This window comes from Pinibacter soli (assembly GCF_029961145.1).
In the GTDB taxonomy this organism is placed as follows: domain Bacteria; phylum Bacteroidota; class Bacteroidia; order Chitinophagales; family Chitinophagaceae; genus Pinibacter; species Pinibacter soli.
The window spans coordinates 115,344-230,686 of sequence record NZ_JASBRG010000002.1 but is presented as its reverse complement, the minus strand read 5'-3'; the positions used below and the strand labels follow the sequence as shown (position 1 = coordinate 230,686).

The window sequence follows — 115,343 nt, the reverse complement described above, 5'->3', positions numbered from 1 at the left end:
AATCAGGAAACCGATTCAGTTGATTTTCTGCAGGATTTTAAAACCAGTTTTCTTGCTGAAGAAATATATGTGTACACACCAAAAGGTGATGTGAAAATGTTGCCGACAGGCTCTACCGCGCTTGATTTTGCCTTTTCCATTCACAGTGCGGTCGGTAGCAAATGTATTGGCGCCAAAGTGAACCACAAACTGGTGCCCATCAGTCATAAACTAAGGAGTGGTGACCAGGTAGAAATCATTACTTCCAACAAGCAGAAGCCGAATGAAGACTGGCTGAACTTTGTCGTAACCGCTAAGGCGAAAAGCAAGATCAAAGATTCGCTCAAAGAGGAGAAAAGAAAAATTGCTGAAGAAGGTAAATACACAGTTCAACGCAAGGTGGAGGGAATGGGTGCGGGATTCAACCAGACAAATATTGACGAGCTTACTTCTTTCTATAAACTCAGTTCACAACTCGATCTCTTCTATAAAGTTGCCACGAAATCGATCGATTTAAAAGAGTTGAAAGATTTTCATGTTCTTGGCGACAAATTGGAGGCTCCAAAACCTCAGAAGGTTGTACAGGAGATCAAGTTCGATCAGCAACAGCATTCACCGCTAAATAAGAAAGACACAGAGCTGATCATTTTTGGAGAAAGCAGCGACAGGATTGTGTACACTTTGGCGAATTGTTGTAAACCGATTCCGGGTGACGACGTATTTGGTTTTGTAACCACCGGTAAAGGGTTAACCATTCACCGCACAAACTGCCCGAACGCGGCCAAATTATTATCGAACTACGGCCACAGAGTTGTAAAAACCAAGTGGGCCAAGAATAAAGAAATTTCATTTCTTACCGGTGTTAAAATCGTTGGCCTTGACGATGTGGGCGTAATCAACAAAATTACGAACCTCATTTCCGGTGAACTTAAGATCAATATCAATGCTCTTACTATTGAAGCCAAGGAAGGCATGTTTGAAGGAAACATACGCGTGTATGTGCACGACAAAGAAGAGCTGGATGAATTGGTAGTGAGGCTTAAGCAGTTAAACGGAATTGATACAGTTGATAGGTATGACACGGAAGGGTTGCCCCAATGATTGAATAACTAAATTGCTGAATGAATGAATGGCTTTCGCACAGTCAGGCATTCAGTTATTCAATTATTCAGTAATTCAGTTATTCAATTATTAATCCAGATCGCCTATTTTTGCCACTCTTAGATATTTTTATTCAATAGCATAAAAACACTTTAATGGTAGACGCAATTTTAGGCCTTCAATGGGGCGATGAAGGTAAAGGTAAGATAGTGGACTATTTTGCTCCACAATACGATGTTATCGCACGTTTCCAAGGCGGACCTAATGCAGGTCATACTCTTTACGTAGGAGGAAAAAAAGTTGTATTGCACCAGATACCTTCCGGAGCATTTCATGAAAACACTTTGAACCTGATTGGTAATGGTGTGGTGCTTGATCCTGTTACATTAAGAAAAGAGTGCGACACTGTTGCTTCTTTCGGAGTGGATGTAAGAAAAAATCTTTTTATCTCCCAGCGCACCCACCTTATTTTGCCTACACACAGAGCGCTTGATAAAGCTTCTGAAATTTCAAAAGGCAATGATAAGATCGGTTCTACTTTAAAAGGTATCGGACCCGCCTACATGGATAAAACGGGTAGAAATGGTATTCGTGTAGGAGATTTACTTGACAAAAGTTTCACTACTTCATATATAAAGATCCGTCTTAAGCATCAGCGTCTTTTGGATAATTATAATTTTCAGGAAGATATCAGCCAGTGGGAAGAAGAGTTCTTCGAGGCCATTGATTTCTTAAGAAGTTTGAATATCGTAAACGGCGAATATTTCATCAACGATAAAATTTCACAAGGCAAAAAAGTATTGGCAGAAGGCGCACAGGGAAGCATGCTGGATATTGATTTTGGTACGTTCCCGTTTGTAACATCTTCCAGCACAACTACTTCAGGAATTTGTTCTGGTTTGGGTATTGCTCCGCAAAAAATTCGCGACGTGATGGGCGTAACAAAAGCTTATTGCACAAGAGTTGGTAGCGGTCCTTTCCCCACAGAATTGTTCGACGAAACAGGTGAAGAATTGAGAAAGCTTGGTAACGAATTTGGTGCTACTACAGGAAGACCTCGCCGCTGTGGCTGGATCGATCTTGTGGCATTAAAATTTGCCTGCATGATCAACGGTGTGAATAAAGTGATTATGACAAAAGCAGATGTGTTAGATAACTTTAAAAAGCTCGAAGTTTGTACATCTTACGAAGTTGATGGAAAAGAATCAAAAGAGGTTCCGTTCCAAATGACACGACATTCTATCAAACCCGTTTTGAAAGAATTTGACGGATGGAACTGTGACACAACACAGATGACAAAAGCCGCGGAATTACCTGAAAAAATGACACAATACGTTAAGTTTATTAATGAGTATATTGGTGCAAATGTTTCACACATTTCTAATGGTCCTGGCAGAGAACAGATCATTGATGTGAATAAATAATTACAAGAAAATTTTCATTAAAAAATTTGGCCAATTAAAAATCTAGCTGAAATTTTACATCAAATACTTTTAGAGTATGGCATCGAAGTCTGACAAAGAAAAGAAACCAACCAAGAAAGCCGAAGAGCCGGCAAAGAAAGAGTCGTCCAAACCAAAAAAACAAGCTGAAGAGGATGATGATGATGATTTAGAAGATGATGAAGAGTTTGAAACTAAAGCTTCTTCAAAGAAAGCATCAAAGTCAAAAGAAGATGATGACGATGATGATGATATGGAGGAAGAAGAAGATGATTGGAACAAAGTAGAAGAAGACGAAGATTGGGATCCTGATTTTGATGAATTTGATATTCCAAAATCAAAATCCAAAAAAAGCACAGGCACTAGTGGTGCCGGAGCAGGGAAAAAAACTAAATCTGATGATGATGATTTGGGTATGGATGATGAGTTCAAAGACATGGATCTCTTTAACGATTCTGGTTTTGATGATGAAGACGATGACTTTTAAATCGTGTTCACCTGCACATTTGTGACTAGACACTTTACAACTTTCGCAATAGATAATATTGCATTTTATAAACAGCAAATGTTGAGCTGGGGCAACCGGTTCAACATTTGCTGTTTACTGGATAACCACAACTACCATCTTCAGCATGGAAGCGTGGAATGTGTGCTGGCAGCTGGCTCGCTAAAGAGCATACAATTGAATGCCAGCAACGCTTTTTCTTCTCTCAAATCTTTTGCGCAAGAAAATAACGACTGGCTCTTCGGGCATTTTAGTTATGATCTCAAAAATGAAGTTGAAAACCTTTCAACAGTAAAAGAAGATCATATTCAATTTCCTGATCTGTTTTTCTTTGTTCCAGAGACCATTATTCTTCTTGATAGGAAAAATATTTCCATTAGCAGCGAAAGATTTTCTGCACAGGAAATTTATGATCAACTGCGACTGGCAAAACATATTGAGCCTGCAACAAACGCCCCCGTTATTTTTAAGCAACGCTTCAGCCACGATGAATATATTCAAACCATCAAAAAACTAAAAGCACATATACTTAAAGGCGACTGCTACGAAATAAATTTTTGCCAGGAATTTTTTGCTGATAATGTTTCGATCGATCCGGAAAATGTATATCACTCGCTTTCTGCTGTTTCGCCAAATCCATTTGCTGCATATTATAAATTGGACGACAAATTTCTTTTGTGTGCAAGTCCTGAACGCTTTCTGAAAAAGGAGAATCAGCAATTGATCTCGCAGCCGATAAAAGGAACCTGGCAGAGAAATCATGAGAGTGTTGCTGGCGATGAATCTTACAAACAGGCATTGTTCAACAGCAAAAAAGATCGGGCAGAAAATGTGATGGTGGTTGATCTGGTGCGCAATGATCTTTCAAAAATATGCGAAGAAGGCACGGTAAAAGTGGATGAGCTGTTTGGCATTTATACATTCCCGCAAGTACATCAAATGATTTCCACCATCAGCGGAACGATGCGCAGCGATTTGCATTGGGTAGATGCGATTAAAGCAACGTTCCCGATGGGTTCCATGACCGGCGCACCAAAAAAGCGGGTAATGGAACTGATCGATCAATACGAAAAGACAAAACGTGGTATTTATTCAGGCGCTGTGGGCTACATAAAGCCAAATGGCGACTTCGATTTCAATGTGGTGATCAGGAGTTTAATGTACAACGAATCGGATCGTTATCTAAGCTACCAGGTTGGTGGCGGCATTACCTTTTACAGCGATCCTGAATTGGAATATGAAGAATGTTTATTGAAAGCGCAAGGGATAAAACGGTTGTTTTAATTTGAAAATTTGAAAATGCCGGGTGTTACACGCTATTAAATTTTCTACCCTGTTGCACATTCACCAATCTTCGAATTGATTCAAGGGGCCGCACAGAATGAATTTTCAAATTACCGCAACTGCGGCACCCAACGCTGCTACATTCTTCTTCTCACTACCCACAAAAATTTTATCATTCAAAATGACCACTGGTCTTTTCAAAAACGTATATTCTTCAAGAATCAATTTTTTATAATCGTCTTCAGTCAACTTTTTATCCTTCAATCCAAGCTCTTTATACTTCAAAGCTCTACGACTGAAAAGTGCTTCATAACTACCCGCCATCTTTTTCATTTGCTCCAATTGAGCAGCAGTTATTTTTTCGGTTTTAATTTCCTGCATTTCCAATCCTTTCTTATTAATGCCGGTTTCTTTAATGATCGCCTGACAGGTGGTACAAGTGCCGAGGTGGTAGATCTTTTTCATTGGCGCAAGATAGGAATTAGTTGAAAGTTGAAAATTGAAAGTTGAAGGTGAGATGCAGAAAGCGTAAAGGCTGACTAAGGTTTTGGCCGGATAACAGGTTAAACATTTTGATAAAATTACGCCGAACAGAGCTCCTCATTTTCAACTTTCAATTTTCCATTAGTCACAGCTTCTTCCTTTAACAGGTTTATTCTGCCATTCCAAATTCAGCGTATCGAATTGAAGATTTTGTTCTTCTGTAGTGGTTGTAGATAGGGCTTGCAAGTCAGGCTGGCCAGCGTTTACCCAGGCTGTATACCAGAACGATGCAACCGCAAAGATTGCATCACGCATACGTCTTTCAACCATGCCGTTTAAAAGGTGGTCATATGCTTTGGTGTAAAGAGAGGAATATTGTTTTATCAATACATTGTTACGTTGTTCAAACGCGAATTTTTGATCTTCAGGTATGGTTTGCGAAAGTTCTTTTTCGATACGCAAAACAGTGTCAGCTGCTGCGGCACTTTCGAGCACACGGTTCCAAATAAAATTTCCCGGATTGTCGATATAGATCGCTTTTCCTATGAAGAAATCCCATTCTTTATCAGCCAGCAATTCAGGAATACGGCTTTCCCAAAAGCCATGTATGCCCTGTTGATTGGTCAGTTGACCATTGTGATTCATGCTTGCATGTAAGGGCACGTGCGCATCAGCAATGTAGTGGCCGAGCTCAGCTGATAATTTCAAAATACGTTGTTCATCTTTTTCCTTAAATGCTTTTGTGAGGCGGCCGAGCACTATTTGCATGTGCCAAGGAACAATTCCGTAGGTAGTGATTGTATCTAAAGAATATTTCGCAACTGCACTATCCCATTTGCGAGGCAATTCATTAAAAGGATAACGACCGTAATAATCAATATCGATGTAATGTCGCGGGCCCTCTTCCGCTACAAGATAGCGACGCTTATCGGGGTCAACGGCGTGTTTCGTAATGTAATCAATATGCTGCTTGTAGAATGCCATCATTTGTGGTGGCAAGAGGAATACCGCATAATTATTGATCTTTTGATGACCAAAAAATCCCCAGCAAAAAACAGTTTTAGAAATCGAAAGTAAAAGTGTTAGAACAAATATTTTTTTCAGCATTAAATTGAATGATGTCCGTGGTGATGATGGTGCGAATCTTCGACTTCCGCAACGCCACCGGATATCACATACTTCATGGTATGTGCGGGACTTATACCTTCCACCACTTTGACTTTAGAAGAAGGAACAAGATACATGGCGCCGGCAAGTGAGTAAGAAAATGGTATATACACGGTTACATAATCGTGAAGACCAAACTCAGATGCGTCTTCATTGGTAATAAATCCAATTTGGTAAATATCGTTGTTGTAAAGAGAAACCAATACAGATTTGTTGAACTTTCGTTTGTTGCCTGCAAAAGCTTCAAAGAAATCTTTTACCGAAGAATAAATGAACTTGACGCCTGGCGTACGTTCCAGCCAATCGTCAAACACGCTGAAAATGCCTTTCGTGATGAAACTGGTGCTTAGCAAGCCAATCACAATAAGCGCAACTATAATAACAAGAAAGCCCAGTCCATAGTTGTGCGTGGTAACGTTGCCCTGTTGGTCCTTGCTGGTAAAAATAGGCAACAGGTTATCTATGGAAGATACAAACCAATAGATCAGATAAAAGGTGATGGCGATAGGAGCTACAACCAAAACGCCCTGCAGAAAATATTTTAAAATGCTCGACCATTTGAAAGACTTACGGCCAGCAGATGAAGTGTTGTTCATAACAAAAAATTTAACGGAATGCTTCTTTCGCAAACGTACTAAATGAATAGCGCATCAGTCAAAGTTAATGGCAGGCAAACTTGGTGTAAATTAAATAATCATTGCGAGATTGGGTTCAATTTGAAAATTTGAGGATTTGAAAATTAGCAGCTTTAAATTTGTTTATGCAAATTCAGGAAACATATCAAAACGACTACTTGATCTCCACTGATAAATCAAAACTTGACGTCGCGTTTATTCACCACTACTTGAGTGTTGAGTCTTATTGGGCAAAAAATATTCCGCTTGACCGGGTAAAGAAGTCAATAGAAGGCTCTCTCTGTTTTGGATTGTATTTATCCGGAAAGCAAATAGGTTTTGCAAGAATGATCACTGACGGTGCAACTTTTGGCTATCTGTGTGATGTTTTCATAGACTCAACACATCGTGGAAAAGGTTTATCGAAATGGCTGATGCAAACCATCATGCAACATCCGGATTTGCAGGGCCTGAGAAGAATTTCTCTGGCAACAAAAGACGCTCACGGTTTATACGAACAGTTTGGATTTAAGCCATTGAATGATGCCGACAGGTTTATGCAAATAAGGTTGGAAAATGCCTACAATGGCTAAATTTCTGGTTCGAATAAAAATTTATAATTTTTTTTGCAAATTGTTTTATTGATGACGAACAGGAGGTTTACTTACACCAACTCCACTAAATATATGTCGACCCCTGAAATTCAGTCCCATCAATAGTCTCGCCCGTCTCCAGGCTGTTTGGATCAGACCGGAAACATCTGTAAAATTGCGCTACGTTTCAAATTCCAGCTATGATCGGTCAGTCGTTACAAAAGAAGTTCGAGCATTTGTGGCACCTGGTAGGTAATACGCCAATGCTTGAAGTACAGTACAGGTACAAAGGGAAAGAAAACTCTCTCTTTGTGAAGTGCGAGCACTACAACCTTACAGGAAGCATTAAGGATAGAATGGCATTGTACATTCTACAAAAGGCGTATGAACTGGGCCACATTAAGCCGGGCGATCTTATTGTAGAAGCTACCAGCGGTAATACGGGCATTGCATTTAGTGCCATCGGTAAGGCTCTTGGTCATAATGTACAAATCATTATGCCCAACTGGCTGAGCAAGGAGCGAATGGATATCATCAGTAGTCTGGGCGCAGGCATTACATTGATCAATAAAGAACAAGGCGGCTTTTTGGGAAGCATAGCGCTTTCGCAAAAAATGGCAGACGAAGACCCCGATATTTTCCTGCCACGTCAGTTTGAAAACATTTACAACGCAGAAGCGCACGAAAAAACAACCGGCCGCGAAATATGGATGCAGTTGCAAAGCATGGATGTAACTCCGGATGCATTTGTTGCCGGCGTGGGAACGGGTGGAACGGTTATGGGCGTGGGAAACTATTTAAAGCAGCGCAATCCGAACATTAAAATACATCCCCTGGAACCTGCAGAGTCGCCAACACTAACTACAGGCTATAAAGTAGGTGCACACCGCATACAAGGTATTTCCGATGAGTTTATCCCGGAAATTGTAAAGCTGGATAAGTTAGATAAAGTGGTTCAGGCTTCGGATGGTGATTCTATTTTGATGGCGCAAAAATTAGCGAGTCAGCTGGGGCTTGCAGTAGGTATTTCCTCTGGCGCAAACATCATCGGCGCAATTAAGCTGCAGGAAGAAATGGGCGACGACGCAAAAGTGGTAACCATTTTAAGCGACAGCAATAAGAAATATCTAAGCACCGATCTCATGAAAGACGAACCGGTTCGCGAAGGTTATTATTCGCCGCAGGTAGAGTTTGTGGATTTCAAACCAATCAATCGCTTGTACAACGGTGTAAACGCCGTTCATCAATAAATCTGTTTTCTCATGTGTTATAGCGGGGGCAATTCTTTGCTCCTGCTTTTTTTTGTTAATAACTGAATGACTGAATAACTGAGTTTGAAGATCGATTTCTCTTCAGCATTCGGTTACTCAGTTATTCAGTTATTGCGTTAATTTTATTCCACAATCATCAAGAATGTCCACGCTCACATTTACCATCATACAAACACAACTTCACTGGGAAGATAAAGCCGCTAATCTGAAAATGCTGGAGGAGAAGATCAATGGCATTAAAGAGAAAACGGAGGTGGTAATCCTTCCGGAAATGTTTAGTACGGGCTTTAGTATGCAACCCGAAAAGCTGGCGGAGACAATGGATGGTGAAACCATTGCATGGATGAAACGTATAGCAGCGCAAAAGAGAATTATTCTTACAGGAAGTTTTATTGCGAAAGAAGGAGAAGATTACTACAACCGCCTTGTGTGGATGCTGCCGACTGGCCAATATGGTGTTTACAATAAGCGGCATCTGTTTGCTTATGCGGGTGAAGATGCGCATTATGCTGCGGGCCATAAAAGACTTATTGCTTCGGTAAAAGGCTGGAAAATTAATTTGCAGGTCTGCTATGATCTGCGTTTTCCTTTGTGGGCGAGGCAGCAGCAAACAGAAGAAGGAGCAGAATATGATGTGCTGATCTATGTGGCAAACTGGCCCGAACGTCGGCATCACGCATGGAAGACGTTGTTGCAGGCAAGAGCCATAGAAAACCAGTCTTTTGTTATTGGTGTAAACAGGGTGGGCAATGACGGAAATGGAATTTATCATAGCGGTGACAGCATGATCATCGATCCGTTGGGTGAAATTTTGTATCACAAAGTGCATGACGAAGATATTTTGACAATGACATTACAGAAGAAAACCCTTGATGAAATACGGGCCAAATTGCCGTTTTTAAAAGACGCCGATCCCTTTATGCTCCTCAACCAGAATTGGGCAGCGTCGGGAGATGGTGATGGGCAATAATTGAATAATTGAATGTTCCAGAAGAGTGATTTCAATCTTTCATTAATCGATAATTCAATGATTCAATCCATTTTATAAACTCTTATCAATGATAAATTTCAGCAACTTCCTTAATGAAGAACAGGATCCGAAAGCAGTGGAAAAGGTCTCAGAAAGATTGAACAACATGCTAATGACCGGCGAAGAGGTGCAATACATCGCTGTTCAAAAGAAACCTGCGATCAACATTACACCGGATTGCCTTGTGCTTACCAATAAACGAATTATTATTTTCAGGCCGAAAAATCTTGGCCTTGCAATGGATTTGGAAGACTACATCTGGAGAGATGTTTTAAGCTGCCATTTGAAAGAAAATATTTGGGGCTCTGAGTTTACTATACAGACCATTAACGGGGCAGTAAGCAAAATAGATTTTTTGCCGAAGGCACAAGCCAGGAAATTATATACAATGGCGCAGGAGCAGGAAGAAATTCAAAAAGAAGTGCGTCGCCAGCGGGACCTCGAAGAAAAAAGAGCTGCCGCGGGAAGATTAGTTGTTTCGGGTCCGATGGGGCAATCCCAAACAGGTGCCGACCAACAAAAACAACAGGATGACCCGGCAGTTGTTTTGCAAAAACTTAAAACCCTGCTCGACAATCAACTCATTTCACAGGAAGAATATGACGCAAAGAAAGCAGAAGTGCTTTCGAGGATGTAGTAAGCACACTGATGACGCTGATTAGACTGATTTACACTGATCTTTTGCTGTATATACAAGTCGATTAAGAAGAATAAATTAAAAAATGGGGATGAGTTTGAATCGTCATTCAATTTCATCTCCATTTTATTAGAATGTTCCTATAGTTTTCAGCAAGGCTGCAAAACGAGAAAGATCAGTGTAAACCAGTCTAATCAGCGTCATCTGCGTGCTCACTACTGAAAATCATCTTCTGATGCCCGCTTCAAAATTTCTTTCTCCTCGTCCGTAAGGAAATGATATCCCTGCTGATTGATCTTATCTAAAATGCTGTCGATTCTGCTTTGTGTAAGATTTGATTTTTTCTTATAAGGACTTTTGCCTTGCAGATTATAGAAAAATTCATCCTTCGTTTTTGTCTTTTTAGGTTTATCGGGATTGAACAGGTTGCCGAACCAATCAAAAAATCCATTGATGGGATCGCTCCAGTCTTTTCCTTTGCGCAAGCTGTAAATAAACAGAAAACCTACTGTAGCGGCGGCAATATGTGCCACATATATCGCTGGGTTATTGCCCGGAATACCGGCAAAATCAATGATTACAAACAACACCATCAGTATCCACAAAGGAATTCCACCGTTGATCATTGGAAAAAGTCTGTAGTCTGGTGAAACCGTCGTAGTAGCCACCGCCACCGCCATTACTGCGGCATTCGATCCAAGTAAGGTAGCGTTTTCCAATCCCGGGTGTAATTTTCCAATAAGGTTATAAGCAATGATGTAAAAAATGCCTCCCGCAAAACCTCCATATAAGAAAACGGGGATCAGTTTTCTATTACCGGCCAGATCCTGCAAAATGTAACCAAAGGCCCAAAGCCACAGCAGGTTACCTATCATATGAAAAACACCATCAAAACCCTGAAAGAAGCTTTCATGTACAAACATGTGGGTAATCAGCGTCCATGGGCGGCTTCCCAGTTTACTGAAATCTGCCGGCAGCACAAACCAGTTAAACACATTCTTTATATAAGCTTGCTTTTCGAGCTCACTCATTATGTAAATGACATAAACAAAGTTGAGCAAGACAAAACTGATAGTAATAAGCACTATTAGATTTACAAGTGCATTTCCATCAGAGCCCATAAAAATTTTCCTTTTGCTTTTTTCTTCTGCCACACTCATAGTTTTTTGTATTTATTACGGATTTAAACAAAAAGATCGTACCCAGGTCTTGCATGGGTTCTTACTATTAATAAAACGTTTTTCGATTCATTTTGTTCCCTAAAAACACCAAAAGAAATCCTGCCGCTGCGCCACCAAGATGTGCCCAATGTCCTATCTGGTCACCTTTCGACGGAGAAATAATGCCAAATAGATCAATTGCCATAAATGCAGGTATAACATATTTTGCCTTGATGGGAATAGGAATAAAATATACGTACATTGGCGTGTTTGGGAAAAGGTATACGAATGCAGCCATTAATCCCATAATGGCTCCCGAAGCACCAACTGCAGAGCCACTAGAAAAAACAAGCTGCGTTAATCCTGCGATTATTCCACAAATCATATAAAAATTGAAGAATTTCTTTGCACCCCAATGGAACTCAAGTATACTTCCGAACATCCAGAGAGTAAACATATTGAAAAGCAGGTGCATGAAATTGGCATGTAAAAACATATAGGTCACGAGTTGCCATATTTTGAAATGTGCTGCGCCAAGTTCAGTCGGATGTGTTGACCACAAAGCGCAGTATTGCTCTACAATATCGTACGGTAATCTCGCATATTGTCCATCGACCATAATTACGGGTTGAGGGAGTGGCAAAAGATGTTGCGCAGCAAAGATCAAAATATTTGCAATCAGCAGATTCTTAATTACCGGCGGAATATTCCTGAAATTCATAAGTCCTATTTTGTTTGAAATTAATATTATCTGCCCTTCTGCGAATTAATAATTAATAAAGAATAATTAATATTTAACTCATTACTAAGTTTTACTTTTTCCGGTAACTAAATCCATAATAAAGGACGCCGACAATCGTAACGACTGCAGCCCTATTAATTATTAATTACTCTCCTCAGCTTAAGTTGAACCACATTCTCAATATGGTGCGTGTGCGGAAACATATCAACCGGCTGAATTTTGGTCACTTCGTACTTTTCATCCAGAAGGTTCAGGTCGCGTGCCTGCGTTGCAGGATTACAGCTCACATACACCACGGTCGGCGCTTCCATATCCAGTATTTTTCTCACCAGCTTTTCATGCATGCCTGCTCGGGGTGGATCGGTAATGATAACATCGGGCTTTCCATGCTGGCTGAAGAAATTATCGTCGCAAACGTCGATCACATCTCCGGCGAAGAAAGAGGCGTGCTCAATGTTGTTCAGTTTGGCGTTTTCTTTTGCGTCCTCGATAGCGTCTGCAATTACCTCAACACCAATTATCTTTTTTGCTTTTTTACTTACAAAAATGCCAATGCTGCCCGTTCCGCAGTACAAGTCGTACACTACCTCGTTTCCGGTAAGTTCAGCAAAATCGCGGGTGATCTGGTAAAGCTTTTCACCCTGTTTGGTATTCGTTTGGAAGAATGATTTCGGACTGATCTTAAACTGAAAATCTTCCAGGGTTTCTAAAATGAATCCTTTGCCAAAATAGGTTTGTGGCGAAAGATCGTATATGCTATCGTTCCATTTGGGATTGATAGTGTACAAAAGCGTTGTGATCGATGGAACCGTTGCCAGCAAATGATCGAAAAGCTTTTTCCATTGCTTTTCATCCTCATGGCCAAAGCACACGTTCACCATCACCTCGCCGGTGGTACAAACACGAACAATCAGGTTGCGCAGCCAGCCTTCATGATTCTTAATATCGTAAAAAGTGTAGCCATTTTGCAAAGCGAAGGCTCGTACTGTATTGCGAATTGCATTCTGAGGTTCTTCCATCAAATGGCAGGTATTGATATCAATTACCTTGTCGAATATTCTTGGAACGTGGAAGCCAACCGCGTTTTCCTGGGGGATGGCTTCGTCTTTTTTTATTTCGTTTGGCAACAAATAACGTCTGTTGCTAAAAGTAAACTCAAGTTTATTGCGGTAATATCTTGTGTCGTCACAGCCTGCGATTGGCATGATTTCGGGCAAAGTTACCTTACCTATTCTGCGCAGATTTTGCGCCACTTCATTTTGTTTGAACTGGAGCTGTTTTTCGTACGGCAACATTTGCCATTTGCAACCACCGCAAACTCCAAAATGTTCGCAAAAAGGAGCCACGCGATCCTTCGAAAATTCGTGAAATTTTACGGCACGGCCCTCTCCCCAGTCTTTTTTGCTCTTTGTAAGCTGTACATCCACCACATCACCCGGTACGGCACCTTCAATAAAAATTACTTTTCCATCCAGTTTGCTAAGTGACTTACCCTCAGCGGCATAATCCTGCACCGTCACGTTGCTTAGCATAATATTCTTCTTTTTTCGCATGCCGCAAAAGTACTAAGTTGTAGGATATGAGTGGCAAGTTATGAGTTATGAGTTGTGAGTTTTGAGTACCAGTAGGTTAAGCGGCATAAAATGTTATAATTGCCTTATTTTCTACTCATTGATTTGCAATGTTATTAAACAGAAACAATGATTGGCAAGAGTCGCCATAATGGCTTCTTGCACTTAAACTTATCATTAAAATTTAAAACTCATAACTCACAACTTAAAACTCACAACTTATCACTTAATTTAGCGATCCTAAATACAGTCCTTAATTTTAGATATGAAAGCTTTTTCACTTTTTTTACTTGCTGCATGTACCCTGTGCGTTTCGTCATTTGCTCAAAATGGTTATGCTATTAACATTACGCTAAAACCTTACAAGAACGAATACGTATACCTGGGTTATCATTACGGGAAAATCAAGGCCCTCGCGGATAGCGTGAAACTGGATGCCAACAGCAAAGGCGTTTTTAAAGGAAAGGAAAAATTACAGGGCGGTATTTATTTTATCGTATCTCCCAGTAAACAAATATTGTTTGAATTGCTGATCGACAAACAGCAAACCTTTTCTATTTCGGCAGATTCTTCTGCAGTAGATAAAGCTGTTTTCACAAATTCTCCTGATAATACTTTATTTCAAACCTATTCACAAACGCTTAACAAGATAGGTTCTGAAATGAACACATTAAGAACCAATTTGAGCAAAGCGACGAGCAAAACAGATTCTGCAAGGATACAGGACGAATGGCAGAAGGCAAACAACCGCATGCAGGCTTACAGAAATGACCTGGAAGCCAAAAATCCAAACTCTTTCCTCGCGGCATTGTTAAAAGCAATGAAGGAGCCGAAAGTTCCGGAGGCATCAAAAATGCCCGGAGGAAAATATGATTCTCTTTATGTTTACAACTATTACAAAGCGCATTACTGGGACGGTGTTTCTTTTGCAGATGAGCGCCTGATCCGCACGCCGGAACAAATTTTTGAAGGAAAGCTGAACAAGTATTACGAAAACCTGGTGCCGCCTGTTTCTGATTCAATTATCAAAGAAGTTGATAAGATGCTGGATGCAAGCAGCGTCAACAAAGAGATGTTCAAATATTTACTTACGCATTTCATACAGGATTACATCAATCCAAAATACATGGGCCTTGATGCGGTGTATGTGCACTTGTTTGAAAAATACATCAACAATAATCCGAAGGTAGACTGGTTTACAGACAAATATCAAAAATACATGAGCGACAGGGCGTACAGCCTGATGGCAAATTTGATCGGTCTTCCTGCACAGGATCTTTTAATGACAGACACATCTGGCAAGGTGCAAACCCTTTATGAAGTAAAAGCTGATTACGTGGTTATTTGTTTCTGGGACCCAACGTGTAGCCATTGTAAGGAAATGGTGCCTAAGCTGGATTCCATGTATCAGAACAAATGGAAGAAAGAAGGCGTTAAAATATGGGGTGTGATGGTAGACGGAGGAAAGGCTGCATGGTTAAATTATATCCACGAAAACAGCTTGAAAGATTGGATCCATGTGTATGAAACAGATGAGCAAAAAGATGAGGTGAGCAAAGCTGGAAAGCCAAGCTACAAACAATTGTACGATGTTTTCCAGACACCGGTCCTGTACCTGCTCGACAAAGACAAACGTATTATTGCCAAAAAGCTAACCTACGACCAGGTGGAAGAAGTTTTACAGCTTAAGCTAAAACAGAAATAAACTAAAATAGACGGGGTGTGTAACACATCTAATTTGAAAATTTGAAAATTTGAAAATTTGAAAATGCTTCAGGTTCATCTCGATGAATTTATTTTTAACTCTGCGACTTTTGGAGAGTTAATTTAAGAAATAGAAAGTTGCACTGAAAGAATTTTCAAATTCCCATATTTTCAAATTTTCAAATTGTTAACACAGTTAACTTTAACCTCATATCGATATGAACATAAAACCAGGATCCTTAATTGTAGCCCTTGCTTTAATGGCCGCCCAGAGCAGTTTTGGTCAAACTTTATTTACCTACGGAAAATATCCTGTAACAAAGAGCGAGTTCTTAACAGCGTTTAATAAAAACAATGTTGGCGGAACCCGCGATGAGAAGGCATTTCGCAATTACCTGGAGTTGTATACAAGATATAAACTGAAAGTGAGAGCTGCATACGATCAAAAACTTGATACGCTCAGCACTCAAAAAGCGGAATTGGAAAATTTCAGAACTCAGGTTGCGGGCAATTACCTTGTAGATGATGAAGCGATCCAAACCCTGGTTGATCAGGCATTTGAAAGGAGCCAGAAAGATATTCATCTCGCACACATTTTTATTCATTTCAACAGCCCGACCGATACGGCCGACGCCTATAAGCAAGCAACCGCGGCATATAAAGAGTTGCAATCGGGAAAAGATTTTGGAGCCGTTGCAGGCGCATATTCCAACGATCCCAATGTGGGTATAAATAAAGGTGACATAGGTTACATCACCGTTTTTACATTGCCATACAATCTTGAAAATCTTGCTTATTCACTTAAGCCGGGGAGTTTTTCAAAACCGTTGAAAGGAAAACAAGGATATCACATTTTCAAAAACCTGGGTGAGAGAAAAGCTATAGGTAATATTTCCGTTGCGCAAATTTTATTGACCTATCCTCCGCAAGCAACTCCGGAACAAAAATCAAAAATACAATTCACCATAGATTCAATCTATGCCGCTGCCGCTACAGGTGCGTCCTTTGATTCTCTTGCATTGAAATACAGCAACGATAATCAAAGCTATCAGGCAGGCGGACAGATACCGGAGTTTGGAGTAGGCAGATATGAACCTTTTTTCGAAGGAAAAGCGTTTTCATTGACAAGGAATGGTGAAGTAACAAAGCCCTTCGTAACGTCTTATGGCTATCACATTTTGAAAAGAATTTCTGCGACGCCGGTTCCATCAACTAAAACGCCCGCTTACATGGCTGACCTTAAGCAGCGTGTGGCAAGCGATATGAGGATGCAGGAAGCATCGAAATCTATGATGCAAAAAATATTGGTGCGCATCGGGTATAAACGTGCGCCGTTCAACAAAGGGCATTTGTGGCCATATGCAGACAGCGTACTTAAAAATGCCAACTTACCACAATATGCTGATCTCAATCCAAAGACAGTGTTGTTTTTCTTCGATAAAAGAAAATACACTTTGAACGACTGGAAGAATTATTTGCAAGCCATTAGAAACGTGGGCGATCTGGTAAACGGGAAATCGAAAGAAGAGTTGTTGCAGTCTTATGTAGAAGCAAGCGCAGAACAATATTACCGCAGCAATCTTGAGCGTTATAACAACGCATTTGCACATCAATTGGATGAATTTAAAAATGGCAATTTGTTGTTTGAATGCATGCAAAGAAATGTTTGGACAAAAGCAAACGATGATACTGCCGGCTTAAGAAAGTATTATACTAACAACTACAACAGATACTGGTGGCAGCCCGGCGCCGATGCGGTGTTTTTTAGCGGCAGCGATCAAAAAACGATCGGTGAGTTGTACAAAAAAATAGACTCAGATAGAACCAACTGGCGCAGTATTGCAAAAGAGTATGAAAACATTGTACAGGCAGATTCCGGAAGATTTGAATATGACCAGTTTCCGATCAGCGGCGTTGATAAATTGGGTGAAGGATTTGTTACTGCTCCTGTAAAAAACGCAACAGATAATAGTTACACGTTCCTGTATCTCATAAAAAAGCATAACACAAAAGATCCTCGAAACTTTGAAGATGCCCGCGGTTTTGCCTTAAATGATTATCAGAATTATTTAGAAGAAGAGTGGATCATTTCATTGAAAAAGAAATATCCCGTGAAGGTGAATCAATCGGTTTTGCAATCGTTGTGGAAATAAATACCAGGCCTGATGTAAAAAGCAAAACGCCTAACGCGGAAATAACTGGCGTTAGGCGTTTTGCTTTAGCGTTAAGCCTCTGCTATTATTGTTTTCTAAGAACAATTTTTTGAAGATCCAATTGCCCAACTTTTATATTGAGGTTGGTTATTGTTGTATCTCGATATCCATTCGATGCATTTACGTTCAACGAGTAGGTTCCCGGTGCCAGGCCTCTTACAAGGAAAACGCCGTCGCGATTAGGAAGTGCATACGCGGTATCCTTACTGTTATACACACTAATCACAGGAAATGCTGCCATGGGGCTTACAACTCCGCCAACCGCGCCTGTTGTTGATTTAACAAATACGTGAATAACGGGCTTTAAGAAAAAGTCATTACCAATCAGTACTACAGATCTTGCAACATCAAAGTCAAGCCACAAGCGTGATTTATTCTTTTCATATCTTTCCCACTCATTTCCTGTAAGCGTCAGATAAATATAAGGGTCTGTAATTTTAGCCAGGTGTAGTGGATATTTCACGCTGTCTTTAATCAAGCTGTTATTTGTTCCCAATTCAATTTTCACCAATACAACTTTTCCGTTAATAACATTTCCCTGAGCTAAAAGTGTGTCTGTTCCATTTCTTAGAGAGAGGAGGTTATACACCCCAGGTTTGATCGATAAAGTTTCCCACATCTGGCAGCCAGATGCAATACCTTGCCACAAAGAAGAATTGCCGCAGGTGTCTACCAGAACTTGCACAGATTTAATGTCAATAGAAACATTGTCAAAGAAACCAGGGCCATCCGTTAACATTAGAGATAGATTTTGTTTGCCGGCTGGGACAGTTTGTTCGTTGCCATCATTGTTTTTGGAACAAGCGATAAAAATAAGAGAGAAGAGGCCTATACATAAGGCTGCGCGGAGAATGGTTTGTCTTTTCATAAATAAATATTTATAGGTACTAAATTGTTAAATTCCTTAACGGTTCTAAAGACCGTGTAGTAAGAGAGAAGTTTAATGGGCGGGTAATATTTCTTTGTAAAGGAGTTGTTATTACAGATCAATTGTGGTGCCAATCTTCAGTCGGTGTCGAAACTGTGGTTGGATAAAAGAATCGTAGCCAATGAGTTTGAGAATCGTAAAAGTACGCGGGACTTGAAATCTTATTTCCTAACTTCTTATACAATCATATTTTAAGTATTAGAAACAATAATTATTTTATGGGCAAATGCTGCATATGACTGAAAACATTTCCCTGAAAAATAAATCTTATTTACATGTTAAGACCATCGCATGGGCGGGCCTGTTAGTAGGAACATTAGATATACTGGCGGCAGTAGTCAATTTTAAAATCGCCACCGGAAAAGATCCAGTCCTGATTTTTCAATATATCGCAAGTGCGGTTTTTGGCAAAGATGCTTACAACGGATCATTAATGCCGGTGCTTGGTTTGATATTTCACTTTATTATCGCGTATATTTTCACTATCATCTTCTTCTTTATTTACCCCAAACTGAAGTTGTACAAATACAACGCCGTCCTCACAGGCATTGCTTACGGTATTGTAATCTGGATTGTAATGAATGTGGCGGTTGTTCCGTTAAGCAGGATTGGTAAGTTCAGTTTTAAACTTTCCAACGTGCTTTTACAGGCATCTATTTTAATTGTAATGATAGGTATTCCATTGTCTTTTATATGTAAGTGTCATTATTTGAAGAGGGAGGCTATTTTGAAGCAGGAATATAAATAACAGAATTTCGTATATACTGTAACGTTACTTTATATATAGTTGTTAAAAAGAGTCCTTGTCTTTATTTATAAGGACAGGTTTTTTTTTTGAGAGTGATGCAACATTCTTTTTTCAAAGTTCATCTTTGCACTTGCCAATAGTCGTTTAGTTTATACTAGCGCTTAACCTATATGCATTTCAAAAGGTGCCCCGCCATTTATTTACCTAAAGCATTTTTTAATTAAATATTCTTTATGAAGAAAAAATTACTTCTGCTATTAGGCAGTGTTTGTGTATTCTCGTTTATGTCTCAGGCGCAGAAAATTGGCCGTTATACTGTTTATGGTGGTGTTCTCGGAGGAGGCAACTATTCACACTATGATTTCTGTGACAAACCTGATGATTTTGATAATGCGGGCAGATTTGGTTGGAACGCTGGTCTTTACTTTGGAGTTCCTGTAACAAAAACTTTTTCTATTGAACCACAGGTAATGTTTAATAGAGTGGGTGGTCAGTTCTTATACAAAGACAAAGTTGCAAATCCATTTAACGAAGATTATAGAGCTGATTATATCTCAGTTCCTGTTCTATTCAAGTTCAACGTCGGCAGAAATTTCGATGTTTTTGCCGGTCCTCAGTTTGACTTCTTAATGAAGGCGAGAGAGGTTAATTCCGGAGTAGATGTAAAAGGTGATATGAAGAATACTGACATCGCTGCAACTGGAGGTTTTGAGTTGTTTCCGAGAAGTCGCGTTACATTTTATGGTCGTTATTACCGCGGTTTTCAAAATGTTGCCGATGGTGGAACGCCAGCGTTTTATAACGAGGGTGTGCAAGCTGGTTTGAAAATCAAACTGTTTGGAAAACAAATTAAAGCAGCTCCAATTGTAGTGCCTGTTCCAATTAAGCCAACTGTTGTTGACTCCGACGGTGACGGCGTGCCTGACGATCAAGACAAATGTCCAAATGTACCGGGTCTTGCTAAATACAACGGTTGCCCGATTCCTGATTCAGATAATGATGGTGTAAACGACGAAGAAGACAGATGTCCAACCATTCCGGGCGTTGCTAAATACCATGGGTGCCCTGTGCCTGATAGCGATGGAGATGGCATTAATGATGAAGAAGACCAGTGTCCAACGATTCGAGGCGTTGCAAAATATCATGGATGTCCAATCCCCGATACAGATAATGACGGTGTAAATGATGAGGAAGATAAATGTCCTACAGTTCCAGGTACAAGAGAGAATCACGGTTGTCCTGAAATCAAAAAGGAGACTATTGCAAAAGTGCAGAAAGCAGCGAACAACATTTTCTTCCAGACTGGCAAAGCAGTGATTCTTGCAAAGTCAAATGCCCAGCTAAACGAAGTGGTAAAAGTCTTGAATGCAGACCCATCTCTTTATCTTGACATAAAAGGACACACTGATAACGTTGGTAAAGCTGAAGCCAATCAAAAACTTTCACAGCAAAGAGCAGATGCTGTGAAAGCATATATGGTGAAAAAAGGGATCAGTGTAGATCGCTTAACATCTGCAGGTTACGGTGACTCTCAGCCAATCGCACCAAACACAACAGCAGCGGGTCGTCAAAAAAATAGAAGAGTAGAAATGGTATTACAGAACTATAAATAAGTTTTTTCAGATCGACTTAAGGACAACAAAAAGCCACCGGAAAATTTTCCGGTGGCTTTTTGCTTACCGGAAATATCTTAAGAAATGAGTAGCGAGTCCCATACTCTTCCCGACAGCAATAATTGGCCATTGGCGGCAGGAAAAATCCTAAGAAATCTTGATAATCGTAAAACGCTGCGCTCCTTCTTTCTGCGCTCAATAACACTAAAATCATCCTCTTTCAGTTGACATCCATATTTCAATTTTGTATCTTGATACCTCTTCCGTTCAAGTGAATGCTGCTACAAATCTGATCGCCTTCCAAAAATCACTATCTAAAAAAGTTATTCAACACCTAAAACGCTTTTTATGAAACACTTGCCTTTAATGACTGCCTTCATATGTTTATGTATGGTTACTTATCACGGTTATTCACAGGATAACGATGCTGCTCAAAAAGCATGGATGGCCTATAAAACGCCCGGCGATATGCATAAAATGCTCGCATCCGATGTTGGCGAATGGAAAACAGAATCGACATCATGGATGGAACCCGGCGGAGCGCCTGCAAAGTCTACAGGATCCTGCACCAATAGGATGTTGCTCGATGGTCGTTTCCTTGAAACGCACCACACCTCCACAATGATGGGCATGCCTTTCGAAGGATGGGGCACCATTGGTTACGACAACTCAAAGAAAATGTTTGTAAGCAGCTGGATCGACAACTTTGGAACCAGCCTGATGTATATGGAAGGCACATGGGATGATGCTCAGAAAGCTATCGTTTCAAAAGGGAAATTTCCAGATCCTATGTCCGGTAAAGACACTGAAATGAAGGAAGTTTATAAGATAATTGATAACAACAGCAGAATAATGGAAATGTACGTGACGGGGCCTGATGGCAAGGATTTTAAAGTAATGGAATTAAAACACACGAGGAAGTAAAAGATCTGACAAGAATCTTCACGTGATAGAAATTGAATAACACGAAAAGAGCCGCAAAAAAATTGCAGCTCTTCGTGTTATTCAGCAATTCAATTATTTATTCGAAAGAATAACTCATATCGCCCCCCTTCTCATCTTTCAACAAAATACCCATTTCAAGGAGTTGATTTCTGATCTTATCCGATGTTGCATAGTCTTTCTTACCTCTCGCTTCTTTTCTCATTTCTATTAACAGTTGCATCACACCGTCCAATTTACCGTTGTTTGTTTCGTTTTCACTGCGCATGCCGAGGATGTCTTCGAGGTATGTTTTGAAGGAGCTCTTCAGCAATGCAAAGGTTGTTGCACTCATTGCATTTGCAGCAATGTGCTTGTCCTTAATGCCATTGATCACCGGTACCAGTTCAAACATATTTGCCAACACTTTCGCCGTGTTGAAATCATCATTCATGAACTCTTCAAATTCGCTGATCAGCTTTTTCACTTTCTCATCCAGCTCAGTGTCTGCAGGAGTTGCATTATCAGTTGCAGGAAGTTTTTGCAATGTTTCATAAGCCTCCCATAATCTCTTCAAACCTTTCTCGGCAGCCAGCAAGGCTTCGTTGCCAAAATCAAGTGTACTGCGATAATGTGTTTGTAATATGAAGAAACGAATGGTCATTGGGCTGTAACCTTTCTCCAGCAAAGGATGATCCCCGCTGAACATTTGCGTAAGCATAATCTGGTTATTGTAACTTTTGCCCATTTTTCTGCCATTGATCGTGATCATGTTGTTATGCAACCAATAACGAACAGGAGCGTGACCATTGCAAATAGTACTCTGCGCAATTTCACTTTCGTGGTGCGGAAACTGAAGGTCCATTCCGCCGCCGTGAATATCAAACTCGTGACCCAGATATTTTGTAGCCATGGCAGAGCACTCGATGTGCCACCCCGGGAAACCCTCACCCCAAGGGCTTTTCCAGCGCATAATGTGTTCTGGTGGTGCCGCTTTCCAGAGAGCAAAATCCTGCTTGTTTCTTTTCTCATCCTGGCCCTCTAGTTCACGTGTAGTTTCAAGAAGATCATCAATTTTTCTGCCACTTAGTTTGCCATACTCGTGTGTTTCGGCATATTTTTTTACGTCGAAATAAACAGAGCCATTTACCACGTAAGCGAAGCCATCTTCAATGATCTTTTCGATCATGTTGATCTGCTCAACAATGTGTCCTGTTGCCGTAGGCTCAATGTTTGGCTCGATGTTGTTGAATTGCAGCATGGCCCAATGGAAAAGGTTGGTATATTTTTGCACCAACTCCATTGGTTCAAGCTTTTCGATAACTGCTTTCTTGGAAATTTTATCTTCTGCTTCGCGGCCCTCTTCTTCAAAGTGACCCGCATCGGTTATGTTGCGCACGTAACGCACCTTGTTACCGAGATGCATAAGGTAACGGTAAATGATGTCGAACGTGATATATGGTCTCGCGTGACCAAGATGACTTTCGCCGCTAACAGTAGGCCCGCACACATACATGCCCACATGACCATCCACTATCGACTTGAAAACTTCTTTTTGACGCGTGTAAGAATTGAATACTTTTAACTGACTCATAATTTGGTAGAAATCCCGTTTAAGATTTGCAAAAATAATACTTAGTCCGGCTATTATTACAGAAGACTACAACACGCGAATTTGCTGATATATACGAGGGAAAACATCATAAAAATTGTAAACTGTGAACCAATCTTAAAACTTTTAAAGAATTTGACAAAATATTTTTTTCCCGTTGCCTTTTTGCGTATCATTGCAATGGAATATTATCTGATCAGGTCGATTTCCCTAGCTCACAAGCGCGTTCAGTCATAGTCATTCCGCTCAAAAAAAATTCATTTCAAACTTTCTAACAATCAAGGTTGGTTCATTTAAATCTGATTAACACACTAGTATTTTATGTACGACATTCTGCAATTGAACGACATGCTCGTTCCAGAGTTGCTTGATATTGCTGAGCAACTTAAAATCTCCAACGCAAAGAAATTGGAAAAACAAGACCTCATTTACAAAATCCTCGACAGCCAGGCTGTACAATCCACCGCAGGTAAACCTCAGGAAGATAAAGCTAAGCGCAAACGCATCGTAAAAACGACCACTGCCAACTCCACTGAAGAAGCAATAGTAGAAAACGAACCAGCAGAGGCGCCTAAACCCGCAGCAAAAGCAGAGCCTAAAAAGGCCGCTAAAAAAGAAGAAAAACCGGCTAAAAAGCTTTTGAAGAAAAAGGCAGAACCTGAAGAAATTGAACAATCTTCCCTGCCGTTACAAGATGATACTGATTTCGCTTCAATCGGTGATGACGATGACGACAACGATGAGCACAATCACAACATGCCAGAGGCAGTAGAAGAATCTGCAAGCGCAGATACAGCAGCAGGATCAGCTCAGGAAAACGCACGCCCGGTACATCATACCCGCAATTTTCAGCAACAACAACAGCGTCGCAACGATTATTTCAATATAGAATTTGATGGTATTATACAGGCAGAAGGTGTTTTGGAAATGATGCCCGATGGCTATGGTTTCTTAAGGTCTTCTGACTACAACTATCTTTCTTCTCCGGATGATATCTATGTATCTCCGTCTCAGATAAAATTATTCGGTTTAAAAACTGGTGATACTGTCACTGGTTCTGTAAGACCGCCGAAAGAAGGAGAGAAATATTTCGCTCTTTTAAAAGTAGAAAGCATCAACGGTAAAAGCCCTGAAGAAGTGCGTGACCGCGTGCCTTTCGATTATTTAACACCTCTTTTCCCTTACGAAAAATTAAATCTCTTTACTACTCCAAGCAATTACAGTACAAGGATCATCGACCTGTTTACGCCAATTGGTAAAGGACAGCGTGGATTGATCGTTGCACAACCTAAAACGGGTAAAACGGTATTGCTGAAAGAGATTGCGAACGCAATTGCACAAAACCATCCAGAGTGTTATTTGATGGTCGTGTTGATCGACGAACGTCCGGAAGAGGTAACAGATATGGAACGCAGCGTGAAAGCAGAAGTTATTGCTTCAACATTTGATGAGCCTGCTGAAAAACACGTAAAAGTTTCTACAGTGGCTTTGCAAAAAGCAAAACGCCTTGTAGAGTGCGGCCACGATGTAATTATCCTTCTTGATTCAATCACCCGTTTAGCACGTGCACACAATACAGTTGCGCCTGCAAGCGGTAAAGTATTGAGTGGTGGTGTGGAAGCTAATGCAATGCAAAAACCAAAACAATTCTTTGGTGCTGCACGTAAAATTGAAAACGGTGGTTCATTAACCATACTTGCAACTGCGCTGATCGATACTGGTAGCAAAATGGATGAGGTGATCTTTGAAGAGTTCAAAGGTACTGGTAACATGGAGCTTCAGCTGGATCGTCGTTTGGCGAACAGACGCGTTTTCCCTGCAATTGATCTTGTTTCATCTTCTACAAGACGTGATGATCTGTTGCTTGACAGAGAAGTATTGCAACGCATGAACTTACTCCGCGTGTTCCTTACAGACATGAATACCGAAGAGGCAATGAACGAATTGCTGAAACGTATGCGTGGCACAAAGAGCAACGAAGAGTTTTTGGCAAGCATGAACAGGTAAGAAGTCATTACTCAAAATATAAAACGCAGTTAACGATTGTTAGCTGCGTTTTTTTATTGGCCGGGAAATGTGAAGTTAGGTAAGAATCCCACGGCATAAGGTAGAACAGAAATTAAAGATCAGTTATTCAGTTACTCAGTTATTGCCACAAAGCGCTCCGCTTTTCGCCTTAAACCCAACTCCTTCAAGCTTTTCCAACATTATATTTAAAAAAAATCACACAACTCTCTATGACATGTAGTTATTAATGTTTTTATTTATAAAAAATTTCGCAAATGCAATTTGATGGTTTGATTTTCGATATTGGAATGTTTGATGGCATTGACACCCGGTACTTTTTGAAAAACAATTACAAAGTCATTGCGGTTGAGGCAGATCCCACACTTGTAAAAAAAGCATCTGAAACTTTTAAAGAAGCAATTGATAAGGACCAGCTTTCTATTTTAAACTTCGCATTGTCTGATCAGGATGATCAGGACCTTTCTTTCAATATCAGTGAGTATGCATTCTGGAATTCATTAAAACCAGAAGTTGCCGGCAGATTGGATACTTTCAAAGAATCGATCATTGTAAAGAGCCGCAAGCTTTCTACATTGTTTGCACAATATGGCGTTCCATTGTATTGCAAAGTAGATATTGAAGGGTTTGATGCAATATGCGTATCTACACTTGAAGGAACAAAGCTTCAGCCAAAATATATTTCCGTTGAAACAGAATGTATTGGAGAAAATGAAGTGCTTGATGAAGAAGGTATGCTTAAAACGCTTGACACACTAAAAGCAATCGGTTATAACCAGTTTAAACTTGTTGACCAAACAACGCTTGCTGTACTTGAACTGGATAAACTCTTCTATGGCGGCACGTGGGACAAACTAAACAGGTTGAAAAACAAATATTTTCACTACAACTTCATCCGAGATCATAAAAATGGTGTGAAGTACAATCTGTTTTACACGGGTGCATCAGGTGCCTTCGGTGAAAGCCTTGGTGGCAGTAAATGGTACAACTATGAAGAAGCAAAAAAACTATTGCTTCAACATCGCGAACAATATTTCAATCTCTACAAAAATCAGAATAAGAACTTTACTTTTTGGTGCGACTGGCACGCAAAACTGTAGGGGAATTGAAAATTGAAAGTTGAAAATTGAAAATGTTATTGTAGACGAAACTCTTCTCGAACAAAGGCGTTTTCAATTTTCAACTTTCAATTTTCAATTATAACGCGTCTATTTTGCTCGCCAATTTCCTATCCTTTTCTGTTACCACATTTCCAGCGTCGTGCGTGGAGAGCCAGATCTCAACTTCATTGTATACATTTTTCCACAGCGGATGGTGATCCATTTTTTCTGCTTCCAATGCAACTCTCGTCATGAAAGCAAAAGCCTGGGAAAAATCTTTGAATTTAAATTTCTTATACAGCTGGTTATCTTTTTCTTCCCACATAAGGCAAGTGTTTTAAAGTGATTGAATGTATGTTTAAATGCAAATCGTTTCAAGAATAATGCCTGACGCCCCGGTTCGTGTCCCCACGAACCGAAATAGAGACTCAAGCGCAGATGGTTCGTGAAGACATGAACCATGGCACGAATCTAATAACTATGAACTAACAACTTAAAAGATCAAATGCCCCTTATTCTTGATCTTCTCATTCGTAAGCTCTGTAACCAATTGTACAGCGTTAATTGCTTTGATGGAATTGATCACATTGTGCAATGTGGTGTCGTTTACAACATCGCCTTTCATCAGCCACAAAAAATCAAGATGCTTAAATTCCGGTAATAAATATTCGCCATCGTTTTGATTGTTGTACAAATAATGGCACAAAGCACTGTTTTGTTCACGATATTCAAAAACAGCGAAATAATATAGCCTTCCTTTTCTTGTAAGCGGAATCTCCACATCAGGATTCACTCGAAAGTTAAGCCTGAACAAATGATTGAGTTGCCAGCAAAACTGATATGATTTAACAGGCGCTACAATACCAAGCAGACGGGTATCTTCAAAGAAGTCCTCCGCCATTTCATCCATGTTAAGTTTTAATTTCATTATAGTGCCCGGATATCAATTTGAAAATTTGAAAATATGCCAATTTCCTGCCCGACTAGTCATTTCCGTCCGAATTATTATCCATGCAGGCAGGCGGGGAAAATTCTTTCTACGCAGCTTTCGTCAAAAAAAAAGTGACATCTGTGAGCAGAAAGATTCTTAAAAAGTAACCTCTGTGCTTATTTCCTTATCGCCTCGTTTATATTTCAATGGAGCTTTATCACCTTTCTTGTATTTGCCAAGTGCCTGCATGTAATTTTCTAGCGATAATACAGAATCAGCGCCCAGTTTTGTGATGACATCACCGGGCTGTAATCCTGCCTTTTGTGCAGGTCTTCCATCATGCACCCCATCTACTCTTACCCCATCTCCGTTGAAGCTATAGTCTGGCACAATTCCCAATGTAACACTGAATCTGGCGCTGGTAGAGGTTTGAGATTCTGTGGTTTTTGTAAAGGTAAGTTTCGCATCTTTATTTGTTGCTCCAATAACGTTGTAGATATATTTTACAATGAAAAATTCTCCATCATAGTTGATCTTATCAAAATCATCTGAAGGTTTGTGATAATCGCTGTGCAAGCCTGTAAAGAAAAACAACACAGGAATATCTTTTCTGTAAAATGAAGTGTGATCGCTTGGGCCAGCACCGCTTGAATCATATTTCACAGTGAAGTATTTACTGTCATTCGCCGAAGTTAAATACTTGCTCCATGAAGGAGATGTGCCATAACCGCCGATCATCAAAGCTTTGTTGCTATCGTTCAATCTGCCTACCATATCAAGATTGATCATGTAGTTAATAGAAGAAAGATCAACAGTTGGATGTTCCGTAAAATATTTTGAGCCCAGCAATCCAAGCTCTTCTCCGGAGAAAGCGATAAACAAATAATTATTGTTTTTAAATTTCGCAGCTTTTAACATTCTCGCTAATTCAATAACAGCAGCAATGCCACTTGCATTATCATCTGCGCCGTTATAAATTTCATTAGTGTTAGATGAAGAACCTAAAGTGTTTCCATCTTCACCACGACCGAGATGATCCAGGTGCGCACCAATAATAATCGTTTGCTTGGCGCCGTTATCAGCATATCCGATTACATTGTGAGCTGTACGTTTATTATCAACAAATGCAACTTTAAGATCAATGTCGATTGTAGCAGACTCATCAGCAAAGTATTTGCCTGACACATTTTTGTTTACATATACCACCGGTATTGGCAGCGTCGTACCTTTTGCCTTTGGCTCAAAAGAAAGTCCATCATCGTATGTCGAGGTATTGTAAACAAATAGTGCCGTTGCGCCTTTCTTCGCGTAATCCTTCGAAATTTTTTCAACGAATCCCCACACATCAAAATGCGGATCGTTTGCGCTTGTGGTTAATATTTCCTTGAGATCTAAGAACCACGGAACGCCCTTTTCACGAAGTGCGATGGATGCCTCTTCTTTCACTGATTTTTCCGGGGAAATGGGAAATGGAAAGAAACTATTCGAATTAATAGTTTCACCATCGAAGGTTAATGTACTGGAACTATATTCTTTGCCGTCGTAAATCTCAAAATTCTGCAACCAGGAATTGTTATCTCCCTTTGCCTGCAAACCTATCAACTTAAATTGTTCAGAAACATAATCATCGGCGAGCTTCTCACCCTTGCTGCCACTTAGGCGACCTTCGAGATCATCATTTGATAAAAAACGAACGTGCTTTTGCAGATTGTCTACAACTGGCTTGTCATTTTTTTTGATCTTTTGGGCAAATGAACCAGGAAAAGAAAGCACGGCGGGCAACATTAATACCCATAAAGGTGAACGCATAGATGATTATTTCGAGGTACAAAGTTAAACAGGCAAAAACTATTCCCGTTTATTTTTTAGAGAGCATACAGATGACGCTGATTAGCCAGATGAACACAGATTTTTTAGTGTTGGTCGATTATTCCTCTGTTAATGTCAGGCATTATTAGGTGAACTGTTAACAACCGGTTGCGTCGCTGCTTCGTTGCGGCCGCGGCGTGCAACAAACTGAATCTTTTCGAACTTTGTTGTTCCCTTTGCGCCTTTGCGTGAAATATAGATGATTATTGAAATTGTGCGGTAAGAAACAAGCTTTTAATTTCTTCGAGAGTTTTTCGTTCGTTGCTTAGTCTTGGAATTTTGTGTTGACCGCCTAGTTTGCTTTTGTGTTGCAGCCATTGTGTAAACACGCCTTTTGGTAGCGAATGAACCAACGGCATACGCAGCGCGATGTCTTTGTGGCGTTTCGCTTCGTAGTCGCTATTAATGTTTTTGAGGGCGTTGTCAAGTTCGTAGGTAAACTGTTTGATGTCCGCAGGTACTTGATCAAATTCGATGAGCCATTCATGAGCACCGTTATTTTGTTCGCTGAAATAAACGGGCGCCGCAGTATAATCATTCACAATCGCACTTGTTCGTTCTGAAGCTATACTAATTGCTTTGTCTGCGTTTTCTACAATTACCTCTTCGCCAAAAGCATTCATGTAGTGTTTTAATCTGCCGGTTACTTTTATTTTATATGGATTAAGCGAAGTAAACTGAATTGTGTCGCCAACGATGTATCGCCACAGGCCGCCATTTGTAGTAATGATCATGGCATAGTGAACACCCTTCTGAACCTTATTCAAACCAATCGTTTTAGGGAACGCTTTGCCGTATTCTTCCAGTGGCATGAATTCATAGAAAATACCATGCTGGGTAAAAAGCAACATTCCTTCCTCATTAGGATTATCCTGAGCGGCAAAGAAGCCTTCACTGGCATTATACATTTCAAGATAATTGATATCGCCACCAATTATTTTTTGGAACTGTTCTTTATATGGAACGAATGAAACGCCGCCATGAATGTATAATTCAAGGTTTGGCCAAACATCTTTAATGCAGCTTCTGCCAGTTATTTCGAGAATGCGTTTGAAAAGAACCAGCGTCCATGTAGGTACACCGGAAATAGAGGTGACGTTTTCAGGAATAGTATTCGCAGCGAGCTGTTCTATTTTGTTTTCCCACTCGTCCATCAATGCGATGGAGAGTTCGGGAGTACGCAGCCAATGCCCCCAGAAAGGAGAATTCTGCAAAAGAACCGCACTAAGGTCTCCAAAGCTCACTTCATCATTTATCTGGTTCACCTGGTGACTGCCGCCAACTACAAGTCCTTTTCCTGTAAGCAAGTCTGACTCTGGATTGAATTTGTAATACATGGTCAGCACATCCTTCGCACCCTGGTAATGTGTTTCCATAAGGCTCTCTTCACTCACGGGTATAAACTTGCTTTTATCGCTCGTTGTACCGCTGCTTTTAGCGAACCATTTTACAGGGGTGTTCCAGAGTAAATTTTGTTCACCATCCATCATGCGCTGGATATAGGGCTTCAAATCGTTATACTCATGTACGGGAACTGTATGTTTAAACTGACGAATGTTGAAAAGCTGATCGAAGCTGTATTTGCGGCCAAATTCTGTGTATTGAGCCGCAGTTATCAAATGCTGCAATACCTCCCGCTGGGCCAGAATCGGATTTTCGGTCCACTCCTGTACCTGCCACAAGCGAAGCCGTGCTAACCGTGATATGGCCGGAGAAAGAATTTTCATATATGTATACTCGCAATTTAAGAAATTGACGGCAGAGATGCAGCAATTATTGTACAGAAAATATATGTGTAGAGCCAAGACACTGCCTTGGCTTATCGTTTTCATTTTAGCCAAGGCAGTGCCTTGGCTCTACGGAATTCGTTATTGTTCGGTGCTTTCTTCCAAGTGTGGAAAATCGCCAATGCCCTTCATAACTTCTTCATGTAAATAATCTTTACGGCGAAGTTCGAAATTACGACCAAGATAAAGTCTTCTTACCTGCTCGTCTTCGGCTAGTTGTTCTGCGGTGCCGTGTTTGAAGATCTTACCATCGATCAGCAAATAAGCGCGGTCGCAGATAGAAAGGGTTTCATTTACGTTGTGGTCGGTAATAAGAATACCGATATTTTTATATTTCAGGCGTGCAACTACTGTTTGAATGTCCTCTACCGCTATAGGGTCAACACCGGCAAAAGGTTCATCTAGTAAAATAAATTTCGGGTCTACGGCAAGGGCCCGTGCAATTTCGGTACGTCTTCTTTCACCACCGCTAAGGCTGTCGCCATTATTTTTACGAACGTGGTGCAGGCGAAACTCATCCAGCAGGTCTTCAAGCTTTTGCTTTTGCTGTTGTTTGGAAAGTTTTGTCATTTCCAGCACCGCTTTAATATTGTCTTCTACAGTCAGCTTACGAAAAACGGACGCCTCTTGTGGAAGATAGCCAATGCCCAGCTGGGCACGTTTGTACATTGGCAGTTTTGTAATATCATCCTCGTTAAGGAAAACCTTGCCCTCATCTGGCTTGATCAAACCCACCACCATGTAAAAGGTAGTTGTTTTACCGGCACCATTTGGACCCAGCAGACCCACAATTTCACCCTGCTCCACATTCACAGATACGTGATTTACAACGGTACGGCTGCTATAAGTTTTAACTAACTCGTTGGTATGTATTTTTAAACTCAATTACTAAAGCTTTGGCGCAAAAATACCGGAAGTAATCAAAACGGGGAAATATGAAAATGTGAAAGTTGGGAAGATTATTCGTCAAATAGGTGTTGGATGTACGGGGTACAATGTACTAATTCCCTGTATTTCGGACATCGTACCGCCGCACATCTAACATACACTTCATTTTGTTTTCTAACTTTCGCGAACTATGTTTGCGGGATATTTTAAAAAAAGTTTCATAAAGCCTTAAAGAACGCCAACGTAGTAATTACTGCTTTCGCGAAATATAATACATAAGATGAAAGTTATTGATCACATCAACCAGGCAAAAGACACACTGGTTTCTTTTGAAATTTTGCCTCCTCTGAAAGGAAAAGACATCAGCGCTATATATAACCATCTTGACCCTCTGATGGAATTTAAGCCTTCGTTTATCAACGTTACCTATCACCGTAGCGAAACGATGTTTAAGAAAAAGATCGATGGCACCTTCGAGCAGGTAGAAGTAAGAAAAAGACCGGGAACGGTTGGTATTTGCGCCGCAATTATGAACTACTACAAAGTTGACGCAGTTCCACACCTTATTTGCGGCGGTTTCGGTAAAAGAGAGACCGAAGATGCATTGATCGATCTTAACTTTTTGGGTATCGATAACGTACTCGTTCTGCGTGGCGACGCTGCAAAGAATGAAGCTTTTTTCGAACCTCATCCGCATGGCCATCGCTATGCGATCGATTTATTGAAACAAGTTGGCAATCTGAACCACGGTATTTACCTGGAAGAAGATATTACCAATGGTGGTAAAACAAACTTTTGTATGGGTGTTGCGGGCTATCCTGAGAAACACTTCGAATCGCCAAACCTTTCTACTGACATGGCTTACCTGAAAGCTAAGGTTGAAGCAGGTGCAGAATATATCATGACGCAAATGTTTTTCGATAACCAGAAATACTGCGACTTCGTAAAACTTTGCCGCGAGAATGGCATTACAGTTCCAATCATTCCGGGATTGAAGCCAATCACGAACAAAAAGCAGCTAAATATTCTTCCTAAAATATTCCATGTTGATATTCCTACTGATCTGTCAAACGCTATCATGAAGGCAAAAACCGATGAGGAAGTAGAAATCATTGGAACAGAATGGTTGATCCAGCAAAGCAGGGAATTGAAACAATTTGGTGTGCCAGTGTTGCACTATTACACACTTGGCAAGCCTAAGGTGATTCAGAATGTAGTGAAAGAAGTGATGTAGAATTTGAAAATTTGAGAATTTGAAAATGGGGATTCGAGAGTTTTGAAGAGTCCTTACATAACATAAAACGAAGAAGGGAATGAGTTTGATTCATTCCCTTCTTCGTTTTATGTCAGATTAAAGAGTGCCGATGTCCTAAAGTCCATCATTTCCCCTTTTAAGTTTTATCATCAATTTCTCACGTTCGATTTCTGTTCGCAGTTCTTCTTCTGTAGGCAGATAAGGCATGTACTTGGCTGCGAAAAGTTGTTTGTTTTCTTTTAAGACCGAATATTTGGCAATCGTTTTATCTGTTTCCGTACAAAGTAAAATTCCAATGCTCGGGTTGTCGTCCTTGCCCTTTTGGAGATCATCGTACATACGCACGTACATATCCAATTGTCCTACATCCTGGTGGCTCATTTTGTCTGTTTTCAGGTCAATCAATACAAAACATTTCAGGATGTAATTGTAAAAAAACAAGATCAATATAAAAGTCTGATGTTTCGGTGCGTATTAATTGTTGTTTTGCCACGAAGGCAAACCCTTTACCTAATTCAAGCATGAAGTTTTGGATGTTGTTCAGCAACTGCTGTTCCAATAAAGCCTCCGTATGACCCAGGTTGTTCGGCAGATTTAAAAACTCCAATACAAGCGGATTTTTTATGAACTCATATTTGTCGTTTTGAAGCTCTTTTGTTTCTTCAAGCATTTCGCTTACGACAGGCTCTTTTGCTTGAGAAGAAAGCAGACGTTGATAATAGAGTGTAGAAATGTTGCGATCGAGAGTGCGAATGGACCAGTTTCGTTCGGCCGCTTCTTTGAGATAATAGTTTCTTGCCTGTGGATCAGAAACACGAATGATCCGTTGAATTTGCGACCAATTCAGTAAACGAAACCAATCAGGAAAATCGCTGTATGAAGATTCCGCGAACACTGTTCGATGAATTGTAATTGATTCATTATCATGATTTTGTAATTGTGCGAACGGCGTTCGCACAATCTCAGGAGAAAACAACAGATAAAACTGCCGATATTGAAAAATGCTTCTTTTCGAAAATCCTTTTCCAAATTCCTGACTAAGTTCCTGCGCTAAGTTTTCAACTATTTCCTTGCCATAGTCTGCACGAGCTTAGCCCTTTTGTTCTTCTTCAACAATACGCTTGCCTATCTGCCAGTAGGCTTCCACCATAGTTGTATTAATAACTGCGTATGCTTTTGTTCTTGCTTCGGATAGAATGCGTTTAATCTCCGCGATGTAATTAACTCCCATTGCCATTTCAGAATTTTAAATTTGAATTTGCTTTGTTGTTGAGGTTTCTATTTGGTCAATAGTATTCCTAACACTAAATGGGAGTATGAGAATCCCTCACAGCACTGTGAGGGATTTGTAAAAGCATCTAAAATTAAGTCTTGAAGATTAATTGTATCTGGTGATAATTACATACTGCGTCTGTACTGCCCACCAACTTCATACAATGCATGCGTAATCTGTCCAAGTGAGCAATACTTCACTGTTTCCATCAACTCGTTAAACAAATTACCATTCACGATCGCAACAGATTTCAATTTGTTCAAAGCATCTGCGGATTTGCTCTCATTGCGTTTCCAAAACGCTTGCAGGTTTTGAATTTGTTGCTCTTTTTCTTCCGTAGTACTGCGGATCACTTCGTTTGGAATTACGGTTGGGCTTCCTTTCTTATTGAGGAAAGTATTTACACCCACAATAGGAAACTCTCCTGTATGTTTAAGCATTTCGTAATGCAGACTTTCTTCCTGAATTTTATTTCGCTGATACATTCTTTCCATCGCGCCGAGAACACCGCCGCGTTCTGTAATGCGGTCGAACTCAGCCAGCACAGCTTCTTCCACCAAATCGGTTAGCTCTTCAATCGCAAAACTTCCTTGCGTAAAGTTTTCCGTTTTTGCAGTACCCAATTCACGGTTAATGATCAGCTGAATAGCCATTGCGCGACGAACACTTTCTTCAGTTGGAGTGGTGATCGCTTCATCGTATGCATTTGTGTGGAGACTATTGCAGTTGTCGTAAATAGCGTACAATGCTTGCAATGTTGTGCGGATATCATTAAAATCAATTTCTTGCGCATGCAAACTTCTGCCGCTTGTTTGAATATGATATTTCAGTTTTTGCGAGCGGTCGTTACCATTATATTTCAACTTCATGGCTTTTGCCCAAATCCTTCTTGCCACACGTCCAATCACGCTGTATTCTGGGTCCATGCCGTTACTAAAGAAGAATGATAGGTTTGGTGCAAAATCATCTATGTGCATGCCGCGGCTAAGGTAGTATTCTACATAAGTAAAACCATTCGACAGGGTAAACGCAAGCTGTGTAATAGGATTGGCACCAGCTTCTGCAATGTGATAACCGCTTATGCTCACACTGTAAAAGTTGCGCACTTTTTCTTTGATAAAATATTCCTGCACATCTCCCATTAACTTCAAAGCAAACTCTGTAGAGAAAATGCAAGTGTTTTGCGCCTGGTCCTCTTTTAAAATATCTGCCTGTACAGTTCCGCGAACGCTGGATAATGCATTCGCCTTGATTTTTTCATACACATCTTTCGGCAACACTTCATCGCCACTTAAACCCAGCAATTGCAAGCCTAAACCATTGTTGCCGTCGGGCAATCTTTCAGGCGCTGATGGGTTATAGTATAATGGCTTAGAAGCACGTGCATATTTCTTTTTAAATGCTTCTTCCGCCAGTGACCATTGATTATTTTCTGTCAGCCATTTTTCACACTGCTGATCGATGGCCGCATTCATAAAGAATGCAAGCAGCATTGGTGCGGGGCCATTGATGGTCATGCTTACAGAAGTTTTTGGATCGCAAAGATCAAAACCGCTGTATAGTTTTTTAGCATCGTCAACTGTTGCGATGCTTACGCCGGAGTTACCCACTTTACCATAAATGTCCGGACGGTGATCTGGGTCTTCACCATACAAGGTTACGCTGTCGAATGCCGTGGACAAACGCTTTGCAGGTTGCTCCAAAGAAACATAGTGGAAGCGTTTGTTGGTTCTTTCCGGGCCACCTTCACCTGCAAACATTCTTGTAGGATCCTCGCCGGTACGTTTTAATTCAAACACACCTGCAGTGTATGGAAACTCGCCCGGAACATTTTCCTGCAGTTGCCATTGCAGAATATCACCCCAGTCTTTGTATTTAGGTAAAACAACCTTCGGAATTCTAGTACCACTAAGGGATGTGCTTGTAAGGTCTTGTTTGATCACTTTGTCACGCACCTGGTACTCGAAAAAATCAGCTTCGTATTTTTTCTGCAAAATCGGCCATTGCTCCACCAGCTTTTTATTTTCAAGAGAAAGTTTATCGTTCAATTGTTGTTGCAATTTTTGAAGACTTTGTTTTTCGCCTTCGGCAAATTTCATCACGCCGTCCAACTGGTACAACTTAGTTGCCACTTCACTTTGCTCGATCACCCATTTGTCGTAACCCCTGTTGGATTCAGATATTTCTGACAAATAACGAACACGTTTTGCAGGAATAACCTGTGATTTATTTGTGGTGTCAGATGTATGCTGATGCAATTCTATTTTGCCAAAAGCTACACCGCTTTTCTTCTCGATTACGGTGATCAGTTTTTCAAACAACTCATTAATGCCTGCATCATTGAATTGCGAAGCGATGGTTCCCACAACAGGAATGTCAGCGTCTTTTGCGGTAAACAGACCGTGGTTGCGTTTGTATTGTTTACGAACATCCTGCAATGCGTCCAATGCGCCTGCCTTATCAAATTTGTTGATGGCAATAACATCAGCATAATCCAGCATGTTGATCTTTTCCAATTGAGATGCAGCGCCATATTCAGGCGTCATCACATACAAACTGGCATTGCAATAATCAAGAATGGAGGCATCGCTCTGACCAACACCAGCACTTTCCAGGATAACCAGATCGTAACTTGCGTTCTTTACAACATTCAATGCTTCTTCTACATAAGCGCTCAGCGCCACATCACTATCGCGTGTAGCCAGCGAGCGCATATATGCACGTGGCGAGCTGATGCTATTCATGCGAATGCGGTCGCCTAACAGTGCACCACCAGTCTTTTTCTTGGAGGGGTCAACGGAAATAACAGCAATCGTTTTATCGTGAAATGCGTTCAAAAATCTACGTACGATCTCATCCGTTACAGATGATTTTCCTGCGCCGCCCGTTCCCGTAATACCCAAGACAGGATAACCAGCGGCAACTTCTTGTTTTTCGAATGGTTCACCGGCTTCGGCCAGTGTTATATTTCGTGCAATTCTTCTAATGTCCTTCTTTTCACCCAAAGGCAATTTGCCATTCCATTTTGCAGCGGCCTTCCAATAGTCAGATTGTTTTTCAGAGCCGTTTTCCGGATTGCTTTTTTGCAAAAGGTCCTCAATCATTCCTTCGAGCCCCATGTGTCTGCCATCATCGGGGCTGTAAATGCGGGTAATACCGTAATTGTGTAATTCACGGATTTCTTCCGGCAGAATAGTTCCACCACCGCCGCCAAATATTTTAATGTGTCCACAACCGTTTTGATCCAGCAGATCTTTCATGTATTTGAAAAACTCCACGTGGCCGCCCTGGTAGCTCGTAATGGCAATGCCGTGCGCATCCTCTTCAATAGCTGCTTCTACAATTTCGTGTACACTTCTGTTATGTCCAAGGTGAATGATCTCAGCGCCCTTGCTTTGCAAAATGCGTCGCATAATGTTGATCGCTGCATCATGTCCGTCGAACAAACTGGCCGCAGTAACAATTCTGATCTTTTGATTTGGAGTATTTGCCATATAAAAAAGCCGATAACTTATTTTTAAAAACTAACAATTGTTAGCAAAAATAAGGTATCGGCTTTATTTCGCGCAAGGATTTTATTTCAGTGATTTCACGCAAAGACGCAAAGGATGCGGAATGAGGCAGAATCTAAAATAGAAAAAGATCAGTGAAAATCCGTCTAATCCGTGTCATCCGTGTGCCAGTTATTTGATTGTCGGTATCATGCCTCTAATTCCCATATCCACTAAATTCTCACCCTTTGACGGTTCCCACATCCCATCTTTTATCACTTCCTGCCACTCGAAGCTATTGTTTGTGGAGAAGGAAAGTTCAACTATGATGTCTTTTGTTTCTTTGCCGGTTATGGTCAGTTTGCCTGGCGCGAACGCAGCAGTTACAACGCAACTTCCCGCCGGAATCGGTGACGTAGCGAAGATGGGATTTACAACAGTTGTTGTTCCCGCAGATTGCCCCGTTGTCGTTCCTCCAACAGTATAGCCAAGTGCTGAAATTACTGTTTCAAAGCCCCAGAAACCTTGCTTTTTATTTGCGTTTACAGCTAGCGTGGAATCTTTGATCTTGAAGTTTTTGATGTAAGTATTGTAGCCTATGAAACCGGCCAGTGTGCCCTGTACATTCTGCTTTATTGGAATACCTTTGATGGTTGTATCTACGTGGAAGTATGCAGTAGCATTTTGATACGCCAGAGAAACACGGATCCACTCGTAAGTGCCGATCCGAATGTTTTTGATTGGCGCGGTATAGAAGACCTGTCCATCCCCAGCTTTTGCAGCCTTGTCGAAATCGATGGCAGATTCACCGCCTGCTGAAGTTTCATCAGCTTTATATAAAATGGCGCCCTTTCCCAAAGCAGTTAATGCATTGGGTGTCAGCTCGATATAATGTGCGCTCATGGAGTTGATTATAGGGCTCTGCGCAGCATGATCCGAAGAAACAGAAACAGGTTGGCCCACATTGTTGAGACGTGCCTGAGCAGAGTCAAACTTAAATTTGAATATAATGTTTGCGGCCGAATTATTTACCGTGTCGCTTCCGTTACCGGCAGTGACATCGGATTTTTGGCAAGAGGTAAAACCTGCTGCAGCGAAAGCGGCCACTATCCAAAGATTTTTCATGTTGTATTGTTTGATTTGTCTAATGCTACCGAATAAACTCGGGCCGGTGTTTTTCAATAACGTTTATCCGGGAAAATAATTGTCGCGACTTTCTTTGCAAGAAAAGTGTCGTTTCGCGCTACATTTGCGCTTCAATTGTACATCTCATGAAACTTTTTGCTTATTTATTGGTGGCCTCATCCATTTTTTTCGGCGCCTGCTCCTCTAATAATGTTACAAACGACGACAGCCTGAAGAAGTATTTCGATGAAAATAATGTAACCGGAAGCTTCGGTTTGTTCGACAACGGGCAGGGCCATTTTACCATATATAACCGCAAAACTTTTCGCGACAGCGCTTACTTGCCGGCAAGCACGTTCAAAATTGTAAACTCGCTTATAGGAATCGAGATAGGTCGTGTAAAAGACGACAGCACTGTAATAAAATGGGACGGTGTAGTAAGGTCAAACCCGCAGTGGAACCAGGATTTGAGCATGTACAATGCGTTCCGTCTTTCATGTGTGCCATGGTTCCAGGAACTGGCGAGGAGGATAGGAAAAGATACCATGCAGCATTGGATCGATACTTTGGGTTATGGACGTCGGTACACAAAACCAGTGATCAACAAGATTGATACTTTCTGGCTGGATAACTCCGTAAAGGTTACTCCTGATGAGCAATTGGGTCTTGTGAAAAAGTTATACTTTGATCAACTTCCTTTCCAAAAAAGAACACAGCGTATTGTGCGCAGCATGATGCTGATGGAAAGCAACGCCAACTACGAGTTAAGTTATAAAACCGGATGGGGATACACGGAAGACGGAAGATCAATCGGCTGGATCGTTGGCTGGATCGAAGAAAACAAACATCCTTACTTTTTTGTGTTGCAAATTGCCTCTACCGGCAAACCTCTCGACGTTTCTGCCGTTCGCATCAAAATGCTGAAAGATATTTTGGCCCAGTATGGGTTTATGAAGGGAAAGAAGTAGGAGACTTATCATTGTTTAAGAAATAACGTTGTTGGTTGTTAGTTGATAGTTGTTAGGCTAAAAGTGCGGCTTTGCAACTAACGGCTAGCAACCTTTTTTAATGCCCTGCGGAGAAGTATGATTTAATCTCCGCAATATTTGCAGCGAATAGTTCAGATAATCTCCGCATAATTTGCGGAGATTAAGTTGTATATTTACCGCAAACCTTCGGAAAATGGCAGTTTACATCTATCAAAAAAAAGATTGGCCGGCATTTTACTGGGACGAGAAAGTGATCGGCCCTTTGCTTGCGTCTGTGCGATACAGGCAGGGAATATTGTTGGGTAAAATGTCAGGATTCGGCTTTAAACTGCAAAAAGAGGCAACGTTAGACGTCCTTACCCTGGAGGTCATAAAGTCAAGTGAAATTGAGGGGGAAGTATTAGATGCCGAACAAGTTCGGTCATCCATAGCCAGACGTTTGGGAATGGATATAGCCGGATTAGTTCCTTCAGATAGAAATGTGGAAGGCGTAGTGGATATGATGATGGATGCAATTGAGAAATTCAACCAGCCCTTAACTGACGAAAGACTTTTCGGATGGCATGCTGCCCTGTTTCCTACCGGTTACAGTGGTATACACAAAATAGTTGTGGCAGGATGGCGAGACAACTCTGATGCGGACCCAATGCAGGTTGTATCGGGCGCCTCGGGTAGGGAAATTGTACATTTTCAGGCACCGGCTTCTTCCGCATTGGAAATAGAAATGAAGCTTTTTCTAGAATGGTTCAATACAAACTGGCAAAACGATCCGATATTAAAAGCAGCCGTTGCACATCTTTGGTTTGTGACCATACACCCTTTTGACGATGGTAATGGGCGCATAGCGAGAGCAATAACAGATATGTTGCTGGCAAAGGCAGATGAAAGCGCTCAGCGATTTTACAGTATGTCGGCTCAAATAAGGATCGATAGAAAAGAATATTACGATGTGCTGGAAAAAACGCAAAAAGATTCATTAGACATCACTGATTGGCTCGAATGGTTTCTACAGTGCCTTGATCGTGCATTAAAGGCGACGAACGAAACACTTAAAAAAGTAGTACAGAAAGCAAAATTCTGGGACCAATTTTCGAATGTCTCTTTGAACGAACGTCAATGCTTAATGGTCAATAAACTGCTGGATGGATTTGAAGGCAAACTGAATACTTCAAAGTGGTCAAAAATCGCCAAATGCTCCCAGGATACTGCGATGAGAGATATACAGGATCTGATCACAAAAGGGATATTGATCAAGGATGCATCCGGCGGCAGAAGTACAAGTTATTCCCTTACTTCAAATGAAGATTGATTCCGCTCAAATAGTTATTAAATCTGATTGATGATCGGGTGGCAAATTGTAACTTACAAGTAAAGATTCTTGCTTGCATGGACAAATTCATCGTATACTGGGAGCATATTCCCTCAGCCCATCGTATCCTCATTTTGTTGGGGGGAATGATCTTCTTTTGGCTGCTTGAAGGTTACTATCCTTTGTTTCGTTTTTCTTTTAAACGATACAAGCACGCTGGTGTAAATCTTATCTTTTTACTCACCACAATGATACTAAACCTGGTATTCGGGCTTGTTACCATTCGCGTATGCGATGCCGTTACAGTACACAAGTTTGGCCTCATTCATTGGCTGCATTTGCCTGTTTGGGCGGTGATTGTTGTTTGCTTCCTGATCGGAGATTTGTTTGGCCAATATATACCGCACTGGCTTATGCACCATGTAAAGTGGATGTGGAAATTTCACATGGTCCATCATAGCGATACCAAAGTGGATGTTACCACCGGCACACGGCATCACCCTGGCGAGTGGTTGTTCCGTGAGTTTTTTATGATCATTGGAATTGTTGTAATGGGCATGCCTATCTGGATGTATTTTCTTTACAGAAGCTGCGCCGCATTATTCACGCATTTCAATCATGCAAACATTATAGTACCGGCGTGGATCGACAAACCCATAAGCTGGATTTTTGTTTCACCTAATATGCATAAAGTACACCACCATTACAGGCGGCCTTACACCGATACTAACTATAGCAACATCTTTTCATTGTGGGACAGAGTTTTCGGTACTTTCGCTTACACCGACCCGTCTACACTTCGCTATGGCCTTGATGTATTGGATGATGAAACGGATGAAAAGCTTATTTACCAGTTGAAGCTGCCCTTTAATAAGAATATTAAAACTGACTATTAATGCGGTCCAATGCCTAACGTTTAACGCCTACTTCCGCTCTCTGCGGTCAGCGTTAGGCCTTCTGCCTTATGCTTTGTGGCATTTGCTTTTTATCCTCCGCTTGTTTAATTTGGCTCTGCCGTTCACTGTTCTATACCCGGTGAAGACACACTTATGACTAAAAGAATTCTGCCCTTATTTTTCTTATTTGGCTTTTTATCCACAATGGCGCAAGAGATGGCACCGGTCGCCGATTCTATAAGAAAAAGCCGTTTTGTACCGTCTCTTACTTATGCTGTAATGAGCTCCGACAGCGTCATAGAAATGGCGGCTGTTGGCGTTAAAAAACTTCGCACACACGATACGGTCACTGTTAAGAGTCGCTATCATCTGGGAAACAACACAACAGGATTAACCGCTTATATAGCTGCACAATTAGTGGCAAAAGGAAAAATAATGTGGAACACAAAATTGGCGGTTCTTTTCCCCGATATTATGAAAGGGGCGAGGCCGGAATACAAGGACATCACGCTGGCAGATATACTTTCACAAAGAGCAGGATTAATTTCTTTTAACACGGTTGACGAAATCCGGAAAATGCCGGCGTTGAGAGGAAAAGATGGCCCAGCACAACGTAAAGATTTTTTAGAATGGATCACACGCCAACGAGGGCTGGCCGATTCGGAAGGTAAAAAACCCGTTAGATATACCAATGCCGGAAGTATTGTTGCTGCTGCGATGCTTGAAAAAGTTAGCGACAAACCATACAAAGAGTTAATGGAAGAGTATGTGAACAAACCTTTGGACATAAATGTAAAATTCAGGTTTCCCAACAGAAACGATATTAAAGATACCTGGGGACATGCGAACATTGCGGGTGTGTTTCAGGGAGTACCTCCGGATGACTGGTGGGGGCTGTTAATTACTCCCGGTTTAGAACCTATAGATGCTAACCTGTCAATAGAAGACTACGCAAAATTTGCCATCGATAATCTCCGAGGATTAGAGAACAAAAAAGCGCTTATGCCTCAACGTGCTTACCAATTGCTACAGTATGCCTATCCTGATTATTCTATGGGTTGGGGAAATTTAGAAGTAGATGGTAATCATATTGCGGAAAGCGATGGTACACTCACTACATTTTTTGTACATATAGAAGTACATAAAGAAAAGGACCTTGCAATAGTTGTTTTTTGCAATGCCGGAAACAATGCAGCGAAGGGAGCGGCGCTGAACCTTGCCAGAGAGCTTCGCCTACACTACATGAAGTAAGTCAAGAATAAAAAAGTCGAAAGTCAAAAACTTTGAGTGTTACATTCTTGAAAAGGAGTTACATTCAAAGTTTTTGACTTAATACCTCACCTGGCACATCTCACAATAAAACGTCCTGCGGTGTGTTTTGCCTAAATGTTTTTTTATGAATGGAACATGATCGCGGGCAAATCTTTTTAGTATGGGCGAGCCAATGTGTTTTAAGTACAAATGCTTTTTTCCATTCTAAAAATTGAAAACAATAAACCCTTGCTTCTTTAATAAGTTCAGAAAGTTTTTTGGGTGGCAGATTGCCTACTTTGCTTTCAGGATGCACCTTAATTCGAAACAGTACTTCGTTCTTAATAATATTTCCAACACCGGAAAAAATATGTTGGTCTAGCAGAGCATCACAAACAAGCATGTCTGGATTTGCTTTTAGTTTAGTTCTTGCTTTTGTAGGGCTCCATTCGTCACTCATTACATCGACTGACCAATCGTAAGTGTCGTTTACATCGCCTTCCACAAACTGAACGGAGCAGGTGTAGAAATTGATCTCTCCCTTTGTGAATTGAAGACCCAATCTCACCGGTGCGTCTTTTCTTTCATTGATTCTATAACTGCCAAACAGCATGAAATGTATACGTAGCGAAAACGTTTTAAAACAAATAAGAAAATGTTTCCCCCAACTCTTGAAATCAACAACCGTTTGATTAAGCATTCGTTCCTTATCGATCGTTGTATTGCCGCTTACAGCAATGATCTTTTTTCTTTTAAATGCTTGCACCTCTTCTTTCAATATCACTATGGATGGTCCTTCCGGCATGTTTGCTTTTATGTTAATACTAAAAATCCATGCCCAGGAGGTGTACGAAGTACGATGTACGAAGTTAATTCGGATGTAAGACCTCGAACACTATCATACTTCGTACACCGTACATCAAACATCCAGCGCACTTAATTCTTCTTTGTAATACCTTTAGTCTACCATTTAAACTTTACAAAACATGGCTATTAGCAATCATGAAATTGATTATCGCATTTACGGAGAAGAAATGCAATATGTAGAAATAGAACTTGACCCGGGTGAAACTGCCATCGGCGAAAGTGGCGCTTTTATGATGATGGAAGATGGCATTCAAATGCAAACCATTTTCGGCGACGGCTCACAACAACAGGGAAGTGGTTTGCTTGGCAAACTTTTTTCTGCGGGTAAAAGAATGCTTGTAGGTGAAAGCTTGTTTATGACGGCTTTTACAAACGTTGGCATGGGCAAAAAGCATGTGAGTTTTGCTTCGCCGTACCCCGGAAAAATTATTCCACTCGATCTGAAACAATTGGGTAATAAGGTTATTGCTCAGAAAGATGCCTTTTTGTGTGCAGCGAAAGGAGTGAGCATCAGCATTGAATTCCAGCGTAAACTCGGTACCGGCATATTTGGTGGTGAAGGCTTTATTATGGAAAAACTGGAAGGTGATGGAATGGCTTTTGTTCATGCCGGCGGTCACGTGTTTGAGCGCACGCTTCAACCGGGCGAATTGCTGAGACTTGATACCGGTTGTCTGGTGGCGTACACACAGGGCATCGATTTCGACATTCAATTTGTAGGCGGTATAAAAAATACATTGTTTGGTGGTGAAGGTCTTTTCTTCGCAACTCTTCGCGGCCCGGGAAAAGTGTGGATACAAACGCTGCCAATCAGCAGGCTCGCAAGCCGCGTTCTCAGTTATGGTACAACGACCAGGAAAGAAGAAGGTAGCATACTCGGCGGGTTGGGAAATATGCTTGATGGAGACGGTTGGTAGTGGGAAGATGTACGATGTGTGAGGTACGGTGTGCGATATACGAAATACTTTAAGGTGTTACACTCTAAGAAATTTCGTACATCGTACTCCGTACATTGCTTCCTATTTCTTAAACAACGAATCCGCCTTTTTTAAACTCCCTAAAATCATTTGTCTCACGTCGTTCACTTTATTTTTCTCTGATTCTAAATATTCCACTCTTTTTGACTTGTCATTTGCAAAGGAATCGGGACTGAATTTCTCCATCCACTCATTCATGCTGCTATCTGCATTGTTTAACGCTTGTTGAACAGCCAATACGTTTTGCTTATAAGCCTCTTGCAGCTTCTGGTTCGGCAATTTTGAAATGCTGTCGAGTGCATGCTGCGACTGCGACTGGTATCCCTTGATTTTTCCCATAGCCGCCATTCCAATATCATGACCTTTCATCACTTCTTCATACAAAGAATCTTCCTTTGTTGTAGGAGCTTGGGAAAATCCATCTTTGCGTTGCTCAGTATTGTTGCCGCAGGCAAATAATACTACGGGCATTGCAAAAAATATTAGACGTTTCATGGTGATTGTATTTCTTGCAATTTAGTTATTAGTTGTTAGGCTGGGGATCGATCCTTCTTCTTTTTCAAAGATCATTGTTGCTCTTTTTAAAATGAATTCAAAAACAAAATCTTCTCAATTCATGACAATCATGAAAATCTGCGTTCCGTTCTCGTTAATTTTGCGCCATGACGCATCTACAAGAAGAGGATAAAGCTCCCGCATTTTCAGGAGTTGATCAGGACGGTAAAAAAGTTTCGCTTTCAGATTTTAAAGGCAAAAAAGTGGTATTGTATTTTTATCCGCAGGATCTCACGCCTACCTGCACCGTACAATCATGCAATCTTCGTGACAATTACGGCCTGTTAAAACAAAAAGGCTTTGAGGTCATCGGCGTAAGTCCGGACGACGAAAAATCGCACATAAAATTCAGGGAGAAACATCAGCTTCCTTTTACGCTGATTGCGGATACAGGTCGCGCAATCATTGACAAATATGGCGTATGGGGTGAAAAACAATTGTATGGCCGTAAATATATGGGACTTCACCGCACAACTTTTGTAATCGACGAGAAGGGCAAGATCGAAAAGATCTTTTTGAGACCGAAGAATAAGCAGCATGCCGAGGAGATTATTGCAGCGCTGGGGAAATAGTTGTTTGTTGTTAGCTATTAGGCTTTAAAGTGCTAGTTGTTAATATTTTATAAAAAATGCTTATTTACAAGGCCTGGCAACCAACAACTATCAGCTAATAACTTTTTTTATCGCTTTGCGCAAGCCCATTCCTCCCTTCGCGTCCCTTTCTTATGTAAATTTGCAAAAATTTTGAAACGTGAGCCGTAAAGAAGAATTATTACAGGACGTAGTGATAAAGTTCGCAGGAGACAGTGGAGACGGGATGCAGTTGACAGGAACGCAGTTTACCAACAATACGGCCCTGATGGGAATTGACTTGGCAACATTCCCAGATTTTCCAGCCGAGATACGTGCACCACAAGGTACGTTACCTGGTGTGAGCGGGTACCAGTTGCGCTTTTCGAGCGACCGTGTATTTACGCCGGGCGATGAGTGTGACGTGCTGGTGGCAATGAATGCCGCAGCCCTGAAAGCAAATCTTAAGAGCCTGAAGAAGGGCGGAAAAATAATCGTAAATACCGATGGTTTTGATGCAAAGAACTTGCGTCTTGCCAATTATCCCGACGGTGTAAATCCTATCAACGACGACAGCCTTAGCAGTTATGAGGTTATAAAAATGGATGTAACCAAAATGACCCGTGAAGCGCTTAAGGAATATGAACTTGGTACGAAAGAAAAGGACCGTGCAAAGAACATGTTTGTACTTGGATTCCTTTACTGGATGTACAACCGCGACATGGAAAGTTCCATTAAATTCCTTGAAGATAAGTTCGGTAAAAAGGAAGTTATCCTGAACAGTAACATTAAAGCATTGCAGGCAGGGTTTAACTTCGGTGATACTACAGAAACGTTCACCACTACTTATCGTGTGGAAAAGGCTAAGATGCAAGCGGGTACATATCGCTCCATTATGGGCAACCAGGCGGTGGCGATGGGTTTGATCGCTGCTTCGCAAAAAAGCGGGTTGCCTTTATTTATAGGTACATACCCCATCACACCGGCTTCAGATATTTTGCATGAATTGAGCCGTCATAAATCATTTGGCGTTCGCACGTTCCAGGCAGAAGATGAGATTGCCGGTATCACCTCCGCAATCGGTGCGGCTTATGGCGGTTCTTTGGGCGTTACCACCACTTCGGGTCCGGGTATGGCGCTTAAAACAGAAGCAATGGGATTGGCGGTGATGCTGGAGATTCCTTTGCTGATTGTAAATATTCAACGCGGAGGCCCTTCTACAGGCTTGCCAACAAAAACAGAACAGAGTGATTTGCTGCAGGCGTATTACGGACGCAACGGCGAATGCCCGATGCCCGTGATTTCTGCTTCTACCCCGAGCGACTGTTTTGCGACTGTTTACGAAGCGGTAAGAATTGCGGTGCAACACATGACGCCGGTTATTTTCCTAAGCGATGGTTATATAGCCAACGGTGCCGAGCCGTGGAAGTTTCCAAAGGCGGAAGACCTGCAGGAAATAAAAGTGAAGTTCAAAACAGAGCTTGGTCACGAGGAAGAAAAATTCCAACCATATCTGCGTGATGAAAAACTAGTGCGTCCATGGGCCATTCCGGGAACAGCAGGTTTGGAGCACCGCATCGGAGGTTTGGAAAAACAAAATATTACAGGCAACGTAAGCTACGATCCTGAGAACCACCAGCTGATGGTGAAGATTCGTCAGGAAAAAGTAGATAAAATAGCAGACTATATTCCTGATCAGCAATTAGACAGCGGCCCTGAAAAAGGTAAGGTGTTGGTGCTTGGCTGGGGTTCTACTTATGGTGCCATTAAAAGTGCCGTATCAGAAATTCAAGCCGAGGGTCATGCAGTGAGTCATGCGCATATTAAGTACCTGCGTCCGTTCCCGAAAAACCTTGGTGATCTTATCAAGAAGTTTGATAAGGTATTGATTCCCGAAATCAACAATGGTCAGCTAATAAAGATCATTCGCGAACAATTCTTAATAGACGCCAAAGGTTACAACAAGATCATGGGTGTTCCAATTACAAAAGGCGAATTGGTAGAAGCGATTAAGGGATTGTTGTAGGTCGTGAATGGTTAATCGAAAGGTGAATAGGTCTCTAAGATTTGACCATTCAAAAAATAAAACAAAGAGCTTGTCATCAAAAAGTGGCAAGCTCTTTTCATTACTGGTCGAATACAATTTTCAAACTTCGAAAATAAACACCCATTCACGATTGACGATTCACCATTCACGATTAATTTTGAATAACACTCAACGACATCACCATGACGATCTTTTCAAAAATAATAGCCGGCGAAATTCCTTCTTATAAAATTGCAGAGAATGACAAGTTCTATGCGTTCCTCGATATTTTCCCATTGGTAGAAGGTCACACGCTTGTTGTACCAAAAGTAGAAACAGATAAGTTTTTTGATGTGGCGGATGAGTACATGAGCGAATACCTTGTTTTCGCAAAACGCATTGCACACGCCATTGAAAAAGCTGTTCCCTGTAATCGCATAGGCGTAAGCGTTGTAGGCCTTGAAGTGCCGCACGCCCACATGCATCTCATTCCCATCAACAGCGCAAACGATATGAATTTTGCAAATGCAAAATTGAAATTATCACCGGAAGAGTTCAAGAAGATTCAAGATCGGATAATCAAGGAACTGCGATAGAAGATTTTCCTGCCAAAACATGTTGCCGCATTTAATAGGGGCCTTTAATCAAACGTTCCAACTAATGATTAAAGGCATTATTGTTTCGTAAAAAGACTAAAGTGCGGCACTGACTTTTTACTATAGGTGTTTCTAATGAACTTTACATTTTTCTTGGCAAACAAGACAAACTTATTCATATGAAACAGGTATTTTCATTTTTTATTTTGGCATTTGCTATGCTGCAGGCTCATTCACAAACCCGTGTTGGCCTTTGGGAACCCTACTTCAATGGCAATATTCAAGCCTCTGTTTTCTTTAATGGTACAGTACTCGAAAAAAATACACATGCGGCTGACGAGCATGGCATGGCAGTAGTATACACCCTTACCAAAGGAATGAACAAATACTCGTTGTATCATGCCGGATTTACACCGCTTACTGCTCAACTAAAACAGGCCGGAATATTGAATATGACGGTGGCTCAGCGTAAAGAACATTTAAACGAAGAATATCGCTACTATAAAACATTTGCCTTGGAAACAGTAAAATGGTTCCGCAAGCAAAAGGTAAAAGTAGTGAACATGAGTTTTGGAACATCCGCTTCTATTTTTGCAGAGAATAATTTGAATCTTGGAAACACACCGGAAGAGCGATTCCTGGCAGCGAAGCAGTGGATGCAAGAATTCAAAAAATCGTTTGAGCGGGCATTTGCATCCGCTCCTGAAATATTATTTGTCGTAGCCGCTGGAAACGATGAAGAAGACATGGAAGAGAGCTTTGATGTACCAGGTCTTGCAAAACTTCCTAATGTGCTATGTGTTGGTGCATTAAGTAAAGATGGAAAGCGCATCATCAGCAATAGAGGCAAAGCAGTAGATATTTATGTTCCTGCAGAAGATGTTGAATGGATCGACAGCAATGGTGATAAACATATTGATACAGGAACTTCTTTGGCTGTTCCGGTTGTGGTAAAGCAAGCTGTGACGTTGCTTCAAAAAGATTCGAAACTAATATCCGAAGCGATAAAAAAGAAGTTGATCGAGGCAAATACTCACTCACAACCAATGCCCTAAATTTAACTAAAAGCCCAGCTGACAGCGTGAGACAATCAAAGTATTAAACTCTAACGAATTTTGTGCACATCTCCCTACATGATCTTAATTCTATCCGCATTTTGTTTAATAAAATCTTCCCAACCCTTCACTTTCTTTGCGTTCGCCATGAGTGGATTGGAAGTTTGATAGTGATGACAAATAGCAACAGCGAGTGCATCTGTAGCGTCAAAAAACTTAGGCTTATCCTCAATGCTGACAATACGCTGTACCATTTTCCAAACCTGTTCTTTATCGGCATTACCGTTTCCAGTAACGGATTGCTTTACTTTTTTGGGAGAATATTCGCAAACCTCAAGACCAGCCTGCATAGCGGCCGCGATGGCTACACCTTGCGCACGTCCGAGTTTGAGCATGCTCTGTACGTTTTTACCATAAAAGGGCGCCTCAATTGCAAAAGAAGTCGGCTTGTGCTGAACAATAATTTCTGCAACTTTGCGGTGAATCATTTCGAGGCGGTAATACATGTTTTTCTTGCTGCTCAAAGAAAGAACATCCATCTCCACAAGGCGGATAGTGTTACCGGTAACATGTATTATGCCATATCCCATTACCAGAGTACCAGGATCTATGCCTAAAATTATTTTCGGAACCTTTTGCAAATAGGAGTTTATTTTTGAAAAGAATGTCGATATACAGCAACAAAAATATCAAAAAGTTTGTCAATTATTTTTTAGGACCCGTACTCTTTGTATGGTTGTCGTATTCTTTATATCGACAGATTAAAAACCAACCAGATCTTGGACTCGCATTACACAACATGAAACTCTCCTTAACAGGTAGTGACTCATGGAAACTTTACATGTTGCTTTTCTTCACTTTTGTCAATTGGGGAATAGAGGCAAGGAAGTGGCAGATACTAATGCTCACGCTTGAAAAAACAACGTGGTGGCGTGCATTGAAAGCTTCATTATCCGGCGTGGCATTTGCCATCAACACACCAAACAGAATTGGCGAATATGGAGGAAGGGTTTTGTATGTAAAGGAAGGGCATCGCATCCAGGCTGTTTCACTCGCCGTTGCCGGAAGTTTCAGTCAATTGATCATTACATTCATGATGGGCTGTTTTGGACTTGTTTACTTTTTAAACTTTATGCCGCACAATATATCAAACGTTCGGCCGTCTTATCTGGTTTGGATAAAAATTACTTTAGCAGGTGGATCGGTCGTAACGGTATTATGTTTGCTATTATACTTTCGTTTGTCGTGGTTAATAAAATCGATAGAAAAAATACCTCGCATAGGTAAGTGGATTCATCAAATCGCTATCTTAGAAGAGCTGGGTGTTACGAGATTGTTAAGAGTTTTTGCTTTATCATTCATCCGTTATTGCGTATTCATCTTTCAATATATATTGATACTGCAATTGATGGATGTTGAAATGGACAGCGTGCAAATTGCATGGACAGTGAGCGTTATGTTTTTGATATTGGCGCTGATTCCGACTATAGCATTGGCAGAAGTTGGTGTTCGCGGTCAGCTGAGCATACAGTTGTTTGGATTGTTTACCACAAATAATGTGGGTGTAATTGCGGGAACAATTGGTATTTGGTTCATTAACCTGGTAGTTCCGGCGATAGTGGGCAGTTTATTAATTTTAGGAATCAAAATATATTCAGGCAAAGATCAATAGCCTGGGTTCAAATAAAAAAACGGCAGATGCGTAAATTTTTTTTAATTGCTCTGATAACCTTATTTGTTTTACCTCTTACTAATGCGCTCAATGCGGGTGATGATTTTTGTGGACTGAAGAATACAGCCTTTAATACCGGCGAATATTTAAACTATAAAGTGTACTATACGCTTGGCGTATATGTGGCCGCAGGTGAAGCGAACTTTAATGTGTCCCTTGAAAAACTTAATAATAAACCGGTTTATCATGTTGTAGGAGATGGGTCAACATACAGCTTTTACGACAACTTTTTTAAAGTACGCGACAGGTACGAAAGTTATGTAGATACGGCAACGCTGCAACCTTTAAAATTCATACGGAACATAAATGAAGGTGGTTATAAGAAATACGAAAATGTAACCTTTAATAAAACGGCGAACACCGCAGTTACCAATAACGGAGTGTTTAAAGTGCCGGCATGTATACAGGATGTGATCAGCGCCATTTATTATGCCCGCAATATAGATTTCAACAAATACAAGCCGGAAGATAAAATTCCTTTCAGTATGTTTCTCGACAACGAGGTGTACAACCTGTACATTCGTTATTTAGGAAAGGAAAAAATAAAAACAAAATACGGCACCTTCAATGCCATCAAATTCAAGCCACTTCTCATCAAAGGCACAATATTCGAAGGCGGTGAAAAAATGAATGTTTGGGTAAGCGATGATGGCAACCATATTCCTCTCCGCGTAGAAAGTCCCATCAGCGTGGGAAGCATAAAAGTGGACATGATGGGCTACCGGAATTTGAGATATCCGTTGTCTTCGATGATTAGCCTGAAATAATAACTGAATAACTGATTAACTGAATAACTGAGGCTTCCAGCGCGACTTTGCGTTCAAGTCTTAATTATTCAATTATTCAGTGATTTGGTAATTGCCACATTTAATTTAATTGTGCTTTTTAGCGCCAGGTCGACCCAAAACGCTCCTTTCAGTTATTCAGTTAATCAGTTATTCAGTTATTCCTCTCTCTTTCCGTATTTTTGAGCCCTCGAAAAAGAGAATACTACGATGACGATAAGTTATAAATGGCTGAGTGAATATTTACCGGTATCATTGGATCCCGAAAGATTGTCTAAGATCCTCACTTCCATAGGACTAGAAGTGGAAAGTCTGGAAAAATACGAGTCTGTAAAAGGTGGCCTTGACGGCCTCGTAATAGGCGAAGTTTTGGAATGCGAGCAGCATCCAAACGCCGATAAACTAAAAGTTACCAAAGTAAACATAGGAAGCGGCGACCCGTTGCAGGTCGTTTGCGGAGCTCCAAATGTGGCTGCGGGCCAAAAAGTAGTGGTGGCAACCGTTGGCACAACTATTTATCCTTCGACAGGCGATCCGCTGACTATGAAAGTGGCGAAGATACGCGGAGTGGAAAGCTTCGGGATGATCTGCGCAGAGGATGAAGTGGGCATGGGACAGAGCCACGCTGGAATCATGGTATTGCCAGCAAATGTAAAAGTGGGAATGCCAGCCGCTGAATATTTCCAACCTTATACAGATTTCGTTTACGAAATAGGCCTTACACCAAACAGAATGGACGCGATGAGTCATTTGGGTGTTGCCAGAGATGTATGTGCATACTTAACGCACCACGACAAAGGGGGACTACGAGTAAAAGCCCCATCTGTAAATGCTTTTAAAGTAGAAAATCACAATCTGCCGATCGCTGTAACAATCGAAAACCCCACAGCTTGCCAGCGTTATGCAGGAGTAAGCATTTCGGGTGTTACAATCAAAGAATCTCCAAAGTGGCTGAAAGATAAATTGCAGGCAATCGGTTTACGACCAATCAATAACATTGTTGACATTACAAACTTTGTATTGCATGAAACTGGTCAACCTTTGCACGCTTTTGATGCAGACGCGGTGGCCGGCAAAAAAGTAATTGTAAAAAATCTGCCACAGGATACAGTTTTTGTAACGCTGGATGAGAAAGAAAGAAAATTAAGCAGCGAGGACCTGATGATCTGCAATGATACAGAACCAATGTGCATTGCAGGCGTATTCGGTGGTTTGAAAAGCGGTGTAAAAGACACAACTACAAATATTTTCCTTGAAAGTGCATGGTTCAATCCAACGAGCATTCGTAAAACATCTTTCCGTCACGGCTTGCGTACAGACGCGGCTACACGTTTTGAAAAAGGTGTAGACATCTCAGCGACCGTAAACGTTTTGAAAAGAGCAGCTTTGCTGATCAAAGAAATTGCGGGAGGTGAAATTTCGTCTGACCTTGTTGATGTTTACCCACAACCAAAGGATAAGACGGTTGTTTCCATTAAATATCATTACCTGAGGAGATTGAGTGGTAAAACTTACCATAGCGACACAGTTAAAAAAATATTGGAAGCGCTGGGCTTTGAGGTGGTGAAAGATGGCATTGACGAGCTTTTCCTTTGCGTGCCTTACAGCAAACCAGATATTTCCATTCCGGCAGATATCGTAGAGGAAATTTTGCGCATTGATGGATTAGACAACGTAACCATTCCGCACTCAATCCTCATCAGCCCTGCTGTAGAAGCGGACCGCGTAAAAGAATCTTTCAGAATGAAAGTGGCAAATTACCTGGTGGGACAAGGTTTCAGCGAGATCATGACGAACTCCATCACGAACAGCAACTATTATTCTGAAGACGTTTTGCAACACACCGTAAAACTGATGAATAACCTGAGCGTTGAATTGGATATTATGCGCCCCGCTATGTTGGAAACAGGGTTGGAAAGCGTTGCACACAACATCAACAGGAAAAACAATAACCTGAACTTTTTTGAGTTCGGTAAAACATATTCTACTTCAGGCGTTGGTCACTACGAAGAGCAGGAGCATCTTACCTTGTTCATCAGCGGTAATGCAAGCGAAGATAGCTGGAAGCAGAAAGCAGTAAAATCTGACATCTACAGGTTGAAAGGTATTGCGGCCGCTATCTTAAAATTGGCAGGCATTGATGATGCTAGCTTTGAGGCGTTGAATAATGGAAAAATCGAAGGTCTTTCTGCAAAAGTAAATACCAAACACCTGCTTTCATTGGGAACGATAGCAAAGAAAACACGCGAAAGATTTGATATTAAGCAAGAGGTATTGTTTGCAGACTTTGATTGGAAATTGTTGCGTGAAACAGTAGCTAAGAAGAGAACCTCTTTCACAGAGTTGCCAAAACAGTTACCAGTGCAGCGTGACCTTGCAATCATTGTGGATAAGTCATTGCCATTTGAAGCTGTGGAAAAAGCTGTGAAAAATGCGAAAGCTTCCAAATTGCAAAACGTTAGTTTGTTTGATATATTTGAAAGCGATAAGCTAGGCACAAATAAAAAATCAATGGCTGTAAGTTTCAGTTTCCTTGACGAAGAAAAAACACTTACCGATAAGGAAATCGACAGCATGATGAGCAAGATCATGGCATCTGTCGAGAAAGAACTGCAGGCAGAGATTAGAAAATAGAGAAAGTTGTTAGTTGATGGTTATTAGTTGTTGGACTTTAAGTGTCATATACAACAATGGTATCAAAACGCTTTTAGTGTTAGCACATAATGTCTAACAACTAATAACCATCAACTAACAACTGTTCTTCAACTCTTACCAAACTATGGAACCACTACAGGAACACATCAGGCGCATACAAGAAAAACTTCAGCAATTGGTGAAGCAGTACAGCGCATTGCAAAAAGAAAATGAAAAACTTTCATTGCAATTGAGCCTGTTAAAGGAAAAAGAGAATATTCAATACCAGCAAATAGGTGAGCTCAACCAGCAGGTGTCGCTTTTAAAAGCGGCCAAAAGCGGCATGAGCGAAGAAGATAAAAAAGACTTCGAAAAACGCATTAATCAATACCTTAAAGAAATTGATAAATGCATAGCAATGCTGCAAGAGTAGGAACTCAGACAAGAAATGCGAAGACGCACTTTCTAATTCTTAATTCCTAATTCCTAATTCTTAATTCCTCGCACATGTCAGATCAACTCATTCCCATCAACATAGTCATCGGCGACAGAACCTATCGCATTAAGATCGATACAAAAGATGAAGAAGCGGTAAGGCATACAGTAAAAATTATCAACGATAAAATTGTCGAATTCAAAACGAACTTCGCCGGTAAAGACATGCAGGATTACGTAGCCATGGTAATGGTTTGGTATGCCACGCTGCAAATTCCACAAACCAATCAGCAAATTGTAGAAGGGGAAATGCTGCAAAAATTACAATCGCTGGAAAGTGCATTGGATAAGGCATTGGAATAATCTCCGTAGAGACGCGTTGAACGCGTCTCCCGAAATACAGCGTTTCAGAAATTTGTGAGGCGTCGTTGATTGCGTGGAGACGCATTCAATGCGTCTCCACATTAAATTCTCACATTTCCCGCACCTATCCACACATCTTGTATAAAATAAAATTCAGGATCATGGGCATTAACAATGGTGATGGAAAGAATATCATGCTGCACCCATTTCCAGCCTCTATTCTTTTGTAAATAAGCATTTGCAGCAGTGGACAATCTTTTGACTTTGTCGGCAGAAACACTTTCTTCAGGCAGGCCGAAAGCCTTGCCACTTCTTGTTTTTACTTCAATAAAGTGAATAGTGTCTTTTATCGATGCGATAATGTCGATTTCATAACGGCCATGGCGCCAGTTGTGCTCTATAATCGTAAAGCCTTTTTCCTCCAAATACTTTAAGGCTAATAATTCTCCCGTTTTTCCCAGTTCATTGTGATAGGACATGGTAATTTTTTGTTTTCTTTGGTGCGCGAAAAATAACATTATGAGCACTAAAAATAACTTCTATAAGCTATCAGGAAAAATTCAACATTATCAGTGGGGCGGTTATAACTACATCCCTTCATTATTAAGTGTTGCGAACGAGAAACAACAGCCATTCGCAGAATACTGGCTGGGTGCGCATGTCAATGCTCCCGCACAATTGGAAGGAGCACAACCTTCGAAGCTGAATGAATACATAGCTGCAAATACATCGGCACTTGGCGAAAAAGTGTACAACGATTTTAAAGCGCTTCCTTATCTCCTTAAAATTTTGGATGTAAAAGATATGTTGTCCATTCAGGTGCATCCTACAAAACAAGCGGCTGTAGAAGAGTTCGCAAAAGAAAACGCAAAAGGCGTGGCCTTGAATGCGTCTAATCGTAATTATAAAGACGACAACCATAAGCCGGAGCTAATGGCGGCGCTAAGCGAGTTTTATTTGCTTCACGGATTTAAAACGCCGGAACTTATCCGCAAAACATTGTCCTCTGTTCCTGAATTATCGTTTTTGTTGCCATTCTTCGAAGGTGAGAACTATGCGAAATTGTATGAAGAAGTAATGCAAATGGATCAGCAAAAAGTAAACGAACATTTGCAGCCGTTAATTGATCGCATCGTTCCTCAATACAGAAACAATGAATTGCAAAAAGATAATCCGGATTTTTGGGCAGCACGTGCAGCGCTTACCTTCAATGAAGGAAGCAATATTGATCGTGGCATTTTCTCTGTCTATTTGTTGAACCTTGTTCACATACGACCTGGCGGCGCCATTTTCCAGGACGCAGGTATTTTGCACGCTTATCTTGAGGGGCAAAACGTGGAAATTATGGCAAATAGCGACAACGTTTTGCGTGGTGGCCTTACTCCAAAACACATCGATGTACCTGAGTTGATGAAACACGTTGCATTCAAAGAAGTTGTTCCAAATGTAATTTCCGGCTCTGCAACAGGTACAAAAGAAAAGGTATTCGTTTCCCCTGCTCCTGATTTCCAGCTCAGCACTGTGAGCCTGGAAAAGAACGAAGAATTCTCTTTACACGCTACCAGTACTGAAATTGTATTGTTGCTTTCCGGAAGCGCAGAGATCAGCAATGATGAAAAGAAAGTTATACTGAAAAAAGGAGAAGCATTTGTAACATTTGCCGGTGCGACAATAACAATAAAGGCGCTGGAAAACACCGAAATATACAGAGCATTTGTGCCGGCAGTATAATAGTCAGCTTCTTGAGAGGGAAAAGCGGGAATCTGTCAGAGGGGTTGAATGAAAGCATTTTCAAACTTTCAAATCCTCAAATTTTCAAATTGGCAAGATGATGCACGCAAATGTTATCCGCGCATTTCCTTCCGATTAACAGCCTTTTTTATTACTTTTGTTTACTTCAAGAACGATATTTATGAAATTGAATAAATCTTTAGTTTGGTCATTGATTCTAATGATTGTTATCGCCGCGGTTTACCGTGCTATCCCTGGACGTCCATGGGGTTTTACGCCACAAATTGCAATGGCACTTTTTGGCGGTGTGGTTATTAAGGATAAGAAATGGGCGCTGGCTTTGCCTTTGTTCTCTATGTTTTTATCAGATGTGTTATACCAGGTTTTGTATAACGCGGGTGTAAGTCCTATCCCTGGGTTTTACGAAGGACAAATTGCCAACTACTCATTGTTTGCATTGTTGACTTGTCTTGGTTTCTTTATGAAACGCGTGACTATTGCAAATGTTTTAGGATATTCTTTACTGGCGCCGGTTTTGTTCTTTTTATCTTCAAACTTTTTGGTTTGGATCGCGGGTGCAGGTTTGCAACGTCCGAAAACATTCAGCGGGTTGATGATGTGTTACACTGATGCGTTGCCATTTTTTAAAGGAGAAGTATTGGGAACATTGGCTTTTGGTGCTGTACTCTTTGGCAGCCATTACCTGTTAACTAAAAAGAATGTTCCTCAGCATACAGCTTTCGCTGAATAATTGTTGAGACGATATAAATAAAAAAGGGAAGCGACGCTTCCCTTTTTTGTTGCCCATAACCGTCGTATTTCGTTTTGTCGAAGACTCGGTCAGATGCTTATATCAACTTCCATTTGTGCTTTTTAACCTGCTCGTGAATATTTGCCAGAGAAGCATCTATCATTTCCTTCAATACATCCTGATTGATATCAGCTAATTTGTTTACGTACACACAACCTTTGCCTGTCTTGTGTTTGCCTAATTTTTTCAAGATTTCTTCGCGGCCCTCAAAGCCTGCACTGAGATAAAATACATGTGAAGTTTTTCTTGGAGAAAAACCCAACAGAGGTGCAGTGCCTTCGTGACCGCTTTCGTATTTATAGGCATAGCCGCCAAATCCGATAATACTAGGCCCCCACATTTTAGCTTTAAGACGGCTTTGTTTCTCAAACAATTTTACAATGCTATGTGCATCGACTCTCTTTGTTTCATCTTCAATCCGGTCAATAAAAGCCAACACACTTTCTTCGGTTTGCGTTGTTTTGTTTGTTGCCATATGAATAATTTGAAATTAGAGATTTGATATTTGGATTAATGCAAGTTCTTGAGTGTATTCACATTCAGCATTTCAAATCTCAAATGCCTACCTTCCGTTTTCTGATTCATATTCCACATCTACCAATAAATTCCTCTTATCATCAGCAGCCGTTGTTGCTAGTACATCGCAGCGATTGTTGTACGGATTGTCAGCGTGACCCTTTACCCATTTAAATCTAACCTGGTGTTTTTTGCTAATCTCATGATAACGCAACCAGAGATCGCGGTTCTTTTTGCCTCCGGCAAAATTGGTCGCGATCCATTTTTTTAGCCAGCCTTGTTCAACTGCTTTTACCACATATTGACTGTCGCTATAAATGGTGATAGGCAAACCGTCCTTTTTCAAATTTTCCAAAGCCACAATCACTGCCAGCAGTTCCATTCTGTTATTGGTTGTCAAACGGTAGCCCTGCGAAAATTCTTTTTCTGTATCCCCCCATTTCAAAATCGCTCCGTACCCGCCCGGGCCGGGGTTTCCACGTGCAGCGCCATCTGTGTATATGATCAGTTCTTTATTCAATGCAAAAAATGTTATGACGGCGAAGGTAATTAAAATGGAAAATGGAAAATTGAAAGTTGAAAATGGGAGCTTTACAATGTGTACAGGCTTTTCATTTTCAACTTTCAATTTTCAATTCCTCACACCTGGAACACACCCGTCTTCAAAGCCGGCATGTCTGCATTATGATTTGCAGCGTTCAAAGCTTCTGAAATTCTTGATCTTGTTTCCAATGGATCGATGATTTCATCTACCCATAGCCTTGCCGCTGCGTAGTAAGGCGTTGTTTGTTTTTCGTACCGGCCTTTTATTTCATTCAACAGTTTGCTTTCGGCTTCTGGTGTAATCGTTTCTCCTTTTGCTTTTAATGAGCCAACTTGTATTTGTAATAATGTTTTGGCCGCTTGCTCTCCGCCCATTACAGCGATTTTTGCATTGGGCCATGCATAGATAAATCTTGGGTCGTAGGCTTTGCCACACATTGCATAATTGCCTGCGCCAAACGAGTTTCCAATGACGATCGTGATCTTCGGAACGACAGAATTCGCGACAGCATTCACCATCTTCGCGCCATCTTTAATAATGCCGGCGTGCTCGCTGCGACTTCCCACCATAAATCCTGTTACATCCTGTAAGAAGATCAGAGGAATTTTTTTCTGATTGCAGTTTAAAATAAAACGGGCAGCTTTATCGGCACTGTCATTGTAGATCACGCCGCCAATCTGCATTTCACCTTTCGCACTTTTTATGATCTTGCGTTGATTAGCAACAATTCCTACGGCCCAGCCATCGACACGGGCGTAACCACAAACAATTGTTTTGCCGTAATCTTCTTTGTATTGTTCAAATTTAGAATCGTCAACCAATCTTTCGATAACTTCCACCACATCATACGCTTTTGCATTTCCCAACGGCATGATTTGAAAAATGTCGCCGGCATTTTTAGCGGGTTCCGTTGCTCCGATTCTGTCGAAACCCGCTGTGGGATTATGTCCCAGCTTGCTCATCAAACTTTTGATATAATCAAGGCATTCTTGTTCTGTTTTGAATTTATAATCAGCAATGCCACTGATAGCAGTATGCATGGAAGCACCGCCAAGCGTTTCTGCATTTACATCTTCGCCAATTGCAGCTTTTACGAGATAAGGCCCTGCGAGAAAAACGGAACCATTTTCTTCTACCATCAGCATTTCATCGCTCATGACAGGAAGATATGCGCCACCTGCCACACAGGCGCCCATAACCGCAGCTATTTGCGTAATGCCCATCGCACTCATTTGTGCATTGTTGCGAAAGATGCGACCAAAATGTTCTTTATCGGGAAAAATTTCATCCTGCATTGGCAAATAAACCCCTGCGCTATCAACGAGGTAAATGATGGGCAACTTGTTTTCCATCGCAATTTCCTGCAAACGCAAATTCTTCTTACCTGTAATTGGAAACCAAGCACCTGCCTTCACGGTTTGATCATTTGCAACGATCACACATTGTCTGCCGCTAACATATCCAAGGCCGCCTACAGTGCCGCCTGCCGGGCATCCTCCTTCTTCTTCATACATTTCGAAGCCGGCAAAAGATCCTATCTCTGTAAAGGGTTTGTTTTTGTCGATCAGGTAAACTATTCGTTCCCTTGCAGTTAATTTGTTTTTAGCGTGCTGTTTTTCAATTGCCTTTTTGCCACCTCCCAATGTTATTTTTTCGAAACGGTTTTTAAGCTGGCTAACGGCCAATTGCATAGCGTCTTCATTCTTATTCAGTTCAAGATTCATTGCAAGCAGATTATAATTGTAAGATAGGAAAGTAAAAAGTAAAAAATCAAAAGTCAAAATGAAAAAAGTCACCTTGCGCCGGCCCACGTTCAATCTGCCTGATGAGCATCTTACAAAGAATGGTACAATATTTTTGACGCTTCATGTATTTATCTGTTATTAACAGTTGCTTTTTTTACTTTTTACTTTTGATTTTTTACTTTTATCAACATGGGATTAAAAAGAAAAATCTGCTGGATCGTTTTGTTAACATTGGCAATCGTTATTAAGGTCATCAGTTTATTTCCTGCATTTATAGAGAAATACTATTCGCTCGGCTTTTATCCCTTCATATCAAGGATACAGCGTCTCCTTTTGGGATGGATTCCTTTTAGCGTGGGAGATATTTTTTACGGAGTGATCGCTTTGTATTTGGTGATAATGTTTGTAAGATTCATTCGCTCTGCCTTCAGGAAGGAATTAACCCGGAAGTACTTTTACAAACTTGTTTTAGATTTCGTTTATGCGTGGCTGGTAGTGTATGTTTATTTTAACCTGGCATGGGGCTTAAATTATAACCGAATAGGCATCGCAGAGCAGTTGCAAATTGAGGTGGAAACATATTCAACCGAAGACCTCTCTACACTTACAGACACGATCATTCGTCGTTTGAATGGCACGTACAATGCAAGTTTGCCAACAAGAAACGATATGCACAAAAAGCGGACGCTTTTTAAGCGTGCCTTCGAAGCGTACGACGCCACATCGAATGACTATTCCTTTCTTACTTATAAAACAAAATCGGTAAAGCCTTCTATTTACAGCTATTTCGGGGACTATTTTGGGTTCACAGGGTACTATAATCCTTTCAGTGGAGAAGCGCAGGTAAACACGACCGTTCCGCTTTTCGTGCAGCCATTTACGACCTGCCATGAAATGGGCCACCAAATGGGTTATGCCAAAGAAAACGAAGCGAATTTTGCGGGATTTCTCTCTGCAAAAGCCTCTTCGGATTCAGCATTTTTGTACTCGCTTTATTTTGATTTGTACAGCTATTGCATGCGTGATCTGTTGCGGCGCGATACAGTTGTTGGTAACCGATTGAAAAAAGAATTGTTACCGGGTGTGAAAAATGATTTTCTGGAGCTCAAAAATTTCTATCAAAAATATTCCAATCCATTCGAGCCGCTGATTACGAAGATGTATGGACAATATTTAAAAGCAAATGAACAACCTGTGGGAATGATGTCGTACAATGAGGTGGTGGGAATGGTGATTGCCTACACGAAGAAATACGGAATGCACGCACTGTAGAGACGCGTTCAACGCGTCTCTACAGTGCGTGCATTCATTATAAAAAAGACGCATTTTCATGCGTCTCTACTTTAAAATTTATTCTTCCACATCATGCTTTCAACCGGCTTGTTTGGCTGGCCGCTGTATTTCGCATTCTTTTTTTGATTGTATTTTACTGCAATCTCTCCATCTACTGGGAAGTAGATCAACTGGCCGATCGGCATTCCTTTGTAAATGCGAACCGGTTGTTTTACCGAAATCTCCAATGTCCAGTTACCGCAAAAACCAACATCCCCTTTACCCGCCGTTGCGTGGATATCAATACCCAGGCGGCCGGTTGAAGATTTTCCTTCCAGAAAAGGCACATGCGCATGCGTTTCCGTATACTCTTCCGTTACACCGAGGTAAAATACGTGCGGTTGCAGAATGAAGCCTTCCTCAGGAATCTCAAAATGTTCGATCTGGTTATGTTTGCGGGCATCCAGGACCTCGTCCTTATATTTTGCCAGCCATTTTCCAAGATGTACATCATAGGAGTTGCTACCGAGACATTCTCTGTCGTACGGGGTTATTTTGATGGTTCCTTTTTCAATTTCTTCCAGTATTCTGGTATCGGAGAGTATCATTTTTGAATGTCAGTTTTTTATTGTCAATTTGTAAGCGGCAAAGTAACCGTCATTTTTGAAATTATGCCTCTTTTTTATCAACAAATTATAGACGAAAATACCAAATTGGGTATTTGGCGAATAGAAGAGCCAGAAGACTTTTTCCTGAAAAAAGTACCGCTGAAGAAAGATGTTTCGCACCCCTACAAACGGCTGCAACACCTTGCGGGACGATATCTTTTGCCCACACTTTTCGCCGACTTCCCGCTTTCGGAAATTGAAATAGCGGATACAAGAAAGCCGTTTTTGCCCAACGAAAAATTTCACTTTTCTATATCCCACTGCGGTAATTTTGCGGCGGCAATTGTTAGCACCAAACGAAGAGTGGGTATAGATGTGGAGCTGGTGACATCACGACTGGAAAAGATTTCCTCCAAATTCCTGAACGCGAATGAGAAATCTGTACTCGATGGCTGGAGTTATTTGCCGCATGTGCATTTGCAACTTGTTGCATTGATGTGGAGCGCCAAGGAAGCCGTGTTTAAATGGTATGGAAATGGAGAAGTAGATTTCAAGCAACATATGCGTTTGAACGGCCCTATTTCCATATTGGCAAGAGATGCAGCGACACTGCCATTTGTTTTTGAAAAAGAAAAACTGATTCCGCTTACTGTGCATGGAAAATTATTTCGCCCGCTGATGATGGTTTGGGTAGCAGATTAAGTTATGAGTGGTGAGCTATGAGTAGCGGAAAATGGTTGAAAACTCATGTACGCTAAGCCATTTGATGCCAGCGGCTTTATTGCTCAGAACCCAAAACTCAGAACTCAGAACTCACTACACATTACTTATAACTCACAACTCACAACTCAAAACTTCCTGTGTTTACTCTCAAATACAAGCCCGGATTAAAGTGGTACCAGCAGCCAACGTTTGCGGTGCTGTTCCATGTAACATCATGGGTATTGATCTTTTCTATTCCATTTTTTCTTCGTCCGAATATTGAGGCGGCAACTTCGCATGTGAGCCGGATGCCGCAACCGCAAAGCGTTCAGTCGGTTTTTAGATTGCTGCTTATTGCAGTTTTTTATTTGAATGCCTATGTGCTCATTCCCTTCTTAATGCAAAGGAAAAAAATGGCTTGGTACATAATAAGTCTTGTAGGAGTATTTGCTGTCGTGCTGTTGATCATGCTGATGGTAAACCGTTATGAAGATGTTGAAAGCATTCCGTGGCGCGTGCCATTCTTTATATCTGTCTTTCCTACGTTATTTATTTTAGCGATCAGTACAACTTACCGGATCATTATTGATAATGTTAAAAATGAGCGAAACTTAAAGGAAAGACAGACGGAACATCTGAAAACTGAACTATCTTTTCTGCGTTCACAAGTGAGTCCGCATTTTATGTTCAACGTGCTGAACAGTGCTGTGTCACTTGCGAGGGTGCGATCAGCGCAACTGGAACCAACCTTAATAAAATTATCACATCTTTTGCGTTACATGTTGTACGAATCCGATGAAGATAAGGTAAGTTTGACCAAGGAACGCGAGTATCTTCAGAACTATATTGATTTACAACAACTGCGCTTTGCAGATAGTGTACACATTGAATTTGAAGGCAGCGGAAGTTTCGACAGCTATCTTATCGAACCCATGTTACTCATACCCTTTGTTGAAAATGCTTTCAAGCACGGTATTGGCTTTATAGACAAACCGGAAATTCACATTAAAATGGAAGAGAAAGCCGGGGAGCTGCACTTTGAAGTAAAAAATAAATTCAATCCGGCAAACAAGGGAAGCAACGATAAGCACTCCGGAATTGGTCTAGTAAATGTAGAACGGCGGTTGAACCTATTGTATGGAAATGAACATAAACTGACGATTAGTAATAACGATAACTGGTTTTACATTAACCTAATACTTCAATTAAGATGATGCATTGCATTGCGGTAGACGACGAAAAACTTGCTCTCGATCTGCTGGAAGATAACATTAAGCAAATACCTTTTTTAAAACTGGTAAAGCGTTGTAAGAACGCGATGGAAGCAATGGATGTGCTGAAACGTGAGAAAGTGGATCTTATGTTTCTGGATATCCAGATGGCAGGCGTTACAGGCTTTCAGCTTTTAAAAAGTTTGTCTGTAAAACCGCTCACCATTATGATCACCGCTTATGAAAACTATGCAATCGAAGGCTTCAATCTTGATGTAGTAGATTATTTGGTGAAACCTGTTTCCTTCGAAAGATTTTTAAAAGCCTGCAACAAAGCATACGATCTCTACCAGCTTCAACACAGACCGTTGTTCAACAATTCGGTCATACAACGCGATTACTTTTTTGTAAACGTAGAATACAACCAGGTAAGAATTAATAATGATGATATCGTTTTTGTAGAAGCAATGAAAGATTACATACGTATTCATTTGGCCAATACAAAACCCGTTCTTACCCGCATGAGCATGAAGGCAATGGAAGAAAAATTGCCCGTGCATCAATTTGCAAGAATACATAAATCATACATCGTTTCACTTCCGAAAATTTCTGCCATTAAGCGCGGCCTTGTTGTGGTGGCACAACATGAAATTCCATTGAGTGATAATTATAAAGCAAATCTGGAAGCGCTCCTTGGCTTGCAGCCGGAGTGACTGAATAACTGAATAACTGAACGTTTCATATCGGAAAGTCTTTTCGACTTTCAGGCACTCAGTTATTCGGTTAATCAGTTATTCAGCTATCGGCACCGGTGCTGTTCGAATGATTTTTTTTCTCTCCACATATTTTGAAGCATTTTTCTTCCTACCTTTTCTTCAATTATTCTATAAATCATTTCTTCAATTATTTGTTATGGCAGACGCTTCTCAGTTTTTACAAGCGATAAAAGACGGTTATACTTTTAAGGGAGATGCTCCGAAAATTGGAGTGGCAATGCTGGATGGTGAAGTAGTGCAGGGTGCGGATATTTTTCTGCCGTTGCGAACAATGAACCGTCACGGATTGATCGCAGGTGCTACGGGTACGGGTAAAACCAAAACGCTGCAGGTGATCAGCGAAATGCTGAGCGACAATAGCGTACCTGTGTTGCTGATGGATATTAAAGGTGATCTTAGTGGTATTGCCGCAGCCGGTACAGAAAATGATAAACTAAAAGAGCGTTATCAAAAACTGGGGTTGGAATATAAGCCATCTGCTTATCCTGCGGAGTTATTGACGTTGAGCAATGAAAAAGGTGTTCGACTGAGAGCAACGGTGAGTGAGTTCGGCCCGGTCTTGTTAAGCAAGATATTGGATCTGAACGACACGCAGGGTGGCCTTGTAGCAATGATCTTTAAATATTGTGATGACAATAAATTGCCTTTGCTCGATCTGAAAGATTTTATCAAGGTGCTGCAATATGTAAGTGACGAGGGTAAAGCAGAATTGGAAAAAGCTTACGGAAAAGTTTCCACTACTTCAACAGGAACTATTTTGCGTAAAGTGGTGGAACTGCAACAACAAGGCGCAGACACATTTTTTGGGGAAATAAGTTTTGATGTAAATGATCTAATGCACATCAGCGATGATGGCCGCGGTATGATAAGCATATTGCGTGTAACGGATCTGCAGGATCGTCCGAAACTATTTTCAACGTTCATGTTACAAATGCTTGCTGAGTTGTATGCAAGCTGCCCGGAGGAAGGCGATATAGATAAGCCGAAGCTGGTAATCTTTATAGACGAGGCACACCTCATCTTCCAGGAGGCAAGCGATGCTTTGCTGCAACAAATAGAAACCATCATCAAGCTGATCCGTTCAAAAGGCGTTGGTATATTTTTCTGTACACAGAATCCAATGGACGTACCTGCTTCTATCCTTGGTCAGCTCGGTTTAAAAGTGCAGCATGCTTTGCGGGCATTTACTGCCGCCGATAGAAAAGTGATCAAGCAAACCGCAGAGAACTATCCAGAAACGAAATTTTATAAAACCGATGAATTGCTCACACAGCTGGGTATAGGCGAAGCGCTGGTAACAATGTTAAATGAAAAAGGTATTCCTACACCGCTTGCACAGGTAATGCTGTGCGCTCCCCGTAGCCGTATGGATGTGCTTACGTCAGGAGAAATCGACAACATAGTAAACCAATCTAAGCTGGTCAAAAAATACAACCAGACCATAGACTCTCAAAGCGCCTACGAAATTTTAACAGCCAAGCTCGATGAAGCAGAAGAAAAGAGCAAAACAACTCCTGCTCCGGGAAAGAAAGCTGCGCCACAAGAGAAATCAATGATAGAAGAAGTGCTCGATAATCCCATCACCAAACAGGTCGGCAGAACAGCTGCCAGTATCATTACCAGGAGTTTGCTTGGTGCGCTGGGCCTGGGCGGAAAGAGCAGCAAAAAGAGTTGGTTTTAGGGAGTTGAAAATTGAAAGTTGAAAGTTGTTTTGGTGCAGTTTCACGATAATTGCCTTAACCATGTTCGTTCTGGTAAGGTGCTCCAATAAAAAATTGAAAGTTGAACGCTGAACTCATTTTCAACTTTCAATTTTCAATTGAATTACCGATTCCTATTCTGGTAAACCAAAATATACTGTATCAAAGTCACCAGCGAAGCAAGAGCTGCAATTACGTAAGTCATCGCTGCCCATTTTAGGGCATCTTTTGCTTTTGGGTATTCCGTTTGATTGGTTACGTTAGTTCGGTTGAGCCAGGCAAGTGCTCTTCTGCTGGCGTCAAACTCCACAGGAAGGGTAACAAGCGAAAACAAGGTCGTCATTGCAAAAAGGACGATCCCGGCCAGCAAAAGCTGCGGAAACCGGTTAATTAGGATAATTCCCGCCAAAAGTACCCATTGAACCAGCGTTGAGCTTACCTGAACAGCCGGAACCAGTTTTGACCGCAGACCCAGCCAGGCATAGCCTGCTGCGTGTTGTACAGCATGACCACATTCATGGGCCGCAACCGCCGCCGCCGATACATTTGTCCCATTATACACGTCCGGGCTCAGATTTACGGTTTTATTAGCTGGATTATAGTGATCTGACAGGAATCCGTTCACAGAAACGACCTGAACGTCATATATTCCATTTTCTTTAAGCATCTTTTCTGCCACTTCTTTACCGGATAATCCACTTGCAAGAGGAATTTTACTATAGGATGCGAACTTGCTCTTCAACACTAAGGAAATCAGCATACTAAGACCCACAAAAAGGAGCGAAACGAACATGATAGAAGGTGTCATTTTCTCTTGATTTTTAATGAATGAATGATCAATAAGACTGCCATTTTTAAGGCTCTGCAGTTTGGTGACTTTTTGTCATGTTTTGATCGTCCTCTAGCCAATTTTGGCAAAGACGTGGTTCCGGATAAATTTTGACATAATTTTAATTAATTGTAAATCAATTTCTTATAATGAAAAACAAGGCTTTCAAAATCCTAAAAGTTATACACAGGGTTAAAAAATAATTTTGTTATGTGGCGCTAATTTGTAATTTAGTGCAAGAATTTAATGGGTTAGTAAGTAAGGGGTCAGCAGTTTTGCTGGCCCTTTTACTTTGTATAAAGTCAAGTTTTATTCTTCGCAATTTCTCCTCTTCAAAAACAAAGTTTCTCTTCTTGAGTTTATGATTTCCTGAAAAATTTTTCTTTAAAAACAATTCATTCGTTCAATGAAAACTTTTTTCATCGTAATCATGAAGTGTTAATTTGAAAATATGGGAATTTGAAAATTCCTTTTGACATGCGTTTCATTTTTCAAATTACTGCTTCAGCTATCCGGGGAACAAATAATAAATTCAAAAGGATGCATTCAAAGCATTTTCAATCTTTCAAATCCTCAATTTTTCAAATTGTTCAGTTCACTCATTTATCTTTATTCCATGAGCAAAACGAAATCCGCTTTTTTTTGTCAAAGTTGTGGATATGAAAGTGCAAAGTGGTTGGGTAAATGTCCTTCCTGCCAACAATGGAACACTTTCGTAGAAGAGTTGGTACAAAAAGACAAAGGGAAGAACAGCAACGATGATTGGAAATCTTATAATGGCGAAAGAAAAAACAAAACAATCTCGCTTAACGATATAACCAGCAGCGAGGAAAAAAGAATTGTCACCACAGACGGCGAGCTCAACAGGGTGCTGGGTGGAGGTATAGTGATGGGAAGCATTGTATTGGTGGCGGGTGAGCCTGGCATTGGTAAGTCGACCCTGTTTCTGCAGAATGGTTTGCATATGAAAGGTGTTTCCATTTTATATGTAAGCGGTGAAGAGAGCGAGCAGCAAATTAAGATGCGAGCCGACAGATTAAAGGCCAGCAATGAAGATTTTTATTTGCTTACCGAGACATCTACGCAGATCATTTTCCAGGAAATAAAAAAACTACGTCCGCAGCTGATCATCATTGATTCTATACAAACACTACATACACCATTCATTGAATCATCTGCGGGAAGTGTTTCTCAGATCAGGGAAACAGCGGCAGAGCTGCAGCGATTTGCCAAGGAAACAAATACTCCGGTTTTCTTAATTGGTCACATCACTAAAGATGGCAGCATTGCCGGGCCAAAAATTTTGGAGCACATGGTAGATACTGTGTTGCAGTTTGAAGGAGATCGTCATTATGCATATCGTATTTTACGCACCTTGAAAAACCGCTTCGGCAGTACGGCAGAGTTAGGTATTTATGAAATGACGGGAAGCGGCATGCGTGGTGTAAGCAACCCGAGTGAAATTCTTATCACACAGAAAGAAGAGAATCTAAGTGGCACAGCCATCTCAGCAACAATTGAAGGTTTAAGGCCATTATTAATAGAGATTCAGGCATTGGTAACTCAATCTGTTTATGGCACCCCGCAAAGAACCACGAGTGGCATGGATCTGCGAAGGTTGCAGCTCTTGTTGGCAGTGCTGGAGAAGAGGGGTGGTTTTCATTTTGGTGTAAAGGACGTGTTCCTTAATATTGCAGGTGGTTTAAAAGTAGAAGATCCGGCCATTGACCTCGCCGTATTGTGTGCCTTGTTAAGTTCTTATGAAGATGTTCCATTGCCCATGAACATTTGTTTTGCCGGTGAGGTAGGATTGAGCGGTGAAATAAGAGCTGTGAACAGAATAGAGCAACGCATTGCAGAAGCAGAAAAAATGGGGTTTGAAAAAATAATCCTTTCCCGTTATAACCAAAAGGGCGGTAGTAACCTGAAGACAAATATTGAAGTAGTAGCGGTAGGAAGAGTGGAGGAGGTTTACAATTTACTATTTGCATAAATACGATTTGAAATTTGAGATTTGAAATTGGCGACAACGTCACTTAGTTTGAGTGCCCAAATTTCAAATCTCAGATTTCAATTCTCAAATCATTCATCTTGCTAAAACAAGCCTTATCATCCTTTTCACATCTATTCTTTCCTCACGTTTGTGTGGGTTGTGGAAACGATATTGCGGGAGAGCAGATCGTTTGCATGCAATGCGAACTACAAATGCCGTTCACTAATTTTTGTCTTCAGCAGGACAATGCAGTGGAGAAAAGATTCTGGGGGAGATTGCCAATACACGCAGCCGCCAGCACATTTTATTTTACTAAGGGCTCGCAGTTGCAAAACATGTTACACGCATTAAAGTATAAAGGAAATAAAGAGATTGGATATTTTTTAGGAAGGCAAATGGCGGTGCAAATAAAAGACTGTGATAGGTTTAGAGGTATTGATGCGCTTGTGCCCCTGCCTTTATTTGCCAGCCGTGAAAAGAAACGTGGATACAATCAGGCGACTGTTTTATGTGAAGCGATCAGCGATGTGCTTCAAATTCCAGTGATTGAAAATGCAGTAAAACGTCTTTCGGCCACGGAAACACAAACGCACAAAAGCCGGGAAGAAAGATGGGAAAATATGGAAGGGAAATTTTTTCTCGAAGAGGCGGCGTTATTGATGCATAAAAACATTTTGTTGGTGGATGATGTAATTACGACCGGCGCAACTCTTGAGGCATGTGGTATTGAGTTACTGAAGGCTGAAGGAGCGCAGTTAAGTATTTTAAGTTTGGCCTTTGCCGTGGATGAGTAGAGATAATTAGGAATTAAGAATTAAGAATGCTTTGTGTGTGGCACGTCAATAAAACACAGAGATCAAAATAGTTAGGCTTTTGGGTCTTATTAAGAGTAAGCAATATTGAACATGGAGAATTCTTAATTCCTAATTCTTAATTTGTTTCAAAAGGCGTGTATCGTTTATTCTTTAATTATTAATTGGATTCATGAACAAATCATTTCTCATAATCATTACTTCTTTTGTATTTGCAATGTTTGCTTGCAAAAAGGATTCTTTTATAACAAGCTCCGAAGCGACTATAATATTAAGTAGCGACTCTTTATATTTTGACACCGTTTTTACCTCTGCCGGTTCCGTAACACAAGGGATAAAGATCATCAACAACAACGACCAGAAATTAAAACTCACCACGGTTAGTCTCGCCGGCGGTCTTGCTTCTCCATTTAAAATAAACATTGATGGTGCTGCGGTTCCGCAAATGAATGACATTGAAATTGAAGCGAAAGACAGCATTTATGTTTTTGTTATTGCATCGATCAATCCTACGGCAAATAACTTACCGTTTATTGTAGAGGATAGCATTTTGCTAAGTTATAATGGTAACAGGAAATACGTGAAGTTGAGTGCATGGGGACAAAACGCCCATTTCCTTAAAAATAAAATTATTGATGCCAACACAACATGGACGAACGATCTTCCGTATGTAATACTCGGCGGATTGCAGGTAAAGCAAAATGCAACGTTAAGCATTACAAAAGGTTGCCGCATATATGCACATGCCGACGCGCCGATACTCATCGACGGCACATTAAAAGTGACCGGCGAAAAATATGACAGCATGAGAGTTGTATTTGCAGGCGACAGGTTGGATGATCCCTATCGCGATTATCCAGGAAGCTGGCCCGGCATTTATTTTAGACAAACCAGCGCAAACAATACCCTGCAATATGCTGCTATAAAGAATGCTTACCAGGGATTGATTATGCAGCAGCCAAATAATAGTGCCACGCCGAATGTATCGCTCGATCAATGTATTATTGATAACATTTCCGATGCGGGCATTATTGCTACAAAAAGCTCTTTGACTGCAAATAATTGCCTGATAAGCAATTGCGGAAAAAATGTGTTTGTGCAATATGGCGGTGATTATAAATTCACACATTGCACCATCGCATCCATTTCGAATAGTTATGTGCCGCACCTGAGTGCAGACGTTTGGCTAAGCGATGCGTATTCACCAAGCGGAAGCACCCAAACGGGAGCCTTAACTGCTTCGTTTGTAAACTGTATTATCTGGAGCGAAGGCGGCAGTATGACTGATGAGGTAATAGTTACGAAACAGGGCAGCAATCCGTTTGCTGTGAATTTTACCAGTTGTCTCTGGAAAGTTACCACAACACCTGCAAACGTAACTGCCACCAATGTATTTAATCAACCGCCTGCATTTGACAGCATCAATGCGTCGAAACATTTCTATAACTTTAGGCTGAAAGATATTTCCCCTGCTATTAACAAAGGCGTACCCACAACTTTGGCCTATGATTTGGACGGAAATCCAAGGAGTATAAATGCTCCGGATCTTGGTTCTTATGAACGCCAGTAGAAAGATGTTAAGTCGAAACTTAGAAGGAAAAAGTCAAAAACTTTCAGTGGAGGCTTGCTCATGTTTGTTTAAGAACCTGAGCGGCAATATTTATTTGATGCTGATATCTGCAAGTTAACAGTTAGTTAGTGCGACGGTGTTTGCAGCTTTTTGAATTTTCCTGCCCGTCTGGTCACGCGGGGATTTTTTACTTTTTACTTAAAATAGAATTTTGTAAACCATTTTTTAAAAAATACATGTATGCTTAAAACTTTGTTATTGGCAGTAATACTTACAACTGCAATCGGTATTTACGATTTTAAAGTTCCTGCGCTGGATGGCAATGGCACAATAGATCTTGCGGCTTATAAAGGAAAAAAAATTCTGATTGTAAATACTGCATCTAAATGCGGCTACACTCCTCAGTATGACGAGCTCGAAAAATTGTACGAAAAATACAAAGACAAAATGGTGATCATCGGCTTCCCTGCAAACAACTTTGGGCAGCAGGAACCAGGCACCAATACTGAGATACAGGAATTTTGCAAAAAGAATTATGGTGTAAGTTTTCCTATGGCAGAAAAAATTTCTGTGAAAGGTGACGACATTCATCCTTTGTATAAATACCTGACAGAAGAAGCAAAAAAACTTGGCATCGAAGATCCTGTTAAATGGAACTTCACCAAATTCCTTATCGATGAAAAGGGAAAACTGGTGACGGTGTTTCCGAGTAAAGTGAAACCGATGAGCGAGGAGATAACGAAATACCTGAATTAATAATTAATAATTAAGAATTAATTGGGCGCCATTCTTGACTGAATGGCGCTTCGTTTTTAGGGAGACTTTGTGTTTCCTAAAAATGGGCAGATACATTTTCGCAAGCAGTTTGCCCTATTAATTATTCTTTATTAATTATTAATTATTAATTATCCTTGCATATGCTTATTAAAACTGCCAGTTACCTCATATCTAGTCCCGATTACGAGAAATGTCCTGCACCGGACAGACCGGAGTATGCGTTTATCGGGCGAAGCAACGTGGGCAAATCTTCGCTCATCAATATGCTTTGCAATAATCAGAAGCTGGCAAAAACATCCGGATCACCCGGGAAAACCCAAATGATCAACCACTTTAACGTACTTAGTGTTAAAAACGAATGGGACAAAAAACCGGCACCATGGTACATTGTGGATCTGCCGGGATATGGCTTCGCAAAAGTTTCGCAAAGCAGCCGCCGCAGATGGGAGCAAATGATTGAAAATTATCTTCGCAAAAGAGAAAACCTGGCAAACGTTTTTGTGTTGATCGACAGTCGCCACAGTCCGCAAAAAATTGATCTTGAATTTTTACAACAACTGGCAAAATGGGATGTTCCCTTCTCTCTGATATTTACAAAATCAGATAAAGAAACGCAGGCAATTGTCGCCAAAAATGTAAAAGACTTTTTGAACAAAATGCGCGAAACCTGGCAGTTTTTGCCACAACACTTTGTAAGCAGTTCTGTAAAAACCCATGGCCGCGATAAGATTCTTACTTACATCGGAGAGGTAAACGAAAGATTTTACGAATAGCCGCTTTTTTTCCTAAAAAGTGCATTTGGGATAAACTTTTGATGAGTTTGCTTGTTTCAGAATATTGAAAAACTCTACGTTATGAAACAACAACTCCTCGTGCTTTTATTCTTATTTAATGTATCCCTTGTTTTTGCGCAGTCCCCAACCTATGAAAAAGATTCAAAAGATGTGGCAAAAGCCGCAAAAGACAGAGCTATAAAGAATGGATACAAAGCACTGATAAATTTCAACGCTACCAACGGAGCCTCCTTCTACATCTATCCCAGCAAGAGTTACCTGATTCTTTACATTTACGATATCTCTCCAAATGTGACTACTGATTTTAATGCACACATAATGAGTCCCGACACGGCGATCGAAAAAAAATACACCGCTATTCCAGAAGATATTTTAGTGCATGGTTCCGCGAAAGTTGCAGCAACACGCTTTCAGACTCCCGCTTTCAAGGAGAGCAAATTACCGGTGAAGATCAATGCAAGCCCGAAGGCGAAAATTTATATTTATTATAAGTAGGGAAGACAATTAGGAATTAAGAATTAAGAATGCCTTCTGTGCGACTCACAGATAAAATATTAAGACCAAACTGTTGGTCTTTTTTTGACTTTGCAATTATGGGCAATGCAACACCCGAAGAATTCTTAATTCTTAATTGCCAATTCTTAATTAATTTAGAAAGTATAGGGGAGATAAAGCCTTGAGCTGTGCGTAACACAACTTTAGAGGAGTGCGAAATTGTAGAGGGAGTGTGTCGGTATTAGTTCACCACTTTATTCGCACAACTGCTGCTGGCAAAGGCTTCCGGCTTGGCTTTAAAGGCAAAGCCCATGCCCAATATGTAACCCATCGCTTCTTTTAAAGCATCATTGCTTTTAAAATGCGGATTGGTGTTAATATCAGCATGAACTTCCATGTCAACATCGTACACCGTGAAGAGATCGCAAAGTTCGTAGGCAATTTCAATGCTCTTCGCAACTTCTACCAGCATACGCTCTTTAATACTGAATTTCTGTTTTGTTTTATCGTTGTGAATGAACATAAAACCTCCGTGTCCTTCACGCAAAAAAACAATAACAGTGGCAAATTCAGTTTCGATTCCCTTTACTTGTGAATCTGTACCGATGCACACTTTTAATCTAAACCCACGTTCAACTTCACGCTTGATGGCCGTTTCCACAGCCTGCGTTATGGGCAGCTCAATAGTGTCACCATTAAACTTTCTCCAAATCATAAAAAATGAGTTTTCCGAATTTACCGAAAAACTCATTGCATAACAAAAAGTTATTATGTTATTGTTTGATTAATTTCTCGCTGTGCTGGGATGTTCCATCGTTCCAGGTGAAAAATAGCATACCCGTAGCTGTTGCCGGCAACTGAATATTTGTGGTTCCTGTAGTTGTTATGCCCTTTGCCAGTACGCGACCGGACAGGTCAACAACCTGATAGTTATAAGCCTTGCTGCTGGTAACTTTCAGGGAAGAAGTTATTATGTTTGACCATATTTTCAGGCCATCGTTGTTGCCGGCTTGTTTGATACTCACAACATTGGAGTAGTAAGTCTTCTGTTCGTTGGCAGTGATAGCCTTGATTCTGTACATCAAAGTGCCATCAGTTAATGGTTTATAAGAGAACGATCTCGCACTTGTTGCAAGCGCCGTGAGTTCTGTAAAAATTGCGCCATCTGCAGAGCTTTCCATAGCTAAGAAACTTACCCGTTCGTCAGCTTCGTATGCCCATGTAAATTGGTGGATGCCATTATTGTTACTGCCCTTCAGTTGCAAATTATGCAAAGGCAAAGTAGCCAGGGACGATTTTGCGATTAATGTGTAGTAGCCAAGGCTTCCGTATTCTGAGTGATTTACATTGCTTACACCGTCAACAACGAGATAGTAAGCGCCGGCATCTAATGTGGTATCGATACCTGCATTCAGTAACAGTGATGGGTTATATCTGTTAAGAGTATCACCCTTCGCATTAAGTAAAGCAACTTTGATATCAATATTTGCCCCTTCATCGTTTGCTCCTACGTTTTGCGGAACAGCGGTAAGATTAAAGCTGTTTCTTTTTAGAAAGGTTACTTTAAAAACATCAACATCGGTCGCAGAGTTGATAAGGCCCGAAGCTGTAAAACCAGCATCTGGTGTGCTAATAACAGTACTTTTGGACATAGTGTTGCCAACATCATCGGTTCTGTAACCGAAGTTGTTGGTTGTTCCTGAGATGATATCCAGATCGCTCTGTATCATAAGAGCTCCCTGTGTGCTGGTTCCGTAATGCCAGGTCGTTTGATTCTTGTAGTATCCTACACCCATAATAGGCGCCCATCCGATTTCACCGGTACCCTGACCGCCATTGTATTCAGACAGTTTGTTTCCGTTTGCATCATAGGTGCTTTGATGTTGTAAGCCAAGTGTATGGCCGATTTCATGCGAAGCAGATTCGGCTACATACTTTGGTACATTGTTCAGGAGCTGATTGAAAACAAACGATGGCGTTCCATTTCCCCAGGTAAAAGATCCTACAAAAGATACACCGCCTGCCGAACCATACCACGCACTGGTTGGAGTAAATATCACTCTTATACGCTGTGCCAACGGAGCCTTTGCGTAGACTGTGGAGTCTGTGGTGATGTTGAGATTGAAAGGGCGGTAGTCTTCAGAAATGCGATTGAAGATTTCCGTGATCTGATCATTTGCAAGACCGGATGGTTGCGCATCGATTGGGCCATCCCAGTTCCAGCTGGTGCCTGTAACGTATTGGCCGTCAAAGTCAAGATAAACAGTCGCTTTCGCAGATGGGTAGCTGTTCAGTATAGGAATCTGCGCATTTAATTTTGGTGCATACATGCCAATGACGGCTATGCATAGAATACGTAACAGGACTTTCATAAACATCGGATATTCGGATAAACATTCTGGTTTTCAAAGAGGGTACGGATTAAACCCTAACGGAACTATCAATTTGGTTCCCTCTCTTTTGGAGAGGACAAAGTAAAATTATTCAGGCAGCGGACAATCTGCGATTACTAATGAATGCTGCTGCTTTTTAAAAAAGTAATGGCCATTTTCATTTACCAGCAGCAATACATCACCGGACGTGCGGCTATGGATGATGCCTGTATATGAGATGGTGCCATCTTCCTGTTTAATTCGTGAAAGCGTAAGAAGCGCATTGCCATAGTTTGTGCAACGCACATTGATCGTTTCTACTTGCGGATCTGGCTGGGATTTTTCAAGAACCTCGCCTGCAATGGAAAGATCAGTGTCGATGTTTAAGATGATTTGTCTGCCTTTGTTGTAGCTAAAGGATTTGTCAATAACCGACAGGGGACAATTTGTTTTCGCCTGTAAATTTTTAAACAGTAAAGGCTGTGACGGAGTGGCATTATCAGCAACTTTATGCTGCTGGGAAAAACCATTTAGTGAAAGGGTTAGACATAACACTATACCCCCGTTGATAAGCACGGCTTTCATGGAATTGAATTTTTGGATTTTAAACGATCTCTAAAGGGTACGGTGACTTGCCCGAAGGCAATGATTACTTATTTCAAACGGTGGTTTCTGGGGAATATTGTTTTAGTGGGGAAAAAAATTAGGAATAGTAGCACGCCGATGACGCTGATTGGACTGATCTGCGCAGATTTTTCCGATATCCAACGTCAGCTTGTTTGCATACCAACCAGTTATTCAGTTTATTTTAAAAAATCAGCGTAAATCCATTCAATCAGCGTCATCTGCGTGCTCGCTCAGTATTGGCCTGTACTCAGCAAAACCAGGGTACACGCTTCCTGCGTTTTAATGTTGTTTTCCTCGGCCAGCTTTTCCAACTCCATATTTTCTGCGCCGGGGTTAAAAATAATGCGCTTAGGCTTTAACGACAATATATAATCGTAGTACTCCTTTTGATGTGTTTCGTTTAAGTAAAGTGTAACAGTGTCAACATCGTCAAAATCTTTTTTCTCTTTTGTAACGTCTATCCCCGCCACACTTGTATCTCTGCGACCAATTGCCACCACCGGATGCCCGTGCTGTTTCAGGCTGTTGATAGCGAGATTGCTATAACGCGCCGGATTATCTGATGCTCCCAATACTAATGTCTTCTTTTTCATACCATAAATTTATTAAAAATTCAGGCCTTGTGGGTGTTAAGTAAAAAGTAAAAAGGGAAAATTCAAAAGCTGGCGGATGCATTATCTGGAAAGTCTTTTTCTTTCGCCGCCGCTGTGCCGCTATTCGACATGTTAGCGAAGCGCATGTCGAATAGCGCCTCACAGGGACTTTGAATCTCAGAACCAGTGATACATTTTCCTTGGCACGCTCTGCACAATATTCTCCAATGCAGGTTTCAATTCTGCATACTTGAATTCAAAGCCACTTTCAAGCATTTTTGCGGGAACCACCCAACGACTTTTTAAAATCAATTCTGTTTCTGTGCCGATGAGTTTTGCGCCAATGCGAAGCATCCATTTGAAAGCAGGCAGCCCGATTACGTGTCCGCTCACTTTGCGAAGTGTTTGCATGAATTCGTTATTGCGAACCGGAAACGGAGAGCTGATGTTATAGGTGCCATTCATTTCGGGGTGATTGCAGATCCAATCGATGGATCGACAAACGTCTTCAATATGCACCCAGCTGTACATTTGGTTGCCGTTTCCCTGGCGACCGCCAAGACCGAATTTTAAAAGATTAAAGTAAGGAATCATTACGCCGCCATCGCCGAGTGTGATCGCCATGCGGAGTGCCACTTTGCGGGTTTGAGGAGTTTTTTCTTCGTAAAAAGTTTTCTCCCAAAGTTTGCAAACCTGCACCGAGAAATCATTGTGATGCTCACCGGTGTACTCATCCTGCGGCCTGTCTTCGGCGTGTCGGTAAATGGTGGCAGAGGCTGCATTGATCCAGAGTGTAGGGGAGTTGTGAATGGTGCGGATCGCTTCGCCTATCGCTTTTGTCGCGTCGGTACGGCTATCAAAAATTTCCTTTTTATTTTTTTTGTTGTAGCGGCAATTAACAGATTTGCCGGCAAGATTGATCACAACATCTGCATTCATAAATGAAAGTGCCCACGTGCCAAGGTTCTTACCATCCCATTTTACATACTCAATGTTTGGATGATAAATAAGTGAAGATTGATAAGCATTATTTTGCGGATCTGGTAATTGTCTTGTAAGAATGACAATTTGATTGTTTTCGCAAAAATATTTCGCCAACCGCTGACCAATAAATCCTGTTCCGACTGCGACAATTATCTTTCTGTTTTTCATGTCTGTATGTTTTGAACTTTCAGAAAAAAATGAAATATTAATTGGTTAAAAAAGCTGTGATTAAACAGCCTATGTAAGTCAAAAGGAAAAAGTAAAAAATAGTTTGCGAGACTGCCCTGATTTTGACCTTTACTTAAACAGCTTCAGCATCGTACTCAGAAACCAGCTCTCTTCGCTTTTTATCATTGTGTCCAGCGTTCTGTCTGCCTGCTCGCCAAACTTTTTAATACCATTGATCGTATCGATAAATGCTTTTGTCTCTTTATCTTTTTTATCGCCTTCTATAGTTGATAGTTGATTGATCAGTTTCAGCATAGGATCGAGCTCACGTTTCTTTCTCTCTTTTATAATTTGCGTTGCTACTTTCCAGATATCCTTTTCAGCAGAAAAATATTCTTTGCGTTCACCGGGAACAATCACGCGGTCCACAAGACCCCAATCGATCAGCTCACGAATATTCATGTTTGCATTACCGCGGCTCACAGAGAGTTGTTCCATCACATCATCTTGCGTTAAGGGATCAGGGCTAACAAGCAACAATGCATGCACCTGCGCCATAGTACGATTAATGCCCCAATGCGTGCCAAAGGCCCCCCACGATGCGATGAATTGTTGTTTCGCTTCAGAAAGTTTCATAAAGTAAAGATAAAGTATACTTTCTGAATTTTCAAAAATAAATGAAAGTTTGTTTAGGGAAATATTGCTTAATGCTCAACATGGAACGCCCAACGCAAAAGGCTGCACAAAAAGCATTAAGCCAGTTAATACGGTTCGCCATGCGTTTGTCTGATCAAATATGCAATCAATTTTGGAAACGGCTTGATGGTCTTAATGAAAACATTCGTCATCCATTCCTTGCCAAACATGCCTTGTATAAGGCGTCCTGTTTGAAGTCGACCTGAAAACTGTTTGTTCCACGCACCGATGTATTGCTTCTCCATGTGGTCGCGGCTTATTTTACCCTGCAAAAACTGATCGATACATTGAAATGCAATTTTACTTCCGTGCAGTGCCATGCTCATGCCGTTGCCGCATAATGGCGTGATCATTCCGCATGCATCGCCCGCCATCAAAATGTGATTTTCAATAAGTGATTTCTTTTCAAAAGAAATTTGAGAAATGGTCACCGGTGAAGAAAATAGAAATTTAGAAGTAGTGAAAATCTGCTTCAGGTAAGGATTTTCGAATAAGATATTCCGTTCGAGTTTCTCAAATGAATTATCATTCTCCTTCAAATTTGCCGCAGTGGTTAAATAACACAAACAGTACTTGTTGCCTTCTACCCGAGACATGCCGCAATAGCCATTTTTGAAATTGTGTAACGCAATGGTATCGCCAGGAAAATTCGTTTCAATATGATACTTGATGCCAATGTAATTATTGAGTTTATTGGGCTTTTGTCGAATGAACGAACGTTTCCATTTTACATCAAGATTACTGCGTTTGCCAAACGAACCAACTGCCATTTGACACAGTATTGCTTCATTATTGTATTTCACGCAAAAGCCTCCGTTTTCAAAAACAATATCCGTCACCTTTGCATTTTCCAGTAGAAGCACACCTGCATCTCTTGCAATTTTCGTCAGTTCGAAATCGATTGTATAACGGCTGATGCCAAAGCCTCCTAATGGCAATGATTCCTCAATACTGCTTCCATCGGGAGAAGTGACGATCAGTTTTTTTATTATCGGGAGATTCATTTCCTTCAAACGTAAACCGAGCAATTCCAGGAACGGCCAGCTTTCCAGGCTTATGTATTCTCCGCACACGCGATGAAAAGGATAAGTTTCTTTTTCAAATAAAATGACCTTGTACCCGGCTCTTGCCGCCTGTATAGAGAGCGACAAACCCGCAAGCCCGCCACCAATGACAGCAATATCGTAAGAGGTACTATTTGTTTGATTGGTTTCCACAGACTTCAGTTTTCATGTCAACGTTTTACAATTATCAGCCAGCGAAATGCCCATTTCCATTTGATGGAATGCTTATGAATAGAGGCGTCTGACAGTATTGTATTCAATTCACTTTTCGAGAAGCCACGCAATACAGAAAGCGGTGCATCATTTTTCACAAGATACGATCGCGAAAAAATAGCCGTGAGTATTTTTATAGAATAATAGGCCAACCTGTTGCGATGCAGGTCGTTTATAAAAAAGCCAAGGGAGCTGTTGGCATGCATCCATTGAAACATTTTTTGCAATTGCTCTTCAGAAAAGTGATGGCAGAAAAGAGAGGAAAAAATGATGTGCGGTTTTTGATCAAACATCACTTTCGCATAATCAGATGTTATCCATTCGCAGGATATTGATGGATTTCGTTCCCGCGCATATGAAATACAATGAGCGTTAATGTCTATGCCTATAAAAAATGCCGCAACATTATTTTTCTCACACCATTTGTTTATTGCACAAAGATTATCTCCGCCGCCACAACCAATTTCACAGATGATAACCTTTTCAAGTTTTTGTGTTTGTAACAGTTCTTTTATTCCCGAGAGAGTAATGCCATGACCTCCCAACCAGGTATTGATAACATCTAGCTCCTGCATATTGCGTTTGATATCGTTGAAAGGTATATCATCACGGTCGAGGAATTCCTGGGTATATGAGCGTTGCGAAAATTTCATCATTTTGATATTAACAAAGAACACCCGCCTGAATGACTAGTCGGGCAGGCAGATTGTCATGATTTTTGATGATTTGAAATTTAAGATTTAAGATTTGAAATGTGAGGAATTCTTCAATATCAAATATCAAATCAAAAGATCTTGACTTATCATGAAAATTTGCGTTCTCTCTCTAACAACATTGTTTCCATAGTGAGCCCGGGCCCGAAGGCGGCACCGAATATTTTGCAATCATCGTGAGCTTTACATCTTTTCTTCATAATTTCTTTCAACACAAACAGAATGGTTGGTGAAGACATATTGCCATATTCTTTCAAAACACTATAACTATCCTGTAAAGCATTTTCCTGCAGGTCAAGACTTTTGTGAATCGCTTCCAAAATGCGTTTGCCGCCGGGATGTATGCACCATTCGTTTATCTGGGCTTTTGAAGAGTTATAATGTTTCATTGCGCGACTTACAAGTGAATTAAAATCTTCTTCAATTAATTCAGGCACGTAGCCACTCAACGTCATTAAAAAACCTTTGGAAGAAAGTTCCCAGCTCATGTCGTTCTTTCCTTTTGACAAAACCTCTGAATAAAAGCCATCAATCAGAAGGCCTTCCTCCTCGTAGCTGTTTCCCGTAACCATTACCGCCGCAGCGCCATCGGCAAATAACAAACTGGCGGCTATATTATCAGGATCAGACTCCCGTTGAAAGTGGAGTGTACACAGCTCCGTGCATACAATCATCACTTTTGCCCGCTCATCTGCAAGACAAATGCAGTTAGCAAGTTTCAACGCATGAATAGCTGCATAGCAGCCCATGAAATTGACCGAAGTGCGAAATATATTATTAGGCAGCTCAAGTAGTTCCATCACCTGCAGGTCAAGACCCGGGGCACTCATGCCTGTACAGCTAACGGTAATAAGATGGGTAATATCGTTTTTATCCAACGATGTTTCTTCGAGACAATTCCTGATAGCATTTACAGATAATTCCGGAGCAAATTTGTTGAACCATTGCATACGAATTTCAAGCGAAGGAAACGGTTCCAGGTTTTCCGATTGTGGATAGAACTGCCAATCAGATACTGACCTGCTATAATCCGGAATAACCGAATAGCGGCTGTCGATGCTGCTGTGATGATATAAAAACTTAAGTTTTCGGTTTCCTACGGCATCAAGTGCATACACGCATTGCATGAACTGTAGAATGTCTTCCTGGCTGTGCTTGAATGGCGGAACCGCCGTTGCTATGTTTATTATTTTACTCAATCGTTATCTTAAAAATAGAAGCGTTATGAAGTAAATACAAGTACAGCCCGATGCAATGATATTCATTTGCAGGCTGTTTTTAAAATCTGCTTTTTGAGGGTTTTTCCAAACGGCATTCATCCACCATAAAAAATAAACAAGAACCGGTGTCATAATTGCAAGAAACAGATACAGGATCTTGTCGTTTCTATGTATATACGATAAATACCAGATGCAGGTTGCTGCAAGTGAAAATATAATGCTGCAAAAAATGAATGTTCCTCGTTTACCCAATAACATGCTTATGGTTTTCACTCCGTCCTTTTCATCTTCTTCAAACTGGTAAATTTGAGTGAGGGGGTAATAGCCTCCAATTAAAAAAGTAGAAGCCAGCATACACACCAACGGAATATTCAAAGATCTTTCAACGCTGCAACCATAATATACCAAAGCAAAAATGAAACCGCCCTGGAAGACAATAACCGTTAAATAACCAATTAGAGGATATTTTTTGAGTCTTATGCCACGATAGCTATATGCTCTTGAAGCCAATATGTATAACAACAAACCAATGCCAAAAGTTAGGTCGATAACAATTATTCCGGCAATGATGGCGATAGTATCCATAATTACCGTAAGGTGGAACAACTCTTTGGTGGGCATCATAGGTTTGGAAAGACCGCCAATGGCAGATTCGTCTTTATCCATGTAGGAATTATATCCATTACTCGACGGATAAACCAATACATGCAGTATAATAAAAACAAAAAAAGTATGCCAAAGATTTACCTGCGCCACCTGGCTAACGGCAAACAAAAAAACGGGCAATAAAAAAATGGAAAAATGAAACCTTAGCAGTTGTATGGTTGACTTTTGGAGCATGGTTTAACTAAAATAAGGAAAACGTGTTGCACTTGCTAAATGCTTAATTATCGGTAGCGTCATTGCGAGGCCCGCGGAGAAAGAATACCGGCACTACGACAACAAGATCGAACAGCAGCAAGTGGCCGAAGCAATCCCCTTACGCATGAGATTGCTTCGCCTCGTCTCCGAAATGTAAACTTTCACTACTGGTTCGATCTTCACGCTCCGCCGGTCTCGCAATGAACGCGGTGCCGCGGTGAGCTTTATCCTAGCAAAAAATCAAAATCATCACTCGCCTCTAATTCTTTTATTTCCTGCCCATATTTGAACAGCCTTAGGGATCGGTTTCCAACCAAGGAGAGGCTTTCGTTTTCTACCAAAAACATACAGCCTTCACGAAGCCCCGTTACATAAATCTGTTTGTTTGCCTCAATATATTCCAGCAAGCGTTGTTCGCGGGTTTCACCGGCATGATGCTCGGGATGCGCATCTAAATAATGAGGGTTGATTTGGAAAGGAATAAGGTTTAAGGCATTAAAACTTTGCGGTTGTACAATCGGCATATCATTCGTTGTACAAATGGTAGGTGCAGCAATGTTGCTTCCGGCACTCCAGCCAACATAAGGCGTCCCGTTTAAAACTTTTTCACGGATAGCATCGATCAGGTTGAGGTCCTGCAATGTTTTTAATAAATGAAAAGTATTTCCCCCGCCGGTTACAATTGCCTGAGCATTGTTTATTGCATGCAAGGGATCAGCAGCTTTATGAATGGATTTTACAGTTACGTTAAACTCAGAAAAGCGTTCCTGCACCCTGCTTTCATAATCGTCATAAGAAAAAGTGACAGCGGCAAACGGAATAAAAACAACTTCGGTTACATTGCTTTTTTGCAAAAAGTCTGCGATGTATTGTTTTGGGTATTCGAGATATTTCTCTCCGGCATTGGTGGAGTTACTAAGCAGTAGAAGACGCATATGTAATGGATGTTAAATAAAAAATCAAAAGTAAAAAGTAAAAAGCTTTGTTGCAGGATCACCGCGCTTTTTTACTTTTTACTTGATATTAATAATCGTATTCCCTTCTAAACATATTCAAACGCAGGCCCAGTGTAAACATCGTGCTATTGTTATTGTAGCTTGGATAACTTGGAACACTCAGTTTTCTGTACATAAAACTTCCGTCAATTAATAAGTTTTCCAGCACTTCATAGCCAACCCACAACGAACCATTCACACCTGTTCCTTTTGCTCCGCTGCCAATATTAAATCCAAAATCTCCCGGACGTGTGTTGTAATCTTTGAAAACATTTCCGCCATAGTTAGTGCCAGCCGAATCCAGCCCCTGTCTCCACGCGATAAGCTTGGCTTGTATCTGTAGTTTCTTAAAAGGCTGGTAGCGGATGATGCCAATGCCTTCCAGGAAATTGGCCCCAAACGGATGTGCCAAAGGTTGGTTATAGTGTGTCCAGTTGGCCACCGAATCGTAGTGAGAATAAGTGTAAGGACGAACGGCATTAACTTCACCCTGTATGTCAAGATTCTTAATTCCAAACGCATCAATATATTTCATGCCCGCCTGGATGCCATATTTGTTGCCCCACCAGCCGTCCTGGTCCTTTACATGGCTCAACACAAACTCATCCAGCATGATTTGAGAGTAGAATTGTAGTCTTTTGGCCACATTTGCCTTAAGATCAATACCTATCATTGAGTTGTCTGCGCTGCCATTGTTCGACTCCGCCGGACGCAGGAAGATGATTGGATTCAGGTAGGCAAGTTCAACGCTGTTTGTGCGGCCATACACCACATTATCAAAAAGGCCCACATTCAGCCATTTTGTAACATTCATACTCAAGCGATGTATAGTAGAATACTTTTTGTCGACCACGGTATTGCCTGCATTCATGTCCTTATCCTGTGGCACAAGCTCGTTGACGAGCATCTCGTAATCAAGCTTCCATATTCTGGTGCTCAATTTCAGGAAAAGATAGTTGTTGGAAAAGTCGCTCAGGAAAAGACTTCTGTACCCATTTCCATAAAAGTTCTTATCGAAACCAAATTGTACGTTTATGTATTTGGTAACATTGAAGTAAATGGAGCCGCGTCCGTCAAAATAGTCGTAAGCGGTTGTTTTAAACGGTTTGTAGAAGCCCGCTCCCGGTACGGCATGAAAACTGTCAACCCATTTTTGCACAAAACCCGGAGTGCGTTCCTGGTTATCCGTAAGGTAAAAGTCGAATCCAATCTTTTTAGCGATCAAACCGCGGCCACTAACCCCACGTGTGTTAAGGAAAAGACTTTCGCTGTTATTTTTTTCTTTTGAAACTTGAAACTGCAGAACAGGATTTACCGCAAGAAAGAAATCTTTTGAATCAACCTGGAAAAAGTTTGCCTTCGTTTTATAGATCGTGTTCCAGATTGGATGTTTGCTGTTGTAAACAGATTTGTCTCCGCTTACCCATTCAATATTATTGGCGAAAAAGCTTTGAAGATTGGCCCTGTCGACATCAGATAATTTTAAATTGTCATTCATCGAGTCGTTTTTCAACAAAAGTTCGGCTCTTTCCACTAGCATTTTTCTGTTTTGCGGTTTCACAAAAGAGAAGTTGAGCACTGAATCTTTTTGGGCCTTAATTTCCAGCCTGTCTAGCATTTGCTGGTATTTTGTTTGCTGAGGGAGCAAGCTTGACTGGGCGAACGCAATCGACGGGCTAATAATTATCGCAGCCCTAAAAAGTGTTTTTATAAATTGCATGCTGGTACGATTATAATAAATATTTATTTTTTTAAAATATGCAAAAATTCCTGATTAAAAATATTACTATCGTTAATGACGGTAAATCTTTGCCTGGGGATGTATTGATCGACAATGGCCGGATAGAAAAAATAGGAAGCAATATTAATACCAACGGCTCGGTTACGGAAATAAACGGAGAAAATAAATTTCTATTGCCCGGCGTAATTGATGACCAGGTGCACTTTCGCGAGCCCGGTTTAACGCATAAGGCTAACATTTATACTGAGTCGAAGGCGGCGGTTGCCGGTGGTGTAACGTCGTTTATGGAAATGCCCAATACCATTCCCAACACATTAACGCAGGAATTACTAGAAGAAAAATATACGATCGGGGCAAATACATCCCTGGCCAATTACTCATTCTTTATGGGTACGGGCAATGACAACAGCGATGAAGTTTTGAAAACAAACGACAAGCGAAAAGATGTTTGTGGCATAAAGATTTTTATGGGCTCTTCTACCGGAAATATGCTGGTGGACAATTACCTCACGCTCGATAAAATTTTCAGCGAAAGCGAAGTATTGATCGCCACGCATTGTGAAAACGAAAGAATCATTCGCGAAAACCTCGAACGCGTTAAGGCCGAAAATCGCCCGCTCACAGCCGCTGATCACCCGATTATAAGAGATGATATAAACTGTTTTGAATCTTCATTTGCAGCAGTTCAGCTGGCAAAGAAGCACAATACGCGCCTACACATCCTGCACATAAGCACTGCAAAAGAATTGCAGTTGTTTACTAATATGATCCCTTTAAAAGATAAAAGGATCACAACCGAAGTGTGTGTGCATCACCTGCATTTTACAAGCGATGATTACGCCCGCTTGGGAAATCTTATTAAATGCAATCCTGCCATTAAAGCGCCATTCAACAAAGAAGCTCTCTGGGATGCGATGCTCGATGACAGGTTGGATATTATTGCCACCGACCACGCCCCACACACGTGGGCCGAGAAAGACGAACCTTACGAAAAGGCACATGCGGGGCTACCACTAGTGCAGCATTCTCTTTCTTTAATGTTGCATTATGTAAAACAGGGAAAAATTTCTATTGAAAAAGTTGTAGAAAAAATGAGCCACGCAGTAGCAGAATGTTTTCAAATTGAGAATAGAGGCTATATCCGTGAAGGTTATTTCGCCGACCTCGTTATCGTGGACATGAACGCTCCCACTACTGTAAACAAATCAAACATTCTTTACAAATGTGGCTGGAGCCCGCTGGAAGACTTCACTTTCCCCGCCTCTATCACACATACTTTTGTAAATGGCAACCTCGTGTATGGAAATGGTGTGTGGGATGAATCTAATAAGGGAATGAGATTGAGGTTTGACAGAGACTGATCGAATAACTGAATGACTAAATAACTGAGTGGTTGAATTTGTGAATCAATTTAAGTAATTCGACTACTCAGTTATTCAGTCATTCAGTTATTCAATTATTCTTTAACTTGACTCTATGAACATTGACAAAGTTACCTTCAACGACTTATCCATTTTTTCTCATGAAGAGGAGTTTTCTCTTTTTCATAAATTCAATTTCACACAAACAACGGATGGTAAAGCGTGGCTAGCAAAATTTTTCTCGGAGCCTTTTACAGATATTGCCCGCATTAAGGAAACGCAGCAGATCATTAAAACAATTATAGAAAAGGAGTCGCAATGGCCCACTCAAATTACCAATGGAACCATCATGGTAATTGAGAAATTCTATGATTATGGCATGGACCCGTTGCCCGACCATGCGAATACGGTCAATGCTATTTCCTATAAACTTTTACATGCTCCTGATTACTCTCTGACACGATATTCTGTTACACACTTTGCTGATTTGATAAAAGGCTTCATGACGCTTGTTGAAGTTTTTGACAATAGCGATACGCCTAAAATGCTGCGCACTTTTATTACGCGGGCAAAGGACTTGATGAAGCCTGGCATCATTGGTAAGCTGGCGCAAATAGAAAAAGATGCAAAGCTTTCTCCGGTGCAAACCATTTATTACGGGCATTATCTGAGAAACAGTTATAAGTCGGCAGCAAACGAGCTGATCAATATTTTCGGGCGCATCGATGCGTGGTATTCCATGGCGATGGCGGTAAAGAAATTCAATCTTACTTTTCCAACTTTCATCGAAAGTCAGCAGGCATACCTTGATGCAAAAGATTTGTATCATCCGTTATTGCCAACATCTGTTTCATACAATGTAAAGCTTGATACGAGCAACAATTTTCTTTTTTTAACGGGTGCAAATATGGCTGGGAAAAGCACATTCATCAAGGCTGTTGGTTCCGCTGTTTACCTCGCTCACCTGGGAATGGGCGTGCCCGCGAATAATTTTCAACTCAGCCTGTTTGATGGCATTTTGAGCAACATCAATGTGAGCGATAACATCGTGAAAGGAGAAAGTTATTTCTTCAACGAAGTGCAGCGCATAAAGAGAACCATTGAGACCATCAACAACGGTAAAAAATGGCTTGTACTAATTGACGAACTTTTCAAAGGCACCAACGTACAGGACGCGATGAAGTGCTCCACAACCGTTATCAAGGGTTTGATAAGAATTCCCAATTCTCTTTTCATACTTTCCACACACTTATACGAAATCGGCGAAGAGTTGAAGGTGTTCCCCAACATCATTTTCCGCTATTTCGAAACCGCCGTTTCCCAAGACCAACTCGTTTTTAATTATCAGTTAAAAGAAGGCATCAGCAATGACAGGCTTGGGTACCTGATTTTAAAGAGAGAGAAAGTGATTGATTTGCTAGAATCGATCAGGTAGATCGAGAAGACGGAACGCAGATTTTCATGATCGTCATGATTTGTTACGATTTGAATAAAAGTTTTTGTACCGATAGCCAAATGCTTTGCCACGCAAACGGTAGATCCCAATCTCGAATCTTCAATCTCAAAATTCTAAATCATATCTGATCATCACAATCATGAAAATCTGCGTTCTTTCTCTATATCCTGACGCTCTGTCAGTTTTTTACAATTTTTAAAAATTGGAAGGAGATTTGGTAATAAATACATACTTTCAAACTAATTAATAATCAGAAAGGAAATACATATGAATTTTCAAAAGGAATTTGAGAAATATGCCGTTAAACATCGGGGTATTTCCAGCAATACGCTAAACGATTATAATAAATACCAGGTTAATAATCTTACTCCAAATATTATTGAGGAAAGGCCCATGAACATCGCGGTGATGGATGTGTACAGCCGTTTGATGATGGACCGCATTATTTTCCTTGGTTACCCGATCAATGACGAGGTGGCAAATATCATTACAGCGCAGTTATTGTTCATGGAAAGCACTGACCGCGGCCGTGATATTCAAATGTATATCAACAGCCCCGGTGGTAGCGTTTACTCGGGTATGGCGGTATATGATACAATGCAATTCATTACTCCGGACGTGTCGACTATCTGTATAGGTATGGCGGCGTCAATGGGTGCAGTATTAATGTGTGCTGGTACAAAAGGCAAACGTACTGCGCTTAAGCACAGCCGTATCATGATCCACCAGCCAAGCGGCGGTATCGGCGGACAAGCAAGCGATATAGAAATCACTGTAAACGAGATCAGAAAACTGAAAAAAGAGCTCTACGAAGTGATCTCTCAACACACTGGCAAACCGGTGAAACAAGTGGAAAAAGACAGCGATCGTGACTACTGGTTGACTTCATTTGAAGCAAAAGAATACGGGCTGGTAGACGAAGTGCTGCTTGTAAACCCACGTAAAGAAGCAAAAGAAAGCTAAAGAAGTTTTAAGTAGTAAGTAATAGGTTGTGAGTTGAGAACGCAGCTTTGAACTATGTCGAGAGCTTCTGGTTATAATTTTTGACCTCTTTCACAACTTATTACTTTTAACTTAAAACTTTTAACTTAAAACTTAAAACTCATAACTTAAGATGAACTATTCAAAATATATAGCGCCATTTAGAATGGACGATGAAGAGGAAGAAAAACCCGAAGAAGGCAGAAGAGATGAGCTGATGATGTTTAATAAAAAATTGGAAAAACTTTTCTTTGACAACAGAAGCGTTTATTTGTGGGGCGTGGTTGATGACAAATCCGCACGTGAAGTAACCACGAAAATATTGTTGCTCGATGCAGATAAGCCAGGCGAAGAAATAAAGTTTTACATCAATAGTCCGGGTGGTATGGTAACCAGTGGTATGGTTATTTATGACACTATGCGAATGATCAAAAGTCCCGTAAGTACCATTTGTATGGGATTGGCAGCCTCTATGGGTTCTATTCTGCTGAGCGGAGGTGCGAAGGGACGTAGATTTATTTACGAACACGGTGAAGTAATGATCCACCAGCCAAGCCTTGGAGGTTTTATGCAGGGCGTAAGTGCTGACCTGGAAATTCAGGCTAAGCAAACAAGAAAGGTGAAAGAGATCGGCGCGAAGATCCTCGCGGATAACTGCGGCAAGACCATGGCACAAATTATGAAGGATTTTGACCGCGATTACTGGATGGATGCTAAAGAATCTATCGAGTACGGAATTGTGGACGGATTACTGGATAAACTGTAATTTGTACCGGAATTAATAGATTGATAATTAATTGAGTATATAAAAACCGCTGCTTATTGCAGCGGTTTTTTGCCTATTATTGTCGTAAGTAGGGGGCGAATCACATTCGCCCTGTCAAAAGGGGCCGTGAATAAATCCTAAAAGTTGCTTATCCGCAACTATTGGGTAACTTTGTAAAATTGATATAAACTAAGTAAATGGCTAAAAACACTTTACATTGCTCTTTTTGCGGGCGCAGCAGGGATGAAGTTAAAATCCTTATTGCGGGACAGGAGGGACATATATGTGAGAACTGCGTGGAGCATGCCCGTGAGATTATTGAGCAGGAGCTGATGATCCGTACCGATGCTACCATTTCCTCATCATCTTTTAAACTAACGGTTAAAAAACCGGTTGAAATAAAGAGATATCTTGACGAATATGTGATCGGACAGGATGACGCTAAGAAAATACTTGCAGTGGCGGTATATAACCACTACAAGCGTTTACAGCAGAAGACCGGCACAGAAGGAGAAGTAGAGATTGAAAAAAGTAACATTGTAATGGTGGGTGAAACCGGAACTGGTAAAACCCTTTTGGCGAAAACAATTGCCAAATTGCTGAATGTTCCTTTTGCGATCGTTGATGCAACAGTGTTTACCGAAGCTGGTTATGTAGGGGAAGATGTGGAAAGTATTCTTACCCGCTTGCTGCAGGTTTGTAACTATGATGTTGCTGCCGCAGAAAGAGGAATCGTTTACATAGATGAGCTAGATAAAATTGCCCGGAAAGGTGATAATCCATCTATTACGCGTGATGTAAGCGGTGAAGGTGTACAGCAAGGGTTGCTAAAACTTCTGGAAGGAACCGATGTATTGGTGCCACCGCAAGGCGGGCGCAAGCATCCTGAACAAAAGCTGATTAAATTAAATACACACAATATATTGTTCATTTGCGGTGGGGCGTTTGACGGCGTTGATAAGATCATTTCCCGCAGGGTAAATACCAATGCGATTGGTTTCAACGTAAACAAGGAGCACCAGGAAGCTGCAAGAAAGAATTTGCTGCAATATGTGAATGCGCAGGATTTGAAGAGCTTTGGTTTAATACCAGAACTTTTAGGACGTCTACCTGTCGTAACTTATCTGAATCCACTGGACACTACTACACTACGCTCAATTCTTACAGAGCCTAAAAACTCACTTTCAAAACAATACAAAAAATTGTTTGAACTGGAAGGTATTGAGTTGGCGATCGACGATGATGTGTATGACTTCATGGTAGAAAAGGCGATGGAATATAAATTGGGTGCAAGAGGATTGCGTTCTATTTGTGAAAATATTTTAACTGACGCAATGTTCGAACTGCCGTCAAGCAAAGAAACCAAGTTCCATCTTACGCTTGAGTATGCGAAGAAGAAATTTGACAAGAGCAAGATGAGCCTGTTGAAAGTGGCTTAAGGATAAAATTTTAGATGTACGGTGTACGAAGTACGATGTACGAAATGTTTTTGGTGCTATTAGCGTAATGACTTTCGTACATCGTACATCTCGTACACCGTACACATTTGGCTCGGGCCCAAACTTAAAACTTATAACTCAAAACTTTTTATATGGACGAACTGATTAAACAGCTAATGGCTGAAGGATTGACAGAGCAACAGGCTTACAAAGCGATTGAAGTGATCAAAAATTTTGCAAAGAAAAAGTTCCCGTTATTCGGCGGAGCTCTTGATAAATTGTTCGACAAGTACGGTCCTAAAGACGAAGAAGATTTTATGCCGTAATAAAATCCTCTCAAGAAAAAGAAAAGCTGCAATCTTTGTTGCAGCTTTTTTCATATTAGTGCGTTTGCATTTGTTTAATAAAACCTTGTGGGTCCGCAAAAAAAGTGGCGCCAAAAATAATAAGCGCAATAATAATCAACAACACATAAATGGAAGATATCACCGTGCCGATAATGGCGCATACTCTTCCCGCCTTGATATTGCTGAGGGAGGACGGCGTATAGGCGCTTGGGTTAGTGCTGTACAGTCGAATATCTTTTCTTGCGAGTATCAGTGCGATTACACCCATCACCAAACCTGATCCATAACAAAAACACCCAATGATTGATAAAATCCCCAAAACCAGCACTGCTGTTGCGTTTGGGAGCGACGTTTGGAAGTTTAGATAATTTTGGCTCGTGTCTTGTTGGTTCTCCATTGTTTAAAAAAATTTAAGTGTTACCAGTTTATAAGTATAAAATGAAAAAATAATTACTGCCGAAAAAATATACATGGACTTAAGTGCCACCGCGCCATACTTAAAATTACATTTCAGGTGTAATAAAAGAAGAATAATAGTCAGAAATAAGGGAACGGTAGCAGGATATAGATAGAAACTTTCTATGGCATCTCCCTTTAACATTGCTATGACGCTTCTTTGCAGGCCGCATCCCGGACAATCTATATGTAAGAATTTTTTTGAAGGACAAGTTAGCATATGGCTTTGCAGCCAGGTGAAAAAAGTGTTATAAATAGAAGTGTTCAACGAGTCCGCGCATTGTTGTGTCGGCAATTTAAAAAACAATTAGGAATTAGTGATGCACCGGATGCAAGAGATAAGAAAGTAGTTCACACAGCTACAATTCTTAATTCCTAATTGATAATTCTTAATTAAAAAAAATGCCCTTTTAGAAAAAAGGGCACGAATTATAGTAAGCAATCGTAGAAAACCTATTTTAAAGCCTCGCGGGCTATTACAATCTTTTGAATTTCGGATGTTCCTTCGCCGATGGTACACAACTTGGAATCACGGTAATATTTTTCGGCAGGAAAATCTTTTGTGTAACCATAGCCTCCAAATATTTGTACAGCTTCTGTAGCAGCTTTTACGGCAACTTCGCTTGCGTAATACTTTGCCATCGCGGCTTTTTGTGTTACCGGCAAATGTTTTGTTTTAAGGTCGCACGCCTGCTGTGTCAGCAGTTCTGCCGCTGTTATTTCAGTAGCAAGGTCTGCCAGTTTGAAACTAATCCCCTGAAAGTGTGAAATGGGTTTATTGAATTGATGGCGTTCTTTAGAATATTGCAACGCACACTCATAGGCTCCTTTGGCGATGCCCAGGCTAAGTGCAGCGATAGAAATGCGTCCGCCATCCAAAATCTTCATTGCCTGATGAAATCCGTTGCCCTCGCTTCCCAAAACATTTTGATCTGGGATGAAGCAGTTATCGAAGATCATTTCCGCGGTTTCACTCGCACGCATCCCCAATTTGTTTTCCTTTTTCCCACCCGAAAAACCAGGGGTCCCTCTTTCAACAATAAAAGAAGTGGCATTATTATGTTGGCGCGGTTCGCCGGTTCTGGCAATTACAACGGCAACGTCTCCGCTCTTGCCGTGGGTAATCCAGGATTTTGTGCCGTTGAGCAACCAACCGCCTTCTTGTTTTACAGCGACCGTTTGCATGTTTCCCGCATCACTTCCTGTATTCGGTTCCGTAAGCCCCCAGGCCCCGAGCCACTGTCCGGATGCTAGTAGTGGAAGGTATTTTTTCTTCTGCGTTTCATTGGCAAAGGCGAGAATATGACCTGTGCACAAAGAGTTGTGTGCTGCAAGGCTTAGGCCGATACCGCCACAGACTTTTGCGATCTCCTCGATCACAGCAACGTATTCTGCATACGACAGCCCTGAGCCACCGTATTCCTCAGGGACCAAAATGCCCATGAAGCCCAGTTTACCCATTTCTTTAAATACCTCTGCAGGAAAATGTTGATTTTCGTCCCACTCGGAAACGTGGGGTTTAATATATCGAAGTGCAAAATCTCTGGCCGTCTGCGCTACTTGTTTTGTGAGATCCTGTGTATCAAAATTCATAAGCAAGCAATCGTGGTTTTTAAAAATAACAAGCAATCGTTAATGGCAAGCAACCAGAGACTAAAGCAATTGCTAGAGGTCGAAGTCTAGCAATAAATAGTAAGCAAATCGTTAAAGGCATTGCAATATAGAAACAATTTCAATAAAAACTAACATCCGTTAGTACTTTATTTTATTGACAGATAAGGTGAAATTTTTTTGTAATCATTTTCAGATATTAAGGCAATTTTAAGAATGTCTTCAATAGATTGAAATTCATTATGTTGGGATCGATATTGGACGATGGCACTGGCAATTTTCCAGCCTATGTAAGGATGTTGTTTTAATTCATTTACTGTGGCAACATTAATATTTATTTGTTTCATGCTGGCTTTTCCAGCAGTCAGATAGCTGTTTATTTTTTGAAAGGTTGAGTCAGGCAAGCCATATGTTTCTGCAACCTGGCTAGCGGTATAAAATCCACCCAGTTTATCCCTGAAGTTGATGATTCGCTGAGCGAGTTTGCTGCCAATTCCCGGTAATGATTTCAGAAGATTTGTGTCCGCTGTGTTAATATCAATTATGGAGATTTTCTTTTCAAATTTTGTCGCAACGTGATCGTCGTGGCTGTCATTTTTGCCCTCATCCGTGCCGGCTATTCTTACATAGGGAATTAAACGCTGAGCATCGGCTTCTTTGAGGCTGTATATTTTCAACAAATCTTCAGGCTTTCTAAACTTTCCTCCTTTTGACAGATAGTTGAGAATGATGTGTGAAGTTTTTTCGGTTACCCCAAGCCGTTGCCAATCTAACTGCGTCGCAGTATTTGGGTCAAAGTAAAACAGTTCGCCCTGTGTGGAGATTTTTTCAGTGTTGAAATCATGGTAATCTCGTTTCTCGTAGTGGCTACCGTAATTAGAATGTGCTTCTTTTTTCGTTTCCAGTTTAGCTACCTGCTCTTTGAAATCCATTGCGGCTGCTGCATCTGGCGGGGCAGGATTGGAAAAGAAGGTGGGTAATAAAAAGACTACAACAATAGTAACCAACAGAACAACTATTCCAACCCTCTCTTTTTTAGTGAAAGAAAAATAATCTTTCCACCATTTTTTATTTGTAAACGGCATACAGAAATTGAATGTTTGAGAATATTAGTCTGTATTGGCCTGTAGGTTGGAGCTGCAATGATAGTATATTTTCGAATATTGATGAATGTTATAGTCTGAAATTGCTAAATGCTAAAATGCCCAGTGCCTAATGCTCAACGCAAAGACTCTCAAACGTCATTGCGCATGCGGAGATTGCTTCGGCCGCTTTCCTTCTGCTCGCCTTTCTGTAGATAGTTCATTATTCTTTCTCCGCAGGCCTCGTAATGACGATGCGGTCTTGACTCAATAATTAGTTATTCAGTTATAGCCTCCATTTGCAGCTTCAGTCCATCATACGCCAAATGTATGCCTGGCGGTAATTCCGCAGTAATTTCTTCATGCTTTCCCAGCTGATGACTAATGTGTGTAAAGTAGGCCTGAGGAATGTGCAGCTCGTGAGTGAGGTCTATCGCTTCCTGCAACGTATAATGTGAAATATGCTTCTCTTTTCTTAAGGCGTTCACCACCAAAATTTGACTTCCCCTGATTTTTTCTTTTTCACTATCCTCGATTCTGTTGGCATCGGTGATGTAGGTGAAATTTCCAAAACGGAAACCCAGCACCGGCATTTTCAAATGCCATACTGTGATTGGAGTAACAGGAATATCTCCTACCATAAACGGAGCACCATCAATCGTATTGAGTTTTATTTCGGGAATGCCGGGGTACTTGAAGTCGGAAAAAGCATATGGAAACTCGCGAATGATTGTTTCCTGTGTCATTTCGTTCGCGTACACCTGCATTGCTTTTTGGGAAAAGTAATTATAGGCGCGGATGTCATCCAGACCCGCAACGTGATCCTTATGCGGATGTGTAAACACTACTGCATCCAGGTGCATTACGTGCTCACGCAACATTTGATAACGAAAATCAGGAGTGGTATCCACCACCAATGTTGTTTTTGCCGAGCGGACCAGCACGCTGCTGCGTAATCTTTTATCTTTTTTGTCGGTAGATGTACAAACGGCACAACTGCAGGCGATCATTGGAACGCCGCTACTGGTGCCTGTTCCAAGAAATGTTATTGTAAGAGGGGGACATGTCACAAGCGAATTTAATAAACAATCACCAAAGGCGGATGAAATGCTAATTTGAGGATTTGAAAATTTTTTCTTTGCGTAACCGTAAAAAATATTGTGCACTTCTTGAATATTCAAAATGAATCTGAGGAGCCAATCATAAAAACAAAAGGTGGATCGTAGTGATCCACCTTTTGTTAATAGTTATCTTTTCAAATTTAAATAATTCATCCGGATTGTATAACCTTGTTTGTAAGTAAGCACAGAAAGCATTTTCAAATTTTCAAATCCTCAAATTTCCACATTACTCTGCATCTCTTTTCATCGTCATCGCTTCCTCATATGTTTTACGTGATTCGTTGCTTAATGTATCGGGAGTAATATTAAGTTGAGGAATAATATCTGCTAAGGTGTTGATTCTGCCCTCTACTGTAAGGAATTTATTGAGAACGACTACTTTTTTAGCTTCCAAAATACAATAACCGCTTTGAAAAGAGCCTCTTTCATAACGAATGATATAATCATTTTCCAATAAAATTCTTTCTACTTTTTCTAACGTGTTTTGCGTGTATTTCATGCTCGTCTGTTTTCTGAATACTCAATTTCATCCACCGCAAATCTAAGCCTATTAAGCTTTTTGGACATATTAGTTAGCCCCAAATTATCCACAAGGCGCGAAGCACCCAAAATTAGGGAGAACGCAGATTTTCATGATTATTATGATCTGAAAAAACCGAGTCTGTGTTACTAACTGGACTAAAAAATCTTGAAAAATCATGAGAATCAGCGTTCCAGTAATTTTCAAATTTCAAATTCCCATATTTTCAAATTAAACTTTCCCGGTCATTTTGATTACCGGAATAATCATTTCCTCGAGGCTTACGCCGCCGTGTTGGAAACTGTTGCGGTAATAGTTTGCGAAATAGTTATAATTGTTGGGATAACACAGGTAACCGTCTGCTTTTGCGAAAATGAAAGAAGAATTTACCGTTGGTGTGGGAAGACCTGCCTCACGGGGATCGCGGAAAGCAATTACTTCTTTAGGTTCGTAGTTGAGATTGCGACCATGTTTGTAGCGAAGGTTAGTCGTTGTTTGTTTATCTCCGATAACCTTGTGCGGACTGTTTACACGCACGCTTCCGTGATCAGTAGCAAGGATGATATTTACTTTTTTATCAGCGATTCGCTTCAGCGCCTGATGTAATGGCGAATGCTCAAACCAGCTGGCAGTAATACTTCTGTAGCTCATCTCATCATTTGCCAGTTCTTTCAGTACTTCCATTTCTGTACGTGCATGGCTAAGCATGTCTACGAAATTGTACACAATCACATTGAGGTCGTTATCCAGCAAATTGTGAATATTATTCACCAGATCTTGTCCGGCATTATGATTGAGCACTTTTGTATAAGAAGTCCGCAGGTTGTCTTTTTTCAGACGTTTCAACTGATCTTTAAAAAACTCTTCTTCATACAAATTCTTTCCGCCTTCTTCGTCATCATTTTTCCATTGAACAGGGAATTTCTTCTCAATGTCAATAGGCAGCATGCCTGCGAAAATTGCATTGCGTGCGTATTGTGTGGCTGTAGGCAGGATGGCGTAAAACGATTCTTCCTGCTGTATGCGAAAGCTTTCGGCAAATATTGGCTGGATGGCTTTCCACTGATCAAAACGTAAGTTATCGATCAACACAAAAAAAGTGGGAATGCCTTTCTCCAAATGCGGCAATACTTTGTACTGTAGCAAAGTGTGCGACATTATTGGAAGATCGGTGCTTTTAGGATTTACCCATGAAGCGTAATTTTTTGCAATAAATTTTCCAAACTCTGTATTCGCTTCTTCTTTCTGCGTTTGAAAAACTTCACGCATTTCAGGACTGTCGCTCTTTTCCATTTCAAGTTCCCAGTACACAAGCTTTTTATAAATTTCCATCCACTCGTTATAATCGGGGTTGCTGCTTAGCGCCATGAACAAATTCCTGAATTCCTGCTGATAGGCTGACGTGGTTTTTTCCGCTACTAATCTTTTATTGTCCAGAAGTTTTTTGAGGCTAAGCAAAACCTGGTTTGGGTTTACCGGTTTAATAAGGTAATCGCTGATTTGGCTGCCGATAGCATCGTCCATCACATTCTCTGTTTCATTTTTGGTGATCATGATTACAGGAATTTGCTGGCGTATTTCTTTGATCTTGGCAAGCGTTTCAAGGCCGGAAATGCCAGGCATGGATTCATCTAGCAACACAACATCTACCATATGTTCTTTCACGTAATCTATCGCGTCAAATCCATTTGATAAAGTGTGTACTTCATATCCCTTGTTTTCCAAAAACATTTTCTGTGATTGTAAGCTTTCCATTTCATCATCCACCCAAAGAATTTTAGCTACCGCCATTTTATAGTAATTAATAATTTAATAAAGAATAATTAATAGGGCGATGGCCCTGACAAAGCAATGTTACAAGTCTTTTAAAAAGAAGCAAATAGCAACATCCTATAACGAATGTAGTCTTATTAATTATTCTTTATTAATTATTAATTATCCTTAAAGGTTATAGTTCAAAAATAAATTTTCCCTTCACTAAATTGTACTTTTGAGCTTTCGCAAAAATTAATTTAACAAAGCTGAAACAGCATGGCAAATGTGACCCGAAAAATAATCAACGATCCCGTTTACGGCTTTATAACAATAGATCATCCGCTTTTACTACAAATCATTGCCCATCCCTACTACCAGCGTTTGCGCCGCATTCACCAGATGGCGTTTGCTTCGCTCGTGTACCCTGGTGCAGTGCATACGCGTTTGCATCACTCACTCGGGGCGTATCACCTGATGTGTTGCGCGTTGGGTGAGCTAAAAAATAAAGGCATCGCAATAACAACTGAAGAAGAACTTGGCGCAAAGATTGCGATTCTGCTACACGATATCGGGCACGGTCCGTTTTCACATGCGCTGGAAAAAACGCTTATAGAAAAAGTACATCATGAAAAAATATCGTTGCTGATCATGCAGCACTTCAATGAGATATTTGAAGGACAGCTGAAGCTTGCGATTGATATTTTCACGAACAAGTACAATAAACCGTTTTTGCATCAGTTGGTTTCCGGGCAACTGGACGTTGACAGAATGGATTACCTAACGAGGGACAGTTTTTTTACCGGCGTTTCTGAAGGTGTAATTGGCTACGATCGTATTTTAAAAATGCTAACCGTTCATAATGATGAATTGATGGTGGAAGAAAAAGCGATCTATTCGATTGAAAAATTCCTTGTTGCAAGAAGACTTATGTATTGGCAGGTGTATCTGCACAAAACCGTTCTAAGCGCAGAAATGATGTTGGTTAAAGTAATTGCCCGCGCAAAAGAGCTGGTAAAAAATGGTGTTCAGGTAGACTGCTCAACGCCAATGCTTGATTTTTTCCTGCACAATCCATCAGCTGGCAATAATCTTGCAGACCATCTGGATAAGTTCTGCTTGCTCGATGACACCGACCTGGTCAGCACGTTTAAAAAATGGATGTTCCATCAAGATAAGGTACTGTCTTTTTTGAGTACATCTTTAATTAACAGAAAGCTCTATAAGCTGAAATTATCGCCCAACCCGATTGATCCCAATCTTGAAAAAACAATAAAGGAAAAAATTTGTAATACATTAAATATCGCTGAAAACGAAGCAGAATACTATGTTTTCAGTGGGGAAGCTATCAACACAACGTATGACCCTACCGAAGAAAGTATCAATATTCTATTCAAGGACGGATCTGTGAAAGATATTTCACAAGTGGATAACGCACTAATTCACCGGAATTTGTCAAGCCCTGTGAAAAAACACTACATTTGCTTTCTTAATGTTTAAAAAAAGCCAAAGAGTATAAGGAAAAGTTTACTTAAAGGTTTAAACATTAACTCTTAACAAATATTAAAATTGAGTATGCAATTTTCTGCTGCCCAAATTGCGCTTCTTATCAATGGAAAAGTTGACGGTAACCCTGAAGCTGCCGTTGGTTCATTTGGAAAAATTGAAGAAGCTACAAAAGGCCAATTATCCTTCTTAGCCAATCCCAAATACGAAGACTTTTTGTATAAAACTGAAGCTTCCATCATTATAGTAAATGAAGCTCAGGAGTTGAAGGAACCCATAAATGCGACACTTATTCGCGTTCCCGATGCTTATTCCGCTTTTGCCACATTGTTATCCAAATACCAGGAAATAATGACGCAACAGCTTACAGGAATTCAACAACCTTCTTATATTTCGACCACTGCGAAACTGGGTGAAAACATTTTCATCGGCGCATTTGTGTACTTGGGTGAAAATGTAGTGATCGGCAATAACGTAAAAATATTCCCCGGCACGTTCCTTGGTAATAATGTGAAAATTGGTGACAATACGATCTTGCACGCAGGAGTAAAAATCTACTTTGATTGTGTGCTTGGCAAAAATGTTACTGTTCATGCCGGTACTGTAATAGGAAGTGACGGATTTGGTTTTGCGCCGCAGGCTGACGGCAGCTTTAAAAAAGTGCCACAAATTGGTAATGTAGTGGTTGAAGACAACGTGGAAATAGGCGCCAATGCTACTATTGACCGCGCTACCATAGGCTCTACGCTCATTAAATCCGGTGCGAAACTGGATAACCTTATCCAGGTTGCACACAACGTAGAAGTTGGCAACAATACTGTGATGGCTGCACAAAGCGGCGTGAGCGGTAGTACCAAACTTGGTAAGAACGTGATGATCGGCGGACAAGCCGGCATTGTTGGTCATATCTCTATTGCTGATGGCAGTAAAATCAATGCGCAGAGTGGTGTAAGTAAAAGTATCAAAACGCCAAACACTGCCGTTACCGGCAGTCCGGCATTTGATTACACAAGTGCGTTGCGCAGCCAGGCGCTTAGCCGCAATCTTCCTGATCTTGAAAAGAGATTATCTGAACTGGAGCAATTGGTGAAACAATTGTTAACAGAGAGGGTTTAAATAATATTTCGGTGTATCTGTGGGGGCGAATGCAATTCGCCCCTTTTTCATTTTTGGGGCACAACACAAATGTGCGCTGCTCCGAATATTTTGTTGCACATTCATGGCATCACAGGGCTAGTGCGATTCGCCTTACAATTTTTTATTTTTACTTAACCCGTACGTCTCCGCAATATTCCACTTCACGCCGTCATGCTGCAACAAATGAAAATCAATTACAGTAAACGTTCTCTTGTATTCCTTGTCATGATATACTTTCCATGCTTCCTGGAAGCGTGAAAATTCCAGATCACGATAAGCAACGGTCATGTGTGGTGTAAACTTGTGTTCGATATCCATGATCGTTATTTCCGGATAATGATTGTGAAAACTTCGAATGATCTCTTTTTGAACGGCCGCCAATTGTACATTCATAACCGGATGCACAAATATCACAGGATTGTTTTTGTTGTGAAACGCCCCAAAATTGTTAAGGTCTATTGTAAATGGTCCTGTGTTAACATACAATTCGCTAAACCATTTAAACAGTCCCGCGTGATGCGCTGCCGGCATTTTGAATGGCGCTTTTAAAGTAATGTGGGGAATAACTTTCAGCGCTCTGTGACTATCGTAGTCACTGGCAATTTCCATTTTGAAAGATGTTATTTCATCGCAAATATCTTGTGGAGGAATGATGGCGATGAAGTAGAGATCTCTGCTCATGTTAGCAACGTTACCCTTTTGTTATTTTTCAAAAGGGTAACAGCTAGTAAGGAAAATTGTTTGATTTAACGCTGGCTCGCAATCAACAGATTCAGATCAGTATATTTCAGGTCAAATCTTTCGCTCAAGTGGAAATTGGTAAGAGCGCCCTTGAACAGATAAATGCCGCTGCGCAAATTTACCTTGTGCCAGATCAGGTTTTCAAATCCTCCTGCATCTCCTGCCTCAATTAACAACGGCATCAACACGTTGCTGATCGCTTGCGAAGCGGTGCGTGAAAAGCCTGAAGGAATATTGGGAACGCCATAATGAATAACGCCATATTTCATAAATATCGGGTTCTCATGGCTGGTGATTTCTGAAGTTTCAAAACAGCCGCCACGGTCTGTACTCACGTCAATGATCACACTGCCGGGACGCATGTTGCTCACCATTTCTTCGGAAACAACGATTGGCGTTCTTCCCCCGTTTGAGCCAAGCGCACCCACCGCAACCTCGCAGGTTTTTAATTGTTTCGCCAAAATTTTTGGCTCAAGAACCGAGGTCCAGAGACGCTGGCCGATATTATTCTGCAGTCTTTTTAATCTGTAAACGCTATTGTCAAAAACTTTCACTGATGCGCCCAATGCGAGGGCCGCTCTTGCAGCATATTCTCCTACAACACCAGCACCAATGATGATGACTTTTGTTGGCGGTACACCCGAAATGCCTCCGAGCAATACACCTTTCCCATGATTGGCAGAACCAAGATATTGCCCTGCAATCAACATTACGGCATTGCCCGCTATTTCGCTCATGCTGCGAACGATAGGTAATGTGCCGCTGTCATCCTTCAGGTGTTCAAATGCCAATGCGGTAATGCGTTTTTCCATCATTTTTTCCAGCCACTCAGATTTCATTACGCTCAGGTGCATTGGAGAAATGATGACCTGGCCGGCTTGCAGGTAGGGGAGATCTTCCTCCACCACCGGCGCAGATTTCACTACTATAGGTGCTTTGTAAATATCTTCTTTGTTATAAACGATCTTCCCGCCTGCCTCACTGTATTCTTTATCGCGAAAATGAGATGCATCTCCCGCGTTATGCTCTATGTACACGTGGTGGCCATTGCTTACCAAAACACTTACGGCTTCGGGAGTTAGTGCCACGCGGTTTTCCTGGAAGGCTGTTTCCTTGGGGATACCAATGCTGATTGACTCGCCTTTGGGCTTAACATCCAATGTTTCTTCTAGTGTTTCGTAGCTGAAAGAAGTGCTTATAAGTGGTCTTTGTTGCGCCATGAGGCAAGAATCATTTATTTTTCAAAAAAACGGGAAGTCAAACATAAAGTTTCTTCCTGAATGCAGGGTATTTATTTATCCCGACTCCAAAAATAACTAATCTATTTTATTGAAATATTACGTGTTGAGCCGTTAACGACTTCCAGGTAAACATTTACATTGTCGTCCGGAAATAATTCCACAGCTCTTTCCGGCCATTCTACCAGGCAAATGTTTCCGCTGTAAAGGGCATCTTCCACTCCTGCCTGTATAGCTTCCTCAGTGTCTTTCAGCCGGTAAAGGTCCATGTGGTATATTTTCCCACTGTCGTATCCATACTCGTTAATAATAGAATAGGTAGGACTGCTAATGGTGTTTTTTACTTTTTTGGCCTTTGCCAGTGCCATTATAAAAGTTGTTTTTCCTGCACCCATGTTGCCATGAAAGGAAAAGACTTTTTTCCCCTCATTTTCCTGCCAGAATTTTTCTGCGACTGCAGGTAGTTCATCCAATGTAAATGTCAGCTGCATGGTACAAAGATAGGCAGTGAGCACGCAGATGAAGCTGATTGGCAGAAATTACTGAATTACTGAATAACTGAGTGTTGCGAGTTAAAGACGCTGATGAACATAAACATTCAGTTATTCAGTTACTCGGTTATTCAGTTTTGAAAATCAATGTAAATCAGTTTAATCTGCGTCATCTGCGTGCCATATTTCGCCCCTTTTGCAACATCGTTTCTATAAGAGTTGCTTCTCGTCATGATAGTTTCTTTAAAGCCGTTGTAAATTGCAGACGTGACAAAAAAGGACGAATTATGGAAACAAAAAACTGGAAAGTAGAAGGGATGGATTGCGCAAATTGTGCGCTCACGATATCAAAATATCTGGAAAAACAGGGCGCGAAAAATGTTAAGGTGAGTCCTATCGATGGAGATGTTGCATTTGAAATTGTTGAGGGCTCCGATGCTTCACATTTGCAAACGGGCATTGAAGACCTCGGATATAAGGTGGTTCACCACCATGAAGGCCATGCACACGACCACGATCATAGCGGTGAAGGCATGAATAAGCAGTTGAGATATGTGCTCATCTGTTTGCCATTTACATTGGTGCTTGTGCTACATATGATCGACAAATGGGTGCATATACATTGGTTAATGAATGGATGGGTGCAGTTGGCGTTGTGTTTACCGGTGTACATAACAGGTATGAGTTTCTTTGGAAAAAGTGCATTTAAAAGCCTGAGAAGTGGTTACCCGAATATGAATGTTTTGGTGGCACTGGGTTCAACAGCGGCTTTTGTTTATAGCCTTATCGGTGTGCTGGCAGGATGGGGACATGAATATCTTTTCTTTGAAACGACAGCAACAATTATAACACTTGTATTTTTTGGTAACTACCTCGAAGATGCATCTGTGCAAACCACGCAACGTGCGTTGAATAAGCTGGCGAAATCGCAAAAGGTAATGGCAAATATGATCGCCTTCGACGGCGACCATAAAGAAGTCATCCTTCCGGTAGAAAATACTCAGCTTAAAAATGGCGATCTTGTTTTAATAAAATCCGGAGAACAGGTTCCTGCAGATTGTAAGATACTGTGGGGCGATGCAAGTGTGGACGAGGCTATCATTACAGGAGAAAGCCTGCCACTGGAAAAACATGCGAAAGACAAACTTGTTGGGGGCAGTGTTATCGCGGATGGTACTGTAAAAGCTATTGTGACTGCGGAGGCTAAGGATTCGGTTCTGTCAAACATTATAAACCTTGTTAAAAAAGCACAAGGGGATAAACCCCCGGCTCAGTTGCTGGCAGATAAGATCAGCGCCATTTTTGTACCGTTGGTTTTGGGAATTGCTGTACTGACTTTCGTCCTCAATTATATTTTTCTAAAAGATTTCACACCTGCACTTATGCGCAGCATCGCTGTGCTGGTGATAGCGTGTCCATGTGCCATGGGGCTGGCAACACCTGCCGCAATAGCTGTGGGTTTGGGACGGGCAGCCAAAAATGGTGTGTTGTTTAGAAATGCAAAAAGCCTTGAAGCGTTCAAGAATATTACGCAAGTTGTGTTTGATAAAACTGGCACTCTTACAACGGGGAAATTTGCGATCAGCAAATTACACATCGAGGATGCATCCATGAATGAGGATGAGTTTAAAAGATTGGTGTATTCACTGGAAAAATTCTCGAATCATCCTATAGCCGACAGCATCACAACGTCCTGGAAACGTACTGATATAATGCGTTGGAAAAAAGTAGAAGAGATAAAAGGAAAAGGCATGCATGCTTTTGATAATGAAGGAAACGAATATTGGGCAGGTTCATATAAGGTGGCAGAAACACTTACTAAAGACAGCGATCACAACGTATATATCGTAAAGAATGATGCGCTTGTCGGCTGGCTCGATGTGCAGGACGAGATAAGACCAGAAGCAACAAAAGTGATCAGCTATCTGCATTCAAAAAAGATTAAATCTATTCTGCTTAGCGGCGATAGGCGATACAAGTGCGAGCAAATAGCCGCTCAGCTTCATATAGACATTGTCATAGCTGAACAAACGCCAGAGCAGAAACTTCAAAAGATTGAAGAGTTGAACAATCAAGCGCCAACTGCGATGGTGGGTGATGGTATAAATGATGCTCCTGCTCTTGCAAAAGCAACCGTTGGCATCTCTTTAAGTGAAGCTTCGCAAGTAGCTGTGCAAACAGCAGATGTGGTATTAATGGGTGATGGTTTAAAGAATCTTCCGCTTGCTTTAGGATTGGGCAAGCACACATTCCTAACCATTAAACAAAATTTGTTCTGGGCATTTATCTATAATATTATCGCGATCCCAGTAGCTGCATTTGGTTTGCTCACGCCAACATTCGGTGCATTAGTAATGGGATTAAGTGATGTGGTGCTTGCAGTGAATTCTGTGAGGTTGTTTGTAAAAAACGTCGAGTAGTTTATCTTTCAAAAACAGGAATGCAGCATTTAGCTTTTTTGATACTGAATGCTGCATTCCTGTTTTCAAGGTATCGTGCAACACCGCTTTAACCTATATTTACTAAATGTCGCCTTCGCAAAACATGAGCATTCATCAAATTCTCAAGCAATATTGGGGCTATTCATCTTTTCGTGAAAAGCAAGAGGAAATAATCCTTAATGTACTTGAAGGAAAAGATACACTGGCAATACTTCCCACAGGCGGCGGTAAATCCGTTTGCTTCCAGGTGCCTGCAATGGCAAAAGATGGATTGTGCCTGGTGATCAGTCCGCTTATTGCGTTGATGAAAGACCAGGTCGATAATCTTCGAAAGAAAGGCATCACGGCATTTTCCATTTACTCTGGTATGAATAGAAAAGAAGTGATTCATACTTTGGAGTTGGCTTCAAATAGCAATTGCAAATTTTTATACGTTTCTCCCGAGCGTTTGGAAACAAATCTTTTTCTGGAATATTTGCCTTCACTTCCAATCAATCTAATTGCTGTAGACGAAGCGCATTGTATTTCACAATGGGGGTACGACTTTAGGCCGCCTTACCTGCGTATTGCCAATTTGAGAGAAGAGATACCAAGTGTGCCAATTCTTGCTTTAACAGCATCTGCGACACCTGCTGTACAAAAAGATATTTGTGAGAAACTGGTTTTTACAAACTATACTGTTTTTAGAAAATCATTTGAGCGACCTAATCTTTCATATAGTGTCTTTAATGCTCCCGTAAAGATCAACAAGCTCGTAGAAATTTTGAACAATGTGCAAGGCACAAGCATTGTGTATTGCAGAAGCAGGAAGAGAACAAAGGATGTAGCTGATCTGTTGTTATCATACGGTATTTCCGCTGATCATTATCATGCAGGATTAACGCAGGAAGCGCGTCAACAAAGACAACAGGCATGGATACAAAACAAAGTTCGCTGTATTGTTTGCACCAACGCGTTTGGGATGGGTATCGACAAACCCGACGTGAGAACCGTTGTGCATTATGATTTACCTGATTGTCTCGAAAACTATTATCAGGAGGCCGGCCGTGCGGGAAGAGATGGGCAGAAGTCTTACACGGTAATGCTTTACCAGCAAAAGGATATTGAAGATTTGAAAGAAGCTGCACTACTGAAATTTCCTGACCTTGAAACTATCAGAGGGGTATACCAGGCAGTGGCGAATTACCTTCAAATACCAACAGGTATTGGTGAAGGTGCTTACTATTCTTTTGAAATAATAGATTTCGCAAAAAAATTTCAACTCGATCTTATTCTTGCCATTAATAGTTTGAAAGTGTTGGAGCAAGAAGGTTATGTGTCTTTTAATGAACAGGTTTTCGTGCCTTCGAAAATTCAATTCATTTGCAATAAAGACACACTGTATGAATTTGAAAGTAATTATCCGGCGCTTGAGCCTTTCATAAAAGCCTTGCTGCGCAATTACGAAGGTGTTTTTGATTATCCCGTTTCTGTATATGAAAGGTCCGTAGCATTTATTTTGAAGAAAACGATTGAGGAAGTAAAGGAAGCTTTTGTCCAGCTTGATCGCTACAGGGTTATTGAATATGACATTCAAAAAGATTCGCCGCAGTTGTATTTTATTTACGAAAGAGTAGCCGTGCAGTCTGTTGTCATTGATCAAAAACGTTATGATTTTCGCAAACAAGAATACGAAAAAAGATTAAAGCATTTTATCGATTACGTTCTCGAGCCAAATGCTTGTCGTAGTCAAATCGTAGGAAGATATTTCGGTGACGAAAACATTAGCGAATGCGGTGTCTGCGATAATTGCCTGAAGAAAAAACGTGGCACTTTATCCGAAGAAGAGTTTGAAAAAATTAAGAGCAAAATTTTTGACATTATTGCCGCCGAAGAAGTGGACATCAAAAACCTGATTGCAAAGCTATCCGGCATATCAAAAGAAAAAGCCTGGAAGGTGATTGATTTCTTGCAAAGTGAGCGCAAGATAGCTAGTGATAAAGAGGGGGTTGTTCGTAAAGTTTAATTTTTTAGTACAAAAATTTGTACATTTGTACGTACAAAACTGGACATATGCAGGCAATATCAATCTCTCAGTTGAGAAGCAATATCAAGAAATACCTGGATGATGTGGCTAAATCTCTTGATGTTATTGTTGTTCCAAGAACTAACGAGGACGACGCGGTAGTGATAATGTCCATAAAGGAATATAATTCACTCACAGAAACAGGGCATCTTTTGTCAACGGCAGCAAATAGAGCAAGATTAAAGGAGTCTATCCAGCAACTTCAGGAAAAGAAGACAAGAAAATTCAAGTTGGACTAAGTAATAATGACCAATTGCTTTTACCAACATTAAGAATTTTTAAGTTGATACCAGATCATGAGTTTTGAATTTACAGAAAACGGTTGGGAGGATTTTAGTTATTGGATAGAGTCAGATGAGTCAGTTGTATTAAAAATAAAAGAGCTACTTAATGATATTCGCAAAAGTCCATTTCATGGTCTAGGCAAGCCAGAGCCACTTAAGCACGATCTAAAGGGTTTTTGGTCAAGACGTATAACAGGAGAGCATAGGCTTGTCTATAAGGTTGACGGAAAGAAAGGGAAAGATCAGAAGTGCTATGTACTTCAATGTCGCTTCCATTATGATATATAAAAAAAGCCTGGAAGTTTATTTCCAGGCTGAAAGTAAGATAAAGGTGTCTAACACAGGAATTATTTGTTTGGTATAAACATTTCTGCGTTGGGGCTTCTCTATAATTTTATTTCTTCATCATGATGATCGAAGAAGTGGAACTCAGTAAGGTGATAATTTGTATTGGCAACAACGTTAATCTTTTGTTTGAACTTTCTTCTCCATTTCCAGCATTTGGACCACAGCCAGCCTTTAGTTAAATATGCATGCATGATAGGATGCACCATCAAAGTAAGATTGCTGTGTTTGTGTGTAATGAGATAGTTCAGATTTTTTTCTATTTCATCTTCCAGTACAAGAGTGGAAGAGATTTTTCCGGTACCATTACAGCTAGGGCAAATTTCCTGCGTGTTAATCGTTACTTCAGGCTTCATACGCTGGCGCGTAATCTGCATCAGGCCGAATTTAGAAATAGGAAGAACCGCGTGTTTTGCCCTGTCCGGCTTCATATATTCTTCCATCGCTTCCATGAGTTTCTTTTTATTCTCAGGAAGTTTCATATCAATAAAGTCAACCACAATAATACCACCAAGGTCGCGCAGGCGAAGCTGACGTGCAATTTCTTCTGCCGCTTCCATATTGGTTTCCAAGGCATTTTGCTCCTGGTTATTGCTCACACTTTTATATCCGCTGTTCACGTCGATCACGTGCAAAGCTTCTGTGTGCTCAATGATCAGGTATGCACCACTTGGAAGGTTTACTGTTTTACCAAAAGCAGCTTTAACCTGCTTTGTAATACCGTATTGATCAAAAATAGGAGAACCGTTGTGGAAGAACGTTACGATGTCTGCTTTATCCGGAGCAATCTTTTGAATGTAATTCTTCGCATCGTTGAAAATGTTTTTATCATTTACTACTATGCGGTTAAAATCTTCATTTAATAGATCGCGCAGCATGCTGGTGGTTTTTGCCTGTTCACTCAGGATCTTTGCAGGTGCAACTGCACCCTTCAAGTTCCCTTGAATTTGTTTCCAGGTGTCAACCAGTGCAGACAAATCTTCGTGAAGCTCTGCTGTGTTCTTGCCTTCAGCCGCTGTACGCACAATAACGCCAAAATTCTTTGGCTTTATTGACTCAATAATTTTTTGCAGGCGCTTCCTTTCTTCCGAAGAATGGATCTTACGGGAAACGGCCACAATATCATTGAATGGCGTAATAACTACGAATCTTCCGGGCAAAGAAATTTCACAGCTAAGGCGTGGGCCTTTTGCAGCAATAGGTTCTTTTAATATCTGTACGAGGATGTTTGGTTTGCCGCTAAGTACCTCGTTTATTTTTCCCGTTTTAATGATTTCAGGTTCCACCAAAAAATTACCAAAATCAAAACCACCCGGCGTATTGTCTCCAATAGCCTGTTGAGTGAATTTTAATAAGGATTTTGCGTATGGACTTAAATCGGTGTAATGGAGAAACGCGTCTTTCTCGAAGCCTACATCAACGAAAGCGGCATTTAATCCCGGAATAAGTTTTTTAACCTTACCCAGGTAAAGATCGCCCACGGCAAAGCTGGCATCTGCTTTTTCATTATGCAGTTCAACCAGTTTTTTGTCTTCAAGAAGTGCTATTTCAACACCTTGGGGAGCAGCATTAATTATTAATTCCTTGTTCAAGCGTATTCACATTTACAAACTAACCAACCATCACCAAAAGGAAAATCGCTGAGAATGCTATTTGCATTAAGCATAGTATACAATGATATGAAATAATGTGTATACTATTGAAATAAAAATAGTTCAGCCAAGTAAAATATGCCGGACACATGACATGCTCCGGCATAGAGGAATGAATTACAAAGAAGTGTAAAACTATTTTTTACCTTTCTTATGACGATTCTTTCTTAGTCTTTTTTTACGTTTATGCGTCGCTATTTTATGACGTTTTCTTTTTTTACCACAAGGCATCTTTCAACAATTTTAAATTTGTATATCGATTTATTTCTTCAGCGTTTCAATTCGTTCCTCTATTTCCTTCACAACCTCTTTATTTGGAACGTGTCTTTTCCCGATCTCATACCATTTTATTGCATTTGCTTTATCACCCTTTCTTTCGTTGGCTTCAGCAAGCATGAAAACAGCTTCCATATTATGCGGCTCAGCTTTTACAACTTTTTCAAGTCGCTCTACTGCTTTATCAAGTTGTCCCGAAACTACACCTCCGATTCCCAGCATTAACTGAGCATACATGTTGGTGGAATCTCTTCGTGCAACTTCCAGTATTTGTTGAATCCCCTGCATGATCTCTGTTGGATTAGCGGCGGTGCTTCCAAAAATGTAGCAACTTCCTAATCCGATTTTAGTAGAATCATTAGCAGGATTCAACGCTAAAGCCTTCTCAAATAACTCTTTGGCCTGACTTGCCTCCCAGCTTTTCAGCGAAGGTTCATCAACGCCACGCAGATTATTTAAAAATAATCGGGCTGCAAAGGTGAGACTTTTTTCAGAATTTTCCAACTTAGCTACTTCGGCAGTATAATAAGCGTACGGTTCGAACATTCTGGCAGAATCTTTCCAGAACGTAGCCAGCTGATTATAAGTGCGTATTTGCTGCGTTTTTACATCGCCACGCACTACTGAAGCTTCAAGACTAGTTATATAGGCCTGTTGTGAAGAAGTTAATTTTTTCTTCGCTGCGCTGAGCAATGCCTCGGTATTAATTGTTGCAGCTGAATCTGTATGTGCTTCATTCTGAGAAGCTAAGGTGCCCTTTTTCGCAGGAACCGTTTGCCCCAGAAAATAAATACACAACAGTGCAGCCACGCCACCGGCAATAAGAATAATCTGCTGTCTTTTCACGAAAAACGTTTTAAGACCGCAAATTTACGTCATTACATCTCTTCATCGGCACCTGGTTGTTCTTCTTTAACTGTTTTTAGTTTTTTTACTTCCTGCACAAATTCTTTTGCAGGTTTAAAAGCTGGGATGTAATGCTCAGGAATTTCAACCGCTACATTTTTCTTAATGTTACGGCCAATTTTCGCAGCACGTTTCTTGGTAATAAAACTCCCAAAGCCCCTGATATAGATATTTTCGCCTTCCGAGAGCGTGTCCTTTACTTCCTTGAACATGGCCTCCAGCGTAACCAATACATCTACTTTGGGGATACCCGTCTTTTCTGAAATTTGATTGATTAGGTCGGCTTTTCTCATTACTTAAATATTTTTGTATCCGGTAATAAAATAAGATCCAATTGTTTTCATCTGAAAAATAAGAGAATCTTTTTATTCATGCAAGTTATTGATTTTGAATATTTCTTAAAAATAGTACATTTTTTCTTTTACATATAAATAGTTGATTTTTACTTTATACAATGAATTTTGATTTTACCCGAAAATTAATGGAATGGAACAGCGCAGAAAACAATCGTTCCATGCCCTGGAAAGGGGAAAAAGATCCGTACAAAATCTGGCTCAGCGAGATTATTTTGCAGCAAACACGTGTAGAACAAGGGCTTGCGTATTATAATAAGTTTGTCGAAACTTTTCCCACAGTTAAAAAGCTGGCGAAAGCTCCGGAGGAAAAGGTTTTTAAGCTTTGGGAGGGGTTGGGCTATTATAGCCGCTGCAAAAATCTTATCGCTACTGCAAAAATCATCGATGGGGATTATAAAGGCAGGTTTCCCAGCACATACGAACACATCCTTGCGCTAAAAGGAATCGGCCCTTATACAGCGGCAGCAATAGCTTCATTCGCCTTCAATTTGCCCCATGCTGTGGTGGACGGGAACGTGTTACGCGTGCTTTCTCGTTATTTCGGTATGTCTACACCTGTCGATTCCACACATGGAAAAAAATTATACAATCAGTTAGCCGACAGCCTTCTGGACAAAGAGAGCCCCGGAATTTATAACCAGGCTATAATGGATTTTGGCGCAGTTGTTTGCAAGCCACAAAACCCTTTATGCAGCATATGTCCGCAAAAGAGCGATTGCAGGGCGTTTCAGCACGCGTGGGTAAATGATTTGCCTGTAAAAGAAAAGGTGTTGAAAAAGAAGACACGCTACATGTATTACTTTGTAATAAGCGTTGATGGAAAAACATTTGTAAAGAAAAGAGAGGCAAAAGATATTTGGCAAAACCTGTACGAGTTTGTGTTGCACGAACACGATGAACCAATTGACTGGACGAAAAAGAATATAAAGGAGGCTATAAAATCTTTTATAGATACGCCTTTCCAACTCCAGGGAATTTCTACCATTGTCAAACAGCAGCTAACCCATCAATTGATTATTGGCCAGCTTATTAAAATTACAGTTCAAACATCCATCGATATTCCGGGCTATGAGCTTTTAACGGAAAAAGATATTAAGAAACTGGCTTTCCCCAAATTTATCAATACCCTCATGCAGCAGGAGGTTACATTATTTTAATCTAACAATCATGGATAGATGAATTTGAAAATTTGAGGATTTGAAATTTGAAAATGTTTTAGATGTGTCTTTCTCCAGATATTTGGAGAGTTAGTTTGAAAAATGAAAATGGCGCTGAAAGAATTTTCAAATTCCCAAATTTTCAAATTTTCAAATTCCATCCAGAATTTATTTTATCCCTTAATCTTGTTGCTTTTACGCATTTAAAAATGCAAAAAAATCTATTTGATTTTGGTTTAAAAAAATTAATTTTAGAGAGATTTCGTCAGCACAGGAAAATTTGTAAACTCAAATTCATTATCATGAGAGGAGTAAACCGGGTGATGTTAATTGGTAATTTAGGAAAAGACCCAGATGTTCAGCATCTGGAAGGCAATATAGCAGTAGCAAAATTTTCTTTAGCCACCACCGAAACCTACAAGGATAGGGCCGGTAAACTGATATCTCAAACAGAGTGGCACACTGTAGTTTTATGGCGAGGACTTGCCGAGCTTGCTCAAAAATACCTGCATAAAGGCAGCCTGGTTTATATAGAAGGGCGTTTACGCACAAGAAGTTGGGAAGACAAAGAGGGGAATAAAAAATTTGCCACAGAAGTAGTCGGTGATAACCTGATTATGCT

108 protein-coding genes and 1 pseudogene (2 of these 109 cut by a window edge) are annotated in these 115,343 nt (G+C 40.8%); 57 read left to right on the top strand and 52 right to left on the bottom strand.

What is annotated here, in order from left to right:
- The 4 genes from QJ048_RS04470 to QJ048_RS04455 form a co-directional block, all read left to right on the top strand.
- On the top strand, positions 1-1,080 hold the 3' portion of the coding sequence (locus tag QJ048_RS04470) for a RelA/SpoT family protein (protein WP_282333124.1). 1,167 nt of this gene lie to the left of the window's left edge; 1,080 of the gene's 2,247 nt are visible here — the last part of the coding sequence; its start codon lies off the left edge, out of view; its stop codon occupies positions 1,078-1,080.
- Positions 1,081-1,235: 155 nt separating this feature from the next.
- Positions 1,236-2,504, top strand: coding sequence for an adenylosuccinate synthase (locus QJ048_RS04465; protein ID WP_282333123.1), 1,269 nt, complete (start codon positions 1,236-1,238; stop codon positions 2,502-2,504).
- A gap of 76 nt (positions 2,505-2,580) precedes the next feature.
- Positions 2,581-3,009: a hypothetical protein gene (locus QJ048_RS04460; protein WP_282333122.1), complete on the top strand. Its 429-nt coding sequence runs from the start codon at positions 2,581-2,583 to the stop codon at positions 3,007-3,009.
- 21 nt (positions 3,010-3,030) lie between these two features.
- Entirely contained in the window at positions 3,031-4,311 is a 1,281-nt protein-coding gene (locus QJ048_RS04455; RefSeq protein ID WP_282333121.1) for an anthranilate synthase component I family protein, read from the top strand.
- 105 nt (positions 4,312-4,416) lie between these two features.
- On the opposite strand, the gene QJ048_RS04450 is transcribed toward QJ048_RS04455, so the two are convergent.
- The 3 genes from QJ048_RS04450 to QJ048_RS04440 all read right to left on the bottom strand — a co-directional run bounded on the left by QJ048_RS04450 (position 4,417) and on the right by QJ048_RS04440 (position 6,557).
- Positions 4,417-4,776: an arsenate reductase family protein gene (locus tag QJ048_RS04450; protein WP_282333120.1), complete on the bottom strand. Its 360-nt coding sequence runs from the start codon at positions 4,774-4,776 to the stop codon at positions 4,417-4,419.
- 159 nt (positions 4,777-4,935) lie between these two features.
- On the bottom strand, positions 4,936-5,901 hold the full coding sequence (locus QJ048_RS04445; protein ID WP_282333119.1) for a zinc dependent phospholipase C family protein: 966 nt from the start codon (positions 5,899-5,901) through the stop codon (positions 4,936-4,938).
- A complete protein-coding gene (locus QJ048_RS04440; RefSeq protein WP_282333118.1) occupies positions 5,901-6,557 on the bottom strand; it encodes a DUF502 domain-containing protein in 657 nt (218 codons plus the stop codon). Before QJ048_RS04440 ends, QJ048_RS04445 begins: the two co-directional genes overlap by 1 nt.
- Positions 6,558-6,721: 164 nt before the next feature.
- Between QJ048_RS04440 and QJ048_RS04435 the strand changes: the two genes are divergently transcribed.
- The 4 genes from QJ048_RS04435 (at position 6,722) to QJ048_RS04420 (ending at position 10,106) form a co-directional block, all read left to right on the top strand.
- On the top strand, positions 6,722-7,168 hold the full coding sequence (locus QJ048_RS04435) for a GNAT family N-acetyltransferase (protein WP_282333117.1): 447 nt from the start codon (positions 6,722-6,724) through the stop codon (positions 7,166-7,168).
- A gap of 200 nt (positions 7,169-7,368) precedes the next feature.
- Positions 7,369-8,418: a PLP-dependent cysteine synthase family protein gene (locus QJ048_RS04430; protein ID WP_282333116.1), complete on the top strand. Its 1,050-nt coding sequence runs from the start codon at positions 7,369-7,371 to the stop codon at positions 8,416-8,418.
- A 163-nt stretch (positions 8,419-8,581) separates the two neighbouring features.
- Entirely contained in the window at positions 8,582-9,409 is an 828-nt protein-coding gene (locus QJ048_RS04425) for an amidohydrolase (RefSeq protein WP_282333115.1), read from the top strand.
- Positions 9,410-9,497: 88 nt separating this feature from the next.
- On the top strand, positions 9,498-10,106 hold the full coding sequence (locus QJ048_RS04420) for a PH domain-containing protein (protein WP_282333114.1): 609 nt from the start codon (positions 9,498-9,500) through the stop codon (positions 10,104-10,106).
- Positions 10,107-10,321: 215 nt separating this feature from the next.
- Here QJ048_RS04420 and QJ048_RS04415 read toward each other — a convergent pair whose 3' ends face one another.
- From QJ048_RS04415 to rlmD, 3 genes are all read right to left on the bottom strand, one after another.
- A complete protein-coding gene (locus QJ048_RS04415) occupies positions 10,322-11,260 on the bottom strand; it encodes a rhomboid family intramembrane serine protease (protein WP_282333113.1) in 939 nt (312 codons plus the stop codon).
- Positions 11,261-11,333: 73 nt separating this feature from the next.
- Positions 11,334-11,987 carry a rhomboid family intramembrane serine protease gene (locus QJ048_RS04410; RefSeq protein ID WP_282333112.1) on the bottom strand — a complete coding sequence of 218 codons (654 nt, stop codon included), beginning with the start codon at positions 11,985-11,987 and terminating at the stop codon, positions 11,334-11,336.
- Positions 11,988-12,142: 155 nt separating this feature from the next.
- On the bottom strand, positions 12,143-13,561 hold the full coding sequence (gene rlmD / locus QJ048_RS04405) for a 23S rRNA (uracil(1939)-C(5))-methyltransferase RlmD (RefSeq protein ID WP_282333111.1): 1,419 nt from the start codon (positions 13,559-13,561) through the stop codon (positions 12,143-12,145).
- Positions 13,562-13,844: 283 nt separating this feature from the next.
- Between rlmD and QJ048_RS04400 the strand changes: the two genes are divergently transcribed.
- Together QJ048_RS04400 and QJ048_RS04395 are read left to right on the top strand one after the other, a co-directional pair.
- On the top strand, positions 13,845-15,284 hold the full coding sequence (locus tag QJ048_RS04400) for a thioredoxin-like domain-containing protein (protein ID WP_282333110.1): 1,440 nt from the start codon (positions 13,845-13,847) through the stop codon (positions 15,282-15,284).
- Between the two features lie 217 nt (positions 15,285-15,501).
- Positions 15,502-17,436 carry a foldase protein PrsA gene (locus tag QJ048_RS04395; RefSeq protein WP_282333109.1) on the top strand — a complete coding sequence of 645 codons (1,935 nt, stop codon included), beginning with the start codon at positions 15,502-15,504 and terminating at the stop codon, positions 17,434-17,436.
- A gap of 85 nt (positions 17,437-17,521) precedes the next feature.
- Here QJ048_RS04395 and QJ048_RS04390 read toward each other — a convergent pair whose 3' ends face one another.
- Positions 17,522-18,364 (bottom strand): DUF4382 domain-containing protein, encoded by an 843-nt coding sequence (locus QJ048_RS04390; RefSeq protein WP_282333108.1) that lies wholly within the window; start codon positions 18,362-18,364, stop codon positions 17,522-17,524.
- A 295-nt stretch (positions 18,365-18,659) separates the two neighbouring features.
- On the opposite strand from QJ048_RS04390, the gene QJ048_RS04385 reads away from it, so the two are divergent.
- From QJ048_RS04385 to QJ048_RS04375, 3 genes are all read left to right on the top strand, one after another.
- Positions 18,660-19,172: a hypothetical protein gene (locus QJ048_RS04385; protein ID WP_282333107.1), complete on the top strand. Its 513-nt coding sequence runs from the start codon at positions 18,660-18,662 to the stop codon at positions 19,170-19,172.
- A 233-nt stretch (positions 19,173-19,405) separates the two neighbouring features.
- Positions 19,406-20,785: an OmpA family protein gene (locus QJ048_RS04380; RefSeq protein WP_282333106.1), complete on the top strand. Its 1,380-nt coding sequence runs from the start codon at positions 19,406-19,408 to the stop codon at positions 20,783-20,785.
- A gap of 348 nt (positions 20,786-21,133) precedes the next feature.
- The gene (locus QJ048_RS04375; protein WP_282333105.1) at positions 21,134-21,709 is read left to right on the top strand and encodes a DUF1579 domain-containing protein; all 576 of its coding nucleotides are present in this window, start codon (positions 21,134-21,136) and stop codon (positions 21,707-21,709) included.
- Between the two features lie 97 nt (positions 21,710-21,806).
- Here QJ048_RS04375 and cysS read toward each other — a convergent pair whose 3' ends face one another.
- Positions 21,807-23,300 (bottom strand): cysteine--tRNA ligase, encoded by a 1,494-nt coding sequence (gene cysS / locus QJ048_RS04370; protein WP_282333104.1) that lies wholly within the window; start codon positions 23,298-23,300, stop codon positions 21,807-21,809.
- A 339-nt stretch (positions 23,301-23,639) separates the two neighbouring features.
- Here cysS and rho point away from each other — a divergent pair, with 339 nt between their 5' ends.
- Both rho and QJ048_RS04360 read left to right on the top strand, forming a co-directional pair.
- On the top strand, positions 23,640-25,325 hold the full coding sequence (rho, locus tag QJ048_RS04365) for a transcription termination factor Rho (RefSeq protein WP_282333103.1): 1,686 nt from the start codon (positions 23,640-23,642) through the stop codon (positions 25,323-25,325).
- Between the two features lie 275 nt (positions 25,326-25,600).
- Positions 25,601-26,443: an FkbM family methyltransferase gene (locus QJ048_RS04360; RefSeq protein ID WP_282333102.1), complete on the top strand. Its 843-nt coding sequence runs from the start codon at positions 25,601-25,603 to the stop codon at positions 26,441-26,443.
- A 97-nt stretch (positions 26,444-26,540) separates the two neighbouring features.
- Here the strand turns inward: QJ048_RS04360 and QJ048_RS04355 are convergent, their stop codons facing one another.
- The 5 genes from QJ048_RS04355 to lptB form a co-directional block, all read right to left on the bottom strand.
- Entirely contained in the window at positions 26,541-26,768 is a 228-nt protein-coding gene (locus QJ048_RS04355) for a 4a-hydroxytetrahydrobiopterin dehydratase (RefSeq protein ID WP_217790098.1), read from the bottom strand.
- Positions 26,769-26,936: 168 nt separating this feature from the next.
- Positions 26,937-27,371: an IPExxxVDY family protein gene (locus QJ048_RS04350; protein ID WP_282333101.1), complete on the bottom strand. Its 435-nt coding sequence runs from the start codon at positions 27,369-27,371 to the stop codon at positions 26,937-26,939.
- A 159-nt stretch (positions 27,372-27,530) separates the two neighbouring features.
- The gene (locus QJ048_RS04345; protein ID WP_282333100.1) at positions 27,531-29,183 is read right to left on the bottom strand and encodes a M20/M25/M40 family metallo-hydrolase; all 1,653 of its coding nucleotides are present in this window, start codon (positions 29,181-29,183) and stop codon (positions 27,531-27,533) included.
- A gap of 263 nt (positions 29,184-29,446) precedes the next feature.
- Positions 29,447-30,970 carry a GH3 auxin-responsive promoter family protein gene (locus tag QJ048_RS04340; protein ID WP_282333099.1) on the bottom strand — a complete coding sequence of 508 codons (1,524 nt, stop codon included), beginning with the start codon at positions 30,968-30,970 and terminating at the stop codon, positions 29,447-29,449.
- 141 nt (positions 30,971-31,111) lie between these two features.
- Complete coding sequence (lptB, locus tag QJ048_RS04335; protein WP_345774531.1) at positions 31,112-31,915, bottom strand: LPS export ABC transporter ATP-binding protein; 804 nt, start codon at positions 31,913-31,915, stop codon at positions 31,112-31,114.
- Positions 31,916-32,198: 283 nt separating this feature from the next.
- Here lptB and QJ048_RS04330 point away from each other — a divergent pair, with 283 nt between their 5' ends.
- Positions 32,199-33,152 (top strand): methylenetetrahydrofolate reductase, encoded by a 954-nt coding sequence (locus tag QJ048_RS04330; RefSeq protein WP_282333098.1) that lies wholly within the window; start codon positions 32,199-32,201, stop codon positions 33,150-33,152.
- 135 nt (positions 33,153-33,287) lie between these two features.
- Here QJ048_RS04330 and QJ048_RS04325 read toward each other — a convergent pair whose 3' ends face one another.
- The 5 genes and pseudogenes from QJ048_RS04325 to QJ048_RS04305 form a co-directional block, all read right to left on the bottom strand.
- Positions 33,288-33,578, bottom strand: coding sequence for a PDDEXK nuclease domain-containing protein (locus QJ048_RS04325; protein WP_282333097.1), 291 nt, complete (start codon positions 33,576-33,578; stop codon positions 33,288-33,290).
- Positions 33,571-33,843 (bottom strand): PDDEXK nuclease domain-containing protein, encoded by a 273-nt coding sequence (locus QJ048_RS04320; protein ID WP_282333127.1) that lies wholly within the window; start codon positions 33,841-33,843, stop codon positions 33,571-33,573. Before QJ048_RS04320 ends, QJ048_RS04325 begins: the two co-directional genes overlap by 8 nt.
- Positions 33,844-33,942: 99 nt before the next feature.
- A pseudogene (locus QJ048_RS04315) lies at positions 33,943-34,323 on the bottom strand (DUF1016 N-terminal domain-containing protein); the annotation flags it as partial.
- A gap of 248 nt (positions 34,324-34,571) precedes the next feature.
- Entirely contained in the window at positions 34,572-37,940 is a 3,369-nt protein-coding gene (locus QJ048_RS04310; RefSeq protein ID WP_282333096.1) for a methylmalonyl-CoA mutase family protein, read from the bottom strand.
- 189 nt (positions 37,941-38,129) lie between these two features.
- Positions 38,130-39,062 (bottom strand): hypothetical protein, encoded by a 933-nt coding sequence (locus QJ048_RS04305; protein WP_282333095.1) that lies wholly within the window; start codon positions 39,060-39,062, stop codon positions 38,130-38,132.
- A gap of 146 nt (positions 39,063-39,208) precedes the next feature.
- Here QJ048_RS04305 and QJ048_RS04300 point away from each other — a divergent pair, with 146 nt between their 5' ends.
- The 4 genes from QJ048_RS04300 to QJ048_RS04285 all read left to right on the top strand — a co-directional run bounded on the left by QJ048_RS04300 (position 39,209) and on the right by QJ048_RS04285 (position 43,507).
- Positions 39,209-40,030 carry a penicillin-binding transpeptidase domain-containing protein gene (locus QJ048_RS04300; protein WP_282333094.1) on the top strand — a complete coding sequence of 274 codons (822 nt, stop codon included), beginning with the start codon at positions 39,209-39,211 and terminating at the stop codon, positions 40,028-40,030.
- 214 nt (positions 40,031-40,244) lie between these two features.
- Positions 40,245-41,360, top strand: coding sequence for a Fic family protein (locus QJ048_RS04295; RefSeq protein WP_282333093.1), 1,116 nt, complete (start codon positions 40,245-40,247; stop codon positions 41,358-41,360).
- Positions 41,361-41,437: 77 nt separating this feature from the next.
- On the top strand, positions 41,438-42,256 hold the full coding sequence (locus QJ048_RS04290) for a sterol desaturase family protein (protein ID WP_282333092.1): 819 nt from the start codon (positions 41,438-41,440) through the stop codon (positions 42,254-42,256).
- A 153-nt stretch (positions 42,257-42,409) separates the two neighbouring features.
- Positions 42,410-43,507 (top strand): serine hydrolase domain-containing protein, encoded by a 1,098-nt coding sequence (locus QJ048_RS04285; RefSeq protein WP_282333091.1) that lies wholly within the window; start codon positions 42,410-42,412, stop codon positions 43,505-43,507.
- A 100-nt stretch (positions 43,508-43,607) separates the two neighbouring features.
- On the opposite strand, the gene QJ048_RS04280 is transcribed toward QJ048_RS04285, so the two are convergent.
- Complete coding sequence (locus QJ048_RS04280; RefSeq protein WP_282333090.1) at positions 43,608-44,312, bottom strand: DNA-formamidopyrimidine glycosylase family protein; 705 nt, start codon at positions 44,310-44,312, stop codon at positions 43,608-43,610.
- Between the two features lie 181 nt (positions 44,313-44,493).
- Here QJ048_RS04280 and QJ048_RS04275 point away from each other — a divergent pair, with 181 nt between their 5' ends.
- Positions 44,494-45,291 (top strand): TIGR00266 family protein, encoded by a 798-nt coding sequence (locus tag QJ048_RS04275; protein ID WP_345774530.1) that lies wholly within the window; start codon positions 44,494-44,496, stop codon positions 45,289-45,291.
- 102 nt (positions 45,292-45,393) lie between these two features.
- Here the strand turns inward: QJ048_RS04275 and QJ048_RS04270 are convergent, their stop codons facing one another.
- Complete coding sequence (locus tag QJ048_RS04270) at positions 45,394-45,846, bottom strand: viral A-type inclusion protein (RefSeq protein WP_282333089.1); 453 nt, start codon at positions 45,844-45,846, stop codon at positions 45,394-45,396.
- 167 nt (positions 45,847-46,013) lie between these two features.
- Here QJ048_RS04270 and bcp point away from each other — a divergent pair, with 167 nt between their 5' ends.
- From bcp to QJ048_RS04250, 4 genes are all read left to right on the top strand, one after another.
- Entirely contained in the window at positions 46,014-46,478 is a 465-nt protein-coding gene (bcp, locus tag QJ048_RS04265) for a thioredoxin-dependent thiol peroxidase (RefSeq protein ID WP_282333088.1), read from the top strand.
- Between the two features lie 178 nt (positions 46,479-46,656).
- A complete protein-coding gene (locus QJ048_RS04260) occupies positions 46,657-48,501 on the top strand; it encodes a 2-oxoacid:acceptor oxidoreductase subunit alpha (RefSeq protein WP_282333087.1) in 1,845 nt (614 codons plus the stop codon).
- Between the two features lie 203 nt (positions 48,502-48,704).
- Positions 48,705-49,097 carry an HIT family protein gene (locus QJ048_RS04255; protein WP_282333086.1) on the top strand — a complete coding sequence of 131 codons (393 nt, stop codon included), beginning with the start codon at positions 48,705-48,707 and terminating at the stop codon, positions 49,095-49,097.
- Between the two features lie 179 nt (positions 49,098-49,276).
- Positions 49,277-50,152, top strand: coding sequence for a S8 family serine peptidase (locus tag QJ048_RS04250; RefSeq protein WP_282333085.1), 876 nt, complete (start codon positions 49,277-49,279; stop codon positions 50,150-50,152).
- A 74-nt stretch (positions 50,153-50,226) separates the two neighbouring features.
- Here the strand turns inward: QJ048_RS04250 and ruvC are convergent, their stop codons facing one another.
- Positions 50,227-50,793, bottom strand: a complete 567-nt coding sequence (gene ruvC / locus QJ048_RS04245; RefSeq protein WP_282333084.1) for a crossover junction endodeoxyribonuclease RuvC — start codon at positions 50,791-50,793, stop codon at positions 50,227-50,229.
- Positions 50,794-50,951: 158 nt separating this feature from the next.
- Here ruvC and QJ048_RS04240 point away from each other — a divergent pair, with 158 nt between their 5' ends.
- The 5 genes from QJ048_RS04240 (at position 50,952) to QJ048_RS04220 (ending at position 56,101) form a co-directional block, all read left to right on the top strand.
- A complete protein-coding gene (locus QJ048_RS04240) occupies positions 50,952-51,824 on the top strand; it encodes a lysylphosphatidylglycerol synthase transmembrane domain-containing protein (protein ID WP_282333083.1) in 873 nt (290 codons plus the stop codon).
- Between the two features lie 26 nt (positions 51,825-51,850).
- Positions 51,851-52,651 carry a DUF3108 domain-containing protein gene (locus QJ048_RS04235; protein WP_282333082.1) on the top strand — a complete coding sequence of 267 codons (801 nt, stop codon included), beginning with the start codon at positions 51,851-51,853 and terminating at the stop codon, positions 52,649-52,651.
- A gap of 228 nt (positions 52,652-52,879) precedes the next feature.
- Positions 52,880-55,303 carry a phenylalanine--tRNA ligase subunit beta gene (pheT, locus tag QJ048_RS04230; protein ID WP_282333081.1) on the top strand — a complete coding sequence of 808 codons (2,424 nt, stop codon included), beginning with the start codon at positions 52,880-52,882 and terminating at the stop codon, positions 55,301-55,303.
- A gap of 145 nt (positions 55,304-55,448) precedes the next feature.
- Complete coding sequence (locus tag QJ048_RS04225; protein ID WP_282333080.1) at positions 55,449-55,736, top strand: hypothetical protein; 288 nt, start codon at positions 55,449-55,451, stop codon at positions 55,734-55,736.
- Between the two features lie 74 nt (positions 55,737-55,810).
- Positions 55,811-56,101: a cell division protein ZapA gene (locus tag QJ048_RS04220; RefSeq protein ID WP_217790125.1), complete on the top strand. Its 291-nt coding sequence runs from the start codon at positions 55,811-55,813 to the stop codon at positions 56,099-56,101.
- 101 nt (positions 56,102-56,202) lie between these two features.
- Here QJ048_RS04220 and QJ048_RS04215 read toward each other — a convergent pair whose 3' ends face one another.
- Positions 56,203-56,580 carry a YraN family protein gene (locus tag QJ048_RS04215; RefSeq protein ID WP_282333079.1) on the bottom strand — a complete coding sequence of 126 codons (378 nt, stop codon included), beginning with the start codon at positions 56,578-56,580 and terminating at the stop codon, positions 56,203-56,205.
- Positions 56,581-56,620: 40 nt separating this feature from the next.
- Here QJ048_RS04215 and manA point away from each other — a divergent pair, with 40 nt between their 5' ends.
- Entirely contained in the window at positions 56,621-57,832 is a 1,212-nt protein-coding gene (gene manA, locus QJ048_RS04210; protein WP_282333078.1) for a mannose-6-phosphate isomerase, class I, read from the top strand.
- A gap of 181 nt (positions 57,833-58,013) precedes the next feature.
- Positions 58,014-58,583 (top strand): DUF6580 family putative transport protein, encoded by a 570-nt coding sequence (locus QJ048_RS04205; RefSeq protein WP_282333077.1) that lies wholly within the window; start codon positions 58,014-58,016, stop codon positions 58,581-58,583.
- Between the two features lie 97 nt (positions 58,584-58,680).
- On the opposite strand, the gene QJ048_RS04200 is transcribed toward QJ048_RS04205, so the two are convergent.
- From QJ048_RS04200 to QJ048_RS04190, 3 genes are all read right to left on the bottom strand, one after another.
- Positions 58,681-59,118 carry a DUF1801 domain-containing protein gene (locus QJ048_RS04200; protein ID WP_282333076.1) on the bottom strand — a complete coding sequence of 146 codons (438 nt, stop codon included), beginning with the start codon at positions 59,116-59,118 and terminating at the stop codon, positions 58,681-58,683.
- 87 nt (positions 59,119-59,205) lie between these two features.
- Positions 59,206-59,679 (bottom strand): ribonuclease HI, encoded by a 474-nt coding sequence (rnhA, locus tag QJ048_RS04195; RefSeq protein WP_282333075.1) that lies wholly within the window; start codon positions 59,677-59,679, stop codon positions 59,206-59,208.
- A 119-nt stretch (positions 59,680-59,798) separates the two neighbouring features.
- Positions 59,799-61,427, bottom strand: a complete 1,629-nt coding sequence (locus tag QJ048_RS04190; RefSeq protein ID WP_282333074.1) for an acyl-CoA carboxylase subunit beta — start codon at positions 61,425-61,427, stop codon at positions 59,799-59,801.
- 210 nt (positions 61,428-61,637) lie between these two features.
- Between QJ048_RS04190 and QJ048_RS04185 the strand changes: the two genes are divergently transcribed.
- A complete protein-coding gene (locus QJ048_RS04185) occupies positions 61,638-62,720 on the top strand; it encodes a DUF3810 domain-containing protein (protein ID WP_282333073.1) in 1,083 nt (360 codons plus the stop codon).
- A gap of 71 nt (positions 62,721-62,791) precedes the next feature.
- Here the strand turns inward: QJ048_RS04185 and dcd are convergent, their stop codons facing one another.
- Positions 62,792-63,328, bottom strand: a complete 537-nt coding sequence (gene dcd, locus QJ048_RS04180; protein ID WP_282333072.1) for a dCTP deaminase — start codon at positions 63,326-63,328, stop codon at positions 62,792-62,794.
- A 63-nt stretch (positions 63,329-63,391) separates the two neighbouring features.
- Between dcd and QJ048_RS04175 the strand changes: the two genes are divergently transcribed.
- The 4 genes from QJ048_RS04175 to QJ048_RS04160 all read left to right on the top strand — a co-directional run bounded on the left by QJ048_RS04175 (position 63,392) and on the right by QJ048_RS04160 (position 67,698).
- Positions 63,392-64,030, top strand: coding sequence for a 4'-phosphopantetheinyl transferase family protein (locus QJ048_RS04175; RefSeq protein ID WP_282333071.1), 639 nt, complete (start codon positions 63,392-63,394; stop codon positions 64,028-64,030).
- A gap of 158 nt (positions 64,031-64,188) precedes the next feature.
- Positions 64,189-65,244: a sensor histidine kinase gene (locus QJ048_RS04170; RefSeq protein ID WP_282333070.1), complete on the top strand. Its 1,056-nt coding sequence runs from the start codon at positions 64,189-64,191 to the stop codon at positions 65,242-65,244.
- Positions 65,241-65,954, top strand: coding sequence for a LytR/AlgR family response regulator transcription factor (locus tag QJ048_RS04165; RefSeq protein WP_282333069.1), 714 nt, complete (start codon positions 65,241-65,243; stop codon positions 65,952-65,954). The genes QJ048_RS04170 and QJ048_RS04165 overlap by 4 nt, the downstream gene beginning before the upstream one ends.
- A gap of 199 nt (positions 65,955-66,153) precedes the next feature.
- Positions 66,154-67,698, top strand: a complete 1,545-nt coding sequence (locus tag QJ048_RS04160; protein ID WP_282333068.1) for a helicase HerA-like domain-containing protein — start codon at positions 66,154-66,156, stop codon at positions 67,696-67,698.
- A 143-nt stretch (positions 67,699-67,841) separates the two neighbouring features.
- Here QJ048_RS04160 and QJ048_RS04155 read toward each other — a convergent pair whose 3' ends face one another.
- Entirely contained in the window at positions 67,842-68,525 is a 684-nt protein-coding gene (locus tag QJ048_RS04155) for a zinc metallopeptidase (RefSeq protein WP_282333067.1), read from the bottom strand.
- A 637-nt stretch (positions 68,526-69,162) separates the two neighbouring features.
- Here QJ048_RS04155 and radA point away from each other — a divergent pair.
- The 6 genes from radA to QJ048_RS04125 all read left to right on the top strand — a co-directional run bounded on the left by radA (position 69,163) and on the right by QJ048_RS04125 (position 74,987).
- Positions 69,163-70,539, top strand: a complete 1,377-nt coding sequence (gene radA / locus QJ048_RS04150; protein WP_282333066.1) for a DNA repair protein RadA — start codon at positions 69,163-69,165, stop codon at positions 70,537-70,539.
- Between the two features lie 335 nt (positions 70,540-70,874).
- On the top strand, positions 70,875-71,333 hold the full coding sequence (locus QJ048_RS04145; protein ID WP_282333065.1) for a ComF family protein: 459 nt from the start codon (positions 70,875-70,877) through the stop codon (positions 71,331-71,333).
- A 190-nt stretch (positions 71,334-71,523) separates the two neighbouring features.
- Complete coding sequence (locus tag QJ048_RS04140; RefSeq protein ID WP_282333064.1) at positions 71,524-72,921, top strand: choice-of-anchor Q domain-containing protein; 1,398 nt, start codon at positions 71,524-71,526, stop codon at positions 72,919-72,921.
- 240 nt (positions 72,922-73,161) lie between these two features.
- Entirely contained in the window at positions 73,162-73,677 is a 516-nt protein-coding gene (locus tag QJ048_RS04135; protein WP_282333063.1) for a glutathione peroxidase, read from the top strand.
- A 161-nt stretch (positions 73,678-73,838) separates the two neighbouring features.
- Positions 73,839-74,471, top strand: a complete 633-nt coding sequence (gene yihA, locus QJ048_RS04130; protein WP_282333062.1) for a ribosome biogenesis GTP-binding protein YihA/YsxC — start codon at positions 73,839-73,841, stop codon at positions 74,469-74,471.
- 81 nt (positions 74,472-74,552) lie between these two features.
- Positions 74,553-74,987, top strand: a complete 435-nt coding sequence (locus QJ048_RS04125) for a hypothetical protein (RefSeq protein WP_282333061.1) — start codon at positions 74,553-74,555, stop codon at positions 74,985-74,987.
- A gap of 241 nt (positions 74,988-75,228) precedes the next feature.
- Here QJ048_RS04125 and QJ048_RS04120 read toward each other — a convergent pair whose 3' ends face one another.
- From QJ048_RS04120 to QJ048_RS04065, 12 genes are all read right to left on the bottom strand, one after another.
- On the bottom strand, positions 75,229-75,702 hold the full coding sequence (locus QJ048_RS04120) for a ribonuclease H-like YkuK family protein (protein WP_217790144.1): 474 nt from the start codon (positions 75,700-75,702) through the stop codon (positions 75,229-75,231).
- A 58-nt stretch (positions 75,703-75,760) separates the two neighbouring features.
- Positions 75,761-77,359, bottom strand: coding sequence for a T9SS type A sorting domain-containing protein (locus QJ048_RS04115; protein WP_282333060.1), 1,599 nt, complete (start codon positions 77,357-77,359; stop codon positions 75,761-75,763).
- A 108-nt stretch (positions 77,360-77,467) separates the two neighbouring features.
- Complete coding sequence (locus tag QJ048_RS04110) at positions 77,468-77,944, bottom strand: hypothetical protein (RefSeq protein WP_282333059.1); 477 nt, start codon at positions 77,942-77,944, stop codon at positions 77,468-77,470.
- A gap of 272 nt (positions 77,945-78,216) precedes the next feature.
- Complete coding sequence (locus QJ048_RS04105; protein WP_282333058.1) at positions 78,217-78,579, bottom strand: CoA-binding protein; 363 nt, start codon at positions 78,577-78,579, stop codon at positions 78,217-78,219.
- A gap of 177 nt (positions 78,580-78,756) precedes the next feature.
- Positions 78,757-79,731: a TIGR01777 family oxidoreductase gene (locus QJ048_RS04100; RefSeq protein ID WP_282333057.1), complete on the bottom strand. Its 975-nt coding sequence runs from the start codon at positions 79,729-79,731 to the stop codon at positions 78,757-78,759.
- A gap of 129 nt (positions 79,732-79,860) precedes the next feature.
- Positions 79,861-80,367, bottom strand: a complete 507-nt coding sequence (locus QJ048_RS04095; RefSeq protein ID WP_282333056.1) for a GbsR/MarR family transcriptional regulator — start codon at positions 80,365-80,367, stop codon at positions 79,861-79,863.
- 125 nt (positions 80,368-80,492) lie between these two features.
- Positions 80,493-81,644, bottom strand: a complete 1,152-nt coding sequence (locus tag QJ048_RS04090) for an NAD(P)/FAD-dependent oxidoreductase (RefSeq protein WP_282333055.1) — start codon at positions 81,642-81,644, stop codon at positions 80,493-80,495.
- Positions 81,645-81,661: 17 nt separating this feature from the next.
- Positions 81,662-82,357: a methyltransferase domain-containing protein gene (locus tag QJ048_RS04085; protein ID WP_282333054.1), complete on the bottom strand. Its 696-nt coding sequence runs from the start codon at positions 82,355-82,357 to the stop codon at positions 81,662-81,664.
- A 149-nt stretch (positions 82,358-82,506) separates the two neighbouring features.
- A complete protein-coding gene (locus QJ048_RS04080; protein ID WP_282333053.1) occupies positions 82,507-83,616 on the bottom strand; it encodes a type III polyketide synthase in 1,110 nt (369 codons plus the stop codon).
- Between the two features lie 3 nt (positions 83,617-83,619).
- Entirely contained in the window at positions 83,620-84,477 is an 858-nt protein-coding gene (locus QJ048_RS04075; protein WP_282333052.1) for a UbiA family prenyltransferase, read from the bottom strand.
- A gap of 245 nt (positions 84,478-84,722) precedes the next feature.
- Positions 84,723-85,433 (bottom strand): dipeptidase PepE, encoded by a 711-nt coding sequence (pepE, locus tag QJ048_RS04070; RefSeq protein ID WP_282333051.1) that lies wholly within the window; start codon positions 85,431-85,433, stop codon positions 84,723-84,725.
- An 88-nt stretch (positions 85,434-85,521) separates the two neighbouring features.
- A complete protein-coding gene (locus QJ048_RS04065) occupies positions 85,522-87,213 on the bottom strand; it encodes a hypothetical protein (RefSeq protein WP_282333050.1) in 1,692 nt (563 codons plus the stop codon).
- Positions 87,214-87,251: 38 nt separating this feature from the next.
- Between QJ048_RS04065 and QJ048_RS04060 the strand changes: the two genes are divergently transcribed.
- The 6 genes from QJ048_RS04060 (at position 87,252) to QJ048_RS04035 (ending at position 93,563) form a co-directional block, all read left to right on the top strand.
- Positions 87,252-88,595 (top strand): dihydroorotase, encoded by a 1,344-nt coding sequence (locus tag QJ048_RS04060; protein WP_282333049.1) that lies wholly within the window; start codon positions 87,252-87,254, stop codon positions 88,593-88,595.
- A gap of 115 nt (positions 88,596-88,710) precedes the next feature.
- Positions 88,711-90,030 (top strand): MutS-related protein, encoded by a 1,320-nt coding sequence (locus QJ048_RS04055; RefSeq protein WP_282333048.1) that lies wholly within the window; start codon positions 88,711-88,713, stop codon positions 90,028-90,030.
- Positions 90,031-90,318: 288 nt separating this feature from the next.
- Positions 90,319-91,014: a ClpP family protease gene (locus QJ048_RS04050; RefSeq protein ID WP_282333047.1), complete on the top strand. Its 696-nt coding sequence runs from the start codon at positions 90,319-90,321 to the stop codon at positions 91,012-91,014.
- Positions 91,015-91,165: 151 nt separating this feature from the next.
- Positions 91,166-91,798: a ClpP family protease gene (locus QJ048_RS04045; RefSeq protein ID WP_282333046.1), complete on the top strand. Its 633-nt coding sequence runs from the start codon at positions 91,166-91,168 to the stop codon at positions 91,796-91,798.
- 197 nt (positions 91,799-91,995) lie between these two features.
- Positions 91,996-93,237 carry an ATP-dependent Clp protease ATP-binding subunit ClpX gene (gene clpX, locus QJ048_RS04040; protein WP_282333045.1) on the top strand — a complete coding sequence of 414 codons (1,242 nt, stop codon included), beginning with the start codon at positions 91,996-91,998 and terminating at the stop codon, positions 93,235-93,237.
- 152 nt (positions 93,238-93,389) lie between these two features.
- Positions 93,390-93,563, top strand: coding sequence for a hypothetical protein (locus QJ048_RS04035; RefSeq protein ID WP_282333044.1), 174 nt, complete (start codon positions 93,390-93,392; stop codon positions 93,561-93,563).
- 55 nt (positions 93,564-93,618) lie between these two features.
- On the opposite strand, the gene QJ048_RS04030 is transcribed toward QJ048_RS04035, so the two are convergent.
- The 7 genes from QJ048_RS04030 to porX all read right to left on the bottom strand — a co-directional run bounded on the left by QJ048_RS04030 (position 93,619) and on the right by porX (position 100,165).
- Positions 93,619-93,981, bottom strand: a complete 363-nt coding sequence (locus QJ048_RS04030; protein WP_282333043.1) for a CCC motif membrane protein — start codon at positions 93,979-93,981, stop codon at positions 93,619-93,621.
- A gap of 3 nt (positions 93,982-93,984) precedes the next feature.
- Positions 93,985-94,260 (bottom strand): DUF2752 domain-containing protein, encoded by a 276-nt coding sequence (locus tag QJ048_RS23420; protein WP_425607784.1) that lies wholly within the window; start codon positions 94,258-94,260, stop codon positions 93,985-93,987.
- Between the two features lie 233 nt (positions 94,261-94,493).
- Positions 94,494-95,633: an acyl-CoA dehydrogenase family protein gene (locus QJ048_RS04025; RefSeq protein ID WP_282333042.1), complete on the bottom strand. Its 1,140-nt coding sequence runs from the start codon at positions 95,631-95,633 to the stop codon at positions 94,494-94,496.
- A 167-nt stretch (positions 95,634-95,800) separates the two neighbouring features.
- Complete coding sequence (locus QJ048_RS04020; RefSeq protein WP_282333041.1) at positions 95,801-96,736, bottom strand: ComEA family DNA-binding protein; 936 nt, start codon at positions 96,734-96,736, stop codon at positions 95,801-95,803.
- A 275-nt stretch (positions 96,737-97,011) separates the two neighbouring features.
- On the bottom strand, positions 97,012-97,803 hold the full coding sequence (locus QJ048_RS04015) for an MBL fold metallo-hydrolase (protein ID WP_282333040.1): 792 nt from the start codon (positions 97,801-97,803) through the stop codon (positions 97,012-97,014).
- Positions 97,804-98,080: 277 nt separating this feature from the next.
- On the bottom strand, positions 98,081-98,353 hold the full coding sequence (locus QJ048_RS04010; RefSeq protein WP_282333039.1) for a hypothetical protein: 273 nt from the start codon (positions 98,351-98,353) through the stop codon (positions 98,081-98,083).
- Positions 98,354-98,605: 252 nt separating this feature from the next.
- Complete coding sequence (porX, locus tag QJ048_RS04005; protein WP_282333038.1) at positions 98,606-100,165, bottom strand: T9SS response regulator signal transducer PorX; 1,560 nt, start codon at positions 100,163-100,165, stop codon at positions 98,606-98,608.
- 240 nt (positions 100,166-100,405) lie between these two features.
- On the opposite strand from porX, the gene QJ048_RS04000 reads away from it, so the two are divergent.
- Positions 100,406-101,626, top strand: a complete 1,221-nt coding sequence (locus tag QJ048_RS04000; RefSeq protein ID WP_282333037.1) for an HD domain-containing protein — start codon at positions 100,406-100,408, stop codon at positions 101,624-101,626.
- Between the two features lie 75 nt (positions 101,627-101,701).
- A complete protein-coding gene (lpxD, locus tag QJ048_RS03995; protein WP_282333036.1) occupies positions 101,702-102,748 on the top strand; it encodes a UDP-3-O-(3-hydroxymyristoyl)glucosamine N-acyltransferase in 1,047 nt (348 codons plus the stop codon).
- 132 nt (positions 102,749-102,880) lie between these two features.
- On the opposite strand, the gene QJ048_RS03990 is transcribed toward lpxD, so the two are convergent.
- The 3 genes from QJ048_RS03990 to tsaE all read right to left on the bottom strand — a co-directional run bounded on the left by QJ048_RS03990 (position 102,881) and on the right by tsaE (position 105,239).
- Positions 102,881-103,450, bottom strand: a complete 570-nt coding sequence (locus QJ048_RS03990; RefSeq protein ID WP_282333035.1) for a 2'-5' RNA ligase family protein — start codon at positions 103,448-103,450, stop codon at positions 102,881-102,883.
- Positions 103,451-103,515: 65 nt separating this feature from the next.
- On the bottom strand, positions 103,516-104,730 hold the full coding sequence (locus tag QJ048_RS03985) for an alanine dehydrogenase (RefSeq protein WP_217790181.1): 1,215 nt from the start codon (positions 104,728-104,730) through the stop codon (positions 103,516-103,518).
- 101 nt (positions 104,731-104,831) lie between these two features.
- A complete protein-coding gene (tsaE, locus tag QJ048_RS03980) occupies positions 104,832-105,239 on the bottom strand; it encodes a tRNA (adenosine(37)-N6)-threonylcarbamoyltransferase complex ATPase subunit type 1 TsaE (RefSeq protein WP_282333034.1) in 408 nt (135 codons plus the stop codon).
- Between the two features lie 287 nt (positions 105,240-105,526).
- On the opposite strand from tsaE, the gene QJ048_RS03975 reads away from it, so the two are divergent.
- From QJ048_RS03975 to QJ048_RS23400, 4 genes are all read left to right on the top strand, one after another.
- Positions 105,527-107,659 (top strand): heavy metal translocating P-type ATPase, encoded by a 2,133-nt coding sequence (locus QJ048_RS03975; protein ID WP_282333033.1) that lies wholly within the window; start codon positions 105,527-105,529, stop codon positions 107,657-107,659.
- Between the two features lie 124 nt (positions 107,660-107,783).
- Complete coding sequence (locus QJ048_RS03970) at positions 107,784-109,685, top strand: RecQ family ATP-dependent DNA helicase (RefSeq protein WP_282333032.1); 1,902 nt, start codon at positions 107,784-107,786, stop codon at positions 109,683-109,685.
- Positions 109,686-109,732: 47 nt separating this feature from the next.
- Complete coding sequence (locus QJ048_RS03965) at positions 109,733-109,984, top strand: type II toxin-antitoxin system Phd/YefM family antitoxin (RefSeq protein WP_282333031.1); 252 nt, start codon at positions 109,733-109,735, stop codon at positions 109,982-109,984.
- 57 nt (positions 109,985-110,041) lie between these two features.
- Complete coding sequence (locus QJ048_RS23400) at positions 110,042-110,317, top strand: Txe/YoeB family addiction module toxin (RefSeq protein WP_345774529.1); 276 nt, start codon at positions 110,042-110,044, stop codon at positions 110,315-110,317.
- 98 nt (positions 110,318-110,415) lie between these two features.
- Here QJ048_RS23400 and QJ048_RS03960 read toward each other — a convergent pair whose 3' ends face one another.
- The 3 genes from QJ048_RS03960 to QJ048_RS03950 all read right to left on the bottom strand — a co-directional run bounded on the left by QJ048_RS03960 (position 110,416) and on the right by QJ048_RS03950 (position 113,501).
- Positions 110,416-111,966, bottom strand: coding sequence for an Rne/Rng family ribonuclease (locus tag QJ048_RS03960; protein ID WP_282333030.1), 1,551 nt, complete (start codon positions 111,964-111,966; stop codon positions 110,416-110,418).
- A gap of 321 nt (positions 111,967-112,287) precedes the next feature.
- Positions 112,288-113,148 (bottom strand): tetratricopeptide repeat protein, encoded by an 861-nt coding sequence (locus tag QJ048_RS03955; RefSeq protein WP_282333029.1) that lies wholly within the window; start codon positions 113,146-113,148, stop codon positions 112,288-112,290.
- Between the two features lie 32 nt (positions 113,149-113,180).
- Complete coding sequence (locus tag QJ048_RS03950) at positions 113,181-113,501, bottom strand: HU family DNA-binding protein (RefSeq protein WP_282333028.1); 321 nt, start codon at positions 113,499-113,501, stop codon at positions 113,181-113,183.
- A 161-nt stretch (positions 113,502-113,662) separates the two neighbouring features.
- Between QJ048_RS03950 and mutY the strand changes: the two genes are divergently transcribed.
- Both mutY and QJ048_RS03940 read left to right on the top strand, forming a co-directional pair.
- On the top strand, positions 113,663-114,721 hold the full coding sequence (gene mutY / locus QJ048_RS03945; protein ID WP_282333027.1) for an A/G-specific adenine glycosylase: 1,059 nt from the start codon (positions 113,663-113,665) through the stop codon (positions 114,719-114,721).
- Between the two features lie 62 nt (positions 114,722-114,783).
- Positions 114,784-115,343 carry the 5' portion of a single-stranded DNA-binding protein gene (locus tag QJ048_RS03940; RefSeq protein WP_282333026.1) on the top strand. The gene runs 112 nt beyond the window's last position, so 560 of the gene's 672 nt are visible here — the first part of the coding sequence; the start codon lies at positions 114,784-114,786; its stop codon lies beyond the right edge, outside the window.

Coding starts and splice junctions, on each gene's coding strand:
- QJ048_RS04380 (WP_282333106.1), top strand. CDS start 19,406: ATGAAGAAAAAATTACTTCTGCTATTAGGCAGTGTTTGTGTATTCTCG.
- QJ048_RS03970 (WP_282333032.1), top strand. CDS start 107,784: ATGAGCATTCATCAAATTCTCAAGCAATATTGGGGCTATTCATCTTTT.
- QJ048_RS04355 (WP_217790098.1), bottom strand. CDS start 26,768: ATGTGGGAAGAAAAAGATAACCAGCTGTATAAGAAATTTAAATTCAAA.
- QJ048_RS03985 (WP_217790181.1), bottom strand. CDS start 104,730: ATGGCGCAACAAAGACCACTTATAAGCACTTCTTTCAGCTACGAAACA.
- QJ048_RS04105 (WP_282333058.1), bottom strand. CDS start 78,579: ATGAAAAAGAAGACATTAGTATTGGGAGCATCAGATAATCCGGCGCGT.
- tsaE (WP_282333034.1), bottom strand. CDS start 105,239: ATGCAGCTGACATTTACATTGGATGAACTACCTGCAGTCGCAGAAAAA.
- QJ048_RS04030 (WP_282333043.1), bottom strand. CDS start 93,981: ATGGAGAACCAACAAGACACGAGCCAAAATTATCTAAACTTCCAAACG.
- yihA (WP_282333062.1), top strand. CDS start 73,839: ATGCTTATTAAAACTGCCAGTTACCTCATATCTAGTCCCGATTACGAG.
- rho (WP_282333103.1), top strand. CDS start 23,640: ATGTACGACATTCTGCAATTGAACGACATGCTCGTTCCAGAGTTGCTT.
- QJ048_RS04465 (WP_282333123.1), top strand. CDS start 1,236: ATGGTAGACGCAATTTTAGGCCTTCAATGGGGCGATGAAGGTAAAGGT.
- QJ048_RS04100 (WP_282333057.1), bottom strand. CDS start 79,731: ATGAAAAACAGAAAGATAATTGTCGCAGTCGGAACAGGATTTATTGGT.
- QJ048_RS04160 (WP_282333068.1), top strand. CDS start 66,154: ATGGCAGACGCTTCTCAGTTTTTACAAGCGATAAAAGACGGTTATACT.
- QJ048_RS04185 (WP_282333073.1), top strand. CDS start 61,638: ATGGGATTAAAAAGAAAAATCTGCTGGATCGTTTTGTTAACATTGGCA.
- manA (WP_282333078.1), top strand. CDS start 56,621: ATGAGCACTAAAAATAACTTCTATAAGCTATCAGGAAAAATTCAACAT.
- QJ048_RS04225 (WP_282333080.1), top strand. CDS start 55,449: ATGGAACCACTACAGGAACACATCAGGCGCATACAAGAAAAACTTCAG.
- QJ048_RS04075 (WP_282333052.1), bottom strand. CDS start 84,477: ATGCTCCAAAAGTCAACCATACAACTGCTAAGGTTTCATTTTTCCATT.
- QJ048_RS03965 (WP_282333031.1), top strand. CDS start 109,733: ATGCAGGCAATATCAATCTCTCAGTTGAGAAGCAATATCAAGAAATAC.
- lpxD (WP_282333036.1), top strand. CDS start 101,702: ATGCAATTTTCTGCTGCCCAAATTGCGCTTCTTATCAATGGAAAAGTT.
- QJ048_RS04420 (WP_282333114.1), top strand. CDS start 9,498: ATGATAAATTTCAGCAACTTCCTTAATGAAGAACAGGATCCGAAAGCA.
- QJ048_RS04385 (WP_282333107.1), top strand. CDS start 18,660: ATGACTGAAAACATTTCCCTGAAAAATAAATCTTATTTACATGTTAAG.
- QJ048_RS04390 (WP_282333108.1), bottom strand. CDS start 18,364: ATGAAAAGACAAACCATTCTCCGCGCAGCCTTATGTATAGGCCTCTTC.
- QJ048_RS04330 (WP_282333098.1), top strand. CDS start 32,199: ATGAAAGTTATTGATCACATCAACCAGGCAAAAGACACACTGGTTTCT.
- QJ048_RS04290 (WP_282333092.1), top strand. CDS start 41,438: ATGGACAAATTCATCGTATACTGGGAGCATATTCCCTCAGCCCATCGT.
- QJ048_RS04300 (WP_282333094.1), top strand. CDS start 39,209: ATGAAACTTTTTGCTTATTTATTGGTGGCCTCATCCATTTTTTTCGGC.
- QJ048_RS03975 (WP_282333033.1), top strand. CDS start 105,527: ATGGAAACAAAAAACTGGAAAGTAGAAGGGATGGATTGCGCAAATTGT.
- QJ048_RS04125 (WP_282333061.1), top strand. CDS start 74,553: ATGAAACAACAACTCCTCGTGCTTTTATTCTTATTTAATGTATCCCTT.
- radA (WP_282333066.1), top strand. CDS start 69,163: ATGAGCAAAACGAAATCCGCTTTTTTTTGTCAAAGTTGTGGATATGAA.
- QJ048_RS04045 (WP_282333046.1), top strand. CDS start 91,166: ATGAACTATTCAAAATATATAGCGCCATTTAGAATGGACGATGAAGAG.
- QJ048_RS04050 (WP_282333047.1), top strand. CDS start 90,319: ATGAATTTTCAAAAGGAATTTGAGAAATATGCCGTTAAACATCGGGGT.
- clpX (WP_282333045.1), top strand. CDS start 91,996: ATGGCTAAAAACACTTTACATTGCTCTTTTTGCGGGCGCAGCAGGGAT.
- QJ048_RS04270 (WP_282333089.1), bottom strand. CDS start 45,846: ATGAAACGTCTAATATTTTTTGCAATGCCCGTAGTATTATTTGCCTGC.
- QJ048_RS04400 (WP_282333110.1), top strand. CDS start 13,845: ATGAAAGCTTTTTCACTTTTTTTACTTGCTGCATGTACCCTGTGCGTT.
- QJ048_RS04375 (WP_282333105.1), top strand. CDS start 21,134: ATGAAACACTTGCCTTTAATGACTGCCTTCATATGTTTATGTATGGTT.
- QJ048_RS04065 (WP_282333050.1), bottom strand. CDS start 87,213: ATGCAATTTATAAAAACACTTTTTAGGGCTGCGATAATTATTAGCCCG.
- QJ048_RS04155 (WP_282333067.1), bottom strand. CDS start 68,525: ATGACACCTTCTATCATGTTCGTTTCGCTCCTTTTTGTGGGTCTTAGT.
- dcd (WP_282333072.1), bottom strand. CDS start 63,328: ATGATACTCTCCGATACCAGAATACTGGAAGAAATTGAAAAAGGAACC.
- QJ048_RS04055 (WP_282333048.1), top strand. CDS start 88,711: ATGAACATTGACAAAGTTACCTTCAACGACTTATCCATTTTTTCTCAT.
- QJ048_RS23400 (WP_345774529.1), top strand. CDS start 110,042: ATGAGTTTTGAATTTACAGAAAACGGTTGGGAGGATTTTAGTTATTGG.
- QJ048_RS04095 (WP_282333056.1), bottom strand. CDS start 80,367: ATGAAACTTTCTGAAGCGAAACAACAATTCATCGCATCGTGGGGGGCC.
- pheT (WP_282333081.1), top strand. CDS start 52,880: ATGACGATAAGTTATAAATGGCTGAGTGAATATTTACCGGTATCATTG.
- porX (WP_282333038.1), bottom strand. CDS start 100,165: ATGGCGGTAGCTAAAATTCTTTGGGTGGATGATGAAATGGAAAGCTTA.
- QJ048_RS03950 (WP_282333028.1), bottom strand. CDS start 113,501: ATGAGAAAAGCCGACCTAATCAATCAAATTTCAGAAAAGACGGGTATC.
- QJ048_RS03990 (WP_282333035.1), bottom strand. CDS start 103,450: ATGAGCAGAGATCTCTACTTCATCGCCATCATTCCTCCACAAGATATT.
- QJ048_RS04060 (WP_282333049.1), top strand. CDS start 87,252: ATGCAAAAATTCCTGATTAAAAATATTACTATCGTTAATGACGGTAAA.
- QJ048_RS04320 (WP_282333127.1), bottom strand. CDS start 33,843: ATGCTTGAAGAAACAAAAGAGCTTCAAAACGACAAATATGAGTTCATA.
- QJ048_RS23420 (WP_425607784.1), bottom strand. CDS start 94,260: ATGCTAACTTGTCCTTCAAAAAAATTCTTACATATAGATTGTCCGGGA.
- QJ048_RS04445 (WP_282333119.1), bottom strand. CDS start 5,901: ATGCTGAAAAAAATATTTGTTCTAACACTTTTACTTTCGATTTCTAAA.
- QJ048_RS04200 (WP_282333076.1), bottom strand. CDS start 59,118: ATGGCAACAAACAAAACAACGCAAACCGAAGAAAGTGTGTTGGCTTTT.
- QJ048_RS04285 (WP_282333091.1), top strand. CDS start 42,410: ATGACTAAAAGAATTCTGCCCTTATTTTTCTTATTTGGCTTTTTATCC.
- QJ048_RS04425 (WP_282333115.1), top strand. CDS start 8,582: ATGTCCACGCTCACATTTACCATCATACAAACACAACTTCACTGGGAA.
- QJ048_RS04140 (WP_282333064.1), top strand. CDS start 71,524: ATGAACAAATCATTTCTCATAATCATTACTTCTTTTGTATTTGCAATG.
- QJ048_RS04215 (WP_282333079.1), bottom strand. CDS start 56,580: ATGTCCTATCACAATGAACTGGGAAAAACGGGAGAATTATTAGCCTTA.
- QJ048_RS04220 (WP_217790125.1), top strand. CDS start 55,811: ATGTCAGATCAACTCATTCCCATCAACATAGTCATCGGCGACAGAACC.
- QJ048_RS04020 (WP_282333041.1), bottom strand. CDS start 96,736: ATGCCGTTTACAAATAAAAAATGGTGGAAAGATTATTTTTCTTTCACT.
- mutY (WP_282333027.1), top strand. CDS start 113,663: ATGAATTTTGATTTTACCCGAAAATTAATGGAATGGAACAGCGCAGAA.
- QJ048_RS04255 (WP_282333086.1), top strand. CDS start 48,705: ATGACGATCTTTTCAAAAATAATAGCCGGCGAAATTCCTTCTTATAAA.
- QJ048_RS04360 (WP_282333102.1), top strand. CDS start 25,601: ATGCAATTTGATGGTTTGATTTTCGATATTGGAATGTTTGATGGCATT.
- QJ048_RS04440 (WP_282333118.1), bottom strand. CDS start 6,557: ATGAACAACACTTCATCTGCTGGCCGTAAGTCTTTCAAATGGTCGAGC.
- QJ048_RS04340 (WP_282333099.1), bottom strand. CDS start 30,970: ATGAAAATTCTTTCTCCGGCCATATCACGGTTAGCACGGCTTCGCTTG.
- QJ048_RS04190 (WP_282333074.1), bottom strand. CDS start 61,427: ATGAATCTTGAACTGAATAAGAATGAAGACGCTATGCAATTGGCCGTT.
- QJ048_RS04235 (WP_282333082.1), top strand. CDS start 51,851: ATGCGTAAATTTTTTTTAATTGCTCTGATAACCTTATTTGTTTTACCT.
- QJ048_RS04410 (WP_282333112.1), bottom strand. CDS start 11,987: ATGAATTTCAGGAATATTCCGCCGGTAATTAAGAATCTGCTGATTGCA.
- QJ048_RS04000 (WP_282333037.1), top strand. CDS start 100,406: ATGGCAAATGTGACCCGAAAAATAATCAACGATCCCGTTTACGGCTTT.
- QJ048_RS04345 (WP_282333100.1), bottom strand. CDS start 29,183: ATGCGTTCACCTTTATGGGTATTAATGTTGCCCGCCGTGCTTTCTTTT.
- QJ048_RS04450 (WP_282333120.1), bottom strand. CDS start 4,776: ATGAAAAAGATCTACCACCTCGGCACTTGTACCACCTGTCAGGCGATC.
- QJ048_RS04395 (WP_282333109.1), top strand. CDS start 15,502: ATGAACATAAAACCAGGATCCTTAATTGTAGCCCTTGCTTTAATGGCC.
- QJ048_RS04240 (WP_282333083.1), top strand. CDS start 50,952: ATGAAACTCTCCTTAACAGGTAGTGACTCATGGAAACTTTACATGTTG.
- QJ048_RS04025 (WP_282333042.1), bottom strand. CDS start 95,633: ATGAATTTTGATACACAGGATCTCACAAAACAAGTAGCGCAGACGGCC.
- pepE (WP_282333051.1), bottom strand. CDS start 85,433: ATGCGTCTTCTACTGCTTAGTAACTCCACCAATGCCGGAGAGAAATAT.
- QJ048_RS04120 (WP_217790144.1), bottom strand. CDS start 75,702: ATGATTTGGAGAAAGTTTAATGGTGACACTATTGAGCTGCCCATAACG.
- rlmD (WP_282333111.1), bottom strand. CDS start 13,561: ATGCGAAAAAAGAAGAATATTATGCTAAGCAACGTGACGGTGCAGGAT.
- QJ048_RS04430 (WP_282333116.1), top strand. CDS start 7,369: ATGATCGGTCAGTCGTTACAAAAGAAGTTCGAGCATTTGTGGCACCTG.
- QJ048_RS04435 (WP_282333117.1), top strand. CDS start 6,722: ATGCAAATTCAGGAAACATATCAAAACGACTACTTGATCTCCACTGAT.
- QJ048_RS04175 (WP_282333071.1), top strand. CDS start 63,392: ATGCCTCTTTTTTATCAACAAATTATAGACGAAAATACCAAATTGGGT.
- QJ048_RS04295 (WP_282333093.1), top strand. CDS start 40,245: ATGGCAGTTTACATCTATCAAAAAAAAGATTGGCCGGCATTTTACTGG.
- QJ048_RS04135 (WP_282333063.1), top strand. CDS start 73,162: ATGCTTAAAACTTTGTTATTGGCAGTAATACTTACAACTGCAATCGGT.
- bcp (WP_282333088.1), top strand. CDS start 46,014: ATGACGCATCTACAAGAAGAGGATAAAGCTCCCGCATTTTCAGGAGTT.
- QJ048_RS04460 (WP_282333122.1), top strand. CDS start 2,581: ATGGCATCGAAGTCTGACAAAGAAAAGAAACCAACCAAGAAAGCCGAA.
- QJ048_RS04305 (WP_282333095.1), bottom strand. CDS start 39,062: ATGAAAAATCTTTGGATAGTGGCCGCTTTCGCTGCAGCAGGTTTTACC.
- QJ048_RS04250 (WP_282333085.1), top strand. CDS start 49,277: ATGAAACAGGTATTTTCATTTTTTATTTTGGCATTTGCTATGCTGCAG.
- QJ048_RS04010 (WP_282333039.1), bottom strand. CDS start 98,353: ATGAAATACACGCAAAACACGTTAGAAAAAGTAGAAAGAATTTTATTG.
- QJ048_RS04115 (WP_282333060.1), bottom strand. CDS start 77,359: ATGAAAGTCCTGTTACGTATTCTATGCATAGCCGTCATTGGCATGTAT.
- QJ048_RS04085 (WP_282333054.1), bottom strand. CDS start 82,357: ATGAAATTTTCGCAACGCTCATATACCCAGGAATTCCTCGACCGTGAT.
- QJ048_RS04350 (WP_282333101.1), bottom strand. CDS start 27,371: ATGAAATTAAAACTTAACATGGATGAAATGGCGGAGGACTTCTTTGAA.
- QJ048_RS04310 (WP_282333096.1), bottom strand. CDS start 37,940: ATGGCAAATACTCCAAATCAAAAGATCAGAATTGTTACTGCGGCCAGT.
- cysS (WP_282333104.1), bottom strand. CDS start 23,300: ATGAGTCAGTTAAAAGTATTCAATTCTTACACGCGTCAAAAAGAAGTT.
- QJ048_RS04165 (WP_282333069.1), top strand. CDS start 65,241: ATGATGCATTGCATTGCGGTAGACGACGAAAAACTTGCTCTCGATCTG.
- QJ048_RS04205 (WP_282333077.1), top strand. CDS start 58,014: ATGAAATTGAATAAATCTTTAGTTTGGTCATTGATTCTAATGATTGTT.
- QJ048_RS04145 (WP_282333065.1), top strand. CDS start 70,875: ATGTTACACGCATTAAAGTATAAAGGAAATAAAGAGATTGGATATTTT.
- QJ048_RS04110 (WP_282333059.1), bottom strand. CDS start 77,944: ATGAAAGCCGTGCTTATCAACGGGGGTATAGTGTTATGTCTAACCCTT.
- QJ048_RS04275 (WP_345774530.1), top strand. CDS start 44,494: ATGGCTATTAGCAATCATGAAATTGATTATCGCATTTACGGAGAAGAA.
- QJ048_RS04035 (WP_282333044.1), top strand. CDS start 93,390: ATGGACGAACTGATTAAACAGCTAATGGCTGAAGGATTGACAGAGCAA.
- QJ048_RS04280 (WP_282333090.1), bottom strand. CDS start 44,312: ATGCCGGAAGGACCATCCATAGTGATATTGAAAGAAGAGGTGCAAGCA.